The organism is Pseudomonas sp. PB3P13, from assembly GCF_054897735.1.
In genome coordinates, this window is the sequence record NZ_CM142702.1 from 1,318,606 (window position 1) to 1,433,948 (window position 115,343).

Here is a 115,343-nt window from a genome sequence, read left to right on the forward strand (position 1 = left end):
GGGCAGGGCGGTCAGTTCGCAGTGCCGGGCACTGAACCGGCGGATGTGGCGAAAGTCACTCAACAGTTTTGAGCGCCCTGCCGAAAACCGGCTGCCATCGAGGTTCAGCGTAGTGACCTGATCCAGATACGGTTTCAGGTCCGGCAGTTCGCGCCACCAGCGTTCCAGATCGTGGGGGCGGAACTCCGCGGACAGGTCCAGCGTATAACCACCTTCGAGGCTGTGGCTGCGCTCGTTGAACACCTCGGATTTGCGTTCGAAGCACTCCAGCAATCGGTCGACAATAAGCTGCCCACCATTACGACTGAAATCCAGGTAAGCAGCCGGCAGGTTTCCGCTCGGATCTTCCGAGGCAAAACTTGCCAGGTACTGTTGGCGCCATTGCTCCAGTTTCTGTTGCAGCGAGGCCAGCTCCTGCTGCAGCCTTTCAACTGCCAGATGCGGATCGCCTTGGGCGTGAAGTGATCGGCTGAAGGCATCGACTTGTGCTTCATCAAAATGCGGGTACAGATTTTGCACTTTTTCTTCGACGGTCCTGGCGCCCTTGGTCAGCGCACCGCCGCGCAGCAGGAGGTCCGTTTCCCGCGGCACGACCGGGCGAATGGGCGGCTGGGCGAGCAATGTGCGTCGCTCGGCGGGTGGTTCGGTCATGACCATCACCCATTGCTTGAAATGCTCGCCTTGGGTGGTTCGATACCCGAGCCGCTGGCGTTTGTTTTCGGGCAGCGCCCGAAGAAGTGCCTGATAAAACTCACCTGCTTCATGGCGCTTTATGTGTCGGCCGTCCCACACCTCATAGCGACCATGTTCATCCCGGACCAGCACGCGTACATCGCTGGCATCCGGGCTGCCGGCGCTGCCCCGTAGCGGACCGTCATGGGTTCCGTCCCGCACCTCGATGCGCAGATTCTCGTAGGTGTCGGTGTGCAGCTTCAGCGCATTCAGCGTCAGTTGCTCGGTGTCGGGCCCCATCAGCCTGGGCTCATGGAAGCCCTCCCAGGCGCGGGCGGCGCGCAATTCGAAAGCGCTTTCCCGAGCCTGGTTTTTCACGCGCAGCGGCAGGTGATTTTTCTCTGTCATGACGCTCCGTTCGACGGGCGTGGCTTTGTCGACCAGCGTTTGCGCGACCCGCGCCGGCAACTCCGGAAACTGGCGCTGAAGCAACTGCGCGCTGGTGTCGCTGGAGTGGGACTGAAGGCCGTAGCGGTAGTTGAAAATGTCGGCTTTGCGGTCCTCCGCGGCGTCGGCTATCCGGTTACGCAGAACCTGCACCTGCTGGTTTTTCGGATAGGACCGGCCGAGGAGGGCGGAGAGCTCGTCGTCACTCAAAAAATCCGCCAGGCGCTGTGGCAGTTCTCCGGCCATCATGTCCGGGCGGCCGATGCGCAGGGTCTGGGCATCGGCGGCATCAGGGTTGCCATAAGTGTGAGAGGGGCCTTTCAGGTCGGTATTTTCATAGACCTTCAGTGCCTTATCCGCCGGCCAGCCCGGCATGTCCGGTACCAGGCGATCAAACCAGTACGCGCCCGGATCCAGCGGTTGGCCGCTGCGAATCCGTTCGCCGATGCCTTCAGTGTCTTCGTGGATCTTCAGACGGCTCAAGGTGTCGGCCAGCAGCGGCGGCGGGGCAGCGTTTTCCACGTGCATGCGGCGCAGCGACGCTTCTTCGGTGCCACTGATGCGGCGGATGTTTTCCAGTTGCGTTGTCGAGTAGCGGTCTACCGAGTGCCCGATGCGCCGCATCAACGTCGAACCTTCCCAGTTGTGCGGTGACTCTCCCTCATGAACCCATGCGCCTTCGCCGTTATGGCGCAGGGTGGGGGCGTAGGCCTGTGGGCGAGTCGGGTGCTGAATACGATGCTGGCCGATAGCTTGATCGTGACGGACTTCGAAATGCTGGCCTTCCAGCGGCAGGATTGTTTTGCCTTGATGTTGATGCAGACCCAATGCGTCGGGTTGCGATGCGTCGGGCAAACGCAGGTCTTGTTGTTGGTAAGGGGCGAGGTCAGGGTTCCACAGAACGCTTTTACCGTCGGGCAACTGCACCGGTTTCAGGCCTTCGACAAACGGCGACAGCTTGAGTTGAAACTCGGCGCCAATGGCCGCGCCGGCACCGAACGCAGCCAGTTGAATGACGTCGGTGACCACGCCGACCACGTGTTCGGCCAGTTCGGCCCATTGTCCTTCGGCAAGATCGACCACGCCCTCAACCACTTCCGTGGTCAGTTGGTAGGCGGTATAGGCAAGCATGAGTTCGCCCAGCCCGGGCACAAACGGCGTCAACACCAAGAGCGCTGCGTTGAAAATATCCGAGAGCATTTTCTTGAAGTTGTCCCACCAGGCCCAGCGTGCCTGCGAGTCAGCCTGGGCGGTAGACACGGCAATTTCCCGGGCGTCATTGATGATCTTGCTGACTTTCATCTGGTAGAGATGCTGCCAGAGATCTCGCGTGATGGGCCACACGCGGAATTCCAGGTTGGGCTTGTCCACGGGGGTTGCCCGCCAGCTCGGGCCGGGGTCCAGCGGGTCTTTTTCATGCCACTGGATGACGCTCAGGCGCCGGTCGAGGTCAGCAAAAAAATGCCCGCGTTGTTGCTGATCGAGAAACTGGCTGAAGAACTGCCAGTAGCTGGCGCCTGACGAAGGGATGGCTTTGTTTTCACGCAGTTGCCGTGTCAGCGCCTGCACAAACGCCAGCGCCGACGCATATTCTTTCAACGGATGCTCGGGGTCGTGGGGCACGTAGGCGATCAGCCGGTCGGTGCCCCGGCTGTGCGTTGGTGCGGCGATGAACAGCACGATACCGGTGAGGCTCGCGTCCATCATCGACAGCTCGGCGCACTGCATGACTTTGCCGTCCAGTGTCACGGCTGCTCGACCGTCGATCATGCCTTGAACCACATTGAAAGCGTCATCGCTGATGTCTTTTTTCAGCAAGGCCAGATGCGCGGCGGCGTTGAGGACGGCTTTTTCACTCGTGGTGGATTTGTACTCAAGCAACGCTTTTGCCACTTCGTCCCGAGGCAGCAACCAGGTTCGGAGGTAGTTGTTGTATTGGCCGCCAATGTCCAGGTCCCGGCACAGTTGTTTGAACTGCTCGATGGACATCTTTGCTTTTATGCGTTTGATGTCGAAGTGGCCGTTTGCGTCGGGTTTGCTGATGAATTGCGAGTCGGCAGTAAAGGTTTCGCCCTGCGCGAAGTTGTGCAGGGCCGCATCAACCAAGGAGACCGTTCGGCTGGCATGGCCAGGCAGTATGTTCGCAGCGTACCAGGGCGTGTTTTTGGGGAAATAAAGGCGCAAGTACGTGGATTGGACGTCGTCTTCGATTCCGTACTGTTCTTTCAGCTTCGCGCTGAGCAACGGTGCGGCAAATGCGTAGACATCCTGTAACTTTCCAAAGGCTCGGTCAGTCCGGTTTTGCGCTCTCCAGGCTTGCATGCTGGCGCTCTTGAGTGCTTCGTGACCATCGGCGCTGTACCAGCTGTGGAGTTTGAAATCTATTGCGTTCAGCGCCTGTGCACGTGGTAACGACATACTTTTGAGCGGTTCGCTGATCGCATTTTTGATGACTTGATAATGGCGACCCTTGTCTGGATTAGTGAACATTCGAATGGTGGGGGTAGTTTGATTAAAGTTCGACATTGTAATTATCTTGCGTGTTGGAAAGATAAGTAGCCTATCTCGTCAAACTTAAATAAACAGTCGGAATTCCTCGGCAGTCATCACGCGCTTATAAGGCGCAATACGTTTGATTTTGAATATAAGCTATACATAATTATGTCCCGCTGGCCGCTGGTTAAAGCTATGGCTCGGTACGGGTGTCCAGCGGCATTAACGTCTTGCCACATCGACCGGCAGGCATTGAGTAAGAGTGCCCGGTTGCAAATACGGCGTCAGAATCGGCGCCATGCCCTTGAGCACCTGCACCGGCAATGCCGACGTGAATTTGAAGGTTTCCGCAGAGCGCCCCGGCACAAACGCGGTCATGGTGCCGAAGTGGCTGTCGCCGATGAAAAACACGAACGTCGCCGTGCGGTTGATCGATTTCGAACTGAGGATTCGACCACCCGAACCCACCGCTTCAATGCGGTTGTCGCCGGTGCCGGTTTTGCCGCCCATGCCCAACGGTTTGCCATCGGACGTGATAAAGCTGCCAGACACACGTTTCGCCGTGCCGGCATCCACCACCTGCGACAACGCTTCGCGCATGGCGGTGGCGACTTCGGACGGCATCACCCGTTTGCCGACGTCCGGGTCATTGATCAGTCTGGTTTCATACGGCGTGTTCGCCGCGAAGTGCAGGGTGTCGATGCGCAGGGTCGGCATGCGCACGCCGTCATTGAGAATAGTGCCGATCAGTTCAGCGAGGGCCGCCGGGCGATCACCCGAACTGCCGATGGCAGTGGCCAATGACGGCACCAGGTGGTCGAACGGATAGCCGACTTTCTGCCAGCGCTGATGGATGTCGAGGAAGGCTTCGATCTCCAGCATGGTGCGGATGCGGCTGTCGCGGGCACCCTTGTGCCGACTCTTGAACAGCCAGCTGTAGACTTCCTGACGTTCGAAATGGCTGGCTTTGACCACCTGGCTGAACTTGGCATCGGGGTTGTTCAGCAGGTAGCCAATCAACCACAGGTCCAGCGGGTGGACCTTGGCGATGAAGCCTTGATCGGGCAGGTCATAGGCACCGGGGCTGTAGTTCGCATAAAGCCGCTCGAGGCGTTCGTCGGTGAGCTTCTCGGTGAGCTTGGCGCCTTTGAGGTGCGAGCGCACGAAGGTGTTGAAACTTTCCTGACTCGCCTGAGGCAATAAATAGCGATGCACCGCCGCCAGGCGAATCGGGGTCGGCCGCATGCCGTCGAGGAAAGTATCGAGCCGCGCCTGGGTGCTCTTGTTCTTGTACTTTTTCCAGAATTTGAGCAGGAACGAGGTGCCTTCGCGGTCGGCGAACGAAGCGAGGTATTCCTGACGGCGCGGGTTGCGATCATCCTTGAGCAATTCGGCACTGTTGCCGGGGCCGGAGTAAGTGGTGTAACGCACAATGTCGCGCATCAGCCGAATGAACGGCAGGTTGATCGATTCGCGCAGGGCATCGCGCAGGGTCGGCAGGCGACCGTTGTCTTCCTTGCGAAAGTTGACGAAGGTGTGCAGACCGCCGCCGGTGAAGAAAGCCTCGCCGGGGCTTGCCGAGTATTTGCGATCCAGCGCGGCACCGAGCATGGCCTGCAGATTGCGATCCTTGTTTTGAATCAGGTAATCCACAGCCCAGCGGCTGAGGCGATCCTGATCCGGGACATCGACTTTCTTCAAATCGGGAATGGTCATGTCTGCATACTTTTCATGCAGCTCGGCGATGATTTGCAGGTAGGTGGTCATCACGCGCATTTTCGCGGTAGAGCCCAATTCCAGTTTGCTGCCTTCATTGATGTCAAACGGTTGATCGGTGCTGTCGGTCTGCACCCGTACCCGCGCGCCGTCCGGAGTACGCTCGAACAGCGTGAAGCTGTAACGCACCTGGGCGGTGCTGGTAGGCGTAAGCAAACGTTCGCCCATCAGACCGATCTGCGTGGCGAATGCCGGGTCGGCCAGTTGCTTGAGGTAATCCGTCGCCCGGGTTTGCAGTTCGCCTTGCAGGGTGCTGGTGGCCGAAAGATCGAGACGGTCGAGATCGTACAACGGGCGATTGAGCAGTCCGGCCAGACGACTGCGCGCCACGCTGATGCCTTTGTTGGTTTCGATGGGCTGAATGGTCGGTTGAGTCGCCCAGTCACGGTAGATCACTTTGCTGGCCAGTGACGCCGCGGCGAGGGGGGCGTCGATGATGCCGTTCTGGGCGAGCAAACGGATATGGCTGTCGGTGAGGCTGGCCAATTCTTCACGACCCTTGGTCAAGTAGTGCGAAGGGCGGCGCTGGGCAATCATCAGCGAGAGCATTTCGCGCAGGGCCAGGCCTTTGTCGGCCATGGCTTTGGGGTCAGTGTCCGGACTGGCCAGACGCTCATTGGCCTGTTTGAAGTCGGCGCCGTACCAGACGCGCAAACCCTCGGCCATGCCATGTACTTCACCGTGGCCTGGCACGGCGGACAACGGCACGCTATTGAGGTAGTCACGAACGACATTTTGCCGCGCCACCAGGGTGTCCGGGCCGTCCTGATAGGCGCGTACGGTGGCAGAAAACATCTGCCGCAATTTCTCCGCGCCGGACACGGTCAGGCCATCGGGCGAGTGTCGATATTTTTCAAGTTGTGTGGCCAGGGTACTGCCGCCGGCCGACTGACCGGGCAGGTGCAACAGCTTGGCGACTTGCGACCACGCCGCCATGCCGAAACGCGGCCAGTCCACTGCGGGGTTGGCCTGGGGTTGCCCGGGATCGAGCAGGAAGCGGTTCTCGATAAACAGCAGACTTTTTACCACGACCGGCGGGATCGCGTTGAAGTCCGAGTAAAGCTGTTGTGGGTAGTGATACTGATACAGCGGGGCCGCCCGGCAATCGGTGATCGACAAACCGGCCTGGATTTTCTCGGCGTAGGGCACGAAAAAGCCATTGTCGTTGTAATCCATCAGCGCTTGCGAGAAACGTGTCTGGGCTGAGATGACGTAGTCGCGCTTGAGCAGGCGCGGCAGGAATTCGTCCATCGAGCTGTAGCCCAGACGCAAATCGAACGGTCCGGCGCCGGGATAGCGAATGGCGTCGCTTGGGCCGGGCTGCATGTCATAGGTCAGGGAGGCGGCGAATTTGCTGATTTCCCGGGACTGAAACCGGGCGGTGCGCATTTCCTTGGCAGCCGCCAGCCCCACGACAATTGTGATAATCACCAGCAACAACCAGAACGCGCCCCAGCCGTGCCGGGAACGACCAGGTTTTTCAGGTAAAGGCGCTTCATCCACTCGTTCAGTCGGAACCACAGTTTTACTCGAATCGGTTTGCCACAAAGCGCCCATAGTCGACTGATCCATTCACGCAGATTGATCGGACTTGTTTGAAGCTTAGCCGGTGGTTGGGGTTGGTGAAAAAATTGTGAAGGGGGGGGTTATGGATCCACAGAGTCTGGGGCCGGTCATCGTGGCCTGAGAGCTTTTGTGGCTTTTGTGGCTTTGTGGCTTTGTGGCTTTTGTGGCTTTGTGGCTTTTGTGGCTTTTGTGGCTCTGTGGCTTTTGTGGCTTTTGTGGCTTTGTGGCTCTGTGGCTTTGTGGCTTTGTGGCTTTGTGGCTTTGTGGCTTTGTGGCTTTGTGGCTTTGTGGCTTTGTGGCTTTGTGGCTTTGTGGCTTTTGTGGCTTTTGTGGCTTTGTGGCTCTGTGGCTTTGTGGCTTTTGTGGCTTGCCTGTGGCGAGGGGGCTTGCCCCCGCTGGGCGGCGAAGCCGCCCCAAAACCAGCTTCGCGGTGTATCAGGTATAACCGGGTGCGCAGGTTTTTACGACTGCTGCGCAGCCGAACGGGGGCAAGCCCCCTCGCCACAGGCAAGCCCCCTCCACAGGCAAGCCCCTAACCACAGGCAAGCCCCCTAGCCACAGGGTTTCCAGCCAGCCAGTCGCTTGTTGGACGCTACAGCCAGCAGGCATCCCATAACGGATAATCGCCGATTTTCTCCACCAACCCTGCGCGGAGTGGGTTGGCAATGATGTAACGAGCGAAAGGCAGAAGTTCTTCCCCGTCGCGAATTGCACGGTCGTGATAGCCGGCTTGCCAGAGCGGGCCAGATCGACCGGTCATTTTATTCACCGCTTGAGTGCAACGTGATTTGGTCGAGCCGATAACGTTGGGTAGATCGCTGTCCCGCAGTTGTATCAACCAATGGAAATGATCGGGCATCACCACCCAAGCGATTGAGTCCAGGTATCCCTCGTCCTGAGCCCGCCGAAACTCTGCTACCAGCAGGCGTCCCACTCGCCAGTCGGAGAATATGGGGTGGCGTTTGTGAATAACGGCGGTAATGAGATACGCACGGCCCTTTTCTGACAATCGTCCATGGCGTAAGAGGTGTGAATTTGGTCGGGGATGCATTCCTTTGCTCCAGAGCTATTTATCTCAACTCACCCTAGCCGGCCTCCGACCTACGCGTAGCTGCAAATCCTGAGTGAAATTTCCCTGATGCCAGCAGGAAAATCTGCAATGGAGGTTTCTTGTGGCTAGGGGGTTGCCTGTGGCAAGGGGCTTTTGTGGCGAGAGGGCTTGCCCTAATGCCAGTCAGTTAAGGAATTGACTTGCCCGCCCAGCAGTAATAGAAACGGGTTTATGTTTTTATGAGTCCGCTTCATGTCCCTGCAAAACGCCCTTCAAGAAGTTACCAAACTCAATCCGATCTCTTTCGAACGCTTCGCGCAATTGATCGATCCCCTGTGGATCGAGCAAGCGCTGGCTTCGACCGGAACTGTTTCCCTGCGCCGCAGACGCCTGCCGGCCGAGCGCATTGTCTGGTTGGTGGTGGGGTTGGCCTTGTTCAAGAACGAGCCGATTTGGCTCATCGTGCAGCAGCTGGGACTGGCTTTGGGCGAAGCAAAGGTGCCTGTGCCTAGCGCCGCAGTCCAGGCCCGGCAACGGCTTGGATCAGAGCCTCTGGCGGCACTGTTTAAGCAATTGGCAGAGTCATGGGGCGGTGCTGAGCAGCCAGCTTCGGCTGGCTTTTTAGGGTTACGCAGCTTTGCGGTAGACGGCGTGGTGTGGTCTACCCCCGACACACCGGAAAACCGCCAAGCCTTCGGTGGCGGGCGGACTCACTCGGGAGACGGAGCCTGGCCACAAGTGCGCGGTGTTTGCCTGATGGATACCTATAGTCACTTGATTCGGGACGCCTGTTTTGGCGAGTTTTCGGTCGGCGAACTTCGCCATGCCAAAGGTCTTGAGAAATCGGTAAGCGATCACTCGGTGACGATTTTTGACCGTGCCTACTACTCGGCAGCGCTCTTGCTTGACTGGCAGCAAAGCGGAACCGAACGGCACTGGCTCATGCGGGCACGCAAACCGCTTAAATACGAGGTGATCAAAGAGTTGGGCGCCGGTGATTGGCTTGTGCGACTGACTGTTTCCAGAGATGCACTCAAGCAACGTCCCGACCTTCCTAGCCATTGGCAGGCACGACTGATTGAGTACTCGATAGACGACAAACCCCGCCGCTATCTCACCTCGTTGATCGATGCCGAACGTTACCCTGCCCATCAGGTGGCAGGGCACTACAACGAACGCTGGGAAATCGAATTGGGTTACCGCGAGATCAAGCAAAACCTGCTCAAAGGAGAGCAATTGCGCAGTAAACAGCCTGATCTGGTGCGCCAAGAACTGTGGGGAGCTCTGCTGGCCTACAACCTGATCCGCCAGGAGATGCGCTTGATGGCTGAAGAAATAAAGGTGGTACCACAACGTTTGAGCTTTCTCTGGTTGGCTCAAGCGGTCAGCAACGCGCTGCGTTTCTGCCCGCTTGAAACGCCAGGTACGATCCCTAAACGACTGGCAGAGCTGAGAGTCCAGGCTCAACACTTCATGCTACCTGCCAGACGACAGCGAAGTTACCCAAGGGTGGTCAAGCCTAGACCAGTCAAATATCCCAAAAAGAAGGCTGGAGGGCTTAACTGACTGGCATTAGGGCTTGCCCCCGCTGGGCGGCGAAACTACCCCAAAACCAGCTTCGCGGTGTATCAGGTTTAACCGAGTGCGCAGGTTTTACGACTGCTTCGCAGCCGAACGGGGGCAAGCCCCCTCGCCACAGGCAGGCCCCCTCGCCACAACAGCGTTCTCGGCCCAGGTGGATATGACGATGCACCAATGCTGTGCAATAATCCGCGCCGTTTCACCTGCGAAAAGTCCTACGCGTCACAAGTGATGTTCCTCCCTAACCTGCCGTTTTGCCGAGTGTTCTCGCTGAATGTTGCGGTTTATAGAGGGAAAAAGCCTGCACGAAGCTTTTTATACTGCACGCCCCGCTGATCTTGAAGGTTTTGTCCTGCAAGACGGTCCTGCCCACGAAGCAGGCCCGGTTTCACACAGGCAAACGGCTTATCGGCCTGCACCTGAACACTCGGTGGTCATATCCAATAACAAGACGAGGTTGTACCCCTATGCCAGTTGGCAATCATTTGCCCCATGGCGAGACCGCTCAGGGCGGCCCGCTCAAACGCGAACTCGGCGAACGGCATATTCGCTTGATGGCGCTCGGTGCCTGTATCGGTGTCGGTCTGTTCCTCGGTTCGGCCAAGGCCATCGAAATGGCCGGCCCGGCGATCATGCTGTCCTACATCATCGGCGGTCTGGCGATCCTGGTGATCATGCGCGCCCTCGGCGAAATGGCCGTGCACAACCCGGTCGCCGGTTCGTTCAGCCGTTACGCCCAGGATTACCTCGGCCCGTTGGCCGGTTTCCTCACCGGTTGGAACTATTGGTTCCTGTGGCTGGTGACCTGCGTGGCCGAGATCACTGCGGTCGCGGTGTACATGGGCGTCTGGTTCCCCGAGGTGCCGCGCTGGATCTGGGCACTTGCCGCGCTGATCAGCATGGGCTCGATCAACCTGATCGCGGTAAAGGCTTTCGGTGAATTTGAATTCTGGTTCGCCCTGATCAAGATCATCACCATCATTGCGATGGTCATCGGCGGTGTCGGCGTGATCGCGTTCGGCTTCGGCAACGACGGCGTTGCCTTGGGGATTTCCAATCTCTGGGCCCACGGCGGCTTCATGCCCAACGGCGTGCAAGGCGTGTTGATGTCGCTGCAAATGGTCATGTTCGCCTACCTCGGCGTCGAGATGATCGGCCTCACCGCCGGCGAAGCGAAGAACCCGCAGAAAACCATTCCGAATGCGATCGGCTCGGTGTTCTGGCGGATTCTGTTGTTCTACGTCGGTGCGTTGTTCGTGATTCTGTCGATCTACCCATGGAATGAAATCGGCACCTCCGGCAGCCCATTCGTGATGACGTTCGAACGTCTGGGCATCAAGACCGCCGCCGGCATCATCAACTTTGTGGTGATCACGGCTGCACTGTCGTCCTGCAACGGCGGTATTTTCAGCACCGGGCGCATGCTTTACAGCCTGGCGCAAAATGGCCAGGCCCCGGCCGGTTTTGCCACGACTTCAAGCAATGGCGTGCCGCGTCGAGCCCTGCTGCTGTCAATTGCCGCCTTGCTGCTGGGCGTGCTGCTGAATTATCTGGTGCCTGAGAAGGTGTTCGTCTGGGTGACCGCGATTGCAACCTTCGGCGCGATCTGGACCTGGGCGATGATCCTGCTGGCCCAGCTGAAATTCCGCAAAGGCCTGAGCGCCAGCGAACGTGCCGGGCTCAAATACAGGATGTGGCTGTACCCGGTCAGCTCGTACCTGGCATTGGCGTTCCTGGTGTTGGTGGTTGGCCTGATGGCGTACTTCCCGGATACCCGCGTGGCGCTGTATGTCGGCCCTGCGTTCCTGGTGTTGCTGACGGTGTTGTTCTACGTCTTCAAGTTGCACCCGACCCATGTGGCGCAAGGCGCAGTGCGTTCGGCTTCGTAAGTTTCCACCGTTGAAATGCAAAAGCCCCGGTCGGTGTGACCGGGGCTTTTGTGTTTCTGGGGAAGGTTTGGTGTCTGAACCGGCCCCATCGCGAGCAAGCTCGCTCCCACATCAGCTGCATTTGGATAACGCAGGTGAAGTGGGAGCGAGCTTGCTCGCGAAGAGGCCGATTCAGCCGACCATCAGCCCTCAGGTGTACTTACGCTTGTCCGGCGCCGGCGGGAAATACTGGTACAGCCAGGTTTCGCTCAACGTTCGGTCATTGGTGCGAATGAACAACCGCAGTTCCACCGGCTCGACGCTGTCACTCGTCGGGTACCAGTCGAACAGAATCCGGTAGCCCTTGATGTCATCGAGCACCAACACGCTGAAATCCTTCACCTCGCCGTGGGAGCAGGTGACCACCGGTTCAATGCCCGTACCCTGGGGCAGGCGGTCCAGACCACCGCCATTGAAATCGACGGCAAAGCGGCGCGCCCAGACCGGTGGATAATGCTCGCCCGGTGCCCAACCTTCCACGAAACCGCCCATGCCGGACCGGGTAGCGTTAACCCGGGCGAGCGGTGTGCTGACCGGCGGCAAGGCGCTCCAGTACAACTTGTATCCGTAGTTCAGGGAATCCCCGGCCGCGACCGGTTTCTTCGGCGTCCAGAACGCGACGATGTTGTCCATCGTCTCGCCGGTTGTAGGAATTTCCAACAGATCGATGGAGCCTTCACCCCACGCGGTGGTAGGTTCTACCCACAGGCTTGGCCGCTTGCTGTACCAATCGACGGTGTCTTGATAGCTGGCGAATTCGTGATCGGTCTGCACCAGACCAAAACCTTTCGGGTCGGTGTCGGCGAAAGCGTTGAATTGCAGGGTGGCCGGGTTGTTCAGCGGGCGGCAGATCCACTCGCCGTTGCCACGCCACATCGCCAGGCGATCCGAATCGTGAATCTGCGGGTGAATCGTGTCACACATGCGCCGCTCGTGGGTGCCGCAACTGAACATGCTGGTCATCGGCGCGATGCCCAATTGTTCGATCGCGGTCCGCGCATTGATGTGCGCGTCGATGGCCATGACCACCTGACTGGCCTGGCAATCGATGTCGAAACGGTAAGCGCCGGTCGCACTCGGCGAGTCGAGCAGGGCATACACGACAAATCGGGTGCTGTCCTTGGCCGGAGTCTCGAACCAGAACTTGGTGAAGTCGGGAAATTCCTCGCGCTTTTTCGCGTACGTGTCGATCGCCAGACCACGGGCCGACAGGCCGTATTGGCCAGTGGCATCTACCGCGCGGAAATAACTCGCGCCAAGGAACGACAGCACGTCATGCCGATCCAGCTCGGGGGCCTTGAACAGCTTGAACCCGGCAAAACCCAGATCACCCTTGAGCTGCGTGGTGTCGACCGTGGTTTTTTCATAATTGAACAATGAAGGGCGGAAGTGCACTTCGCGCGACTGGCGCGTCTTCGGGTCGACACTGTACATGCGCACCGGCTGTTTGAAGCCCATGCCGACATGGAAAAACTGCACATCCAGCTGGCCTTTCAGATCCTTCCAAAGCGAATGATTGCCGTCGTAGCGGATCGCATTGAAGTTCTGCGGCGTCATGGTCGCCAGCGTAGGCGGCAGCACCTGCTTGGTGTCCAGATAGCGCTTGCCGGCAAGCTCCCTGGCCTGGGATTTGAGCGTTTCAAAGTCGAATGCCTGCGCCTCGCCATCGGCAGTTTTATCACCGGCCCAGGCGCGGGCAGCGAGCAGACCGGAGGCGGACAAACCGGTGTAGGCAGCAATGGCCATGGAAGCTTTGAGCAAATTCCTGCGGTGCATAAGTACAACCTGTCGTGAACAATCCCGCGCCGTTCCTGGCACGTGCTGGATCAGAAATGGAGGTTCGGACATGCCTTCGGCCAAACGCAACGGACTTTAAACAGATGCAAAATAGCTTAAACCGTTCGCTCGCGGAGCAAAATTGATTGATGGCGTGGCGATGGCGCGACTCTGAAACACGGCATTTTTGGGTAACGTTTCTGACAGCCTCTTCTGATTTTGAGGGCATTTCTGCTTTTCTCGACTAATTACTCTAAAAACCCCTTCTCAGCACCGCAATAGTTCCTATTCTATGGGCATGACCGGTTTCTGCCCTCAGGCCGGTGGGGTTCAGTTGGCACGAGGTCGCTGCTGAAAAATGGAAGGGCGATGCGGGTTGGAAGTCATCTTTAACGGATAGAAGGACATCGTCCATGTCGAAAGTACAAGGCATCACCCAGATGTTAGGAATGTTCCCCTGCCTGGCGAGCGCTCGCCGAAGGCGCCGGCTGAATTCGGAGGAAATGAAGCTGCTTGAGCGCTATCGCGAGTTATCGGAGAGCGACCAGATAGCGATGCGCTATCTGGTGGACGCGATGCGCAGTGTTTCGCGTTTTTGAGGCGTAGAGGGTACTGGCCGGGACGAGCGTCGCGGCCAGGACTGCGAGAGCGGAGAGGATTGCGGCATCAGACAGTTTCACCGACCGCGCGATGGGGCTGACCCCACTTTTGGTATTCATCAAAAGGTGAGCAACATCTGGAAGCACTCTCACCCGCAACGTTAGGGCACTTCGCACTAGGCTGGTGGCCTGATGATCCAGTTACCTTTCGTGGAGACAGCAAAATGAATACGCGTGGATTGCTCGATCAACTACTTAAATCCGGCCAGGATATGTTGCAAAACAAGGCTGGTGGCACGCAGAACAAAGCTTCCAGCGGTGGCCTGGGCGGATTGCTCGGTGGCGCTGGCGGTTCCGGTGGCTTGGGCGGATTACTGTCCGGTGCGGGCGGCGGAGCGTTGTCGGCCGGGGCAATCGGCCTGCTGCTGGGTAACAAAAAGGCGCGCAAGATGGGCGGCAAGGTCGCCGTCTACGGCGGCCTCGCGGCGTTGGGCGTTATCGCCTACAAGGCTTACGGCAACTGGCAGGCCCAGCAAGGCAACGTGTCGAAGATCGAGCCGCAAACCGTCGACCGTCTGCCGCCCGCTCAGGTCGAACAGCACAGTCAGGCCATTCTCAAAGCGCTGGTCGCGGCGGCCAAGGCCGATGGTCACGTCGATGAGCGCGAGCGCGAATTGATCGAAGGCGAGTTCACCAAACTCGACAACGACCAGGAGTTGAAGCAATGGCTCCACGCCGAGCTGAACAAACCGCTCGACCCGACCGACGTCGCCCGCGCCGCCAGCACCCCGGAAATGGCTGCAGAAATGTACATCGCCAGCGTGATGCTGGTGGATGAAGAGAACTTCATGGAGAAGTCCTATCTGGACGAGCTGGCGCGGCAGTTGAAGCTCGAGCCGGGGTTGAAGGCCGAACTGGAGAAGCAGGTACGCCAGGCTTCCGTGTAAACCTTGAAACCGCTATCGCGAGCAAGCTTTGCTCCTACGGGTTGTGTCGGTCCTGTGGGAGCGAGCTTGCTCGCAACGGCGCCATTGGCCTCGATACAAAACTCGCTGGGCCAGCCCCAACATTTGCGCCAAAGATGAGACCTGCCCCACATCCGTGTCAAATTTGAAACACCGCCCTCGGCTATACTCCCCGACATTTGAAACGGCCCCGAGGACTGACTGTGAAGAACTGGACGTTGCGCCAACGGATATTGGCGAGCTTTGCGGTGATCATCGCCATAATGCTGCTGATGGTTGTCGTGTCTTATTCGCGGCTGTTGGAGATTGAAGAAAGCGAAGCCAGCGTTCGTGAAGACGCGTTGCCGGGGTTGTATTACAGCTCGATGATTCGCAGCGCCTGGGTCGACACTTACCTGCGTACCCAGGAAATGCTCGGGTTGAAGGAAGGGCAGGGGTTCAGTGCCGAACAAGCCGAAAACTTCAAAGGTTTTGCCCTGCGTGTGCAAGAGCAGATGGCCAATTATCAGCGCACGGTGACCACCGAAGAAGACAGGGTCGAATACGCGGTCTTCGAAAAACTCCACGGGGAATACAACAAGGTCCTCAGCTCCGTGCTGGACCTGCGCAAGCAGAATCAGGAAGCCGAGGCGATCAAACTGTTCAATGAGCAGCTCACTCCCGCCTGGATCGCCGGGCGCATGAAACTCAATGACATCATCCGCGAAAACAAAGCGGTGGCCGATCATGATGTGGCGGCCATCGACAGTGCGGTGATCACCGCCAAAATCGTCTTGGGCATCTCTCTGCTGGTTGCAGTTCTGGCCGCTGGTCTGTGTGGCCTGCTGCTTATGCGCGCGATCATGGCGCCGATGACCCGCATTGTGCAGATCCTCGAAATCATGCGCACCGGCGACCTCAGCGGTCGCTTGAATCTGGACCGCAAGGACGAATTCGGCGCGGTCGAAACCGGCTTCAACGACATGATGGCCGAGCTGACGTCGCTGGTTTCCCAAGCGCAGCGCTCGTCGGTTCAGGTCACCACCTCCGTCACCGAAATCGCGGCCACCTCCAGACAGCAACAGGCCACCGCCACCGAAACCGCCGCCACCACCACGGAAATCGGCGCGACCTCTCGTGAGATCGCCGCGACTTCCCGCGACCTGGTGCGCACCATGACTGAAGTTTCCACCGCCGCCGATCAGGCGTCGGTCGCCGCCGGCTCCGGGCAGCAAGGCCTGGCGCGGATGGAAGAAACCATGCACTCGGTGATGGGCGCCGCGGACCTGGTCAACGCCAAGCTGGCGATCCTCAACGAGAAGGCTGGCAACATCAATCAGGTGGTGGTGACCATCGTCAAGGTCGCCGACCAGACCAATCTGTTGTCGCTGAACGCCGCCATCGAAGCCGAGAAGGCCGGTGAATACGGGCGCGGTTTTGCCGTGGTCGCCACTGAAGTGCGACGGCTGGCCGATCAGACCGCCGTCGCCACTTACGACATCGAACAAATGGTGCGCGAGATTCAGTCGGCGGTGTCGGCCGGGGTGATGGGCATGGACAAGTTCTCCGAAGAAGTACGTCGTGGCATGTCCGAAGTGCAGCAGGTCGGCGAGCAGTTGTCGCAGATCATCCACCAGGTCCAGGCGCTGGCGCCGCGGGTGTTGATGGTCAACGAAGGCATGCAGGCCCAAGCCACCGGTGCCGAACAGATCAATCACGCGCTGGTGCAGTTGGGCGATGCCAGCAGCCAGACGGTCGAATCCTTGCGTCAGGCCAGTTTCGCCATCGACGAATTGAGCCAGGTCGCCACAGGGCTGCGTGGCGGCGTCTCGCGATTCAAAGTCTGATGGACGAAATCACCGTCAAGCGCAGTGCAGTGAAGCCGGCGTGGCAGGTCTTGTTTCTGCTGTTTCGTATCGGCAGCGAACGCTATGCGTTGCCAGCGACCGAGGTCGCGGAAGTGTTGCCGCGGTTACCGCTGAAACCGATCGCCCATGCGCCGAATTGGGTCGCCGGGGTGTTCGCCTACCGCGGCGCTGTCGTGCCGGTGATCGATCTGTGCGCACTGACTTTCGGCCAGCCGGCGCAGGCCCGCACCAGCACGCGTCTGGTGCTGGTTCATTACCGCCCGGACCCGACCGGCAATACGCAATTGCTCGGGCTGATTCTTGAACAGGCCACCGACACGTTGCGCTGCAATCCTGTGGAATTTCAGCCTTATGGCCTAGACAACCGCCAGGCGCGTTACCTCGGTCCGGTGCGTGAAGATGCGCACGGGCTGCTGCAATGGGTGCGGGTTGCCGACCTGCTGGACGATCAGGTTCGCGGGCTGCTGTTCCCTGCGCCGCCACGGGATCGCGCGTCGTTCGAGGATCGCCCATGAGCAGCGATCGACGTTTTTTCGATTTCCTTAAAGAGCGCATCGGCCTTGACGTGACGTCGGTCGGCTCGGCGATCATCGAACGCGCCGTGCGGCAGCGCACGACCGCGTCGAACGTGCAAACGGCGGATGAGTACTGGCACACGCTGCAGGGTTCGTCAGACGAACAGCAAGCGTTGATCGAGGCAGTGATCGTTCCAGAAACGTGGTTTTTCCGTTACCCGGAGTCGTTCGTCACGCTGACGAAACTGGCGACCACGCGACTTGAGGCCATCAACCACCTGCGCGCCCTGCGGATCCTCAGCCTGCCGTGCTCCACCGGCGAAGAACCTTATTCCATCGCGATGGCGTTGCTCGATGCCGGTTTCAAACCGCATCAGTTCAAGGTCGACGGCATGGACGTCAGCGCGTTGTCGGTAGAAAAAGCCCGTCGAGCGCTGTACGGCAAGAATTCATTTCGCGGTCAGGACCTGAGCTTTCGCGAACGCTACTTCAGCGCAGAGAGTGACGGCTATCGGCTCAGCGAACGGGTGCTGGAGCAAGTGCGATTGCAGGTCGGCAACCTGCTTGATCCGGCCTTGCCGGGCAGCGAGCCGCCGTATGACTTTGTGTTTTGCCGCAACCTGCTGATCTATTTCGATCAGCCGACCCAGCAGCAAGTGTTCGAAGTGCTCAAGCGCCTGACCCATGTCGACGGCGTGCTGTTCATCGGTCCGGCGGAGGGCAGTTTGCTGGGGCTTCTGGGCATGCGCTCGATCGGCATCGCGCAGTCCTTTGCCTTTAGCCGCCAGCGCGCACCCGAACCTGCTGCGGCGTTTGTTCCGACGCCGCTGCCGCTGCGCCAACTGTTACCGGCAAAACCGTTCGCCAGCCGCGCGTCGCTGCCCGTGCGCCGCCCCTTCGCGCCGGTGACGCCGCTGCCGCTGTCGCTGGCGCTGGCGAAAAAAACCGCCAACCCGGACGCCGCCTCGCTGCTGACCCACATCGCCGCGCTGGCCAACGAAGGCAAAACTGCCGATGCCCGCGCGGCGTGCGAGCAATACCTGCGCAGTCACGAACCGGTGGCCCAGGTGTTTTACTGGCTGGGACTGCTCAGCGATGTCGCCGGCAGCGCTCTCCAGGCGCAGGGCTTTTATCGCAAGGCTTTGTACCTCGACCCGCAACATGGCGAAGCATTGATGCAGCTGGCTGCATTGTTGCAATCCCGGGGAGACACGGCCGGAGCCCGACGATTGCAAGAGCGCGCCGCGCGCACCGACGATAGCGAGCGTAAACGATGACTGCCGCCGACAGCTTCAGCCTGATTCATGAAGACGCCCAAGCCATCGACGATTGCTGGAACCGCATCGGCATTCACGGCGACAAATCCTGCCCGCTGCTGGCCCAGCACATTCATTGCCGCAATTGCGCGGTGTACGCCGCAGCGGCCACGCGCCTGCTCGATCGCTATGCATTGCAGCAGGAGGATCGCGGGCCGATTTGCGTCGAACTGGAACGCGACGTCAAAACCCGTTCACTGTTGATGTTCCGCCTCGGTGAAGAATGGCTCGCCCTGGCCACCCGCAGCCTGGTCGAAGTGGCGCCACTGCAAGCCATTCACTCGCTGCCGCATCAGCGCTCGCGGGCCTTGCTCGGCGTGGCGAACGTGCGCGGCGCGCTGGTGGCGTGCCTGTCTTTAGTGGATCTGCTGGGGCTGGATGGCGCGAGCAGCGCGCCCGGCGGCGCACGCGTGATGCCGCGCATGCTGATCATCGCCGCGCCAGGTGGGCCGGTGGTGGTGCCGGTGGACGAGGTGGATGGCATTCACGCCATCGACGAACGGGTGCTCGACGCGGCGTCCCGCTCGGGCAGCCACGCCACTGCCAAATTCACCCGGGGCGTGTTGTCATTCAAGGGGCGCAGCCTGCGCTGGCTGGATGAAGAGCATCTGTTGTCCGCGGTGACCCGGAGCCTCACATGACCCCCGAGCAAATGCGCGACGCCTCGTTGTTCGAGCTGTTCAGCCTGGAAGCCGAGGCCCAGACCCAGGTGCTCAGTGCTGGCCTGTTGGCGCTGGAACGCGACCCGACCCAGGCCACTCATCTCGAATCGTGCATGCGCGCAGCCCATTCGCTCAAGGGCGCGGCGCGGATCGTCGGGGTGGAGGCCGGGGTCAGCGTTGCCCATGTGATGGAAGATTGTCTGGTCAGCGCGCAGGAGGGGCGCTTGTATCTGCGGCCCGAGTACATCGACGCGTTGCTGCAAGGCACCGATCTGTTGATGCGCATCGCCACGCCGGGCAGTGCGCCGACGCCTGCAGACCTCGAAAGCTATGGGGTGCTGATGGCGAAGTTGCTGGACCCGTTAGCGCTGGCGGCCCCGATCAGTACGCCGATCGCGCCTTTTATTGACGAACCGCAAGAGGCGTTGATCCAGGTGCCGGTGCCAGTGGTCGAGCCGCCGACTATCGCCCCAGTCATTGCCGCCGATCCTGCGCGAAAAACCAGACGCACCACCGAAAACGGCGAACGTGTGTTGCGCGTCACAGCCGAGCGTTTGAACAGCCTGCTCGATCTGTCAAGCAAGTCGCTGGTGGAAACCCTGCGGCTCAAACCGCACCTGGCGACCATGCAGCGTTTGAAGCGCATGCAGGGCAACGGCCTGCGCGCATTGGAAAATCTCAACGTGCAGCTCAAGGAAGTTGCCTTGAGTCTGGAAGCCCGGGAAGCCCTCGACGCTGCCCGTCGCTTGCTGGCCGAATCCCAGCAGTTGCTGGCGCAAAAGAATGCCGAGCTGGATGAGTTTGCCTGGCAGGCCAGCCAGCGTGCGCAGGTGCTCTATGACACGGCGCTGGCGTGTCGCATGCGGCCGTTTGCCGATGTGTTGAGTGGCCAGGTGCGCATGGTTCGCGACCTCGGCCGCAGCCTGGGCAAACAGGTGCGCCTGGAAATCGAGGGCGAGAAAACCCAGGTTGATCGCGACGTCCTCGAAAAACTCGAAGCGCCGCTTACGCACCTGCTGCGCAACGCGGTGGACCACGGCATCGAATCTCCCGAGCAACGACTACTGGCCGGCAAACCCGCCGAGGGCGTCATTCGCCTGCGCGCCTCTCATCAGGCGGGCCTGCTGGTGCTGGAGCTAAGCGATGACGGCCAGGGTGTCGATCTGGAGAACGTGCGCCGCAGCGTCATCGATCGACAGCTATCTCCGGCCGAGACCGCCGCGCAGTTGAGCGAAGAAGAACTGCTGACGTTTCTGTTTCTGCCGGGTTTCAGCCTGCGCGACAAGGTCACCGAAGTGTCCGGACGCGGCGTCGGCCTGGATGCGGTTCAGCACATGGTTCGGCAATTGCGCGGCGCGGTGGTGCTGGAACAGACGGCGGGCGAGGGCAGTCGTTTTCATCTCGAGGTGCCGCTGACGCTGTCGGTGGTGCGCAGTCTGGTGGTGGAAGTCGGCGACGAGGCGTACGCCTTTCCGCTGGCGCACATCGAACGGATGTGCGATCTCGAACCGGCGGACATTGTTCAGGTCGAGGGCCGTCAGCATTTCTGGCATGAAGGCCGGCATGTCGGGCTGGTCGCCGCGAGCCAACTGCTGCAGCGCCCGACGAGCCAGCACGGTCAGCCTACGCTCAAGGTGGTGGTGATCCGCGAGCGCGAGGCGATTTACGGCGTTGCGGTCGAGCGTTTCGTTGGCGAACGCACGCTGGTGGTCTTGCCGTTGGACGAACGTCTGGGCAAAGTGCAGGACATCGCCGCCGGCGCGTTACTTGACGACGGCTCGGTGGTGCTGATCGTCGATGTCGAAGACATGCTGCGATCGGTCGACAAGCTGCTCAATACCGGGCGTCTGGAGCGGATCGCACGGCACGGCAACCAAGTGGCGCAAGTCGCGCGCAAACGGATTCTGGTGGTGGACGATTCGCTGACCGTGCGCGAATTGCAGCGCAAGCTGTTGCTCAATCGCGGTTATGACGTGGCCGTCGCGGTGGACGGTATGGATGGCTGGAACGCGCTGCGTTCGGAGGATTTCGATCTGTTGATCACCGACATTGACATGCCACGCATGGACGGTATCGAACTGGTATCACTGTTGCGCCGCGACAATCGACTGCAATCGCTGCCGGTGATGGTGGTGTCCTACAAAGACCGCGAGGAAGATCGTCGGCGTGGACTGGACGCCGGCGCCGACTATTATCTGGCCAAAGCCAGTTTTCATGACGACGCCCTGCTCGATGCAGTGGTTGAGCTCATCGGAGAAGCGCGCCCATGAAAATCGCCATCGTCAACGACATGCCCATGGCGGTTGAGGCCTTGCGCCGCGCCCTGGCATTCGAGCCGGCGCACGAAGTGGTCTGGGTCGCTGCCGATGGCGCCGAGGCCGTGCAGCGTTGCGCCGGGTTCACCCCCGACCTGATCCTGATGGACCTGATCATGCCGGTCATGGACGGCATCGAAGCGACGCGGCGCATCATGGCCGAGTCCCCGTGCGCCATCGTCATTGTCACTGTCGACCGTCAGCAGAACGTGCACCGGGTGTTCGAGGCCATGGGCCACGGCGCGCTGGATGTGGTTGACACCCCGGCACTGGGCGTTGGCAATGCTCAGGAAGCTGCCGCGCCGTTGTTGCGCAAAATCATGAACATCGGCTGGCTGATCGGCGACCGTACCCAGCGCGAGCGACCCGCGCCGAGCCCGCTGCGCAGTTGCGCTTCGCGCCAGCGCCTGATTGCCATCGGCTCGTCCGCTGGCGGGCCGGCGGCGCTGGAAGTGCTGCTCAAGGGGCTGCCACGGAATTTTTCCGCCGCCATTATACTGGTGCAGCATGTCGATCAGGTGTTCGCGGCCGGCATGGCCGAATGGCTCGCCAGCGTCAGCGGCCTCAACGTGCGTCTTGCGCAGGAGGGCGAACCGCCGCAGCCCGGCACCGTTTTGCTGGCCGGCACCAATCACCACATCCGCCTGTTGAAAAACGGCACACTGGCCTATACCGCCGAGCCGGTTAACGAGGTCTACAGGCCATCGATCGACGTTTTTTTCGAAAGCGTGGCCAGTTACTGGAATGGCGATGCCGTCGGCGTGTTGCTCACAGGTATGGGCCGCGATGGTGCGCAGGGTCTTAAACTCATGCGCCAACAGGGTTGCCTGACCCTCGCTCAGGATCAGCAAAGCAGCGCGGTGTACGGCATGCCGAAAGCGGCTGCGGCCATCGACGCCGCCATGGAGATTCACCCGCTGGACAAGATCGCACCACGATTGCTGGAGATTCTCGGCCAATGACGACCCCCGGCAGCAATCCTGGTCCAAGCATCTCTCAGGTGACCGCACATGAATGATTTACAACTCGATGGCATCAAGACTGACGAGAACGCCGCCATGGTGTTGCTGGTGGACGATCAGGCCATGATCGGCGAAGCGGTGCGCCGCGGGTTGGCGAGCGAAGCCAATATCGATTTCCATTTCTGCGCTGATCCCCACCAGGCGGTGGCGCAGGCGATTCGTATCAAGCCGACGGTGATCCTGCAGGACCTGGTGATGCCCGGCCTCGATGGCCTGAGCCTGGTGCGCGAGTACCGCAATCACCCGGCGACCAAAGACATTCCGATCATTGTCCTGTCGACCAAGGAAGATCCGCTGATCAAAAGCGCCGCGTTTTCGGCCGGGGCCAACGATTATCTGGTCAAGTTGCCGGACAACATCGAACTGGTGGCGCGTATCCGTTATCACTCGCGCTCCTACATGACCCTTCTGCAGCGCGATGCGGCCTACCGGGCGTTGCGGGTCAGCCAGCAGCAGTTGCTCGACACCAATCTGGTGCTGCAACGCTTGATGAACTCCGATGGCCTGACCGGATTGTCGAACCGCCGGCATTTCGACGAATACCTGGAGCTTGAGTGGCGCCGCGCGTTGCGCGACCAGAGTCAGTTGTCGTTGTTGATGATCGACGTGGACTATTTCAAATCCTACAACGACAGTTTTGGTCACCTCGAAGGCGATGAAGCGTTGCGTACCGTGGCGACGGCCATTCGCGACGCTAGCGCGCGGCCGTCGGACTTGCCGGCGCGTTACGGGGGCGAAGAATTTGCGCTGGTCTTGCCCAATACTTCGCCCGGCGGTGCGCGACTGGTGGCCGAAAAGCTGCGCCAGTCGGTGGCCGCGCTGAAGATTGCGCATATCGCGCCGATCGAAGGATCGAGCCTGACCATCAGCATCGGCCTCTCCACGATAGTCCCGCAACAGGGCAGCGACTGCCGGCAGTTGATTTCGGCGGCGGACAAGGGGTTGTATCTGGCCAAGCATAACGGGCGCAATCAGGTGGGTATCGCGTAACGCCCAGCCACAGGACTACTGCGCACCCCCTCACCACAGGTTTGGTGCATTCCCGCTCACCACAGCGTTTTTAAGTTGCTCGTCAGCCGCCAGGCGGGCTGCCGTGGCAACCTGATTACGGTATACTCGCCGGCTTTCAAAAGTTCGCAAACGAGTGCTGCCCGCCATGGAAATCAACCCGATCCTTAACAGTATCAAGGACCTGTCCGAGCGCTCCGAAACTATTCGGGGGTATCTTTGACTACGATCAAAAGCATGAGCGTCTGACTGAAGTCAATCGCGAGCTTGAAGATCCGGCTGTCTGGAATAACCCCTCGTACGCTCAGGAACTGGGCCGCGAGCGGTCGCTGCTGGCACAGATCGTCGAAACCCTCGACGAAATGCACAGCGGTCTGGCCGATGCCAAAGATTTGCTGCTGATGTCCGCCGAAGAAGAAGACCAGGCTGCCGTCGATGACGTCGCTGCCGAAGTCGAACGTCTGCGCGAGTCGCTGGAAAAACTCGAATTCCGGCGCATGTTCAGCGGCGAGATGGACGCCAACAACGCCTACCTGGACATCCAGGCCGGCTCGGGTGGCACCGAGGCTCAAGACTGGGCCAACATCCTGTTGCGCATGTACTTGCGCTGGGCTGACAAACGCGGTTTCGACGCGACCATCATGGAGCTGTCCGCCGGTGAAGTGGCCGGGATCAAGGGCGCTACCGTGCACATCAAGGGCGAATACGCCTTTGGCTGGCTGCGTACCGAAATCGGCGTGCACCGTCTGGTGCGCAAGAGTCCGTTCGACTCCGGCAACCGTCGGCACACCTCGTTCTCGGCTGTGTTCGTGTCGCCGGAAATCGATGACAACATCGAAATCGACATCAACCCGTCGGACCTGCGCATTGACACCTACCGCTCCTCCGGTGCCGGTGGTCAGCACGTAAACACCACCGACTCGGCCGTACGTATCACCCACGTACCGACCAACACCGTGGTCAGCTGCCAGAACGAACGCTCCCAGCACGCCAACAAAGACACCGCGATGAAAATGTTGCGGGCGCGCTTGTACGAGCAGGAAGTGCAGAAACGCAACGCCGCCTCGCAAGCGCTGGAAGACACCAAGTCGGACATCGGCTGGGGTCACCAGATTCGCTCGTACGTCCTCGATGCGTCGCGGATCAAGGATCTGCGCACCAACATCGAACGCAGCGACTGCGACAAGGTGCTCGACGGCGATATCGACGAATACCTGGTAGCGAGCCTGAAACAAGGGCTGTAAGACATGCGACACGGAACCGGCTGACACAGCGCGATCCCCTGTAGGAGCCAGCTTGCTGGCGATCCCCGGCCGCAGGCCGGGGGCAACGAACCCGTGATGGAATATCTAAAGACATGAGCGACCTAGAACTCGACCCGCAAGCCCTGCAACAGGAAGAAAACTCCCTGATCGCCCTGCGCAAGGAAAAGCTGGCTGCCGAGCGCGCCAAGGGCAATGCCTTCCCGAACGACTTCCGCCGCGACAACTACTGCGAAGAACTGCAGAAACAGTACGCGGACAAGACCAAGGAAGAGCTCGCAGAAGCTGCAATCCCGGTCAAGGTCGCCGGTCGTCTGATGCTCAACCGTGGCTCGTTCATGGTGATCCAGGACATGTCCGGGCGCATTCAGGTTTACGTCAATCGTAAAACCCTGTCCGAAGAAACCCTCGCCGCCGTGAAAACCTGGGACCTGGGCGACATCATTGCAGCCGTTGGCACCTTGGCGCGGTCCGGCAAGGGCGACCTGTACGTTGAAATGACCAACGTGCGCTTGCTGACCAAATCCCTGCGCCCGCTGCCGGACAAGCATCACGGGCTGTCCGATACCGAGCAGCGCTATCGCCAGCGGTACGTTGACCTGATCGTCAACGAAGACGTGCGCCAGACCTTCCGCGTACGCTCGCAAGTGATCGCGCACATCCGCAGCTTCCTGATGCAGCGCGACTTCCTCGAAGTCGAAACGCCGATGCTGCAGACCATCCCGGGTGGCGCGGCAGCCAAGCCGTTCGAGACTCACCACAACGCGCTGGACATGGAAATGTTCCTGCGTATCGCGCCGGAACTGTACCTCAAGCGTCTGGTTGTCGGTGGCTTCGAGAAAGTGTTCGAGATCAACCGCAACTTCCGCAACGAAGGCGTTTCGACTCGTCACAACCCTGAATTCACCATGTTGGAGTTCTATCAGGCATACGCCGATTACGAAGACAACATGGACCTCACCGAAGAACTGTTCCGTGAACTGGCGCAGCGGGTACTGGGCAGCACCGACGTGCCATACGGCGACAAAGTGTTCCACTTCGGCGAACCGTTCGTGCGTCTGTCGGTGTTCGACTCGATCCTCAAGTACAACCCCGAGCTGAGCGCTGACGACCTGACCGACATCGACAAGGCTCGCGCCATCGCCAGGAAGGCCGGCGCCAAGGTGCTGGGTTTCGAAGGTCTGGGCAAATTGCAGGTGATGATTTTCGAAGAGCTGGTCGAGCACAAACTCGAGCAGCCGCACTTCATCACCCAGTACCCGTTCGAAGTGTCGCCGCTGGCGCGCCGCAACGACGAGAACCCCAACGTTACCGATCGCTTCGAACTGTTCATCGGCGGCCGTGAAATCGCCAACGCCTACTCCGAGTTGAACGACGCGGAAGACCAGGCAGAACGTTTCATGGCGCAGGTGGCCGACAAGGATGCCGGTGATGACGAAGCCATGCATTACGACGCCGACTTCGTCCGTGCACTTGAATACGGCATGCCGCCAACGGCCGGAGAAGGTATCGGCATCGACCGTCTGGTGATGCTGCTGACCAACTCCCCGTCGATTCGCGACGTGATCCTGTTCCCGCACATGCGGCCGCAAGCGTAAACGAAAGCCGCCGCTTGAAAGGCGGCTTTTTTTTGGATTTGGGGAGGCGGCAGCTACAAGCTACAAGCCGACTCCCCCGCTTTAACTTGCAGCCTGGAGCTTATAACTTGCAGCTTCTTTCCTCCAACATTGCCATTGCGGTCGCTGAAAGTGTTCAGTACCAGGGTCGCAAGGCCAGCCGACAGGGCAGCGAGCAGCGGCGACAGGATATTCTTGATGCTGCGATGCGCATTGTCGTGCGTGATGGCGTGCGCGCCGTGCGCCATCGCGCGGTGGCTGCCGAGGCCGGTGTGCCGTTGTCGGCCACCACTTACTATTTCAAGGATATCGATGACCTGCTCACCGATACCTTCGCTCAATACGTGGAGCGCAGCGCGGCCTACATGGCCAGGTTGTGGGTGAACAACGAAGGCCTGCTGCGCGAGATGGTGGTCAGCGGTGACGGCAGCCCGGAGTCGCGCTCGCGACTGGCGGACGACATGGCGGGGCTGATGGCGGACTATGTGCATCGGCAACTGATCAATCGGCGCGAGCACTTGATGGCCGAACAGGCTTTCCGTCAGGAAGCGCTGTTGAACCCGCGGCTGGCCCAACTGGTGCGGTCGCATCAGCAGATTTTGCTTCAAGGCACCTGCCAGCTTTTGCATGTGTTGGGTTCTCGTGAACCACAACAGGATGCCAAGGTGTTGACGGCGATAATCGGTCGGATGGAATATCAGGGCTTGCTCAACGACGCCGAGCCCGTGGCCGAAGCAGAAATGCTCGGCATCCTCACGCGCTATATGCATCTGGTGCTGGCATCGGTATGAGTCTCGGGTTAGACGCTCAACCCTGTGGGAGCGAGCTTGCTCGCGATGACGGTTTAACATTCGACAGAGATGTCGCCTGACATTCCGCTATCGCGAGCAAGCTCGCTCCCACAGGTGCGGTGTTCATTTGAGGACGCAGCTATTTCATAGGAGTGTTTAATGAAAACCTGGCGTGTCGCTGTGATCGCCCTGTCGTTCCTGCTGCTCAGCGGCTGTCTGGTGACGTTCCGCGAACCGCTGCCCGCCAGCGACCCCGCGCCGAAAGGTTTGCTCGGCAAATGGACCAGCACAAACGCCTGGGGCGAGCCGATGAACCTGGAGCTGACGCGCACCGGCGGCAATCGCTACCAGGCGGTCAGTTATTTCAAAGCCAGACCCAAAGAACGCGAAGCTTATCCTTTCACTGTGTCACGCCACGGCAATCGCTGGTATTTGTCGGCAAAGGTGCCGGCGCAGTTCGGCGGGCGCTTCACGATTGCCGGTTTCGAACTCACCGACAAGCAGGAACTGGTGGTCTACAACCTCGACCTCGAGCAGATCAATCAGGCCATGGGGCAGAAAGTCCTCAGCGGCGAAGGCTTTCAGACCGACGACGGCGAGGGTGTGCTGGTCAACACCTCGATGGATCAGGTTTTCGCCTACCTCGACAACCCGGCCAATTCCGATGTGTTCGTTGAAGCCGCGCGCTATCAGCGTCAGACCAAAGCCAAATAACAGTATTTCTACAGGAGTATCGGGTGGACGATTACCAGCAGACGATACGCATTTTGTCCGATCGCATTGTGCTGGCACAGACGCCGATACGCGTCCTCGACGCGGTCAAATGGGATGACAGCATCCGCAAGGGTTTCCTCAAGGCCAAGGGCAAGGAAATGCCGGCCGTCGACCGCGATTACTACCTCAATCGTCCGCTGGCGTTCGACTCCAGCAAGGTCAAACTGGAATTCCAGAACATCGAGCGCGACATCACCCGTCAGCTCGGCCAGTTCAACCCGGTCGGCCAGATCATGCGGCGCATGTGCAAGGAATACCGGATGGTGGTGCGCATGCTCGAAGCGCGCGGCACCGAAGATTTCGGTTTGATTTCCCAAGAGCTTTATGGCGCTGCTTCCGACGCGTTTCATGCCGGTGATCCGACGCTGTCCGACCTTGGGCTGATGCTCTCCGATTACCTCAACAACATCGACGGTCGCGGAGATCTGAAGGACGAACCGAAAATTCTCACCGCCAAGGAGGCCGTCAATCTGTTGCAGACGCGTTTGAGCCGGGTGTTCGGCGAGGCCGAAGAAACCATTCGCGTATTCGAGTCGGACGGCATCGTCGCCGACGCGGCGGCGGGGGCTGATTACATCAAGATTCGCACCGACGCGATGTTCAACGAGCGTGACGTGCGCGCCCTCGAAGTCCACGAAGGGCTGGTGCACGTTGGCACCACGCTGAACGGTTTGAACCAGCCGATCTGCACTTTCCTGTCCAAAGGTCCGCCATCGTCGACGGTGACGCAGGAAGGCCTGGCGATCCTGATGGAAATCATCACGTTCGCCTCTTATCCGAGTCGTCTGCGCAAGCTGACTAACCGCACCCGCGCCATTCACATGGTCGAGGAGGGCGCGGATTTTCTGCAGATCTTCGAGTTTTTCCGCGAGCAGGGTTTTGAAATGGCGGAAAGCTACGGCAACGCCAGTCGGGTTTTCCGCGGCTCGGTGCCGACAGGTCTGCCATTTACCAAAGATTTGTCCTACCTCAAGGGCTTCATCATGGTTTACAACTACATTCAGCTGGCCGTGCGTAAGGGCAAGCTTGAGCAGGTGCCGCTGCTGTTCTGCGGCAAGACCACGCTGGAAGACATGCGCACCTTGCGCCAGTTGGTCGATGAAGGCCTGGTGGTGGCGCCCAAGTATTTGCCGGAACAGTTCCGCGACATGAATGCGCTGTCGGCCTGGATGTGCTTCTCCAACTTCCTCAACCACCTGAGCCTGGACCGGATCGAAGCGGATTACTCCAATATTTTGTAAACACCCAAACCTTCTGTGGGAGCTAGCCTGCTGGCGATAGCGATTGAACATTCAACAATAATGTTGCCTGACACTCCGCCATCGCCAGCAGGCTGGCTCCCACAAGTTAGTCTGCGCGCCCACCCCATCTCCAGCGAGGTTTCAACGGATGAGAATCCTCGGCATTTTCTGCCTGTTCCTGACCTTGAACGGTTGCAGCTCCTTGCTGTTCTACCCCGAACCCGGCCAACTGTTCACCCCGGCGAAAGCCAAACTCGAATACCGCGAAGTCACCCTCATCACCGCCGACGGCCTCAAGCTGAATGGCTGGTGGCTGCCAGCCAGACAAGGCGTCGAAGTCAAAGGCACGGTCCTGCACCTGCATGGCAACGGCGGTAATCTGCCCATGCACCTGGGCGGCAGTTGGTGGTTACCGGAGGAGGGCTATCAGGTCTTGCTGATTGACTATCGCGGTTACGGTTTGTCCGAGGGCGAACCGAGCTTGCCGGCGATTTATCAGGACATCGACGCGGCGTTCAAATGGCTCGATCAGGCCCCGCAAGTCCAAGGCAAACCGCTGATCCTGCTAGGCCAGAGCCTCGGCGGCTCGATGGCCGTGCATTATCTGGTGCAGCACCCGCAACGACAGACACAGCTCAAGGCCTTCGTGCTCGATGGCGTCCCCGCCAGTTACCGCAGCATTGGTCGTTTCGCCCTGAGCAATTCCTGGCTGACCTGGCCGCTGCAAGTGCCACTGTCCTGGCTGGTGCCGGACGGTGACAGCGCAATCCATTCCATGGCGCAACTCAACGGCGTGCCCAAACTGATCTACCACAGCATTGACGACCCGATCGTGCCCCTTTCCAACGGCATCCGTCTGTATCAAGCTGCGCCGCCCCCGCGGGTGTTGCAACTGACCCGCGGCGGCCATGTGCAAACCTTCGCCGACCCGGTGTGGCGCAAAGTCATGCTGCGCTACCTCGACGACCCGCAGCATTTCGACGGTTTGCGCCGATTGGGTGAAATCCCCAATTACCCGGCACCGCCGAATTCTGAAAATGAACCACCAGAGAATCCGCAATGAGTGACGAACGCAACGCCATCCCGCTGATCATCACCGGCATCTGCAGCATCCTCGGCACTGTGGGTGCCCTGTGGTTCTACGGCTACCTGCACTTCGCCAAGCCCGAAGACGCGCTGCTGCTCAGCGACTTCACCCTGCTCAAGACTGTGCCGGGCGAAGACTACAAAGTTTCGCTGGAGCCAGCGGCACAAGTGGCGCAATGCATCGATGGCGTGCTGGTGATGTTCGACACTGAACAGAAAGGGCTGACGGGCGTGCTGGTTAACAACAAGAAACGGGCTGTGCGCTGTATGGGGCAGGAGACGCCGCAGAAGCTAGAACCATAGTTAACGCCAAACTGAACGCTCTCATATTCGACAATAGCAACGTTGAGAGAGCGCCAGTTTTTTCCATAGTGAACCTTCAGCCGGTTGCGATAATCAAGGTGCAACGCTAAATTCGCGAGAGGCCTCCGTCAGGTTGCCCGCGATGAATTGTATCACTCTTGCTTTATAGTGGCCTGCTAGCGCCGGGGGTAAAGTTACCCGCCAGTTTCCATTGCTATCTGCAACTTGCAAAATGTCCGGGTAAAATGCACCTCCGTCTGTCCGTTCATAGAGTACAAATATCTCCGCGCCAGGATGGCTCGTACCTGACAATACAATAGGGTTCGGACTGGCTGGCGCGCCTGCCACGGGTTGTTTTATATCGGGTGGCGATAAGTTTTGTTTGCAACTCGGTTGTACTTCTCCATTTAGGGCTAGGGTGAAGGAAATGGCCTCAGGGGTTGCGGTACACACATGGATAGAAATTTTCGCTGCCGCATCCGTGAGAGTTTTGCCTGGGAGTAACGTCGGATCAGCCGTTGAAGCCGTTTCAGGCGTGGCATCGAGTTGAGTGGTTAAAAGCGCGCCCGATTTGTTTGAATATCTGATCCATAAACCGTTTGCCCTGTTGTCGCTTTGCTGGAAGGCATCGTACGGACCAGGTTTACGATATTCCAACACCAGCTCGGCAGGCGAAAGTCCCGGACGATTCAAGCGGTAACCCTGTGACCCATTTTTGCCCAATACCCCCAACCCATATAAACCGGTACTCTGAATAAGCTTCGACTGTGTATCATCCAGCCAACCCGAAAAATAGCGGGCTTTGGCGTCCGGGAGAAACGATCCCCCTCCAACCGGGTTGCCCGTGTCACCGTAAGCGATGGTTCTGCACCCAGTAGGGGCCGTTACGGTATTGCCGGACTGCGGGCAGTTAATGAAAGTGTTTCCGTGAGTACTGCCCAGGTTATGTGCAAATTCGTGCCAATAGATATAGGTGCCGAGGGCTTGACCATAGACCGCCATGTTTCTCCCCCCCACGCTCGCCGACGCGTACCCTCCGCAATCCAGTATGTTGAACTGGTAATCATAGCTCCGCGGGTCGATTCCATTTGCTATCACCCCTTTGTCTCCTTCCTGGACAGCCAAAGAAAAAGGGTAGGTGGTTCTATTACAATATTCGGGACGAGACAATTTCGAGACGTAGGATATTACCCTGCCGGTAAGGTTGAGTTTGCCACCCGAAGCTGCATGGATGTAGGAGCGCAATGAACTGTGGTCGGAAGAAAAGATTTGGCGTTGCAATAATGCAGGATCAAGTTTTTTCTCACCCGGCCACTCAACAGCGACCACGATAATCTTTTTTTCTCCTACAACAGGAAGCCGATTTAGCTGGGTTGGGAAAGTATCATTTGTGATCTGGTCGCGATCACTATGCGCATGTTCCCAGTCTGCCGGCAGGGGAGGCGGTGGGGTTACGCAGCCTGCCAACAACATCAAGGGCACGACCATGGAAATAAAATGTTTATGCATTTCGTTAGTTCCTTAAGCATTTGGTTGGTTTGCACAACCAGCCTATTTGCAAAGAAACAGCGTAACTACTGGCACATCTGACAGGTTTCAGCGAGCAGTGTTGATAACCTGCCTCAGGTTCGTAGTTTCTTTTAGAGTTGAATGTTGACCCCCGAATGCAAAAAGCCCCGCCTGATCGAATCAGGCGGGGCTTTTGCGTTACTGCGTAAAACTTAGTTCGAGCTAACAGCCGAACGCGGCATCACTGGCTGGTTGTCGTTGGAAATGGTCACTTCCACACGACGGTTCATTGCACGACCGGAAACGCTGCTGTTTTCAGCAACCGGGTATTCCTTGCCATAACCCTGGGCAACGATGCGCGCTGGATCGACGCCCATTTTTACCAGAGCCATGCGCACGGAATTGGCGCGACGCTCAGACAGCGACTGGTTGTACGCAGCCGCGCCGGTGCTGTCGGTGTAGCCTTCGACGATCACTTTACGGTCCGGGTTTTCCTGAAGGAACTGGGCCAGTTTGTTGATGTTGACCAGACCGCTGGATTTCAGATCAGCCTTGTTGGTGGCGAACAGCACGTCACCGAAGGTCACCACGGTACCGCGGTCGGACTGTTTGGCGTTCAGGCTGTCCTGCAACTGTTTGATCTGTTGATCGCGAGCGTCCAGACGCGCTTGAGCACGTTGCGCTGCAGCATTCTTCAGATTGGCTTCGGCAGTACGCAGGGCGATGGTTTGTTTCGCCACTTCAACGCGCTGATTGGTCAGGTAAGCCAGTTGATCGACCTTGGACTCGTCTTGCTTGTCCAGGTAAGCCTTTTCAGCCTTGTCCAGGTAGTCGCTGGCTTCTTTGGTTTCCAGCGCGGCAACTTTGCTCGCCTGCGGGTTGGCTTGCAGGCCGCTGTAGTTGGTGCGCGCCTGTTCCAGGTTCTGGTTAGGCGGCGTCGAGCAGGCAGCCAATGCAACGCTTGCGGCCAGCAGGGCAGGGATCATCAATTGTTTACGCATAATGGTTTCGTCCTTTTAAGTCGAGTAAGAAGTACGTCGTAGCGGCGCTTATTGCACGGTGCGCTGGCTTTCCTGACGCAGTTCCTGAACGCCTTTTTGAGAGTCCTTCACAGCCTGTTCAGCCTTCATCGCCTGGGCTTTGCGCTCGGCAACGCGAGCGTCCCACTCGGCCTGTTCGGCGAGGATGCGGGCTTCGTCATACTTCTTGTCGTGCATGGCGATTTCGGCTTGTTTGAGTTTGTCCTGGGCGGATTTCATTTCCACCGCTGCAAACTCGGTACCGCCAGCGCTGACGGCGCTGTTGACTGCCGATTGAGTGACAGCGTATTGCTCGGACGGCGGGTTGCCGGCGCAACCGGCCAGTAGGAAGGTGCTGCCGAGTGCCAGGGTTGCCAGCTTCAAGCCGCGCAGTGAGGTAAACGAGGATATGGCAGTTCGGGTCTTCATGGTTTTCAACTCCATTGGAAATACTCCTGAAAAACGAAAAATCCATCCTGGGTGTGGAGCCGCAACCGTCATGTTCCGGGGTATTTTTGAAACGGTCGTCCCAGGCGTGGTTACTGGCTGTGACCCGAGGCGTTTTTCAAAAGTTCAGCGAGTATGGCCAATCGCCCGAAAAAACTTTGATCGAACAGACAGGCCTCTAAGTCGGGAACTTTGGGCATAAAAAGGGGTATGCGAGGGCGAATTCGCGGGGTGTGGAAAGCAGTGTTGGGGCAGGCCGAAGTCCCTGTAGGAGCGAGCCTGCTCGCGATGGACGTTAACGATGACGCATTTCTGCTGAGCAAATGCGTTGTAGCAAAAAACCATCGCGAGCAAGCTCGCTCCCACCGATTTGGAGTGACGCAGTCAGTGTTTCTGATCGCCATTCTCCGACGCCAGATCATGCAAATGCCGACGGGACAACGCGAGAAAACGCGGCGTCGGACCGACATCTTCGTACAGCGGATCACCTTCCTCATCCGTGGCCACAACCGTCGACCCTTTCACATACGGAAAGCTTTTTTCCAGCTCTTCCAGCGCCGCGCCGATCAATTCGCCCAGCAGTTCTTCGGGATGCCGCTTGGGGTACATCTCGGTAATCGCCGCCAGCCGGGCTGCCGCTTCCATGTCCAGGTGAATGGTGTACCCGGTATCGGTCAGGCGACCCTTGGCGTTTTCTTCCCAATGCTGGGCAAGCTCGCGGATTTTCATAATGACCTCATGGCGCTCCTGCTCGTGGCAGGCCGTGTGAATGTCCGGTATCTGGCCGGCTAAAGCCTTCGTGTGGCTTACCCATCAGACTAGCTTCAACGCCAAGGGTTTAAAGTCCCTTCGTCGTTTGCTTGTAAGAATCGGTGCGCAGCGGCACTCTCTGTGGTCTTGGCTGACCGGATTTTTCGCTGGAGAACTGCTGATGACCGATATTGATGCACGCTTGCGCGAGGATGTTCACCTGCTGGGTGAGCTGTTGGGCAATACCATTCGTGAACAGTATGGGGATGGTTTTCTCGACAAGATCGAGCAGATCCGCAAGGGCGCCAAGGCGGACCGTCGCGGTTCGATGGACGCTGAACTGAGCGCCAGCCTCAATCAATTGAGCGAAGAGGAACTGCTGCCGGTCGCGCGGGCGTTCAACCAGTTCCTCAACCTGGCGAATATCGCCGAACAATATCAACTGATTCACCGCCGCGAAGCGTCACAACCTGCGCCGTTCGAAACCCGCGTGTTACCAGAGCTGCTTGCACGTCTGCTGGCAGAAGGGCATAAGCCCGAGTCGCTGGCCCGGCAATTGGGCCGACTGGAAATCGACCTGGTGCTGACAGCGCATCCCACTGAAGTGGCCCGTCGCACGCTGATCCAGAAATACGATGCCATTGCCGCGCAACTGGCCGCGCAGGATCATCGCGACCTCACCAGCGCCGAGCGCGAGCAGATCCAGACAAAGTTGCAGCGTCTGATCGCCGAGGCCTGGCACACCGAGGAAATACGCCGCACCCGGCCGACCCCGGTCGATGAAGCCAAATGGGGCTTTGCGGTGATCGAGCATTCGCTGTGGCAGGCGATCCCCAATTATCTGCGCAAGGCCGACAAGGCTCTGCACGACGCTACCGGTCTGCACCTGCCATTGGAGGCGGCGCCGATTCGTTTCGCCTCGTGGATGGGTGGCGACCGCGACGGCAACCCGAACGTGACCGCAACGGTCACTCGTGAAGTGTTGCTGCTGGCGCGCTGGATGGCCGCTGATTTGTTCGTGCGCGATATCGATCACCTGGCCGCCGAGTTGTCGATGCAGCAGGCCAGTGACGCGTTGAAAGCCAAATCCGGGGAAAACGCCGAACCCTATCGCACAGTGCTCAAACAGCTGCGTGAACGCCTGCGCGCCACCCGTAACTGGGCGCACGCCTCGCTGAGCAAACCTGTGCCGATGAGCGCCGATGTGCTGCAGGACAATCGCGACCTGCTTGATCCGCTCGAGCTGTGTTACCAGTCGCTGCACGAATGCGGCATGGGCGTGATCGCGGACGGGCCGCTGCTCGATTGCTTGCGTCGGGCGGTAACATTTGGCCTGTTCCTGGTGCGCCTCGATGTGCGCCAGGACTCGACACGGCATTGCGCCGCCATGACGGAAATCACCGATTACCTGGGCCTCGGTCGTTACCAGGACTGGAGCGAAGAACAGCGCATCGACTTCCTCTCGCGGGAACTGAACAACCGCCGGCCATTGCTTCCGGCGTATTTCAAACCGTCGGCAGATACCGAGGAAGTGCTCGCCACCTGCCGGGAAATCGCAGCGGCGCCGGGCGCATCGCTGGGTTCTTACGTGATTTCCATGGCGGGCGCCGCTTCCGACGTGCTGGCCGTGCAATTGCTGCTCAAAGAGTCCGGTGTGTTGCGCCCGATGCGCGTGGTGCCGTTGTTCGAGACCCTCGCCGACCTCGATAACGCGGGTCCGGTGATCGAGAAGCTGTTGCTGCTGCCGGGTTATCGCGCGCGGTTGCAGGGGCCGCAGGAAGTGATGATCGGCTACTCCGATTCGGCGAAGGACGCCGGCACCACCGCAGCCGCCTGGGCGCAATACCGGGCGCAGGAACGTCTGGTCGATATCTGCCGCGAGCAGCAGGTCGAACTGTTGTTGTTCCATGGTCGCGGCGGCACCGTCGGCCGTGGCGGCGGTCCGGCACACGCGGCGATTCTGTCGCAGCCGCCGGGTTCGGTGGCGGGGCGTTTCCGTACCACCGAGCAAGGGGAAATGATTCGTTTCAAATTTGGCCTGCCGGACATCGCCGAACAGAACCTCAATCTGTACCTGGCTGCCGTCCTCGAAGCGACGCTCTTGCCACCGCCGCCGCCCGAGCCGCAATGGCGCCATCTGATGGACGAATTGGCCGCAGACGGTGTCAGCGCTTACCGCGCCGTGGTGCGGGAACATCCGCAATTCGTCGAGTATTTCCGCCAGTCCACGCCGGAGCAGGAATTGGGGCGCTTGCCGCTCGGCAGTCGCCCGGCCAAGCGCCGCGCGGGTGGCATCGAGAGCTTGCGGGCGATCCCGTGGATTTTCGGCTGGACCCAGACGCGCCTGATGCTGCCGGCCTGGCTCGGCTGGGAAGCGGCGCTGAGCAAGGCGCTGGAACGGGGCGAGGGCGAACTGCTGGGGCAGATGCGCGAGCAATGGCCGTTTTTCCGCACTCGCATCGACATGCTGGAAATGGTCCTGGCCAAGGCCGACGCCGATATCGCGCGATCCTACGATGAGCGTCTGGTCGAGCCGCAACTGCTGCCATTAGGTGCGCATTTACGCGACCTATTGTCGCAGGCGTGCGCCGTGGTGCTTGGCCTGACCGGTCAGTCGCAACTGCTGGCGCACAGCCCCGACACCCTGGAATTCATTCGGTTGCGCAACACCTACCTCGACCCGCTTCATCTATTGCAGGCCGAGTTGCTCGCCCGCTCGCGGCAGCAGGAAGTGGCGCAGGGCAGCCCCGTGGAGCAGGCGTTGCTGGTGTCTGTGGCGGGGATCGCGGCCGGATTGCGAAATACCGGCTAAGGTTTCGCAACAGTCGCGCGGCACTCGGTACTGCATTCGAGTGCCGTTTTTTTCAGGCGGGAAAAATGCTGTCAGGCGACAGTTAATGATGGGGTTGCGACTGGGTGCACCCCCGCGCAAGGTCGCGCAAGTCGCGGGTTTCTCCGACTTTCGGCGGCTTGTGTGGGCAGGGCCTGCTGTGTATCTTGATCAGCCTTTGGCCGTTTGGGCGGCCACGACCCAGTTTTTTGAGATTGGCCCCACGAGGCGAATCCGTTGTTATCTATATAAAAATTTGAGGAGCACATCGATGCGCGTCATTCTGCTGGGAGCTCCCGGGGCCGGAAAAGGTACTCAGGCAAAGTTCATCACCGAAAAGTTCGGCATCCCGCAAATCTCCACCGGCGACATGCTGCGTGCTGCTGTCAAGGCTGGCACCGAGCTGGGCATCAAGGCCAAGAGCATCATGGATGCCGGTGGTCTGGTCTCCGACGATCTGATCATCGCGCTGGTCAAGGACCGTATCGCTCAGTCCGACTGCGCCAACGGTTTCCTGTTCGACGGTTTCCCGCGCACCATTCCCCAGGCCGAAGCGCTGGTTGAAGCCGGTGTGAATCTGGACCACGTGGTCGAAATTGCCGTCGATGACGAAGAAATCGTTCAGCGTATCGCCGGTCGTCGTGTGCACGAAGCCAGCGGTCGCGTTTACCACACCGTCTACAATCCGCCGAAACTGGCGGGCAAGGACGACATCACCGGTGATGCACTGGTGCAGCGCAAGGACGACACTGAAGAAACCGTGCGTCATCGCCTGTCGGTCTATCACTCGCAGACCAAGCCGCTGGTTGAGTTCTATCAGAACCTGTCCGCCAAGACTGATGGCAAGCCGAAATACAGCCACATTGCGGGCGTCGGTTCGGTTGAAGCGATCACCGGCAAGGTGCTTGAAGCACTGAGCTGAACACCGCTTGATCTTCTACGGCCCGCTTGCGGGCCGTAGTTGTTTATACTGGCGCACTTTTTCTGACCTTTCTTCTGGACACATCGATGAGCACCTTGCTGGCCCTGGACACCGCGACTGAAGCTTGCTCCGTTGCCTTGCTGCATGACGGCAAGGTTACGAGCCATTACGAGGTGATCCCGCGCCTGCACGCGCAGAAGTTGTTGCCGATGATCCAGCAACTGCTTGCCGATGCTGGCACCACGCTGCAAGCGGTTGATGCGATCGCATTCGGTCGTGGCCCCGGCGCGTTTACCGGGGTGCGGATTGCCATTGGCGTAGTGCAAGGGCTGGCGTTCGCACTGGATCGCCCGGTGCTGCCGGTGTCCAACCTCGCCGTGCTGGCGCAGCGGGCTTATCGCGAGCACGGCGTCAGCCAGGTCGCAGCAGCGATTGATGCGCGCATGGATGAAGTCTATTGGGGCTGCTACCGCGAAACGGCGGGGGAGATGCGTCTGGTCGGCAACGAAGCGGTGTTGTCGCCGGAAGCGGCAAGACTGCCCGTTGATGCCAGCGGTGAATGGTTCGGCGCGGGCACCGGTTGGGGTTATGCCGAACGCATCGCCGTCAATCCGACTGGGCAGGATGCAGCGATGTTGCCGCATGCCGAAGACCTGCTGACCCTGGCGCGTTTCGCCTGGGCACGGGGCGAGGCGATTGTTGCCGATGACGCACAGCCGGTGTATCTGCGCGATAAAGTGGCAACCCCGAAAGCGCGGTGATCCTGTGCCGAGGGGACAAGTCCCCTTGCACAAAAATAGTGTCAGTTGCAGCCAATCGTCAGTTTCTACCTGCGCTTTTAAACCTTTTCGTATTTCTGTGTTCTAGTTATCACTCGGCTGTTTGCGAAGTGTGCCAGGTGCCACTAAACTGCCATCATTGATACCGAGCCTTGACGTTATGCGTATAGACGGCCTTTCCTCTCAGTCGTATCCGATCAAACGCAAGCCCCGCACCGGGCGTGTGGTCGAGGACGATACCGTTGATATTGACGGTGAACTGGAATTCCCCTCCGAAGAACAGATGGCTGCTCGTGCCGCCAAAGCTTCCGCGCAACGCTTGAGCAATCTTCCGGCCCGTCAGCAAGACATGCTTTACCACCGCGCCATGAGCAAAAGCGTCGCGATGGCCCTGGCCAGCTACCTCAGCACCGCCGGTTTTGTCGATTGGGATGCGGACGTGCTGGGTCTCGACCTGTACATCTGACCGTGTTGCCTTACTACCTCGGCTGCCCGTCGTGGAGTGAGAATGCCTGGCGCAATTACCTTTACCCGCAAGACGCCAAACCCGGCGAATTCCTCAGTTATTACACGCAGATATTCAATGCCGTAGAAGGCAACACGACCTTCTACGCGAGCCCGGCTGTCAATACGGTGCAGCGCTGGGCCGAAACCATGCCTGCACACTTCCGCTTCACGGCCAAATTTCCCCGCGACATCAGCCACGGCGGTGACCTGCGTGAACAGCTCGCCGCCGCCGAAACATTTCTGAGATTGCTCAGCCCGTTGGACGAGCGCGTGTCGCCGCTGTGGCTGCAGTTGTCGAAAAGCTTCACGCCGCAACGTTTGCCCGAACTCGACGGCTTCATCGATGCCATCGACCGGCCCCTCGCGATCGAAGTGCGCCACGAAGCATTTTTCGCCAAGGGTGACGCCGAGCGCACGCTCAACCGACTGTTGCTCGAAAAAGGCGTCGAACGCATCTGCCTTGATCCGCGCGCGCTGTTCAATTGCACATCGAGCGATCCCGCCGTGCTGCACGCGCAGTCACAGAAACCGCGAGTGCCGCCGCGTCCGGCAGCGTTTACGCAATTCCCACAAGTGCGCTTCATTGGCCATCCGCATCTGCAAGCCAATGATCCATTCCTTGAGCCTTGGGTTGAGAAAATCGCCGAATGGATCGAAGAAGGGCGCACGCCGTACATCTTCCTGCACACCTCCGATAATCTGTTTGCGGCAAAACTGGCACAACGTTTCCACGCACGACTGATGCTACGTTTGCCTGGCCTGCCGCCGCTGGCTGAGCTATACAGAGAGCCCGCCGCCGAACAACTTGGCTTGCTCTGAGGCGGCCCCGTCCCTTCTTCAGGAGCCCGCCAATGGATGCGCAAACCCTTCGAGCCCAGGCGTTCAAAACACTGCACGAGCGCGGCAGCGCGTTTGTCATCCCCAACCCGTGGGACGCCGGCTCGGCGAAAATGCTCGCCAGTCTCGGCTTCGAGGCGCTGGCGACCACAAGTGCCGGTTATGCGTTTTCGCAAGGCCGGCCGGATGGCGGGCTGACGCTGAAAGACACCCTGGCGAATGTGCGCGCCATCGTCGCCGCCACCGATCTGCCGGTCGCTGTCGATCTGGAGAACGGTTTCGCGGATGACCCGGCGCAATGCGCACAAAGCATCTTGCGCGCCGCTGCTGCGGGGGCCGTCGGCGGTTCGATCGAAGACGCCACGGGCCGCGAAGAGGCACCGATCTACTGTTTCGAGCACGCCGTTGCGCGCATCGAAGCCGCCGTTGCCGCCGCCCGCAGTCTGTCATTCCCCTTCATGCTGACCGCGCGTGCGGAAAACTTCCTGCATGGCAATCCTGATCTGGACGACACCATTGGACGCCTGCAGGCATTTGCCGAAGCCGGCGCTGACGTGTTGTACGCGCCGGGGCTACGTAGCGCTGAAGATGTTTTGGCGGTGGTTCGTGCCGTGGCGCCGAAACCGGTGAATGTACTGATGTCCGGCGGGCTCAAGCTGACGGTGCAGCAATTGAGTGAAATGGGCGTCAAGCGAGTCAGCGTCGGGTCTGCGTTTGCGCTGGCCGCGTACGGCGAGTTCTACCGCGCCGCGCAAGAGGTCAAAACGTCCGGCACCTTCAGCTTTACCTCGCACTCGATGCCGTACGGGCAAGCCAATCAGTTGTTCAAGGGCTGACGATGCGGTCTCGTTGGGGCCTGTGGCTGATGCTGTTGATCCTTGGCGGCGCAACCTTGAGCGTCTGGCGGGGCTGGGTAACGCTGCCGTCGCAGTGGAATCTGTGGGCACCGCTGGACGTCAGGGCTGCCCCCAACTTTCTGACGCGCTACAAACTGATGCGCTTGCGCGATGATCCGCAACTGTGCGATCAGGTTCTGGGCACTTCCGGGCTGCGTGTGGCCCGTCAGGCCGACAGCCCTGAAGCGAAATGCCCGTTGACCAACGCCTTGCGCGTGCAGGGTGGCGAGGTGGCGCTGAGCAGCAGCTTCCTCGCCAGTTGCCGCCTGGCCGTGTCGTTTGCGCTGTTCGAACGCCATGCCCTGCAACCGGCCGCCCAGGCGGTTTACGGCCAGTCGGTGAGCCGCGTCGATCATCTGGGCAGCTTCGCCTGCCGCAACGTTTACGGTCGCGAGAATGGCCGGCGCAGTCAGCATGCCAGCGCCGATGCAGTGGACATCGCCGGTTTTCGTCTGGCGGACGGGCGCGCCATCAACGTACTCAAGGACTGGCCGAAGGATAATCAGGACGCGAGGTTTCTACGCCAGGTCCGCGACAGTGCGTGTGACATGTTCAGCGTGGTGCTGAGCCCGGATTACAACGCCGCCCACCGCAATCACTTTCATCTCGATGTCGGGCCGTGGTGGGTCTGTCGCTGAGGGTCAGGCGGCAATGCGCAGGTTGTGCAGCACAATCGGGCGCGCCCAGCCGATGTCGAAATCGAAGTGCTTCTGCTGTTCCACCAACTCTTCGGACGAGAACGGCGGGAAAGGTTTGTCGAGCAGGTCCAGTTCGAATTCTGCAATCGGCAGCTGCAACAGGCGCGGTTGCGGTGCAGCCCCAGGAGTTGGCAATGGCTGGCCATGCGTCAGAACGATCGGGCGAACCCAACTGCTTTCGAAGTCCTGCTGCTTCTGTTGAGCGGCAATTTCTTCTGCCGGGTACGGTGGGAAAGGCTTGGCGGCCAGGTCCATTTCGAACTCGGCGATTGGCAGGAACAGGGGCTCAGGCGGTTTGACCGGGGTTTCTTTCACATCACACAGGCGCTGCGAAACGATGTGCGCGAGCAACTCGCTGCCGACGGTGGGTTCCTGCGGACTGTCGACATCAACCGGTGGGAAATTCAGCGATTCAGGCAGCACATCACCCGACTGCTCGGCCAGCGCCCGGGCAAAGAAATCCTGCCACAGGTGACTGACACCGCTCAGTGCTTGGGTATTTCTCAGGCTGTAATCGCCGTACGGCGAGATGAAGCCTGTGAATGTTGGTTGAATGTCTGACATTTTTCTCGGTCGACGCTCAGCTCTGGCAAAATGCTCGTTAGTTTTGTTATCGGCCGTTTTTGCCGATCATTAATTTTTTGAGCGTGTTTTCCCATGATTGAGCAACCGGCGGCTTGCCGCATCCATGTCGAAGCGCTGGGCGCGGCGTTTCAGGCCCGGGCCGAGCAGTGGGCCGAGCGCCTGAATCTGCCGCTGCAGGTTATCGACGGTGAATTTGCCTTGCAGGTCGGGGAGCAGGGTCTGCAACTGCAACAACTGGGACCTGAGGCGCCGGGGCCGGTGCGGGTGGACTTCGTCGAGGGGGGCGCGGCGCATCGGCGCTTGTTCGGTGGCGGCACGGGGCAGATGATCGCCAAAGCCGTCGGCATCGCGCAGGGCGTGCGTCCGCGTGTGCTGGATGCGACGGCAGGGCTGGGCAAGGATGCGTTCGTCCTGGCCAGCCTCGGTTGCGAAATGAGCCTCATCGAACGCCAGCCGCTGATTGGTGCATTGCTGGAGGACGGCCTGGCGCGCGCCGCTGAGGATTTCGACGTGGCCTCGATCGTGGCGAGGATGCGTTTGCTAAAGGGCAATTCGATCGAGGTGATGCGCAATTGGGAAGGGAAGCCGCCGCAAGTGATCTATCTGGACCCGATGTTTCCGCACCGTGAGAAAACCGCGCTGGTGAAGAAGGAAATGCGCCTGTTTCGGCCGCTGGTGGGCGATGACCCGGATGCCCCGGCCTTGCTCGAAGCCGCGTTGGCGTTGGCCAGCCACCGGGTGGTGGTCAAGCGACCGCGCAAGGCGCCGTGCATTGCCGGGCCCAAACCGAGCCACGCGCTGGATGGCAAATCCAGTCGGTATGACATTTATCCGAAGAAAGCGTTGAAGCCCTGAGGCCGAGGCGTGCCCATCGCGAGCAGGCTCGCTCCCACACTGGATTGTGTCGAGTGAAGATCAAATGTGGGAGCGAGCCTGCTCGCGATGGGCCAGACCAGACGACCGAAAGTTTTCAGGCTGACGCTGGTCGATACGCCCGCATAAACAACTCGACCACTTCCTGCACATGGCTCTCCGCCGCGTCGCCGGTCAACGGTTCGCCACAGCCATACAACAGTCGAAAATTCGCCGCACCCTTGAGCAGGCAGAAAAAATGTTCGGCGGCGTTGCGTGGCTTGTCGATGCTCAGCGCGCCAATCTGATCCACCTTGCTCAACAGCCGCTCCATGCCCTGCAGCATGCGCTGGGGGCCCGCCTCGAAAAAGATCTGTGACAGTTTCGGATCCTGACTGCCCAGGGTCATCATCAACCGGTGCAGGTTCACCGATTCGTCGCTGTTGATCAGTTGATGGAAACCGCGCGCAATGTTGATCAACACCGCTTCCACGGCAATGCCGTCAGGCAATTCGAAAAACAGTTTAGGCAATTGTTCTTCGCACTTGGCGACGACGGCGGCGGAAAACAAGGTTTCCTTGTCGTTGAAATGGCTATAGACGGTCAGCTTCGACACCCCGGCCTCGGCGGCTACGGCATCCATGCTGGTGCTCGCATAACCTTTGGTCAGAAACAGAATTTTCGCCGCGTCGAGGATCGCCTGGCGCTTGGCCAGATCCTTGGGGCGGCCCGGACCATTCGAGGCTGAGAGATTGTTCGACATTCTTCGCTTTTAATACTGGACTGGTGAGTTTGCTATTAATAACATACCGGCAAGTATAATTATTCCAAGCACCATTAGCGAAAGGTCCGTCACCATGTTCCGCTATGCCTCGCCCCTCGCGTTGCCAGTCGGTCTGGCTTTTTTATTGTCTGCGTGCGGGCACGAGGAGGCGCCTCAGGTCAGCGTCCGACCGGCGATGGTCGTGCAACCGGAGCCTTCGGCTCAGGCGGTGGACAGTTTCCCCGGTGAAGTACGAGCGCGATTCGAGCCGGAACTGGCTTTTCGCATCGGTGGCAAAGTCAGTCGACGGCTGGTCGAAGAGGGGCAACGGGTGAAGGCGGATCAGCCGCTGGCCGAACTCGATCCGCAGGATGTGCGCCTGCAACTGGAAGCCACCCGTGCACAGGTCGCTGCCGCCGAAGCCAATCTGAGCCTGGTGCGTGCGGAGCGTGACCGTTACAAAACGCTGATGGATCGTCAGATGGTCAGCCGGTCGCTGTACGACAATTCCGAAAACCTTTACCGCTCCGGTGAAGCGCGCCTCAAGCAAATCAAAGCCGAATTCAGCGTCTCGACCAACCAGGCCAGTTACGCTGTGCTGCGTGCACCTCAGGATGGCGTGGTGGCCAAACGTGCAGTTGAAGTTGGACAAGTGGTGGCTGCCGGGCAAACCGTGTTTACCCTTGCCGCCGATGGCGAGCGCGAAGTGCTGATCAGTTTGCCGGAGCAGAGTTTCGGTCGCTTCAAAGTCGGTCAGGCAGTGTCCGTGGAATTGTGGACGCAACCTGACCAACGCTTCGCCGGGCGCATCCGCGAGTTGTCGCCCGCGGCCGACCCGAAGTCGCGCACATTCGCCGCGCGCATTGCCTTCACGGCCGGCAAGGTCCCGGCCGAACTCGGCCAGAGCGCACGGGTTTTCATCCAGACCGCTGATGTGATCGCGCTGTCGGTCCCGCTGTCGGCCGTCACCGCCGAAAACGGTGCCACCTACGTCTGGGTGCTCGGCGCCAACAACACCCTGAAGAAAGTCCCGGTGCGGGTCGGTGCATTCGGCGAAAAAACCGTGCCGGTGCTCGAAGGCTTGAACGCCAGCGACTGGGTGGTAGCCGCCGGGGTTCATGTGCTTCTCGATGGACAACAAGTGCGACCGGTGGATCGCTCCAACCGCGTGGTCAATCTGGCGGACAAGGAGTAATTCCCGATGGGTTTCAATCTTTCCGAATGGGCGTTGCGCAATCGCCAGATCGTACTGTTCCTGATGATCTTGCTCGCGGTTGTCGGCGCGCTTTCCTACACCAAGTTGGGACAAAGTGAAGACCCGCCCTTTACCTTCAAAGCCATGGTCGTGCGCACGATCTGGCCCGGGGCGACGGCGGAGGAAGTCGCGCGGCAGGTCACTGAACGCATCGAAAAAAAGCTGATGGAGACCGGTGAGTACGAACGCATTGTGTCGTTCTCGCGCCCTGGCGAATCCCAGGTGACGTTCATTGCCCGCGATTCCATGCATTCAGTGGACATCCCGCAGCTGTGGTATCAAGTCCGCAAGAAGGTCAGCGATATCCGCCACACCCTGCCGCCCGGGGTTCAGGGGCCGTTTTTCAACGATGAATTCGGCACCACGTTCGGCAATATCTACGCCTTGACCGGCGATGGTTTTGACTACGCCGTGCTCAAGGACTATGCCGACCGGGTGCAGATCCAGCTGCAACGGGTCAAGGATATCGGCAAGGTCGAATTGCTCGGGCTGCAGGACGAGAAGATCTGGATCGAATTGTCCAACGTCAAACTCGCCACCCTGGGCTTGCCGCTGGCGGCGGTGCAGCAGGCGCTGCAGGAACAGAATGCGGTGTCAACGGCAGGGTTCTTCGAAACCACCAGCGAACGATTGCAGCTACGGGTATCCGGGAATTTTCAGACAGTTGAAGAGATAAAGAACTTTCCGATCCGTGTCGGTGATCGCACGTTCCGTATCTCCGATGTCGCCGATGTGCGTCGTGGCTTCAACGATCCTCCCGCGCCACGCATGCGCTTCATGGCCGAAGATGCGATCGGTCTGGCCGTGGCCATGAAGGACGGTGGCGACATTCTGGTGCTGGGCAAGGCGCTGGAGGTCGAGTTTGCGCGAATCCAGAAAAACCTTCCGGCGGGCATGCAACTGCGCAAGGTCTCCGACCAACCGGCGGCGGTGAAAACCGGTGTCGGAGAATTCGTCCAGGTGTTGGTTGAAGCCTTGGCGATTGTGTTGCTGGTGAGCTTCTTCTCACTCGGCGTGCGCACCGGCATGGTGGTGGCGCTGGCGATTCCGCTGGTGTTGGCGATGACCTTTGCCTGCATGTATTACCTCGGCATCGGCCTGCACAAGATTTCCCTCGGCGCGCTGGTGCTGGCGTTGGGCCTGTTGGTGGACGACGCAATCATCGCCGTGGAAATGATGGCGATCAAAATGGAGCAGGGCTTCGATCGGGTGAAGGCCGCGAGTTACGCCTGGACCAGTACCGCGTTTCCCATGCTCACCGGTACGCTGATCACCGCCGCCGGTTTTCTCCCGATCGCCACCGCGCAATCGGGCACCGGCGAATACACCCGTTCGATCTTTCAGGTGGTGACCATCGCGCTGCTGGCCTCGTGGGTGGCGGCGGTGGTTTTTGTGCCGTACCTGGGGGAAAAACTCTTGCCGGATCTGGCGAAAATTCACGCAGCCAAACACGGTACTGCCGACGGCCAGTTTGACCCTTACGGCACGCCGTTCTATCAGCGTGTCAGGCGATTGGTGGAGTGGTGCGTGCGCCGCCGCAAGACGGTGATTGTGCTGACGGCTGCGTTGTTCGTTGCCTCTGTCGTGTTGTTTCGATTTGTCCCGCAGCAGTTCTTCCCCGCGTCCGGTCGCCTGGAGTTGATGGTCGATCTGAAGCTGGCCGAGGGTGCTTCCCTGAGCAATACAGCGGATGAGGTCAAACGCCTGGAAACGTTGCTCAAGGGGCACGCGGGCATCGACAACTATGTGGCCTACGTCGGCACGGGCTCACCGCGTTTCTACCTGCCGCTCGATCAGCAACTGCCTGCGGCAAGCTTCGCGCAGTTTGTCGTCCTCGCCAAAACCATTGAGGAGCGCGAAACGCTGCGCCTGTGGCTGATCGAAACGCTCAATGAACAATTCCCGACCTTGCGCTCGCGGGTCACGCGCCTGGAGAACGGCCCGCCCGTGGGCTATCCGGTGCAGTTTCGGGTGACCGGTGAGCACATCGAGGAAGTCCGTGCCCTGGCGCGCAACGTCGCAGCCAAGGTTCGCGAGAATCCGCACGTGGTCAATGTCCACCTCGATTGGGAAGAACCGAGCAAGGTCGTGTATCTGAACGTTGACCAGGACCGCGCGCGGGCGCTCGGAGTGAGCACGGCGAACCTGTCCAGGTTTCTGCAGAGTTCGCTGACGGGCTCCAGCGTCAGCCAGTACCGCGAAGACAATGAGTTGATCGAGATTCTGCTGCGCGGCACTTCGCGTGAGCGTACTGAATTGTCGTTGCTGCCCAGCCTTGCGGTGCCGACCGAAAATGGTCGCAGCGTGGCGTTGTCGCAGATCGCCACGCTCGAATACGGTTTTGAAGAGGGCATCATCTGGCATCGCAATCGGTTGCCCAACGTGACGGTTCGCGCCGATATTTATGGCAAACAACAACCGGCGACCCTGGTGCAGCAGATCATGCCGACGCTCGATTCGATTCGCGCACAACTGCCCGATGGCTATTTGCTGGACGTGGGCGGGACGGTGGAGGATTCGGCTCGCGGGCAGAATTCGGTAAAGGCCGGGGTGCCGCTCTTTATCGTGGTGGTGCTGACGTTGCTGATGCTGCAACTGCGAAGTTTCTCACGCACGGTGATGGTGTTTCTGACGGCGCCGTTGGGGTTGATCGGGGTGACGCTGTTTCTGATGGTGTTTCGTCAGCCATTCGGGTTTGTGGCGATGCTGGGCACGATTGCGCTGTCGGGGATGATCATGCGCAATTCGGTGATTCTGGTGGATCAGATCGAGCAGGACATCGCGGCGGGTTTGAAGCCTTGGCAGGCGATTATCGAGGCGACCGTGCGACGCTTCCGGCCCATTGTGTTGACGGCACTGGCGGCGGTGCTGGCGATGATTCCGTTGTCGCGCAGTGTGTTTTTCGGGCCGATGGCGGTGGCGATCATGGGCGGGTTGATTGTTGCTACGGCGTTGACGTTGTTGTTTTTGCCGGCGCTCTATGCGGCCTGGTTTCGGGTTCGGCGGGAGCCGTAGTGTTGAAAGAAGATGGCTTTGTACGGGACATACGTTTCGCCGCCGTGAGTGCGTCCGGTCCTGGCTCCTACAAAACTCTCGGAGCGGTCTGATATTGAGTGAGACCCCTGAGGATGCTGTACTCAGAGCTCATTTTCAGAAGAATTCTTATGAGCCAGCCTCCATTACTAACAGGCAGATATGACCCTGTGTTTGACGTGTTGGTGAGGTCGCCGCACAAGGAGCGTCTTTCTGCGAGCGCAGAGCCCGGATTCGTAGGAGCACAGGTTGCTCGCGAAAGCCTCAAGCGGTTCATCATTCAGACCGTGTGATGGCTGTCGCGAGCAAGCTTTGCTCCTGCGGGAGGCATGTCAAAGCGTACCGAACACTTTCTTCGCCAGACTGGTCGCGGCAGCGGCCGGGTTCTGGCGGATGGTTTCTTCCTGTTTGCCGATCATTTCAAACAGACCATTTAACGCTTGCTCCGTCACATAACCTTCAATATTGGCGCTCTTCGCATCGATAACGCCAAAGGTCGCCGCCTGTCCGGCAAACGAGTTGTACTGCTTGGCCAGACCCACTTGATCAGTGGCTTTTTTGACGATCGGCAGAAATTTCAGGCGGATCTGTTCACGGCTGGTCTGGCTCAGGTATTGAGTAGCCGAATCGTTGCCGCCGCTGAGGATGCCTTTGGCGTCTTCCACGGTCATTTTTTTCACGGCTTCGACGAGGATAGGCTGGGCCTGGACCACGGCCGCCTCGGCAGCCTTGTTCATGCTGGTTTCCAGTTGATCGACTTGTGCGCCCATGCCGAACGCTTTCATCTTGCTGGCGACTTTGCCCAATTTGCCCGGCAGTTCGATTTTCACCTCGGGATTGTTGCTGAAGCCGCCCGGCGTGCCGAGTTGTTTCACCGCCAGTTGCGCGCCTTGGGTCAGTGCATCCTTGAGACCGCCGGTGGCGTCCTTTTGCGACAGGTCACTGAGCGACACGGCAAGCGCGCTAGCGGAAATCATCAGGCCTGCGCACAGGCCGGCAAAGCGTAGGGTAGGGCGGAGCATGCAGGCTTCCTCTCAATATAAACGGGTGTACGGTGCGCGGTGGCAGCACTACGAGTTCTGCATCAGACCACGGGCTGGACGGTAACCAACTCGGCCGCGTCTTCGCTGCGATGCAGCGCCACCTGTCGGATCGACAAACGAATCTCCGCCGGCAGCACCCGTTTGGCCGCGCCTTCGGCGAGTTCGCCAAGCATTGGGTGATAACTCAGCTTGCCCGCTTCATCGCGCCGCAGCACCTCGAGGTCGAGCAGCGTCTGAATGAAGTGGCGGAACAGGCTCTTGTCGAAAAATTCCGGGGCGTTCAGACCGTGCAGGATCGACAGGCGCTGGGCCATGACCGTACACAGGTCTTCAAGCTCTTCTGCGCTGATGCTGTGTTGCCCGCTGTTGAGCAGCAGCGAAACGGTCATGTAGAAGCGCTGCAGGGTTTGCGCGATGCTTTTCGACAGCAGCGTCAGCAGCACGAAATGCCGCGAGCTTGGCGCCGGACGCAAATAGACATCGTTTTCGAAACGCAGCAGGCCTTGCTCGACGAACGCTTCGAGCCACTGATCGACCACCCCGTCCAGTTCGTCCAGCGACCAGCGAATGAACAGCTCCGATTGCAGGTACGGATACAGCGCCCGGGTGTACCGCAGGATCTGTTCGCGGCTCATGCGCGACGTGCTCTGGAAGAAGCTCGCCAGCAGCGCGGGCAACGCAAAAATGTGCAGCACGTTGTTGCGGTAATACGTCATCAGGACCGCGTTTTGCTCATCCAGATACAGAATTTTGCCCAAGGCGTCGTTCTGCTCGGACAACAGATCCATGTCCTTGACGTGCTCGATCAACGCGCGACCGTCGCCTTCCGGCAACGTGGTGTGCGGTGAATACGGGACTTTGCGCAGCAGGGCCAGGTAGAGGTCGAGCACCCGCGCCATGGCGCGATCATCGAGGGCCAGACGCGTGGTGGACAACAGCGCCAACGCGACCAGATTCACCGGGTTGATCGCCGCCGCTTCGTTCAGATGCTGCGCGACTTTCTCGCCCAAACGGTTAGTGGTCTCGTTGAGCCAGGCCGGTTTGAACTGCGGGCCGAGTGCCTGCTCGCGCCAGTCAGGCTGTTCGCTGTCGAGAAATTCCGCCAGTTTGATCGGCTCGCCGAAGTTGACCGCGACCTGACCGAAACGCTGCTTGAGCGCTCCGATGACTTTGAAGATGTCGAAGATCGATTCTTTCTTTTTGCTCGCGCCACGCAGCTCGCCCAGATAGGTCCGGCCTTCGAGTACGCGTTCGTAACCAATGTAGACCGGGATGAACACAATCGGCATCCGCGACGAGCGCAGGAAGCTGCGCAGGGTGATCGCCAGCATGCCGGTTTTCGGTTGCAGCATGCGCCCGGTGCGCGAGCGGCCACCCTCGACGAAGTACTCGACCGGGAAACCTTTGGTGAACAGGGTGTGCAGGTATTCGTTGAAGACCGAGGTGTACAGCGGATTGCCCTTGAAGGTGCGGCGCATGAAAAACGCACCGCCGCGTCGCAGCAGGCTGCCGATCACCGGCATGTTGAGGTTGATCCCGGCGGCGATGTGCGGTGGCGTCAGGCCATTGCGGAACAGCAGATAGGACAGCAGCAGGTAGTCGATGTGGCTGCGGTGACACGGCACATAGATGACTTCGTGACCCTGGGCGACCTTCTGCACGCCTTCGATGTGGTTGACCTTGATCCCGTCGTAAATCTTGTTCCAGAACCAGCTCAACACCACTTCGAGAAAGCGGATGGCGGTGTAGGTGTAATCCGAAGCGATCTCGTTGCCATAGCGCAGCGCCTGGGCCTTGGCTTTCTCGGGGGTAATGTTCTCCCGCTCGGCTTCATCGAGGATCGCTTGCTTGACCAGCGGTTGATTGAGCAAACCTTTGACCAGGTTGCGGCGGTGGGAAATGTCGGGGCCGATCACCGCGGCTTTGAGGTTGCGCAAGTGCACCCGCAGGATGCGCTGAGCCATGCGCACGGTGCGCTCGTGGCCCTTGTTGTGATCGATCAGCTCGCGCAGATGAATCGGCGCGGAGAACTGCACGCGGGTCTTGCGCCCCAGCACGATGATGCTGAGCAATCGGCGCAACCGCCCGGTGACCGCCCAGCTGTCGGCGAAGAGCAGCTTCCACGGGCTCGATTCACTGTCCGGCGACTGACCCCAGAACACGCTCACCGGAATGATCTGCGCGTCTTCGGCGGCGTTTTGGCTCAGGGCGCTGACCAGGCGGGTCAGGGTCGGTGGCGCGCCACGTTTGTCCTGACGACCGAGCCAGTCGGGTTCCGGCGTCAGGTAAAAAAAGGCAGCAGGTTCAATCAGCGTCCCTACCGACACCGGCAACACCGGGCGGGGCAGGCCGGCCTTGGTGCATTCGGTATCGACCACGGCGAGGTCGGTCAGCGAAGGGTTTTGCAGGACATAGAACACCGGACGGCTGCGGTCGAGGTTGAGGGTGAACGACGACTGGTTGATCGTCTCCGAGCGAACCCAGAGGTACAACAGCCGGCGCAGGGTGCCAAACACAAGACGGCGGAACGGGGAACGGGTCATACGGCATCTGCATGAGTGAATAAACCGAGCGATTGCTCGGGCGCGCGACAGTGTGCCGTATTCCCCTGAAATCGGCAAAAAAGCGGCTAAGCAAAGTTGAGTTGAGTTGAGTTGAGAGATTTTGCGGCTGACCTATACTCGCCCGCTCAACAATAAAAACATGGGGCGGCAATTTATGGCTACGCGCGTAACCGGCAGTGTGAAGTGGTTTAACGATGCCAAGGGCTATGGCTTCATTCAACGCGACGACGGTGTGGATGTGTTTGTGCACTACCGCGCGATCCGCGGTGAAGGGCATCGCTCGCTGGCTGAGGGTCAGCAGGTTGAGTACGCCGTGGTGACCGGCGAGAAGGGTTTGCAGGCTGAAGACGTGGTAGGGCTGTAAACCCACTCCTCAGATCAGGCAAAACCACTGTGGGAGCGAGCTTGCTCGCGATTGGGGCGTGTCAGCCCCAGTTGATGTGACTGACAGGACCCCATCGCGAGCAAGCTCGCTCCCACAGGTTTTATGTGCAGCCTTCAAGCAGTTTTCCAGGTGATCTCCTCTTCACCATCGGCACTGATGCGCATCCAGCGATCCGCGGTTTCTTCACCTTCTTCCTCGATCCAGCTCCCCGGCGCGCAACGCACTTCGACATTCAGTGCGGCGAACGCGGCACGGGCGCAGGCGATGTCGTCTTCCCACGGCGTCTGGGCGCTTTCCAGGTACAGGCTGTTCCATTTTCCTACGGCTTTGGGCAACCAGGTTACCGGCACGTTACCGGCCTTGCATTTGTACGTCTGACCTTTCTGCACCCAGTCGGTGCACGGGCCCAACGCGGTGCTGAGCCAGGCTGCGACGGCCTTGTAGTCGACGTCGGCGTCTTTCAGGTAAATCTCGATATCGGGTTGGCGCATGGATGTCCTCACTGCGGGTCTGAAAAATCCATTCGCGGATTTAGCCGGCTTCAAGCGGTCGCTCAAGGCCAAAAATTATTGAAGTACGAAGTAATCGTAACGCATCGACACGGTGACCTCGAACGGCTCCGTCTGCTCGATCACCGCCGCCCGTCGTTCGGCACTGGCGCGCCAGCCGTGCGGCGTCATGGCCAGCAGGTTGGCGCGATCCTGGCCGCTCGCCAGCGTCAATTTGAATTCAAGGGTTTCGCTGTGCTGCAGCGACATGCCTTCCGGCACCAGCGCCAGATGCTTGTCATCCGTGTACTCGCGCACTTCGTCGTAAAGACGTTCGCGTAATTCCATCAGATGGCCGCTGGTCGGGCCGACTTTCATCAGGCCGCCGCCGGGGCTGAGCAAGCGTTTGGCTTCTTCCCAGTCCAGAGGGCTGAAGACGCTGGCAAGAAACTGGCAGCTGTCGGAGGCCAGCGGCACGCGCGCCATGCTGGCGATCAACCAGGTCAGCTGCGGATCGCGTTTGCAGGCACGTTTGACCGCTTCGCGCGAGATGTCCAGCGCGTAGCCATCGGCAAGCGGCAAGGCCTGGGCGATTTGTGCGGTGTAGTAACCCTCGCCGCAGCCGATGTCGAGCCAGCGCTGCGGCGCGTATTGCGCCGCCAGTTCAGCAAGGCGCCTGGCCACGGGTGCGTAATGCCCGGCGTTCAGGAAGTCGCGACGAGCTTCGACCATCGCCAGGTTATCCCCAGGGTCGCGACTGTTTTTGTGCTGCACCGGCAGCAGATTCAGGTACCCCTGACGCGCACGGTCAAAACGATGCCCGGCGGGGCAAGCCACGCCGTTTTCCACCGCGTTCAGCGGTTCACTGCAGATCGGGCAAGCGAGCATCAGGCGAGCAACTTGATCAGGGTCTGGTAATAGATTTCGGTCAGCACATCGAGGTCGGCGGCGAGTACGCGCTCGTTGACCTGATGGATCGTCGCGTTGACCGGGCCCAACTCGACCACTTGTGTACCCATGGTTGCAATGAAGCGTCCGTCGGACGTCCCGCCGCTGGTGGAGGCGCGGGTGGAGCGCCCGGTGACGTCCTTGATGCTCGATGCGACGGCATCGAGCAACGCGCCCGGCTCGGTGAGGAACGGCAGACCGGACAGCGCCCAGTCGATGTGCCAGTCCAGGCCATGTTTGTCGAGGATGTCGGCGACGCGTTTCTGCAGACCTTCCACCGTGGACTCGGTGGAGAAACGGAAGTTGAACACCGCCACCAGATCCCCCGGAATCACGTTGGTCGCGCCGGTGCCGGAATTGACGTTGGAAATCTGGAAACTGGTCGGCGGGAAGAAATCATTGCCGTGGTCCCAGTGTTCGGCAGCCAGTTCGGCCAGCGCCGGGGCGGCGAGGTGGATCGGGTTTTTCGCCAGGTGCGGGTAGGCCACGTGGCCCTGGACACCGCGCACGGTCAGTTTGGCACCGAGCGAACCGCGACGGCCGTTCTTGACCACATCGCCCACCAGCGTGGTGCTCGACGGCTCGCCGACGATGCACCAGTCCAGCCGTTCCTTGCGTGCGGCGAGACGCTCGATCACCGCTTTGGTGCCGTGGTGCGCCGGGCCTTCTTCGTCGCTGGTGATGAGGAAAGCGACCTTGCCCTTGTGGTCCGGGTAGTCGGCGACGAAGCGTTCGGCGGCCACGGTCATGGACGCGAGGCTGCCTTTCATGTCCGCCGCACCACGGCCGCAGAGCATGCCGTGGTCGTCGATGACTGCGTTGAACGGGTCGATTTGCCAGGCGGTGACAGGACCGGTCGGGACCACGTCGGTGTGACCGGCGAAGCACAGCACCGGACCGTCATGTTTGCCATGGGTCGCCCAGAAGTTATCCACATCTTCGATACGCATCGGCTCAAGCTGGAAACCGGCATCGCCCAGGCGCTGCATCATCTGCTTCTGGCAATCGGCGTCGACCGGCGTCACGGAGGGACGGCGGATCAGGTCGATGGCGAGTTGAAGGGTCGGCGAAAGGTCGGCGTGGGCCGTCATGGAAAACTCCGGAGATCATGAGTGTGGGCGCGGACTAATTGTGGGAGCCAGCCAGCCTGCTGGCGATGGTGGTGTGGCAGTCAACATATAAGGTGATTGTTACATTGCCATCGCGAGCAGGCTCGCTCCCACAGGGATGGATATCACGCCAAGCCCTGCAAAATGGCGGATATCTTAAAGCAAAACGGCGACCATTGGCCGCCGTTTAGTGCATCCGCAGAGATTTAGACCGCGGGTGCCGTCTGTGCTTCGAGTGCCGGTTTTGGCAGCGAAGACAGGAACGCCATGATCAGCGCCGCCAGATACGGCAGCGACTGCACCAGCAACATGATCACCCAGAAGCGCATGTCGTTGCTCGGCATGCCGTTCACCAGGTAAATGCCCAGCGCCGCACCCCACAACAGCAGCATGATGAACACTTCTTCGCGAGCCTCCGAAATCGCCACCCAGAAGCCGTGGTTATCGGCGTTCTTCGGTGTGCGGAAAAACGGAATGCTGGTGGTGAAGAAGCCGTACAGCACCGCTTTGGCGATGGTGTGCGACAACGCCAGACCGGCGAGTGCGGCGCAGAATGCGTCCTTCAAATTGACGCCGACCGCGCGACGATACAGGAAGATAATCTTGCCGACCTTGAACACGAACAGCGCCAGCGGCGGGATGGCGAAGATCAGCAACGGCGGGTCGACCCGCTGCGGCACGATGATCATCGCCGCCGACCACAACAGTGCGCCCACGGTGAAGAAAATGTTCATGCCATCGGCGACCCACGGCAACCAGCCCGCGAGGAAGTGGTAACGCTGGCCGCGGGTCAGCTCGGAACCCTTGCCGCGCAACAGGCTGGTGGTGTGCCGCTTGATGATCTGAATGGCGCCATAGGCCCAGCGGAACCGCTGCTTTTTGAAGTCGATAAACGTATCGGGCATCAGGCCTTTGCCGTAACTGGTGTGGTAATACGCCGCCGACAAACCTTTTTCGAACACGCGCAGGCCCAACTCGGCATCTTCGCAGATGCACCAGTCCGCCCAGCCGAGCTCTTCGAGCACCGACCGGCGGGTCATGGTCATGGTGCCGTGCTGAATGATCGCGTCGCGTTCGTTACGGGTGACCATGCCGATGTGGAAGAAGCCCTTGTATTCGGCGTAGCAGAGCTTCTTGAACGTGCTTTCGTTCTGATCGCGGTAATCCTGCGGCGACTGCACCACGGCGATTTTCGGATCGGCGAAGTGCGGCACCATGTGCTTGAGCCAGTTCGGATCGACGCAGTAGTCCGAGTCGATTACGGCAATGACTTCGGCATCCTTGGCGGTGTGCGGAATCAGGTAATTCAGCGCGCCACCCTTGAAGCCGGCGAGCGGTGCGACGTGGAAAAACCTGAAGCGCGGGCCGAGGGTTTCGCAGTAATCGCGCACCGGTTCCCAGACCGCCGGGTCCTTGGTGTTGTTGTCGATGATCAGGACTTCGAAGTCCGGATAGTCGAGCTTGGCCAGAGCATTGAGGGTCTGTTTAACCATCTCCGGCGGCTCGTTATAGCAAGGCACATGAATGGAGACTTTTGGTCTGTAGTCCGAATCGCCCACCACCGGCAGGAATTCACGACGACGCTTGTGAGTCCAGACCGCTTCGGCCAGTTCATGCGCTTCGGTCAGCAGTACGATAAATACCCCGAGTGCACCGAGGGCGAGGAGGATACCGACCGTCAGGCTGAACCAGGTGCTGTATTGCAGGCTGTAGTCATAACCGATCCACACCAGAACCGAACCGCACAGGAAGGCGATAAAGGTCAGGAAGGTGCGGCCGCGTTGACGCAAGGCAGAGCCGTCGATCATCAGCAGGGTCAGCGACAGCAGCGCCAGGACCACCGAACCGACCGCCAGCACGCGCCATTGCGGGATGGCCACGACCGGGCCTTCGAAATTGAATTTCTGTTGGCGCGCCGCGTTGAACACGCCCCAGTAGGCACCCACCGAACCTTCGTCGCTGGCCTTCCACGGCTGGTCAAACGCTTCGATCACGAAGTAGTTGAAGCCCTGGCGATTAAGCTTGTTGACCAGCGTACGCAGATAGATTGCCTGGTCGGCAGGCGAGGCATCCGCACCACCGCGCATACGGCCGTTGCTCGGCCAGCCGACTTCCGACAGCAGCAGGGGTTTTTTCGGGAACATCTTCTTCAGATCCCGGGCACGATCGAGTACGAATTGTCCCGATTGCTCCATTGGCACGTGTTCCCAGTACGGCAGAACGTGCGCCGCAATCAGATCAACGTGCTTGGCCAGGCTCGGGTTCTCTTTCCAGATGTGCCATTGCTCGGACGTGGTCACCGGGACCTTCACTGCCGCGCGCACGCGATCCAGAATAATGCTCAGTTCTGCCGCCGTAATTTCCGTACGGAAAATAGCCTCGTTGCCTACCACCACGCGAACCACGCTGCGCGAGCTGTTGGCGATTTCGATGGCTTTCAGGATTTCGCGCTCGTTGCGCTCCTCGTCGGGGCTGATCCAGACCCCGAGCGTCACCCGCAGGCCGAATTCTTCAGCCAGTTTGGGAATGTTCCCCAGCGGGCCGTCGACGGAGTAAGTACGGATGTTGTCCGTGAGCTTGCTCATGATCTCCAGGTCGCGACGCATTTCATCGTCGCTGGGGTATTGAGCTTTTTGCGGGTATTGGCCTTGCTGGAAAGGCGAATACGAAAAGCCGGAGATTTGTTCAGGCCAATTGGGGGTGGTGACCGGGCGATTGATCAGCGCCCAGAAGCCGGTAAACAAGGCAGCGATGGCGAGCACCACGACCAGGTTGAGTCCAAATTTACGCGATGACATAGCTTTTTCGGGTTCCAGGGGCTGCTGAACGAAGGAACGGTCGGCGGCTGACTGCCTTTGGGGCATGGGGCGCGCATCCTACACTGGGCGTTCACTGACCGTACAGCGGACAGGGAAAAGCCGACATTGGGCAGTCGAACTTACCGTAAGTTCTTTGCGTTGGACCTTGTAGGACAATTCTTGGTTCGGCGTCGCCTGAAGAAACCAGCCGTTCATACAGCAAAGATGTTCTTGGCTGCCGACGGCCCTATAATGCGCGCCGGTTTTTTAGGTAATGGTCATGAGCACAGAAGATCCGCGGTTTGCAGGCATCGCCCGTTTGTACGGCATCGAAGGCCTTGAACGCTTGCGCGCCGCGCACGTGGCGATCGTCGGTGTCGGCGGCGTCGGTTCCTGGGCGGCGGAAGCCATCGCGCGGTGTGGCGTCGGCGAGGTTTCCTTGTTCGATCTGGACGATGTCTGCGTCAGTAACGCCAACCGTCAGTTGCACGCGCTGGACAGCACCGTCGGCAAACCCAAGGTCGAGGTGATGGCTGAGCGCCTGCGCGGGATCAATCCGGACTGCACCGTGCACGCGGTGGCGGATTTCGTCACGCGCGAGACCATGGCCGAGTACATCACACCGAACATTGATTGCGTGATCGACTGCATCGACAGCGTCAACGCCAAAGCGGCGCTGATCGCCTGGTGCAAGCGCCGCAAGATTCAGATCATCACCACCGGCGGCGCAGGCGGGCAGATTGACCCGACGCTGATTCAGGTCTGCGATTTGAATCGCACGTTCAACGATCCGCTGGCGTCGAAAGTGCGCTCGACCTTGCGCCGCGATTACAACTTCTCCCGCACCGTGACGCGTCATTACAGCGTGCCCTGCGTGTTTTCCACCGAACAACTGCGCTACCCGAAACCCGATGGCAGCATTTGCTTGCAGAAGAGCTTTGTCGGCGATGGCGTGAAGCTTGATTGCGCCGGCGGCTTTGGGGCAGTGATGATGGTCACGGCGACGTTCGGCATGGTCGCGGCCACCAAGGCTGTGGACAAGATTGTGGCCGGGGTGCGGCGGCCGGCGGATCGGGTGAAGCCGGCGGTTTAATGGTTGCAGCAGCAGACGCCATCGCGAGCAGGCTCACTCCCACATTTGGAATGCGTTTCACCTGTGGGAGTGAGCCTGCTCACGATGGCGATTAACCAGCCAACTCATTCATCCGCTGAAGCACGGCATTAAGGCCATTACTGCGCGACGGCGATAGCTGCCGGCTCAATCCGAGTTGGTTGAACCAATCCGGCAGATCCACTTGCTGCAGCTCAACCGCCGACAACCCGTTGACCCGCGCCAGCAGCAACGCCACCAACCCGCGAATCAACCGTGCATCGCTGTTTGCGGCAAAGTGCCAATGTCCATCCACCAGCGATCCCACCAGCCACACCTGACTTTCGCAGCCATGTACGCGATTGGCATCGACCTTGTCTGCGTCGCTTAGCGCCGGCAGACGATCCCCCCATTGCATGAGCAGGCGCGCGCGTTGTTCCCAGTTCGCCGCACTCCGGAAAGTGTCGAGCGCGGCGACCGCTTCGGCAGGCATACTCATCGCAACAGTTCCAGCGCCTGATCCAGTGCTTCGAAAAAACGTTCGAGGTCTTGCGAATCGTTGTACAGCGCCAGCGACACCCGAATAGCCCCGGCCAGCTGAAAGCTTTTCAGCAACGGCATGGCGCAGTGATGCCCGGCGCGCACCGCGATACCTTGCTCGGTCAGTAAATGCGCGAGATCGGCGTTATGCACACCCTCGACGACAAAACTGGCCAGCGCCAGACGCGGTTTGCCCAGTAGCTGAATACCGTTGCGTGCTTCCAGGCCTTTAAGCAGATAGTCGTGCAGCGCTGCTTCATGGGCAGACACCGCGTCCTGATCCAGACCCGCCAGATAATCCAGCGTCGCGCCCAGCCCGATCACACTGGCAATGGGCGGCGTGCCAGCCTCGAACCCCAGTGGCGCCGGGCGGAATCGAGCGCTCTGATAGTCGGCGTCCAGGACCATTTCGCCGCCGAACTGCCAATGCCGTAATCCCTTCAGCGCCTCGGTGCGGGCAAACACCACGCCCAGACCATCGGGGCCATACAGCTTGTGACTGGAAAACACATAAAAGTCGCATCCCAGCGCCTGCACGTCGTGCCGGCCATGGACCACACCTTGGGCACCATCGACCACGGTCAGTGCGTTGTGCGCTTTGGCCATTTGCAGCAAGGCGGGCAGGGGTTGCCAGGCACCCAGAACGTTGGACAACTGACTGACCGCGAGCAGGCGGGTGCGCGGACCGATCAACCGTTCGGCGGCGTGCAGGTCGATCAAACCGTCGTGGTCCAGAGGCAGGATCACCAGTTTCACGTCTCGACGGTGGGCCAGTTGCTGCCACGGCAGCAAGTTGGCGTGATGCTCCAGGGCACTGATGACGATTTCATCGCCCGGTTTGAACAGATGTTCCAGGCCGTAAGCCAGCAGGTTCAGCGCAGACGTCGCGCCGTGGGTGAAAATGATCTGCCCGCTGTCGCCTGCGTTCAGCCATTGCGCCACTTTACTGCGGCTGTTCTCGAACGCCTGGGTCGCGTGCGCGCCCGGCAAGTGCTGCGCCCGATGCACATTGGCCGCGCCGTTGGCGTAGTAATGCGCGAGAGCATCCAGCAGGGCTTGAGGTTTTTGCGTGGTGGCGGCGTTGTCCAGATAGGTCTGGTCTTGCCGTTGCAGTGCGGCGATGGCCGGAAAATCGGCACGCCAAGGGGAAGGAATCATCATGGAATGCAGCCCTGGTGAACATGGGCGAGGTGTACGCCTGACCCCTGTAGGAGCGAGCTTGCTCGCGATAGACGTCAACGATAACGCTTGTTACTTGAGTAACCGCGCCGCCCTTGCGTTTTTCGCGAGCAAGCTCGCTCCTACAGGGGATCAATCTGCTTAGTTGTGAGCGTGCAGCGCTTCGTTCAGTTCGATAGCCGATTTGTGGGTTTTGCATTCCACCGCACCGGTCTGCGAATTGCGGCGGAACAACAGGTCGGGTTGACCGGCCAGTTCACGCGCCTTGACGACTTTGACCAGCGAGTTGTTTTCGTCCAGCAGCGCCACCTTGGTACCGGCGGTGATGTACAGGCCCGACTCGACAGTGTTGCGGTCGCCCAACGGGATGCCGATACCGGCGTTTGCGCCGATCAGGCAGCCTTCGCCAACCTTGATCACAATGTTGCCGCCGCCCGACAGGGTCCCCATGGTCGAGCAGCCGCCGCCCAGGTCCGAACCCTTGCCGACGAAAACGCCGGCAGACACGCGGCCTTCGATCATGCCCGGGCCTTCGGTGCCCGCGTTGAAGTTGATGAAACCTTCGTGCATCACGGTGGTGCCTTCACCCACATAGGCGCCCAGACGCAGACGCGCAGCGTCAGCAATACGCACGCCGGCGGGGACGACGTAGTCGGTCATTTTCGGGAACTTGTCGACCGAGAATACTTCCAGCAAATCGTTACGCAGACGCGCTTCGAGTTGACGTTCGGACAGTTCGGCGAGGTCGATCGCGCCCTGGCTGGTCCAGGCCACGTTCGGCAGCAGCGGGAAAATCCCGGCAAGGTTCAGGCCGTGCGGCTTGACCAGGCGATGGGACAGCAGGTGCAGTTTAAGGTAAGCCTCGGGCGTCGAAGACAGTTGCGCATCTTCAGCCAGCAAGGTTGCGACCAGCGGTTTGTGGCTTTCGGCCAGGCGGGTCAGCAACGCCGCCTGAACAGCGTCAACACCTTTGAGCGCGTCGGCCATTTGCGAGGCTTGAGTGGTGGTGAACGTGATGGCCTGGTTGCCTTCGCTGTAACCCAGAACAGGCACCACGGCCGCAACCACTTCGGCGGACGGATTGAGCAGCGGCTGCGCGTAGAACACTTCCAGCCAGGCGCCTTGACGGTTTTGCGTGCCGACACCAAAAGCCAGGCTGAACAGGGTAGTGGACATGTAAATACCTCTAACAAAATGGAACGGGCCGCTTACTGGAGCGCTGCCGCGTAGATATCTGGCTTGAAGCCAATCAGGGTTCGGTCACCGAGATCAAGCACCGGGCGCTTGATCATCGAGGGTTGGGCGAGCATCAGTTCGATGGCTTTCGTCTGGTCGAGATCGGCTTTACGTTCGTCTTCGAGTTTGCGAAAGGTCGTGCCTGCACGGTTCAACAGCACTTGCCAGCCGTGCTCGTCGCACCATTGGGTCAGGTGCTCACGGTCGATTCCGGCCGTTTTGTAATCATGGAAATCGTAGCTCACAGCGTGTTCATCGAGCCAGTTGCGCGCCTTTTTCATGGTGTCGCAGGCTTTGATGCCGAAAAGGTGCAACGTTTTGCTTGAAGCGGTCAAGGAATTGCCCCCTTTACAGTTGCTGGAAATAGAAGGTGACGGATTATGCCATGACCGGACGGTTTCGCGTCGGCAGTGGTCGGGTTTGTATGTGTGTCAGGGCATAAACCCTGTGGGAGCGAGCTTGCTCGCGATGAGCGTGAGAACATCGCGGGGTGGCAGGCCGGTCGCGTCATCGTTAACGACCATCGCGAGCAAGCTCGCTCCTACAATTTTCGGGACAGCGTTTAACTGCGGCGCTGGATGAAATCCCGGATCCGTTGCGCCGCCTCAACACATTCCGCCAGCGGTGCAACCAGCGCCATGCGCACTCGGCCGGCGCCCGGATTGGTACCGTCGACATCACGGGACAGATAGGAACCCGGCACCACGGTCACATGCTCTTCAACGAACAGATCGCGGCAGAACGCCTCATCGTCGCCTTCAACATTCGGCCAAAGATAAAACCCGCCATCCGGCCGCTGCACGTCCATCACCGGGCTCAGAATTTCCAGCACAGCGTCATATTTTTCGCGGTACAGATCACGGTTGGCACGCACGTGTGCTTCGTCATTCCACGCGGCAACGCTGGCCAGTTGCGTCTGCACCGGCATCGCGCAGCCGTGATAAGTGCGGTACAGCAGGAAGCCTTTGAGGATGTCGGCATCGCCGGCGACGAAACCTGAGCGAAGGCCTGGCAGGTTGGAACGCTTGGACAGGCTGTGGAACACCACGCAACGCTTGAAATCCTTGCGGCCCAGTTCCACGCAGGCACTGAGCAGGCCCGGCGGCGGCGTTTGTTCGTCGAAGTAGAGCTCGCTGTAGCATTCGTCTGCGGCAATGACGAAGTCATGTTCGTCCGCCAGCGCGATGAGTTTTTTCAGGGTGTCGACCGGAATCAGAGCCCCCGTCGGATTTCCCGGCGAGCACAGGAACAGGATCTGGCAACGCTTCCAGATGTCCGCCGAAACAGCGTCGAAATCCGGGTTGAAGCCGTTTTCGTCCAGGCACGGCAGGTAGTGCGGCTTGGCCCCGGCGAGGAACGCGGCACCTTCATAGATCTGGTAGAACGGATTCGGGCTGACCACCAGCGCGTCGTCGCTACGATTAACCACGGTTTGGGTGAAGGCAAACAGCGCTTCACGCGTGCCGTTCACCGGCAGCACATGACGTGCCGGGTCGAGCCATCCTGGCGGAACACTGAAGCGACGTTCGCACCAGGCGGCGATGGCTTCGCGCAGAGCCGGAACGCCGAGGGTGGTCGGATAGACGGCCATCTGATCCAGATTGCTCGCCAACGCTTCAGCGACGAAGCCCGGCGAACGGTGCTTCGGCTCGCCGATTGACAGCGCGATCGGGCGCTTGGCCGGGTCAGGCGTGACGCTGCCGAGCAGGGCGCGGAGCTTCTCGAACGGGTAGGGCTGCAACTGGTTCAAAGCGTTGTTCATCGGGGCCTCTTTACGTAGTTGAGGGCTTTTGTGGCGAGGGGGCTTGCCCCCGTTCGACTGCGCAGCAGTCGTGAAACCAATGTGTGGGATGTAGCTGATACACCGCTTTTTCGGTTTTGAGGCTGCTCCGCAACCTAACGGGGGCAAGCCCCCTCACCACAGGAAGCGCACTCCAACGAGTGGAAATTTGTCAGTTCAAATACTGATGCGCGACAGGTTGATTTCGGATTCCTGATTGACCGTCAGCTGTTCAACAATCGCATCCTGCAAACGGCTGCACAGCAATGGGTCGGACAGCGGCTGGTTGTTGGCGTCGGTGATGAAAAACACGTCTTCCACGCGCTCCCCCAGCGTGGCGATCTTGGCATTCTGCAGCGACAAGTCGAACTCGAGGAATATCGTACCGATCCGCGCAAGCAGGCCTGGACGGTCCGGCGCACTCAGTTCCAGCACGGTCACCGGACGCTGGGCGTCGTTGTGGATGGTCACCTGCGGCGCGAAAGCGAAATGCTTGAGCTGGCGCGGCACTCGACGCTGAATGATCGTCGGGTAATCGTCCGGGTTGCGCAGGGCCTCGGTCAGACCTTCGCGGATCTGTTTGACCCGCGTCGGGTTGTCGCCAATGGAGTCGCCGTCCGTGTCGAGCACAATGTAGGTGTCGAGGGTGAACTGGCTGCTCGAAGTGATCACCCGCGCGTCATGGATGTTCAGGTTGAGCTGGTCCATGGCCGCCACCGTCACGGCGAAGAAGTCATGCTGATCCGGTGCATAGATGAAGATCTGCGTGCCGCCCTCGAATTCGCGCTGAGTGGTCTCCTTGATCAGCACCAGCGGGCCGCCATCGGCCGGTTGCTGCAGGATGGCATCGGTATGCCAGGCGACATCGCCGGCGGTGTGACGCAGAAAATAGTCGTCGCCCAATTGCGACCACAACTGCTCGACGTCATCCGGATCGGTCCCTCCGCGCACCAGAATGTCCAGCGCTGCACTTTGCGTCTGGCGGATCTGCATTTCACGATCCACCGGGTTTTCCAGACCTCGGCGCAAGGCTCGTTTGGTCTCTGTGTAGAGCTGACGCAACAGGCTCGCGCGCCAGGAATTCCATAGCGTCGGGTTGGTCGCGTTGATATCGGCGACGGTCAGCACATACAGATAATCAAGGTGAGTTTCGTCGCCGACGATCTGCGCGAAATCGTGAATCACTTGCGGGTCGGACAAGTCCTTGCGTTGCGCGGTGGTCGACATCACCAGATGGTTTTGCACCAACCAGACAATCAGGCGGCTGTCCCACACCGGCAACTGATGGCGCTGGCAAAAGGCTTCGGCATCCACCGCGCCAATTTCGGAATGATCACCATGCCTGCCTTTACCGATGTCGTGGTAAAGCCCGGCGAGGTAAATCAGTTCCGGTTTCGGCAGCTTGGCCATCAGCTTGCTCGCCAACGGGAATTTTTCCGACACCTGGGTGTACTGCAACTTACGCAGGTGTTTGATCAGGTTCAGCGTGTGCGCATCGACGGTATAAATGTGGAACAGATCATGCTGCATCTGTCCGACGATAAACCCGAACTCCGGCAGATAACGCCCGAGAATGCCGTAACGATTCATCCGGCGCAGGTTGCGGTGGATGCCGATCTTGCATTTGAACAGTTCGATGAACAGGCTGGTATTGCGAATATCGTTGCGGAAATCGTCGTCGATCAGATGACGATTTTCCCGCAGAAGGCGAATGGTGTCGGCGCGCACGCCTTTGATTTCCGGCTGCTGGGCCATCAGCACGAAGATCTCGAGCATGGCGAACGGCGTGCGGCGGAACACGTTGTCGTTGCGCGCTTCGATGTAGCCGTCATGCAGCTGGAACCGCGAGTTGATCGGCAGCGGCGGCGCTTCGTCCTCGGGCGCGAGGATCACCTCTTCGAAATGCTGGATGATCAGATCACTGAGCTGGGCGATGCTCATGACCACCCGATAATACTGTTGCATGAAGTTTTCGATGGCTTGTTTGGCGTCATCGCCTTCGAAACCGAGCAGCCCGGCGATGGAGCGCTGATGATCGAACAGCAAGCGGTCTTCGGAGCGACCGGCAAGCATGTGCAGTGCGTAACGCACCTTCCACAAAAATTCCTGGGACGAGGCCAGCAGCGCGTTTTCGCTCTCGACCAGAAAGCCTTCGCCGGCCAATGCCCGCAGGTTGAGGGTGCCGTATTGACGACGCGCCACCCACAGAATCGTCTGAATATCCCGTAGTCCGCCCGGCGAACCTTTGACGTTGGGCTCCAGGTTGTACTCGGTATCGTTGTACTTGTGGTGGCGGGCCTTCTGCTCGGAACGTTTGGCCAGGAAGAACTCCTTGCTCGGCCACATGTGCGCGGTGCTGGTAACCTCCAGCATGCGCTGGCGCAGGCGCTCGGGGCCGGCAATGGTGCGGCTCTCCATGAGGTTGGTGATCACCGTCAGGTCCGCGCGAGCCTCAATGGCGCATTCGTCCACCGAGCGAACGCTCTGACCGACTTCCAGGCCGATGTCCCACAACAAGGTCAGAAAACGCTCGATGGAATCGCGGAAAACTTCGTGATCGGCGCTGTCCAGCAGGATCAGCAAATCGATATCGGAATAAGGGTGCAACTCGCCGCGCCCGTAGCCGCCAACTGCAACCAGCGCGATGTCGGCGTCCTCGCTCCAGTCGAATTGCTCCCAGGCCTTTTGCAGGATGTTATCGACGAACCAGGCGCGATCCTCGATCAGCCGGCGAATCTCGCGGCCGCTGCGAAAGCGCCCGTCGAGCACCTCGCGCGCCTGACGGATCGCCTTCTTGAAGGCCGCGATCGGGCTGGCCTTCAGGGCCAGTTCAGCCTGAAACTGGCCACGGTCGAAGAGTTCGGGATCCACCTGCGGCATCGATTGGCTTTCCTTTCTGTGAGGCTGAGCGGTGAGACTTGATCAGGCGGAGACGCGCGCGATGGTGTCGTCGGCCCGCAGGGTGAAGATCTCGTAACCGGTTTCGGTGACCAGCAGGGTGTGTTCCCACTGTGCCGACAGCTTGCGGTCCTTGGTGATGGCGGTCCAGCCGTCGCCCAGCACCTTGGTGTCGGCCTTGCCCTGGTTGATCATCGGCTCGATGGTGAAGGTCATGCCGGCTTGCAGCTCCATGCCGGTGCCGGCGCGCCCGTAGTGCAGAATCTGCGGCTCTTCGTGGAACACCTTGCCGATGCCATGACCGCAGAATTCGCGGACCACCGAGAAACCGTTCTTTTCCGCGTGCTTCTGGATCACCTCACCGATATCGCCCAAGCGGCAGCCGGGTTTGACCAGTTCGATCGCCTTGTACATGCATTCCTGGGTCACCTGCGAGAGGCGCTCGGCCCAGAGCGGAACCGTGCCGACGTGGAACATACGGCTGGTGTCGCCGTGATAGCCGTCCTTGATCACGGTGACGTCAATGTTCAGCGTGTCGCCATCTTTCAACGGTTTCTCGTTGGGAATACCGTGGCAGACGACGTGATTGATCGAGGTGCAGATCGACTTCGGGTAGCCCTTGTAGTTGAGCGGGGCAGGGATGGCCTTCTGCTCGTTGACAATGTAGTCGTGGCAGATGCGGTCCAGCTGTTCGGTGGTAACACCCGGTTTCACATATTCGGCAATCATTTCCAGCACATCGGCGGCCAGTTTGCCGGCGACACGCATTTTCGCGATGTCCTCCGGGGTTTTGAGGGTGACGGTCATACAGGCTCTCTCTGCGCTCGAGGGCGCTTGCTAAAACGAAACGGGCCAAGTGCGATTGATCCTCGCCGCCCGGAAAAACGCGATTCTAACAGACGACTGGGGCAAATCTGAGCCTCTGTACGTCGCTTCTGCTTATAGATAGGCGCATTCTTGAGCGATTCCAGAGGCGTGCGTGAACACGCGCATCAGGAATCGAGAATCCGGGTTCCGTTTTTTACAGCCCTGTGATATAAAATGCGCCGCTTTCCGGGGATACCTCGGAAGGCTTAAATCCACACACGTGTCGACACGATGACCTGGGTGCCTTCAGCTGATGCTGCTGGTTGGTCATTGGGATACGTGGAGGCCAAACCCGACTTATCAAGGAACTATCATGTCCCAAGTCAACATGCGCGATATGCTGAAGGCCGGTGTGCACTTCGGTCACCAGACCCGTTACTGGAACCCGAAAATGGGCAAGTACATTTTCGGCGCGCGTAACAAGATCCACATTATCAACCTTGAAAAAACCCTGCCAATGTTCAACGAAGCTCTGACTTTCGTAGAGCGTCTGGCCCAGGGCAAAAACAAGATTCTGTTCGTCGGCACCAAGCGTTCCGCTGGCAAGATCGTTGCTGAAGAAGCAGCACGTTGCGGTTCGCCGTACGTCGATCACCGCTGGTTGGGCGGCATGCTGACCAACTTCAAAACCATCCGTGCTTCCATCAAGCGTCTGCGTGACCTTGAAGTGCAAGCCGAAGACGGTACTTTCGCCAAGCTGACCAAGAAAGAAGCGCTGATGCGCACTCGCGATCTTGAGAAGCTCGATCGTTCCCTGGGTGGTATCAAGGACATGGGCGGTCTGCCAGACGCTCTGTTCGTTATCGACGTTGATCACGAGCGCATCGCGATCACCGAAGCCAACAAGCTGGGCATCCCGGTTATCGGCGTAGTCGATACCAACAGCAGCCCGGAAGGCGTTGACTACATCATCCCGGGCAACGATGACGCAATCCGCGCTATCCAGTTGTACATGGGTTCGATGGCTGACGCAGTCATCCGCGGTCGCAACCACGTTGCTGGCGCCGCCGAGCAGTTCGTTGAAGAAGCTCCGGCAGCTGCAGCTGAGTAATTGACGCCCCTGGCGTTGACTCAGTAAGCAAAAAGGGGGCTTGGCCCCCTTTTTGCCACCTCGAAAACCATTTGTCCGGTGGCGCAATTACAGCGTTTGTAACTTGCAGCTGCTAACAAGGGTGGTTGGGGAAGAATTGATCGCCCGATCGATCGGGTGGAATGGTTGAAAACCTATCCAAGAGGAATTTTGAAATGGCAGAGATTACTGCAGCGTTGGTCAAAGAACTGCGCGAGCGTACTGGCGAAGGCATGATGGACTGCAAAAAAGCCTTGACCAAGGCTGGCGGCGACATCGAAAAAGCCATTGATGACATGCGTGCTTCGGGCGCCATCAAGGCTGCCAAGAAAGCAGGCAACGTGGCTGCTGAAGGCGCAATCGCACTTAAAGAAGACGGTAAATCCGCCGTTCTGCTGGAAGTGAACTCGCAGACCGACTTCCTGGCTCTGCAGGACGACTTCAAGGCATTCGTCGCTTCGAGCGTTGAAAAAGCGTTCGCTGACAAGCTGACTGACGTGGCTCCGCTGATCGAAGCTCAAGAAGCTGATCGTCTGGTTCTGGTCGGCAAAGTTGGCGAAAACGTCAACATCCGTCGCCTGGCTCGCGTTGAGGGTGATGTTGTTGGTGGTTACCTGCACGGCAACAAAATCGGTGTTGCAGTTGTTCTGAAGGGCGGCGACGTTGAGCTGGCCAAAGACATCGCCATGCACGTAGCGGCGACCAACCCGGAATTCCTGCTGCCATCGGAAGTTTCCGCTGAAGCGGTAGAGCGCGAGAAAGGCGTGTTCCTGACCCTCAACGCTGACAAGATCGCTGGCAAGCCAGAGAACATCGTTGAAAACATGGTCAAAGGTCGCATCAGCAAGTTCCTGGCTGAAGCGAGCCTGGTCGAGCAGGCGTTCGTCAAGAACCCTGAGATCAAGGTCGGCGAACTGGCCAAAAAGGCTGGTGCTGAAATCGTTTCCTTCACCTACTTCAAAGTAGGCGAAGGCATCGAGAAGCCGGTCGACAACTTCGCTGAAGAAGTTGCTGCCCAGCTGGCTGCCGCCAAGCAATAAGACAGTTTTTCAACTGTCGCCCTGAAGAGGCTGCCCGCTCACGCGCGCAGCCTCTTTTCAGATGGGGTACCAATTTTTGTTGGTTTCCTTGAGGAACTGGCTTACAAAGCCATGTTCCGATGGCGCTGAAGCAGCGCCAAGCTAGAGTGAACGCCAGCTGTAAACAGCTCGCAAAGAATTTTTAAAATACGCCGCAGGAGAGATTCGCAATGGCTCAGCAGGGCAGTGGTTATCAGGCTCGCTATAAACGCATTCTACTCAAGCTTAGCGGCGAGGCCCTGATGGGCTCGGAAGAGTTCGGGATTGACCCGAAAGTCCTGGATCGCATGGCGCTGGAAGTCGGCCAACTGGTCGGCATCGGCGTTCAGGTGGGTCTGGTGATCGGCGGCGGCAACCTGTTCCGCGGTGCAGCGCTGAGCGCTGCCGGCATGGACCGGGTTACCGGGGACCACATGGGCATGCTGGCCACTGTGATGAACGCCCTGGCCATGCGTGATGCGCTGGAACGTGCCAATATCTCGGCCATCGTGATGTCGGCTATCTCCATGGTCGGCGTGACCGATCACTACGATCGCCGCAAAGCCATGCGCCACCTGAATGCCAAGGAAGTCGTGATTTTCGCAGCCGGCACCGGTAATCCGTTCTTTACCACGGATTCGGCAGCCTGCCTGCGTGCAATCGAAATCGATGCCGATGTCGTGCTCAAGGCGACCAAGGTCGATGGCGTCTACACCGCTGACCCATTCAAAGACCCACATGCCGAGAAGTTCGATCATCTGACTTATGATGAAGTGCTGGATCGCAAGCTGGGCGTGATGGATCTGACGGCCATTTGCCTGTGCCGCGACCACAAGATGCCATTGCGCGTATTTAACATGAACAAGCCCGGCGCCCTGCTGAACATCGTACATGGCGGCGCTGAAGGGACCCTGATCGAGGAAGGCCAACAATGATCAACGACATCAAGAAAGACGCTCAAGAGCGCATGCAAAAATCCCTGGAATCTCTGTCCCACGCGTTTGGCCAGATTCGTACCGGCAAGGCTCACCCGAGCATCCTGGGTAGCGTGATGGTGCCTTACTACGGCGCGGACACCCCACTGAGCGGCGTCGCCAACGTCACCGTAAAAGATTCGCGCACCCTTCAGGTCGTGGCGTTTGAGCGCAACATGTTGGCTGCCGTCGACAAGGCAATCCAGAGCGCCGGCTTGAACCTCAACCCGACTAACCTGGGTGAGTTGCTGCTGATCTCCATGCCTGCCCTGACCGAGGAAACCCGCAAGGGCTTCACCAAGCAGGCTCGCAGCGCCGCCGAAGATGCCCGGGTTGCCGTGCGCAATATTCGGCGCGATGCACTGGGCGAACTGAAAAAACTGGTCAAGGACAAGGAAATCAGCGAAGACGAAGAGCGTCGTGCTGCTGCCGATATCCAGAAGCTCACCGACAAGGCTGAGGCCGATATCGACGCGGCGACCAAGCAAAAAGAAGCGGACCTGATGGCCGTATAAGGGTCGCGTTTACATGGAAAAGACCAAGCAGGCTGCGCCGTCCGCGGTGCCGCGCCATGTCGCGATCATCATGGATGGTAACAATCGCTGGGCGAAAAAACGCTTTATGCCCGGTGTCGCCGGGCATAAAGCGGGCGTTGATGCCGTTCGCGCAGTGATCGAGGTGTGTGCCGAGGCCAAGGTCGAAGTGCTGACCCTGTTTGCCTTCTCCAGCGAAAACTGGCAGCGTCCGGCCGATGAAGTCAGTGCCTTGATGGACCTGTTTTTCAAGGCGTTGCGCCGCGAGGCCAAGCGCCTCAACGACAACGACATCAGCCTGCGCATCATTGGCGACCGCTCGCGCTTCCATCCGGAGCTTCAGGTCGCCATGCGCGAGGCCGAGGCCATGACGGCGGGCGCCAATCGCTTTGTCCTGCAAATCGCCGCCAACTACGGTGGTCAGTGGGACATTGCACAGGCCGCCCAGCGTCTGGCGCGAGAAGTTCAGGCCGGGCATCTGCGTCCGGAAGACATCACCCCGCAACTGCTGCAAACCTGTCTGGCCACCGGCGACCTGCCGTTGCCGGATTTGTGCATTCGTACCGGTGGCGAACACCGCATCAGTAACTTTCTGCTGTGGCAGCTGGCTTACGCCGAGTTGTATTTCTCCGACCTGTTCTGGCCGGACTTCAAACACGACGCCATGCGCAGCGCGCTGGCCGATTTCGCTTCTCGCCAGCGTCGCTTCGGTAAAACGAGCGAGCAGGTCGAGGCTGGAGCCCGGGTTTAATGCTTAAACAACGAATCATCACCGCATTGATCCTGCTGCCGATTGCCCTGTGCGGCTTTTTTCTGCTTGAGGGCACCGGGTTTGCCTTGTTTATCGGGCTGGTCGTGACGCTCGGCGCTTGGGAATGGGCTCGCCTCGCAGGCTTCACCGCGCAGCCGGCTCGCGTTGGCTACGCTGCGGTTGTCGCGTTGATGTTGTTTTTCATGCACCTCCTGCCGGGCCTCGCCCCATGGGTGCTGGGGGCCTCGGTGCTCTGGTGGGCGGCGGCGACGTATTTGGTGCTGACTTATCCAGGTTCCGCCGCGCATTGGTCGAGTGCCGCCTGCAAACTGGTGATCGGCCTGTTGATTCTGCTGCCGGCCTGGCAAGGTCTGGTTCAGATCAAGCATGCACCATTGGGCAACTGGCTGATCATGGCCGTGATGGTGCTGGTCTGGGGTGCCGACATCGGCGCGTACTTCTCGGGTCGCGCGTTCGGCAAGCGCAAACTGGCCCCCCACGTCAGTCCTGGCAAAAGCTGGGAAGGTGTGTACGGCGGCCTGGCGCTGAGCCTGGTGATCACCGCTATCGTCGGTGTGGTTCGTGACTGGAGCGTCGGCCAGATCCTGATCGGCCTGATCGGCGCTGCCATCATCGTGTTCATCTCGGTGGTCGGCGACCTGACTGAAAGCATGTTCAAGCGCCAGTCCGGCATCAAGGACAGCAGTAACTTGCTGCCCGGTCACGGCGGCGTGCTGGATCGCATCGACAGCCTGACGGCGGCGATTCCGATCTTCGCCGTGTTGTTGTGGATGGCTGCACCGTGAGTCGCCCCCAGCAGGTTACGGTCCTGGGTGCTACCGGTTCGATTGGTCTGAACACGCTTGATGTTATCGCGCGTCATCCCGAGCGTTATCAGGCGTTCGCCCTGAGCGGCTTTACCCGCCTGAACGAGTTGTTGGCGTTGTGCGTGCGCCATGCGCCGCGTTTTGCCGTGGTTCCTGAGGTGGCTGCTGCTCGAACGCTTCAGGACGATTTGCGCGCAGCCGGCCTGTCGACCCGCGTGTTGGTCGGGGAGGCGGGTTTGTGTCAGGTGGCTTGCGATCCTGAAGTCGATACGGTGATGGCCGCCATCGTCGGTGCGGCAGGTTTGCGTCCGACATTGGCGGCGGTAGAGGCCGGCAAGAAGATCCTCCTGGCAAATAAAGAAGCGCTGGTGATGTCCGGCGCCTTGTTCATGCAGGCCGTGCGCAAGAGCGGCTCGGTATTGCTGCCGATCGACAGCGAGCACAATGCAATTTTCCAGTGCATGCCGCAGGACTTTTCCCGCGGACTGGGTGCGGTGGGCGTGCGGCGGATTTTGCTGACAGCCTCGGGCGGTCCGTTCCGGCAGACGCCGCTGGCCGAGCTGGAGCATGTTTCCCCCGAGCAGGCGTGCGCGCATCCGACCTGGTCCATGGGCCGCAAGATCTCGGTCGACTCGGCAAGCATGATGAACAAGGGCCTGGAACTCATCGAAGCCTGCTGGCTGTTCGATGCGAAGCCTGCCCAGGTCGAGGTGGTGATTCATCCGCAGAGCGTGATTCATTCGCTGGTCGATTATATCGACGGCTCGGTTCTCGCCCAGTTGGGTAACCCCGACATGCGTACGCCGATTTCCAATGCGCTGGCCTGGCCGGAGCGTATTGACTCGGGGGTGGCGCCGCTGGATCTGTTCGCCATCGCCCGTCTCGACTTTCAGGCCCCCGATGAGCAGCGCTTTCCTTGCTTGCGTCTGGCGCGTCAGGCTGCCGAGGCAGGCAACAGTGCCCCGGCAATGCTCAACGCTGCGAACGAAGTCGCGGTCGCCGCGTTTCTTGACGGGCGGGTACGCTATCTGGAAATCGCGAGTATCATCGAAGAAGTCTTGAATCTCGAACCGGTCGTTGCGGTGGATGATCTCGAGGCAGTATTTACGGCCGACGCGAAAGCGCGGGTTCTTGCCGGACAATGGTTGAGTCGCCACGGGCGATAGCATGCAGCACTCGACAGGAATGCGGAGAAAGTAGATGAGCGCGCTCTATATGATTGTGGGCACCCTGATAGCCTTGGGCGTGCTGGTCACCTTCCACGAGTTCGGCCATTTTTGGGTCGCACGTCGCTGCGGGGTCAAAGTGCTGCGTTTCTCCGTGGGCTTCGGCATGCCGTTGCTGCGCTGGCACGACAAGCAAGGCACCGAGTTCGTGGTTGCGGCCATTCCACTGGGCGGCTACGTGAAGATGCTCGACGAGCGTGAGGGTGAAGTCCCCCTCGATCAGCTCGACCAGTCGTTCAACCGTAAATCCGTGCGTCAACGCATTGCGATTGTCGCGGCCGGTCCGATTGCCAACTTTCTATTGGCTCTGGTGTTTTTCTGGGTGCTGGCGATGCTCGGCAGCGAGCAGGTGCGTCCGGTCATCGGTGCCGTGGAGTCCGGCAGTATCGCCGCCAAGGCGGGTTTGAACGCTGGCCAGGAAATCGTTGCCATCGACGGCGAAGCGACATCTGGCTGGAGTGCGGTCAATCTGCAGCTGGTGCGTCGACTCGGCGAGAGCGGTTCCCTGCAGGTTCTGGTGCGCGAACAAGGCTCCACGGCGGACACCCCCCGTGAACTGGTGCTGGATGAATGGCTCAAGGGCGCCGACGAGCCGGACCCGATTCGTTCGTTGGGGATTCGCCCGTGGCGCCCGGCCTTGCCGCCGGTGCTCGCGGAGATCGATCCGAAGGGCCCGGCCCAGGCCGCCGGCCTGAAAACCGGCGATCGCTTGCTGGCGCTTGACGGCAAGCCCGTGGATGACTGGCAGCAAGTGGTCGACACGGTGCGGATGCATCCCGATACCAAAATCATGCTGCGAGTCGAGCGCGACAGTGCTCAAATCGACGTCCCTGTGATGTTGGCTGCTCGCGGCGAGAGCAAAGCGCCAAGCGGCTATCTGGGCGCCGGCGTTAAAGCGATCGACTGGCCGCCGGAGATGATTCGCGAGATCAGCTACGGTCCGTTGGCTGCAATTGGTGAGGGGGCTCGACGCACCTGGACCATGAGCATCCTGACCCTCGATTCGCTCAAGAAAATGTTGTTCGGCGAGCTCTCGGTAAAAAACTTGAGTGGACCGATAACCATTGCTAAAGTGGCGGGCGCTTCTGCCCAGTCGGGTGTCGCTGATTTCCTGAATTTCCTTGCTTATCTGAGTATTAGCCTGGGTGTTCTGAATTTGCTGCCCATTCCAGTACTGGATGGCGGGCATTTGTTGTTTTATCTGATCGAATGGGCGCGTGGTCGTCCCTTGTCGGATCGGGTGCAGGGTTGGGGGATACAGATCGGTATCAGTTTGGTGGTCGGGGTGATGTTGCTTGCTCTGGTCAATGATCTGGGTCGACTGTAACGCTTCGCTGAATTGCGAATCTGCCGCATTTTGCGGCAGTTTGTTTATTGCCAGTTGGAATAAGAAAGGACTTCATGAAACGTCTGCTGCTAACTGCGGTTCTCACCGTATTGATGATCGCCGAAGTTCACGCCGAGTCCTTCACTATCTCTGATATTCGCGTCAATGGCCTCCAGCGGGTCTCCGCGGGTAGCGTCTTTGGTGCCTTGCCGTTGAACGTCGGTGAACAGGCGGATGATCGTCGCCTGGTGGAATCCACTCGTGCGTTGTTCAAAACCGGTTTCTTTCAAGATATCCAGCTGGGCCGTGATGGCAACGTCCTGGTCATCACGGTTGTCGAGCGCCCATCCGTCGCCAGTATCGAGATCGAGGGTAACAAGGCGATCTCCACTGAAGACCTGATGAAGGGTCTCAAGCAATCCGGGCTGGCCGAAGGCGAGATCTTCCAGCGCGCCACCCTCGAAGGCGTGCGTAACGAACTGCAGCGTCAATACGTCGCTCAAGGTCGTTACTCGGCGACCGTCGACACCGAAGTGGTGTCGCAGCCGCGTAACCGTGTGGCCCTGAAGGTCAACATCAACGAAGGCACCGTCGCCGCCATCCAGCACATCAACGTGGTGGGTAATACGGTTTTCCCCGATGACGACCTGATCGACCTGTTCGAACTCAAGACGACCAACTGGCTGTCGTTCTTCAAGAACGATGACAAGTATGCGCGTGAGAAACTGTCCGGTGACCTGGAGCGTCTGCGCTCCTACTACCTGGACCGTGGCTATATCAACATGGATATCGCTTCGACCCAAGTTTCCATCACCCCGGACAAGAAGCACGTCTACATCACTGTCAACGTCAACGAAGGCGAGAAGTACACCGTTCGTGACGTCAAGCTGAGCGGCGACCTGAAAGTGCCTGAAGACCAGGTCAAGTCTCTGCTACTGGTACAGAAAGGCCAGGTGTTCTCGCGCAAGCTGATGACCACCACCTCTGAACTGATCACGCGCCGTCTGGGTAACGAGGGCTACACCTTCGCCAACGTCAACGGCGTGCCTCAGCCTCATGATGAAGACAACACGGTCGATATCACCTTCGCTGTCGATCCGGGCAAACGTGCTTACGTGAACCGCATCAACTTCCGCGGCAACACCAAGTCGGAAGACGAAGTGCTGCGTCGGGAAATGCGTCAAATGGAAGGTGGCTGGGCTTCGACCTACTTGATTGACCAGTCCAAGACCCGTCTTGAGCGTCTGGGCTTCTTCAAGGAAGTCAACGTTGAAACGCCGGCAGTGCCGGGCGTCGACGACCAGGTTGATGTGAACTACAGCGTTGAAGAGCAGGCGTCCGGTTCGATTACCGCGAGTGTCGGTTTCGCTCAGAGCGCCGGTTTGATTCTCGGTGGCTCGATCACCCAGAACAACTTCCTGGGTACCGGTAACAAAGTCAGCATCGGCCTGACCCGTAGTGAATACCAGAGCCGCTATAACTTCGGTTATGTCGACCCCTACTGGACAGTCGACGGTGTGAGCCTGGGTTACAACGCCTTCTATCGCACCACTGACTACGATGATCTCGAAACCGATATCGCCAGCTATGCTGTCGACAGTCTGGGTGCGGGCGTCAACGTCGGTTATCCGATCAGCGAGACGTCGCGTCTGACCTTTGGCTTAACCGCGCAGCAGGACACGATCAAAACCGGCGTATACACCGTTGACGAGATTTTCGACTTCGTGAACAGAGAAGGCGACAAGTATCTGAACTTCAAGGCTTCGGCCGGTTGGTCCGAGTCCACGTTGAACAAAGGCGTGCTGGCCACCCGTGGTCGCTCCCAGAGCCTGGTGCTGGAAACCACGACGCCAGGCAGCGACCTGTCGTTCTTCAAGCTTGATTACCGTGGCCAGCTGTTCCAGCCATTGTCCGAAAATTACACCATGCGTCTGCACACCGAGCTGGGTTACGGTGACGGTTATGGTTCGACCGATGGCTTGCCGTTCTACGAGAACTACTACGCAGGTGGTTTCAATTCGGTTCGTGGCTTCAAGGACAGCACGCTCGGTCCGCGCAGCACGCCAAGCAGCGGGAAAAACCCTGGCACGGCGGTTGACCCTGACCAGGATCCGCTGCCATTCGGTGGTAACGTTTTGATCCAGGGTGGCGTCGAACTTCTGTTCCCTCTGCCGTTCGTCAAGGATCAACGTTCCCTGCGCACATCGGTATTCTGGGACGTGGGTAACGTTTTCGACTCATCATGCTCGGATACCACCAACACCGATGGCTCGAAGTCCAATACCAAGTGCAACGAAATCAGCCTGAGCAACATGGCCAGCTCCGTCGGTGTGGGAGTGACCTGGGTCACCGCACTGGGTCCTTTGAGTTTCGCGTTGGCCATGCCAATCAAGAAACCGGATGAGGCTGAAACCCAAGTGTTCCAATTTTCCCTCGGCCAGACGTTCTAAGCGTCTGACCCAAGATAACGACAATGGATTTTGTAGGAGTGCATCGTGCGTAAGTTGACTCAATTGGTTCTCCTGGCAACCTTACTGGTAGCCGGCCCGGCTTTCGCCGACATGAAAATCGCCGTTCTGAACTATCAGATGGCGCTGCTCGAATCCAACGCGGCGAAAAAATACGCTGTGGATGCCGAGAAAAAATTCGGCCCTCAGTTGAGCAAGCTCAAGACGCTGGAAAGCAGTGCCAAAGGTATTCAGGACCGTCTGATGGCGGGTGGCGACAAAATGCAGCAAGGCGAGCGCGAGCGTCTGGAGCTTGAATTCAAGCAAAAGGCCCGTGACTTCCAGTTCCAGTCCAAAGAACTGAACGAAGCCAAAGCCGTTGCCGACCGTGAAATGCTGAAGCAGCTGAAGCCAAAACTGGACAGCGCTGTGGAAGAAGTCATCAAGAAAGGTGCTTTTGACCTGGTCTTCGAGCGTGGCGCAGTGATTGATGTCAAGCCTCAGTACGACATCACCCGCCAGGTCATCGAGCGCATGAATCAGCTGAAGTAATCCATGACAGTGACCATAAAACTCGGCCAGTTGGCCGAGTTCCTCGACGCCACCTTGCGTGGCGACGCGGAGAAGGAAATTACTGGGCTAGCCACTTTGCAAGAGGCTGGCCCAGCTCAGTTGAGCTTTCTGGCAAATCCCCAATACCGTAAATACCTGGTCGACAGCCGGGCCGCAGCCTTGTTGCTCAAGGCCGCTGATGCCGAAGGGCATGTCGGTGATGTGCTGATCGTTCCCGATCCTTACCTTGCGTATGCACGGATTTCCCATCTGTTCGACCCCAAGCCCAAAGCCGCTGCCGGCATACACCCGACAGCGGTTGTAGCTGAGGATGCCGTGGTTGATCCGGCTGCCAGTGTGGGTGCCTTTGCGGTAATCGAAAGCAAAGCGCGTATTGGCGCGGGCGTGACCATTGGTGCGCACTGCTTCATCGGTGCGCGAAGCGAGATCGGTGAAGGCGGCTGGCTGGCCCCTAGAGTCACGCTGTATCACGACGTGCGCATTGGTAAGCGCGTGGTGATTCAATCCGGTGCAGTGCTGGGTGGTGAGGGCTTCGGTTTTGCGAACGAGAAGGGGGTCTGGCAAAAGATCGCTCAGATTGGTGGTGTGCTGGTCGGTGACGATGTGGAGATTGGCGTCAACACCGCCATCGATCGCGGTGCGCTGGCGGATACCGTCATCGGTAATGGCGTCAAGCTCGACAATCAGATTCAGATCGCCCACAACGTGCAGATCGGCGATCACACCGCCATGGCAGCGTGCGTGGGAATCTCTGGCAGTACCAGGATCGGCAAGCACTGCATGCTCGCCGGTGGCGTCGGGTTGGTTGGGCATATCGAGATTTGCGACAAGGTTTTCATCACCGGGATGACCATGGTGACCCACTCGATTACCGAGCCGGGTTCCTATTCTTCCGGCACGGCCATGCAACCGGCTGCCGAATGGCGCAAAAGCGCGGCACGTCTGCGTCAGCTCGATGACATCGCGCGACGGTTGCGACAGCTGGAAAAGCGAGTAGGGGAAGTGACCCCTGACGGTAATGCTTCATCAGATGGCTGATACCATTTCCATATCAAGTGTGCACAGCCGCTAGACTGCCTCCTTGATTTGCTAGAGGGGCGTGCATCAGTTGCGCGTTCCCAATCTTTACATAGGCTTCCCCCCGAAATGATGGACATCAACGAGATTCGCGAATACCTGCCTCACCGTTACCCGTTCCTGCTGGTGGACCGGGTCGTGGATCTGGATGTGGAAGGCAAGCGCATTCGCGCCTACAAGAATGTCAGCATCAACGAACCCTTCTTCAATGGTCACTTTCCTGCGCATCCAATCATGCCAGGCGTGTTGATCATCGAAGCAATGGCTCAGGCTGCCGGGATCCTTGGTTTCAAAATGCTCGACGTGAAGCCGGCCGACGGCACGCTTTACTATTTCGTCGGCTCCGACAAGCTGCGTTTTCGTCAGCCGGTACTGCCGGGCGATCAGTTGATCCTCGAAGCCAGGTTCCTGAGCTGCAAGCGTCAGATCTGGAAGTTCGAATGCCAGGCTTCGGTCGACGGCAAACCAGTCTGCTCCGCTGAAATCATCTGTGCGGAACGCAAACTATGAGTTTGATTGACCCTCGCGCAATCATCGATCCGACGGCCGTTCTGGCCGCCGGCGTCGAGGTCGGCCCATGGTCGATCGTCGGCGCAGGTGTGGAAATCGGCGAGGGTACAGTGATCGGGCCGCATGTAATTCTCAAAGGCCCGACGCGCATTGGTAAGCACAACCGCATCTACCAGTTTTCTTCGATAGGCGAAGACACGCCCGATCTGAAATACAAGGGCGAAGAAACACGCCTGGTCATTGGTGACCACAATGTCATCCGCGAAGGCGTGACGATTCATCGTGGGACTGTTCAGGACCGTTCGGAAACGACCCTGGGCGATCACAACCTGATCATGGCGTACGCGCATATCGGGCACGACAGCGTCATCGGCAATCACTGCATCCTGGTCAACAACACTGCGTTGGCCGGCCATGTGCACGTTGCGGACTGGGCGATTCTGTCCGGCTTTACTCTTGTCCATCAGTATTGCCACATTGGCGCCCACAGCTTCTCCGGTATGGGCACAGCCATTGGCAAGGACGTCCCAGCGTACGTCACGGTGTTCGGCAACCCGGCCGAAGCGCGCAGCATGAACTTCGAAGGCATGCGCCGTCGGGGTTTCAGCGAAGAAGCGATCCATGCGTTGCGTCGTGCCTACAAGGTGGTCTACCGCCAGGGCTTGACGGTCGAGCAAGCGCTCGGCGAACTGGCGCAATCGTCATTGCAGTTTCCGGAAGTCGCAGTGTTCCGTGACTCCATCCAGTCTTCGACCCGCGGCATCACGCGTTAATCATGGCCAATTTGCGTATTGCGCTGGTGGCGGGTGAGGCTTCCGGTGACATTCTGGGCGCAGGTCTCATGCGTGCGCTCAAGGCCCGCCATCCGGCGGTCGAGTTCATCGGTGTCGGCGGCCCGTTGATGCAGGCTGAAGGCCTGACCTCGTATTTCCCGATGGAACGTCTTTCGGTCATGGGCCTGGTGGAAGTGCTCGGTCGGCTGCGCGAGTTGCTCAAGCGTCGCAAGAAATTGATCGCCGACCTCATCGCCGAGAAACCGGATGTTTTCATCGGTATCGATGCGCCGGACTTCACGCTCAATATCGAATTGAAACTGCGTCAGGCGGGGATCAAAACCGTGCATTACGTCAGCCCGTCCGTCTGGGCGTGGCGGCAGAAGCGGGTGCTGAAGATCCGTGAAGGCTGCGACCTGATGCTGACGCTGTTTCCGTTTGAAGCGAAATTTTATGAAGAGAAGGGCGTGCCGGTGAGGTTTGTCGGGCACTCCCTTGCTGATGCGATTCCGCTGGAAGCCGATCGCGCCGCCGCGCGCGCTGAACTCGGTTTACCCGACGGACCGCTGGTCGCCCTGATGCCCGGCAGTCGTGGTGGCGAAGTGGGGCGCCTGGGCGAATTGTTTCTCGATACTGCTCAACGTTTGCGCGCCATGCGTCCCGGGGTCCGTTTCGTGATGCCCTGCGCCAGTCCGGAGCGTCGTAAGCAGCTTGAAGAACTACTGGCCGGTCGCGACCTGCCACTGACCCTGCTGGATGGCAACTCCCACCTGGCCCTCGCCGCGTGCGATGCAGTGCTGATTGCTTCCGGAACGGCTACGCTTGAAGCGTTGTTGTACAAGCGGCCGATGGTGGTGGCTTATCGCTTGGCGCCCCTGACGTTCTGGATCCTCAAACGCATGGTCAGGAGCCCTTACGTCTCCTTGCCGAACCTGCTGGCCCAGCGTCTGTTAGTACCGGAATTGTTGCAGGACGATGCAACTGTCGAGGCACTGGCACAGACGTTGTCGCCGCTGATCGAAGGCGGCGAGGAGCAGACGCGCGGCTTCGATGAAATTCACCGGACGTTGCGTCTGGATGCCTCCAACCAGGCGGCGGACGCGGTGTTGAAATTGATTGGCGAAACAAAATGATAAAAAACAGCGTGCAGATGGGGCTGGATTTCACCTTGGTTGCCGAGCTCGAAGACATGGTTGCCGGTGTCGATGAAGTCGGTCGCGGCCCGCTCTGTGGTGCGGTGGTCACGGCGGCGGTCATTCTCGATCCGAAGCGTCCGATCTTGGGCCTGAATGATTCGAAGAAACTCACCGAAGCCCGTCGTGAAAAGCTTTATGACGAAATCTGCGAAAAAGCGTTGAGCTGGAGCATCGCGCGGGCGGAAGTCGATGAAATCGATCAGCTGAATATCCTGCACGCCACGATGCTGGCAATGCAGCGCGCTATCGAAGGCCTGCACATCCAGCCAAAACTGGCGATGATTGACGGCAACCGTTGCCCGACATTATCCATGCGTGCCGAAGCCGTGATTCAGGGCGATGCCAAAGTTCCGGCCATCGCGGCGGCGTCGATTCTGGCCAAGGTCAGCCGCGACCGCGAGATGGCTGCCTTCGAATTGATTTACCCGGGTTACGGCATCGGTGGCCACAAGGGTTATCCGACCCCCGCGCATCTGGAAGCCCTTGCGCGTCTGGGCCCGACCCCGATTCACCGGCGTTCGTTCGCGCCTGTGCGCATGGCATATGAAGCTCGCGAAATCCTGATCGAGGGTTAGTCGCAAGGCTGATGTTTTCGCCAAGGCCCGGTACAATCCGGGCCTTGTTGTTTTCATGTTCACAGACAGGATCACCATGCCGGCTTCATTCGTTCATCTACGCCTGCACTCTGAATACTCCCTGGTCGATGGTCTGGTGCGGATCAAACCGCTGGTCAAGACCCTGGTCGGTATGAACATGCCTGCCGTGGCGGTCACCGACCAGAACAACATGTGTGCGCTGGTCAAATTCTATAAAGCTGCCATGGGCGCGGGGATCAAGCCGATCTGCGGCGCTGACCTGTGGCTGTCGAACAAGGATCCGGACAACGCCCTTAGCCGGATCAGCCTGCTGGCAATGAACGCCGTGGGCTATCGCAACCTGACCGAACTGATCTCGCGTGGCTTCATCGACGGTCAGCGCAATGGTTCGATCATCATCGAGCGCGAATGGGTAGCGCAAGCCAGTGAAGGCTTGATCATGCTGTCGGCAGCGAAGGAAGGCGAAATCGGCCTGGCCCTGCTTGGCGGCAATCCCGCAGAAGCCGAAAACCTTGCGCGCGAATGGATGACGGTCTTTCCGGACCGCTTTTATCTGGAAATCCAGCGCACCAGCCGCCCGAACGACGAAGAACAACTGCACGCTGCCGTGGCCTTGGCCGAGAAAATCGGTGCGCCACTGGTCGCGACAAACGACGTGCGTTTCCTCAAGCAGGAAGATTTCGAAGCCCACGAAACCCGCGTCTGCATCGGTGAGGGTCGTGCCCTCGACGATCCGCGACGATCGAAAAATTACAGCGATCAGCAGTACCTCAAAAGCGCCGAGGAAATGGCTGAGCTGTTCAGCGACATTCCCGAGGCCTTGCAGAACACCGTCGAAATCGCCAAGCGCTGTAACATCGAAGTTAAGCTGGGCACGCACTTTCTGCCCAACTTTCCGATCCCCGATGGCATGACCATCGACGAATATTTCCGCAAGGTGTCGTTCGATGGTCTCGAAGACCGCCTGAGTGTCCTGCTGCCCAGGGACACCACCGAAGACTATGAAGCCAAGCGCCAGGTGTACGTCGATCGCTTGAATTTCGAGCTGGATATCATTATCCAGATGGGCTTCCCCGGTTACTTCCTGATCGTGATGGACTTTATCCAGTGGGCCAAGAGCAATGGCGTGCCGGTCGGCCCTGGCCGGGGGTCGGGTGCCGGTTCGCTGGTGGCCTATGTGCAGAAGATCACTGACCTTGATCCGCTGGAATACGACCTGCTGTTCGAACGTTTTCTTAACCCGGAACGGGTATCCATGCCCGACTTCGACGTCGACTTCTGCATGGACGGGCGTGACCGCGTGATCGACTATGTGGCCGAGAAATACGGTCGCAATGCGGTGAGCCAGATCATCACCTTTGGTTCCATGGCTGCAAAAGCTGTGGTGCGGGATGTGGCGCGGGTGCAGGGCAAGTCCTACGGCCTGGCGGATCGTCTGTCGAAGATGATTCCGTTCGAAGTCGGCATGACCCTGGAAAAGGCCTACGAGCAGGAAGAAATCCTGCGTGACTTCATCAAGGTCGATGAAGAAGCTGCAGAAATCTGGGAGATGGCGCGTAAGCTCGAAGGGGTTGTGCGTAACGTCGGCAAGCATGCCGGTGGCGTGGTGATCGCCCCGACCAAGCTGACCGACTTCTCGCCGATCTATTGCGACGAAGCAGGCGATGGCCTGGTAACCCAGTTCGACAAGGACGACGTTGAAGCCGCCGGTCTGGTGAAGTTCGACTTCCTCGGCCTGCGCACCTTGACGGTCATCGACTGGGCGCTGAAAACCATTAACCGCGACCGCGCCAAGGTCGACGAGCCGCCGCTCGACATCGCGTTCATCCCGCTCGACGACAAACCGACTTACACCCTGCTGCAAAAAGCCGAAACCACCGCGGTGTTCCAGCTTGAATCGCGCGGCATGAAAGAGCTGATCAAGAAGCTCAAGCCCGACTGCCTGGAAGACCTGATCGCACTGGTGGCGCTGTTTCGTCCGGGCCCGCTGCAATCGGGCATGGTTGACGACTTTATCAACCGTAAGCACGGACGCGCCGAACTGGCGTACCCGCACTCGGACTATCAGTACGAAGGCCTCAAGCCGGTTCTGGCGCCGACATACGGCATCATCCTGTATCAGGAACAGGTGATGCAGATTGCCCAGGTCATGGCCGGTTACACCCTTGGCGGTGCGGACATGCTGCGTCGAGCCATGGGCAAGAAAAAGCCCGAAGAAATGGCCAAGCAGCGCGGCGGTTTCATTGAAGGTTGCGCGACCAACAACATCGATGCCGACCTGGCTGGAAACATTTTCGACCTGGTGGAAAAATTCGCCGGCTACGGCTTCAACAAGTCTCACTCCGCCGCATACGGGCTGGTGTCATACCAGACCGCATGGCTGAAGACACACTACCCGGCGCCGTTCATGGCGGCGGTGTTGTCGGCGGACATGCACAACACCGACAAGGTCGTGACCTTGATCGAAGAAATTCGCACCATGAAGCTGCGTCTCGACGCGCCGGATGTGAATACTTCCGAGTTCAAGTTCACGGTGAACGACGAAGGCCGGATCATCTACGGCCTCGGCGCGATCAAGGGTGTGGGTGAAGGCCCGGTGGAGGCGATTACCGAGGCGCGTCAGGACGGGCCGTTCAAGGACCTGTTCGATTTTTGCGCGCGGGTGGATCTGAAAAGAATCAACAAGCGTACCCTCGACGGTTTGATCCGCAGCGGTGCGCTGGACCGTCTTGGCCCGTGTTTCCATGATGAGCCCAAAGCCTATCAAGCCAGCATCGACCAGAATCGTGCAATTCTGCTGCATGCGATGGAAGGGGCGATCAAAGCAGCCGAACAAACTGCGCGCACTCATGACAGCGGCCATGCCGACCTGTTCGGCGGGTTGTTCGTCGAGGAGGACGCTGACGTCTACGCCAATCACCGCAAGGCGAAAGAGCTGACGTTGAAGGAGCGCCTGAAAGGTGAAAAAGACACCCTCGGCCTGTACCTGACCGGTCACCCGATCGACGAATACGAAGGTGAGATCCGTCGTTTCGCCCGTCAGCGCATCATCGACCTGAAGCCGGCCCGGGATACGCAAACCGTCGCCGGCATGATCATCGCGCTACGGGTGATGAAAAACAAAAAGGGCGACAAGATGGGGTTCATCACCCTGGACGACCGCTCCGGCCGAATCGAGGCATCGCTGTTCGCCGAGGCCTTTCATTCGGCACAGTCGCTGCTGCAGACCGACGCGATGGTGGTGGTCGAAGGCGAGGTCAGCAACGATGATTTCTCCGGCGGCTTGCGCCTGCGGGTCAAACGCGTCATGAGCATGGAAGATGCGCGCACCAACCTTGCCGAAAGCCTGCGCCTGAAATTGCAGACCAAAGACCTCAAGGGCGATCAGCTACGCTGGCTGGGAGAGCTGTTCAAGCGTCATCGCGGCGCGTGCCCGATCACCATGGAATACACGAGCCCGGACGCGAAGGCCTTGCTGCAGTTTGGCGAGACCTGGCGGATCGACCCGGCGGATACGTTGATTCAAGCCCTGCGTGACCAGTTCGGGCGAGACAACGTCTTCCTCCAATACCGTTGACGGTCAGGCATCATCGAGCAGCCTGATCTCGACCTGAATTTTTTAATCTCGACCTGAACGCGCCCGTCCCTTAAGGTAGGGCGCGAATAGACAACCGGCCGGCCCAAGCTCTCTTGGACGTCGACCCTAGACGGACGCCTATGAACCCGAATTTCCTGGATTTCGAACAGCCGATCGCCGACCTGCAAGCCAAGATCGAAGAGTTGCGCTTGGTCGGTAATGACAATTCGCTGAATATTGGTGATGAGATCTCCCGCCTGCAGGAAAAAAGCAGCACGCTGACCGAGGACATCTTCGGCAAGCTGACCAGCTGGCAGATCGCACGTCTGGCGCGTCACCCGAAACGCCCTTACACCCTGGATTACATCGAACACATTTTCACCGAGTTCGATGAGTTGCACGGTGACCGTCACTTCTCCGACGATGCTGCGATTGTCGGCGGTGTTGCCCGTCTCGATGACCAGCCGGTGATGATCATCGGTCACCAGAAAGGCCGCGAAGTGCGCGAAAAGGTTCGTCGTAATTTCGGTATGCCACGTCCGGAAGGCTATCGCAAGGCGTGCCGCCTGATGGAAATGGCCGAGCGATTCAAAATGCCGATCCTGACCTTCATCGATACGCCGGGCGCTTACCCTGGCATCGACGCCGAAGAGCGCAACCAAAGCGAAGCGATTGCCTGGAACCTGCGCGTCATGGCCCGTCTGAAAACCCCGATCATCGCCACCGTGATTGGTGAAGGCGGTTCCGGCGGTGCGCTGGCGATTGGCGTGTGCGATCAGTTGAACATGCTGCAGTACTCCACTTACGCGGTGATCTCGCCGGAAGGCTGTGCCTCGATTCTGTGGAAAACCGCCGAGAAAGCGCCGGATGCCGCGGAAGCAATGGGCATCACGGCCGAGCGTTTGAAAGGGCTGGGCATTGTCGACAAGGTGATTGGCGAACCGCTCGGCGGCGCTCACCGCAATCCGGCCGCTGCGGCAGCTTCGATCCGTGCGGAATTGAGTTCCCAGCTGGCGATGCTCAAGGAATTCGATAGCGAAGCGCTGCTGACCCGTCGATACGAGCGCCTGATGAGCTACGGTCTGTAACTGTGTTCGCTATTCCTCTGTAGGAGCTGCCGAAGGCTGCGATCTTTTGATCTTGCATTTTCAAATCAAAAGATCGCAGCCTTCGGCATCTCCTACAGGGGATTTATGTGAAGTGATCGATCTCTATGAATCCTTCCAATATCGATCTGCCTTCCCGGCTTTTGATGAATCTGAAACCGTGGCGCGAAGCGACGACCTGGCGCATCGCCTTCTCCGGCGGACTTGATTCCACCGTCCTGCTGCACCTTCTTGCACATCTGGCTAAAGCCGAATCCCTCCCCGAACTCAAAGCCATTCACGTTCACCATGGTCTTCAGGCTGCGGCGGATGCGTGGCCGCAACACTGTCAGTCGGTTTGCGACGCGCTGGGCGTGCCGTTGCAGGTAATCCGCGTGAACGTCCGGCCCGGCGCCAGCCTCGAGTGTGCGGCGCGGGATGCGCGGTATGGTGCGTTCAACGCAGTCACCCAGGCCGGTGACGTATTGCTCACCGGTCAACACCGTGACGACCAGGCCGAAACGCTGCTATTCCGGCTGCTACGTGGGGCAGGGGTGAGAGGATTGGCAGGGATGCCGCGTCAGCGCTCGTTGGGCAAAGGGCATTTGCTGCGGCCCTTGCTGGAGGTCTCACGAGTGGAGCTGGAAGCCTACGCCTCCGAGCATGCACTGAGCTGGATCGAAGACCCTTCAAACGAGGACCGGCACTTCTCGCGCAATTATCTTCGTCATCAGGTGTTCCCGGCATTGACCGAACGCTGGCCCCAGGCCCGGGCGAACATGGCCCGTAGCGCTGCGCACCTCCGTGAGGCGCAGGGAGTGCTCGATGAGTTTGCGCAAATTGATCTGGCCCCTGCGCAAACCGTTGGTGAATTCGATTGGCTGGGTTTGCCGTCCCTCGAATTGGCACCGCTCGCAACACTGTCCGCCGCTCGCCAGCGTAATGCCCTGAGTCACTGGCTGTCGCCAATGACCGGCATGCCCGATAGCGACCATTGGTCGGGTTGGGACGATGTGCGCGATGCGACGGGGGATGCTCGACCGATCTGGGCGTTGGCCGACGGCGAACTGCATCGGGCCGGTGGGCGAATCTGGTGGTTGTCCGGCGCCTGGTTGCGCAATTCGCCTGCTTCGAACGAATGGGTGGAGCCAGCGATGGCCCTGACGTTGCCGGATAACGGTGTCGTGACGATCGGCGGAAGCGTTCCGAAAGGACCTTTGCAGATACGCTATCGTGAAGGCGGTGAGGTCATGCATCTGCCCGAACGCGGCCATCGCGATCTCAAGCGATTGCTCAACGAAAGGGCTGTTCCTGCGTTCGTCCGTGGCAGATTGCCGCTGCTCTTTCAGGGCGAGCAATTGCTGGCAGTGGCGAACCTGCGGGGCCTGGATGGCGATACGCGGCACGGCTGGAATTTGCATTGGCAGCCGCCAACCGAAGATCAAGGTTTGAGCTGATAGGGGCTTTCCGGTAGACTACGCTCCCTTCTTGATACAACTTCTGTGGATTCGCCTGAATTGCAGGAGTTGCCGATTACCAAGCAGTCTTTGCTGGGCGATTCCAAAAAATGTGTAGCGATCAACGTACCGGTGTTTCGTTTTCCGGTCTGTCCCAACGCGGCGGTTTTTTCGAAGGTTGCACTGTGATTAATGCAGGTGATCGGGGGCTTCGGCCTTCCTTCGCTTTCCCCGGCGGCTCGGACCGCTTTAACGCAGACTTCTAGGGTTTTTCATGACGCGCTACATATTCGTCACGGGCGGTGTTGTTTCTTCATTGGGGAAAGGCATTGCCTCGGCTTCATTGGCGGCCATCCTGGAGGCGCGGGGACTTAAGGTCACCATGCTGAAGCTGGACCCGTACATCAACGTCGACCCGGGCACCATGAGCCCGTTCCAGCACGGCGAAGTGTTCGTCACCCACGACGGCGCCGAGACCGACCTGGACCTGGGCCACTACGAGCGGTTCATCCGCACCACCATGACCCAGAACAACAACTTCACCACCGGCCGTGTTTACGAACACGTCCTGCGCAAAGAGCGCCGTGGTGATTACCTGGGCGCGACCATTCAGGTGATCCCGCACATCACCGACGAAATCAAGCGCCGGATCATCAAGGGCGCCGGCGATGCCGACGTGGCCATGGTCGAGATCGGTGGCACCGTGGGCGACATCGAGTCGCAACCGTTCCTCGAAGCGATTCGCCAGTTGCGTTTCGAAGTCGGCGCCAAGCGCGCGATGCTGATGCACCTGACGCTGGTGCCGTACATCGCCACCGCTGGCGAAACCAAAACCAAGCCAACCCAGCACTCGGTCAAGGAACTGCGTTCCATCGGCCTGCAACCTGACGTGCTGGTGTGCCGCTCCGACCACCCGATCGACATTTCCTCGCGTCGCAAGATCGCGCAATTCACCAACGTTGAAGAACGTGCGGTGATCGCACTGGAAGATGCCGACACCATCTACAAGATTCCGGGCATTCTGCATTCGCAGGGTCTGGACGATTTTGTCGTCGAGCGTTTCGGCCTGCAATGTGGCGGCGCTGATCTGTCCGAGTGGGAAGCCGTGGTTGACGCCAAGCTGAACCCGGAACACGAAGTCACCATCGCGATGGTCGGCAAGTACATGGAGCTGCTGGACGCGTACAAGTCGCTGATCGAAGCGATGAGTCACGCCGGCATCAGCAACCGGACCAAGGTCAATTTGCGCTACATCGATTCCGAAGACATCGAAAACCAGGGCACTGCGCTGCTGGAAGGTGTCGACGCGATCCTGGTACCGGGCGGCTTCGGTCTGCGCGGCGTGGAAGGCAAGATCACTGCCGTGCAATACGCTCGCGAGAACAAGGTTCCGTACCTCGGCATCTGTCTGGGCATGCAAGTGGCCGTCATCGAGTTCGCTCGTAACGTGCTGGGCTGGAAAGACGCCAACTCCACCGAGTTCAATCGCGCCAGCGGTCACCCGGTCGTGGGTCTCATCACCGAGTGGGAAGATGCCACCGGCGCTGTCGAAACCCGCACCGAAACGTCCGATCTGGGTGGCACCATGCGCCTGGGCGCACAGGATTGCCTGCTGGAGCCGGGTTCGCTGGTTCACGATTGCTACGCCAAGGATGTGATCGTCGAGCGTCACCGTCATCGCTACGAAGTGAACAACAACCTGCTGCCGCAGATCATGGAAGCCGGCCTGAAAATCTCCGGTCGTTCCGGCGATGGCGCGCTGGTCGAAGTGGTAGAAGCGCCCGATCATCCTTGGTTCGTGGCTTGCCAGTTCCACCCCGAGTTCACCTCGACGCCCCGTGACGGTCACCCGTTGTTCAGCGGTTTCGTCAAGGCAGCTTTGGCTCAACACCAGAAGAAGGCGTAACTCCGATGGCGCAGAAGATCATTCGTGTAGGCGATATCGAGATTGCCAACGACAAGCCGATGGTGCTGTTCGGTGGCATGAACGTGCTGGAAAGCCGCGACATGGCCATGCAGGTGTGCGAAGAGTACGTGAAGGTTACCGGGAAACTTGGTATCCCTTACGTGTTCAAGGCCAGCTTCGACAAGGCCAACCGTTCTTCCGTGACCTCTTACCGTGGCCCTGGCCTGGAAGAGGGCATGCGGATTTTCCAGGATATCAAACAAGCCTTCGGCGTGCCGATCATCACCGACATCCACGAGCCTGATCAGGCTGCGGTCGTCGCTGAAGTCTGCGACATCATTCAGCTGCCGGCCTTCCTGTCGCGCCAGACTGACCTGGTGGTCGCGATGGCCAAGACCGGTGCGGTGATCAACATCAAGAAAGCCCAGTTCCTCGCACCTCAGGAAATGAAACATATTCTGAGCAAATGCGTCGAAGCGGGTAACGATCAGTTGATCCTGTGCGAACGCGGTTCGAGTTTTGGCTACAACAACCTGGTCGTTGACATGCTCGGTTTCGGCATCATGAAACAATTCGAGTACCCGGTGTTTTTCGACGTGACCCACGCGCTGCAAATGCCTGGTGGTCGTGCCGATTCTGCCGGTGGTCGTCGCGCTCAGGTCCTGGACCTGGCGAAGGCGGGCATGAGCCAGTCGCTTGCCGGTTTATTCCTCGAAGCGCATCCGGACCCGGACAATGCGAAATGCGACGGTCCTTGCGCCTTGCGTCTGGACAAACTGGAGCCATTTTTGGTCCAGCTCAAAGCATTGGACGAACTGGTGAAGAGTTTTCCGGCTGTGGAAACCGCGTAATCGAAGGCCGGCTCCCACAAAAGTAATGTGACCTACAAGTTATAAATCGATCGTTTCAGCGTTTTCGTCAACTTTGGAGTGTTTACAACAATGGCAAAAATCGTCGACATCAAAGGTCGTGAAGTTCTCGACTCCCGTGGCAATCCCACCGTGGAAGCGGACGTGCTTCTCGATAACGGCATCATCGGCAGTGCCTGCGCGCCTTCCGGTGCTTCCACTGGCTCGCGTGAAGCACTCGAGCTGCGTGATGGCGACAAGAGCCGTTACCTGGGCAAGGGCGTTCTGAAAGCTGTCGCCAACATCAACGGTCCGATTCGCGACCTGCTGTTGGGCACTGATCCAGCCGACCAGAAAGCGCTGGATCACGCGATGATCAAGCTGGACGGCACCGAAAACAAAGCGACCCTGGGCGCCAACGCGATTCTCGCCGTTTCCCTGGCCGCGGCCAAGGCAGCCGCACAGGACCAGGACCTGCCGCTGTACGCGCACATCGCCAACCTGAACGGCACGCCGGGCGTTTACTCGATGCCGGTACCGATGATGAACATCATCAACGGTGGCGAGCACGCCGATAACAACGTCGACATCCAGGAATTCATGGTGCAGCCGGTTGGCGCCAAGTCTTTCTCGGAAGGTCTGCGCATGGGCACCGAGATTTTCCATCACCTCAAGGCCGTTCTGAAGGCCCGTGGCCTGAGCACTGCAGTGGGTGACGAAGGTGGTTTCGCGCCGAACCTGGCTTCCAACGAAGACGCGCTGAAAGTCATTTCCGAAGCCGTGGCCAACGCCGGTTACAAGCTGGGCACCGACGTGACCCTGGCTTTGGATTGCGCCGCCAGTGAATTCTACGAAGACGGTCAATACAACCTGTCCGGCGAAGGTCAGGTGTTCACTGCTGAAGGTTTCGCCGACTACCTGAAAGGTCTGACCGAGCGTTACCCGATCATCTCCATCGAAGATGGCCTGGACGAGTCCGACTGGGCTGGCTGGAAAATCCTCACCGACAAGATCGGCGAGAAAACCCAGCTGGTAGGCGACGACCTGTTCGTGACCAACACCAAGATCCTGAAAGAAGGCATCGATAAAAAGATCGCCAACTCGATTCTGATCAAGTTCAACCAGATCGGAACTTTGACCGAAACCCTGGAAGCTATCCAGATGGCCAAGGCCGCTGGTTACACCGCTGTGATCTCGCACCGCTCCGGCGAAACCGAAGATTCGACCATTGCCGACCTGGCAGTGGGCACCGCGGCTGGCCAGATCAAAACCGGCTCGCTGTGCCGTTCGGACCGCGTTTCCAAGTACAACCAACTGCTGCGCATCGAAGAGCAGTTGAATGGCAAAGCCAGGTACAACGGCCGCAGCGAGTTTCGCGGTTAACCGTTAACTGGTAAAAGGACAGCGGAAAGTGTCGAAAAAATCGTGACTGCGATGGTTTTGCCACTAATCTGATGCCTTATCAGCACAAGCCTGGATATTCCAGGCTTCGTGCTATCAGAAGCTTCAAAGTTTTGGCATGGCTGTCTTTTTTCACTGGATACCTGATATTCGATGCGCAGTCCCAACTGGTTGTTCCTCGTTCTGCTCCTGCTGCTGGCGGGCCTGCAATACCGCCTGTGGGTTGGTAATGGCAGCCTTGCGCACGTGGCCGAGCTGACTCAGCAGATCGCCGATCAGCGCGCAGAGAACGAAGGCTTGCTGGAGCGCAATCGAGTGATGGACGCCGAAGTCAGTGAGCTGAAAAAAGGCATGGAGACCGTGGAAGAACGGGCTCGTCATGAGTTGGGCATGGTCAAGGACGGTGAAACCCTTTACCAGCTCGCACAATGAATTCCTCGTTACCGGCCTTCTGGGCGGTGATTCCCGCCGCGGGCGTCGGTGCCCGAATGGCCGCGGACCGTCCCAAGCAATATCTGCAATTGGGCGGGCGTACAATTCTCGAACACAGCCTTGGCTGTTTCCTCGACCATCCTGCCCTGAAGGGGTTGGTGGTGAGTATTGCTGTCGATGATCCTTACTGGCCCGAGTTGCCCTGTGCTTTCGATTCGCGCATTCAGCGGGTTGATGGCGGCGCCGAGCGTTCCGGGTCGGTACTCAATGCCTTGCTGCATTTGCATGCGTTGGGCGCTGACGATGAAGACTGGGTGCTGGTGCACGATGCTGCGCGGCCGAACCTGAGCCGTGATGATCTGGACAAGCTGCTCGGAGAGCTGGCCGATGATCCGGTTGGCGGGCTGTTGGCGGTACCGGCTCGCGATACTCTGAAGCGGGTCGACCAGCATGGTCGCGTGGTCGAAACCGTAGATCGCAGTGTGATCTGGCAAGCGTACACGCCGCAGATGTTTCGCCTCGGTGCGCTGCATCGGGCGCTGGCTGACAGTCTGGTGGCCGATGCGGCTATTACCGATGAGGCATCGGCGATGGAGTGGGCGGGCCTGGCCCCTCGATTGATAGAAGGTCGCTCGGATAACCTCAAAGTCACTCGGCCTGAAGATCTCGAATGGCTGCGTCAGAGTTGGACTAATCGCCGCTTTTGATCTTCAAACCCTCAAACCCTGTACTCCGGCCGCTCGGCCAATCCTTCCTTCAAAAAATCCACTAACTTCCTGACCTTCGGCGACAGATGCCGTTGCTGCGGATAAAGCGCCCACACTGCAGTGTTCGGCGGCTGGTGGGCTTCCAGCAGCGAAATCAACGCGCCGCTGCGCAAATGCTCCAGCACATAGTAATCCGGCAACTGACACAACCCGACGCCTTGGAGCGCCGCATCCAGCACCGCTTGGCCACTGTTGCACCGCCAGTTTCCCTGGACCCGCTGGGAAAATTCCTTGCCGTTCTGCTCCAGCTGCCACACATCTGTGCTGCCAATGAGGCAATTGTGCCGATTCAATTCCGACAAGCTATGTGGCCGGCCGTACCGTTCCAGGTAGGACGGCGACGCGCACAGGTACATGCGCCTTGGTGCGAGACGCGTCGCCACGAGTCTTGAGTCCTGTAAGCGCCCCAAACGGACCGCCAGGTCCAGACCTTCATGCACCAGATCGAGCTGACGGTTGCTCAGCTCGATATCAATTCGCAGCTGCGGATACAGGCCCATGAAGAGGGTCACCAGTGGCACGATGAACCGTTCGCCATACGCCACGGCACAGGTCATGCGCAGCATCCCTTTGGGCTCGCTGGTCAGGTCGCCGACTGCGCGCAAGGCTTCATCGCGACCATCCTGCAGTCGCTGGCAGTGCTGCAAAAATGTTTGTCCGGCTTCCGTGAGTGCCACGCGACGGGTGCTGCGATACAACAATCGCGTCTGAAGACGCTCTTCAAGGCGTACGATCTGGCGACTGATGTGCGAGGAAGAGACGCCAAGGCGCTCTGCGGCTGCGGTGAATTGGCTGCACTCAGCCACCGCGACAAACTCGTCGATCCCTTCCCAGCGATTTTCAGACATCAAGGATTATCCCTGTATGGCAATAATGTTTTGCTTTCATCTCGATTATTCATATTAAGGCGCTGTATTACACTGAATGTCTTGTTTTTATTCTGCTGGAGATCCCCATGATCAAGTCGCGCGCCGCCGTTGCCTTCGAGGCCAGGAAACCTCTCGAGATCGTCGAAGTCGATGTCGCCATGCCCAAGGCCGGTGAAGTCTTGCTGCGTGTGGTGGCTTCCGGTGTCTGCCATACCGATGCCTACACCCTGTCCGGTGCTGATCCGGAAGGCATCTTCCCGTCGATCCTCGGTCACGAAGGCGGCGCGGTGGTCGAGGCGATCGGCGAAGGCGTGACCTCCGTGGCCGTTGGCGATCACGTGATTCCGCTGTACACCCCGGAATGCCGTCAGTGCAAATTCTGCCTGTCGGGCAAGACCAACCTGTGTCAGGCGATTCGTTCGACTCAGGGCAAAGGCCTGATGCCGGACGGAACTACGCGTTTTTCCTACAAAGGTCAGTCGATTTTCCACTACATGGGTACCTCGACGTTCTCCGAATACACGGTGCTGCCGGAAATTTCCGTCGCCAAAATCCAGAAAGAAGCGCCGCTGGAGAAAGTCTGTCTGTTGGGCTGCGGTGTGACCACCGGTATCGGCGCGGTACTCAACACCGCCAAGGTGAAACCCGGTGACTCCGTGGCGATTTTCGGCCTCGGCGGCATCGGTTTGTCAGCGGTCATCGGCGCAGTCAAAGCCAAGGCTGCGCGGATCATTGCCATCGACATCAACCCGGCCAAGTTCGAGATTGCCAAGCAGTTGGGTGCAACCGATTGTGTGAACCCGAAAGACTTCGATCGCCCGATCCAGGAAGTCATCGTCGACATGACCGATGGCGGTGTCGACTTTTCCTTCGAATGCATCGGCAATGTCCAGTTGATGCGCGCCGCACTTGAGTGCTGCCACAAAGGTTGGGGCGAGTCGGTGATCATCGGCGTCGCCGGTGCCGGTCAGGAAATCGCCACCCGGCCATTCCAGCTGGTCACCGGCCGCGTCTGGCGCGGTTCGGCGTTTGGCGGCGTGCGTGGGCGCACCGAGTTGCCAAGCTATGTCGACATGGCTGAAACCGGTGAAATCCCGCTGGATACTTTCATCACCCACACGATGGGTCTGGAAGATATCAACAAGGCGTTTGACCTGATGCACGAAGGCAAAAGCATCCGTTCCGTCATTCATTTCTAAGAGAAAGCGGCAAGCTGCAAGCGACAAGCTGCAAGGGGGCACGGTGCTTCTCCTGCAGCTTGAAGCTTGGGGCTTGTAGCTGAGGAAGCCCATGAGCCTGGAAAATATCTCCTGCCAGAAAAGTTTTGGCGGTTGGCACAAGCGTTATCGCCATCGCTCAGAAGTGCTCGGTTGCGACATGGTGTTCGCCGTGTACCTGCCGCCGCAAGCAGAGCAGGGCGGCAAACTGCCGGTGCTGTACTGGTTGTCGGGGCTGACCTGCACCGACGAAAATTTCATGCACAAGGCCGGCGCAATGCGCATGGCCGCCGAGCTCGGGTTGATCATTGTTGCGCCGGACACCAGCCCTCGCGGCCCCGACGTGCCGGATGATCCGGATGGCGCCTGGGACTTCGGTCTTGGGGCGGGGTTTTATCTGAATGCCACGCAGGAACCGTGGTCGCGGCACTATCGGATGCACGACTACGTGGTGCAGGAATTGCCGGCATTGGTCGAAGCCCATTTCCCGGCGTCCGACAGGCGTGGCATCAGTGGGCATTCCATGGGCGGCCATGGCGCGCTGGTGTGTGCTTTGCGCAACCCAGGGCGTTATCAATCGGTGTCGGCGTTTTCGCCGATCAACAACCCGATGGATTGCCCTTGGGGCCAAAAGGCTTTTTCCCGCTACTTGGGAGAAGACCGTTCCAAGTGGCGCGAATGGGATGCCTGTGCATTGATTGCCGACGCTGACGAGAAGCTGCCGCTGCTAATCGACCAGGGTGATCGCGATGATTTCCTCGCAACCCAGCTCAAGCCCGAAGCTTTGCAGCAGGCGGCGAAACAGGCCGGGCATTCGCTGACGTTGCGCCTGCAACCGGGCTACGACCATAGCTATTTCTTTATCGCCAGTTTCATCGACGACCACTTGCAGCATCATGGACGCGCTCTAGGCCTCTAATGCAGGTAGAATCACGCCCTGACAAAAATCGGGGCGTTTTTTTATGCGTATTGGCCACGGCTATGATGTGCACCGTTTCGCTGAAGGCGATTTCATTACCCTGGGCGGCGTGCGTATCGCACACGGCTTCGGGCTGCTCGCTCATTCCGACGGTGACGTCCTGCTGCACGCCTTGAGCGATGCCTTGCTCGGCGCGGCCGCGTTGGGTGATATCGGCAAACACTTCCCGGACACCGACCCGACATTCAAGGGCGCCGACAGCCGCGTGCTGTTGCGCCATGTTGTCGCGCTGATTCACGCCAAAGGCTGGAAAGTCGGCAACGTCGACAACACCATCGTCGCCCAGGCGCCGAAAATGGCCCCGCATATCGAATCGATGCGCGCGCTGATTGCCGCGGATCTTCAAGTTGAGTTGGATCAAGTGAACGTGAAAGCTACCACCACCGAGAAGCTTGGTTTTGTAGGCCGCGAAGAGGGCATTGCCGTGCATTCCGTTGCCTTGTTGCTGCGCGCATGAATGAATCGCAATTGCTTGGTCCGCGGGCCTACGGTGAGGCACTTGGCACCGCGGTGTTGAAAGCCACCGCGGAAGATTTTCAAGTCGACGAGGTGCTCGACATTCCGCTGAGTGGCGATGGCGAGCACTTGTGGATCTGGGTGGAGAAACGCGGGCTGAATACCGAAGAAGCTGCACGGCGCATTGCTAAAGCGGCGGGCGTTCCGTTGCGTACGGTCAGTTATGCGGGGCTCAAGGATCGCCAGGCGCTCACGCGTCAGTGGTTCAGCGTGCAATTGCCGGGCAAGGCCGATCCGGATCTGGCGGCGGCGGGAAACGACACGCTGAAAATTCTCAAGACCGGTCGGCACAGACGCAAGCTGCAGCGGGGCGCGCATTCGGCCAACGGTTTCACCTTGCGATTGACGCAATTTGCCGGCGACAAAGTGGCGATTGAAGAACGTCTGCAATTGATCGCTACCCAAGGTATTCCCAATTATTTCGGCGCTCAACGTTTTGGCTTTGACGGCGGTAATGTGGTCGACGCCCGGGCGTGGGCTGCGCGCAAGGCATTGCCGGAGCAGCGCAATGTGCGCTCGCGTCTGCTTTCCACGGCGCGCAGTTTCCTGTTCAACCAGGTGTTGGCCGCACGTGTTGCCGATGGCACCTGGCAGCGTGCCCAACCAGGCGACCTGCTGGCCTTCACCGACAGCCGCAGTTTTTTCCCGGCCGGTGAGGCCGAGTGCAGCGACCCGCGTCTGGCGATTCTCGACCTGCATCCGACCGGCCCGCAGTGGGGCGAAGGTGACTCGCCGGCCATGGGCGCTGTCCATGAGTTGGAGCAGGCGATCGCCGCGCGCGAAGCTGACCTTCGCGATTGGTTGATCAACGCCGGTATGAGCCACGAACGTCGCATCCTGCGACTGCCCATTGCCGGGTTGACGTGGCATTATCCCGAGCCTGACATTCTGCAACTGGAATTCGTCCTGCCGGCCGGATGCTTTGCCACCGTATTGGTGCGCGAACTTGTCGATCTGGTGCCGGTGGGGCAGACGGACAGCCCATGCGTATTCTGATTTCTAACGACGATGGGGTAGCCGCACCCGGTCTCGCCGCGCTTCATGCTGCGCTGGCGGATTACACCGAGTGCGTGGTTATCGCCCCGGACCAGGACAAAAGTGGCGCCAGCAGTTCGCTGACGCTCGACCGTCCGTTGCACCCGCAAATCCTTGCCAACGGCTTCATCAGCCTGAATGGCACGCCGACCGATTGCGTGCATCTGGGGCTCAACGGGTTGCTGGAAGCGGTGCCCGATATGGTGGTTTCCGGGATCAACCTCGGCGCCAACCTGGGTGACGACGTGCTCTATTCCGGTACCGTAGCGGCGGCCCTTGAAGGGCGCTTTCTCGAGCGTCCCTCGTTTGCTTTTTCGTTGGTCTCGCGTCAGGTCGACAACCTTTCCACGGCCGCCTATTTTGCGCGCAAACTCGTGGAGGCTCACGCCGACCTCGATCTGCCACCGCGTACGGTGCTGAACGTGAATATTCCCAATCTGCCGCTGGATCATATCCGCGGGATCCAGTTGACCCGTTTAGGTCATCGCGCCCGCGCCGCGGCCCCGATGAAGGTGGTCGATCCTCGCGGCAAATCCGGCTACTGGATCGCCGCTGCGGGCGACGCCGAAGACGGCGGCCCGGGCACCGATTTCCATGCAGTGATGCAGGGTTATGTATCGATTACACCCTTGCAGCTGGATCGCACCTTCAATGATGCTTTCGGAAGTCTCGACGGCTGGCTGGAGGGACTTCGATAATGGCTCGTGAACAAGACCACATGTTGCATCGCGGCATCGGGATGACCTCCCAAAGAACCCGCGAGCGGTTGATTCAGCGGTTGTACGAGGAAGGCATTTGCAACGCCAAGGTGCTGGAAGTCATCCGCCGGACGCCGCGTCATCTGTTCGTCGACGAAGCGCTTGCGCATCGCGCCTACGAAGATACGGCGTTGCCGATCGGCAACAACCAGACAATTTCCCAGCCGTACATGGTGGCCCGCATGAGTGAGCTGCTACTGGAAGCAGGTCCGCTGGACAAGGTGATGGAAATTGGCACGGGTTCGGGTTATCAGACCGCTATCCTGTCGCAACTGGTGGAGCGGGTATTTTCGGTCGAGCGCATTAAGGTCTTGCAGGACCGGGCCAAGGAACGGATGGTCAATCTGAACCTGCGCAATGTGGTGTTTCGTTGGGGGGACGGCTGGGAAGGGTGGCCGGCACTCGCGCCCTATAACGGCATCATCGTGACCGCTGTGGCGACCGACGTGCCGCAGGCATTGCTCGATCAGCTGGCGCCCGGAGGGCGGCTCGTCATCCCGGTTGGGGCTGGTGAGGTTCAGCAACTGATGCTGATCATCCGAGAAGAGCACGGTTTTTCCCGGCGAATCCTTGGCTCCGTGCGATTCGTCCCTTTACTGAATGGGCCTCTGGCCTGAGCTTTTGTTACTACACGCTGAATTCTCTTGATTCGGCTTTGTCTTACAGCGGCGCTGGTCAGTTAAACGGATTGGATCGTCGGGGCGCAAACGTGTGCTCTGCGCGATTATAAGTAGAGGCTGCACAGCCCGTTACACTTGCAACACTTCATGCCGAATTTCGGCAAGCCTATTTTCAGCCACCACAAAGGGAGCGGCGGGTGAGTCTCACAGTCATTGCGCAGCGAATGGGTACAACGAGCTTTCAGCGCCTGGTGACTGGCCTTGTCTTGAGCACCTTGCTGGTTGGTTGTTCCAGCAACAAATCCAGCGACGTGCGCGTCGTTGATCGCAATAAAGCCGCGGCTCAGCGCCCGGCAGTGACCACGGGTCAGTATGTGGTTCGACCGAAAGACACTTTGTTCTCGATCGCTTTCCGCTACGGCTGGGACTACAAGGCACTGGCGGCCCGAAACAATATTCCAGCGCCGTACACGATCCGTCCGGGTCAGACAATTCGCTTCGATGGACGTACCGGTTCAACGCCAACAACGGTGACCACTTCAACAACTTCAACACCCTCATCGTCGAGTAAAACCACGGTATTTCGACGTCCAGCCGCAGGTGCGACAGGGGGCGCTGCGGTGGTTGTACCGTCCGTCGCAAACAAACCGTCCGCGGCGCCCATGCCTCCTGCGGGCCCGGCCCCGACCGGCTGGGGGTGGCCTTCTAATGGCATTCTGATTGGAAAATTCTCTTCAAACGGCAGTTTGAATAAAGGAATTGATATCGCCGGAGATTTGGGACAGCCTGTTTTAGCTGCGTCTGATGGGACGGTCGTATACGCCGGGAGTGGCTTAAGGGGCTACGGCGAATTAGTCATCATTAAACACAGCGATACCTACGTCAGTGCCTACGGACATAACCGCAGGCTGTTGGTTCGGGAGGGGCAGCAGGTCAAGGTCGGGCAAACAATTGCCGAAATGGGGTCAACGGGTACAGACCGGGTGAAACTGCATTTTGAGATTCGCCGACAAGGTAAACCTGTAGATCCGCTGCAATTCCTGCCGCGTCGTTGATTGCTTTCCAGCCTGTTCCGTCGCGTAGAGGGGACAGGCTCCAGCGTTGCCAAGGATTGAGGCGTCGCTTGAGCTTGAGGTCGAACTCACCAAAGGACTATAACAATGGCTCTCAGTAAAGAAGTGCCGGAGTTTGACATCGACGATGAGGTTCTCCTCATGGAGACCGGTATCGGTACGGATTCGATGTTGAATGATGAAGGGGCTGCTACACCTTCCGTTCGTGCCAAAGCCAAAAACTCAACTTCGTTGAAGCAACACAAATACATTGATTACACGCGCGCGCTCGACGCTACGCAGCTGTATCTCAATGAAATCGGCTTTTCCCCGCTCCTGTCCCCAGAAGAAGAAGTTCACTTTGCGCGCTTGTCGCAAAGTGGCGATCCGGCCGGGCGCAAACGCATGATCGAAAGCAACCTGCGGCTGGTGGTGAAAATTGCCAGACGTTATGTCAACCGCGGGCTGTCGCTGCTGGATCTCATCGAGGAGGGGAACCTCGGACTGATCCGGGCGGTTGAAAAATTCGATCCTGAACGTGGCTTCCGCTTCTCGACCTACGCGACATGGTGGATTCGTCAGACCATCGAGCGGGCGATCATGAATCAGACCCGGACGATCAGGTTGCCGATCCATGTGGTCAAAGAGCTTAACGTGTACCTGCGGGCGGCACGCGAGCTGACGCAGAAACTCGATCACGAACCCTCCCCTGAAGAAATCGCCAATCTGCTGGAAAAGCCGGTTGCGGAGGTCAAACGTATGCTCGGCCTGAACGAGCGGGTTTCCTCAGTCGACGTCTCGCTGGGTCCGGATTCGGATAAAACCTTGCTGGACACCCTTACCGATGACCGTCCTACCGATCCATGCGAGTTGCTGCAGGACGACGACTTGTCGCAGAGCATCGATCAATGGCTTTCGGAATTGACCGACAAGCAACGCGAAGTGGTGGTTCGCCGGTTCGGTCTGCGCGGCCACGAGAGCAGCACGCTTGAGGATGTAGGCCTGGAAATCGGTCTGACCCGCGAGCGAGTCAGACAGATTCAGGTTGAGGGGCTCAAACGCCTTCGCGAAATTCTCGAGAAGAATGGTTTGTCGAGCGAGTCGCTGTTTCAATAAACGCACTCGGCAAATTACAAAAAGCCCCGATTGGTTCGGGGCTTTTTGTTTCCTGACATTCCCTTCATTGAGTTTGGGATTTGTAGCCTCAAAGTGTAAGCCTCGGCTTACTCTTGCGTAGGTGTTCATTAACTTTCCACTTGGGTGCATGGCCATTGTGCAGAATGGCTCTTGGTCAACTCGATGATTTCTCTCGTTATTTTTGAATTGCCGCGGGCTACTGCCTGCGATTTCGGGTCGAGCCTACCCAATTGCTCTTGTCTGGAAACCCTCTAGTATCCAGGTTGTGCCGACGGACAGGCACGACCTTCAGGGATGAGGGGAAGGACATTGCAGGAAGCAATTCATCAGGACGATGAAAAGGAATACAGGGAATAGGGAAAATGTGGGCGGGTCAAACCGCCCCTTTTTTTGCCTGCAGAAAAGCAAAAAGGCCCGCAAGGGGCCTTTTCCGGTGCGCGATGATCAGCGTTCGAGGTGTTCGATCTTGCCGGGTTTGCCATCCCAGGCCGCGGATTCCGGCAACGGCTCTTTTCGCTCAGTGATGTTTGGCCATATCTCGGCCAATTCCACGTTCAACTGTATGAAGTTCTCCATGCCTGCAGGAACCTCATCTTCGGAGAAGATCGCCACGGCAGGGCATTCGGGTTCGCACAGTGCGCAGTCGATGCACTCATCCGGGTGAATCACCAGGAAGTTCGGGCCTTCGTAAAAGCAGTCCACCGGACAGACTTCTACGCAGTCGGTGTACTTGCACTTGATGCAGTTGTCGGTGACGACGAAGGTCATTCTAATTCTCTCCTCAGGCGGCGGCAGCGGAGCCCCTTCACGTTGGGGTCGCCGGGTTTGGGAGCGATAGTCTGCAAGCCAGGCTGTAGCCTGCAGCATCCCAAACCGCGCGAGATTCTAACAGCTTGCAGGCAAGTGCGTTAGATCCGTGTCTTTAGTGTATAGAGCATTTCTAACGCGCGTCGTGGCGTCATGTCATCCAGATCAAGTTTGGCCAGGTCATCCAGCACCGGGTGCGGCAAGCTGGCGAACATGTCGCTCTGCTGGGGCGCGGCCGGTTTGCCTTTGATTGGCTTGGGGACGTCATGCGGCAGCGCCGTCGCTTCCAGCCGACCGAGATGCTCGCGGGCACGCACGATCACTTCGCTCGGCACACCGGCCAGTTGCGCCACCGCCAGACCGTAACTTTGGCTGGCCGGCCCCGGCAATACGTGATGAAGGAAGACAATGCGCTCGTTGTGCTCGGTCGCATTGAGGTGCACGTTGGCTACCAGCGGCTGGGCTTCCGGCAATACCGTCAGTTCGAAGTAGTGAGTGGCGAACAGCGTATAGGCGCGCAAATGTGCCAGACGTTCTGCCGCCGCCCAGGCCAGGGACAGGCCGTCGAACGTGCTGGTGCCGCGGCCGACTTCGTCCATCAGCACCAGACTGCGCTCGGTAGCATTGTGCAGAATGTTCGCAGTTTCGCTCATTTCGACCATGAACGTCGAGCGCCCGCCCGCGAGGTCGTCACTGGAACCGATCCGCGTGAAGATCCGGTCGACCAGCGACAGCTCGCAACTTGCCGCCGGGACAAAGCTGCCGATGTGCGCGAGCAGTACGATCAACGCCGTCTGGCGCATATAGGTGGATTTACCGCCCATGTTCGGCCCGGTGATCACCAGCATCCGAGTGTTGTCGTCGAGGTTCAAATCATTGGCCACGAACGGCGTGGTCAGCACTTGCTCGACCACCGGGTGGCGGCCCTGGCTGATGCGCATGCACGGTTCGTCGACGAAGCGCGGGCAGTTCAGGTCCAGGTTCAGGGCGCGTTCGGCAAGGTTGCTCAGCACGTCCAGCTCGGCCAATGCAGCAGCGGTGTCCTGCAATGGAGGTAATTGGGCGATCAGGTCTTCGAGCAGCGCCTCATACAACATCTTCTCGCGGGCCAGCGCCCGGCTTTTGGCCGACAGGGCTTTGTCCTCGAACGCTTTCAGTTCCGGCGTGATGAAGCGCTCGGCACCTTTGAGTGTTTGCCGACGAATATAGTCAGCCGGGGCCGATTCGGCTTGTTTGCTCGGCAGCTCAATGAAGTAACCGTGAATGCGGTTGTAGCCGACCTTCAAATGCGACAGGCCGGTGCGCGCTTTCTCGCGTGCCTCCAGATCAATGAGGAATTGTCCGGCGTTTTCGCTCAACGATTGCAGGTCATCCAGCTCGCTGTCGTAACCGGTTTTCAACACGCCGCCATCGCGGATCACCGCTGGCGGGTTGTCGACGATGGCTTTTTCCAGCAGCGCCGCGAGTTCCGGGTAGGTGCTGGTGGTGGCCGCCAATTGGATGATGTGCGGGGCTTCCAGCTCGGTCATCGCCTGTTGCAATTCCGGCAGCGCGCCCAGGGCATCGCGCAGTCGCGCAAGGTCCCGCGGGCGGGCGTTGCGCAAACCGATCCGCGCCAGAATCCGCTCGATGTCACCAATCTCCTTGAGCTGCGGTTGCAGCTTTTCGAATCGATAGCGATCGAGCAGGCAGGTGATCGAGGTTTGCCTGGCCAGCAGCACCGAGAGATCGCGCAGCGGTCGGTTCAGCCAGCGGGTGAGCAGACGACTGCCCATGGCGGTCTGGCAGCGATCGACTACCGATTGCAGCGTATTGTCGCGGCCACCGGCCAGATTGGTGTCCAGCTCCAGGTTGCGACGACTCGCGCCGTCCAGCACCACAGTGTCGTCCAGCCGTTCATGGCGCAGGCTGCGCAAATGGGGAAGGGCGGTGCGCTGGGTTTCCTTGGCGTAACTGAGCAGGCAACCGGCGGCACCGATGGCCAGAGTCAGATTCTCGCAACCGAAGCCTTTCAGGTCTTGCGTCGAAAACTGCTGGCAGAGACTTTTCAACGCCGAGTCGCGCTCGAAATCCCACGGCGCACGACGCCGAACCCCACGGCGTTTTTCCGCGGGCAGATCCTTTGGCCAGTCATCCGGGATCATCAACTCCACTGGATTGACCCGCTCCAGTTCCGCCAGCAGGTTTTCCCAACCCTTGATCTCCAGCACCGTGAAGTTGCCGCTGGTAATGTCCAGCACCGCCAGACCGAACAGGCGCTCGTCACCCAGCACCGCTGCAATCAGGTTATCGCGACGTTCGTCGAGCAAGGCTTCATCACTGACCGTACCCGGCGTGATGATTCGCACCACCTGACGATCAACCGGTCCTTTACTGGTCGCCGGATCGCCGACCTGCTCACAGATCACCACCGACTCGCCGAGCTTGACCAGTTTCGCCAGGTAACCTTCAGCAGCGTGGTAAGGAATCCCACACATGGGAATCGCCTGACCGGCAGATTGCCCGCGAGCGGTCAGGGTGATGTCCAGCAATTTGGCGGCTTTCTTCGCGTCTTCGTAGAAAATTTCGTAGAAATCACCCATGCGGTAGAACATCAACTGGTCGGGATGCTGGTTTTTCAGGCGCCAGTACTGCTGCATCATTGGGGTGTGAGAGGACAGATCGGAAAGTGCTTTATTCATCGGATATCAGGCAATTCGTTGAAAGGTGTAGGGCAAAGGAGGGGCGTCGGCCCGGCTTTTCCGCGATGGGCGCAAGGTTACCATGGGCAGTCGAAGTGACGCAGGCATCAAAGCTTGCCAAGCGCACAGGCGCGGTTGAAGTGAGACCTGATGATGCGGCTGATGGGTCATAACCCTCGGTTTTTGCGGTTTCTGCACCCCGCGTTTTTCCCGCTAACATTTTGAGTCGGCCCTGTGCCTTGCAAGCGCCCTATGCTCGTGTACGGTAGTTCTCATTCTGCTCGCTCAGGAGATGACCGTGAAAGAAATCACCCAGCTCGCCGCTGAACTTGGCAGACGCCTGCAGGTTCTCAATGCTCATGTCACCGCCGCAGAGTCGTGCACCGGTGGCGGGATCTCGGAAGCGATTACCCGCATTCCGGGAAGTTCGGCATGGTTTGAAGCCGGGTATGTCACGTATTCCAACCGTCAGAAGGCCGAGCAACTGAATGTCCCGACCGAGTTGTTCGCGACGGTCGGAGCGGTCAGTTGCGAGGTGGTGGAGGCCATGGTGCGGGGCGCCCAGGAGAAAAGCCGTGCGCATTTCGCCGTGGCCGTCAGCGGTGTCGCCGGCCCGGATGGAGGTTCGCCAAACAAACCGGTGGGCACCGTCTGGCTGGCATGGGGCGTGGGCGAGCGGGTTTTCAGCGAGGTTCAGCATTTCCCCGGTAACCGCGACGAAGTTCGCCGACAAACGGTGAAGGCCGCGCTAGAGGGGCTGCTGCGCCACGCCGCGGGAGAAATCTCAAATCAGGGGTAGGCGATCTTGAAGTGCTGTGGAATAATACTGTCTACTTATACAGGTGTTGGCCGTCAGGCCTTATTGATTACGTGAGGACTTTAATGGACGACAACAAGAAGAAAGCCTTGGCTGCGGCCCTGGGTCAGATCGAACGTCAATTCGGCAAAGGTGCCGTAATGCGTATGGGCGATCAGGACCGTCAGGCGATCCCATCCATCTCTACTGGCTCTCTGGGTCTGGACATTGCGCTGGGCATTGGCGGTCTGCCAAAAGGCCGTATCGTCGAAATCTACGGTCCTGAATCCTCCGGTAAAACCACGCTGACACTGTCCGTGATCGCCCAGGCTCAAAAAGCCGGCGCGACCTGCGCATTCGTCGACGCTGAACATGCCCTCGACCCGGAGTACGCCGGCAAACTCGGCGTAAACGTTGATGACCTGCTGGTTTCTCAGCCGGACACCGGCGAGCAAGCCCTGGAAATCACCGATATGCTGGTGCGTTCCAATGCGGTTGACGTGATTATTGTCGACTCCGTGGCGGCGCTTGTGCCCAAGGCTGAAATCGAAGGCGAAATGGGCGACATGCACGTCGGCCTGCAGGCTCGTCTGATGTCTCAGGCGTTGCGCAAGATCACCGGTAACATCAAGAACGCCAACTGCCTGGTTATCTTCATCAACCAGATCCGCATGAAAATCGGCGTGATGTTCGGCAGCCCGGAAACCACCACCGGTGGTAACGCGCTGAAGTTCTACGCCTCGGTTCGTCTGGACATCCGCCGTACAGGTGCGGTGAAAGAAGGTGACGAAGTCGTTGGTAGCGAAACCCGCGTCAAGGTTGTGAAGAACAAGGTGGCTTCGCCATTCCGTCAGGCTGAATTCCAGATTCTTTACGGCAAGGGCATCTACCTCAATGGCGAGATGATCGACCTTGGGGTCCTGCATGGTTTCGTTGAGAAGTCTGGTGCCTGGTACGCCTATAACGGTACCAAGATCGGTCAGGGCAAGGCCAACTCGGCCAAGTACCTGGCGGATAATCCGGATATTGCCGCGACGCTTGAGAAGCAGCTGCGCGACAAGCTGTTGACTCCTGCGCCGGACGTTAAAGCATCGGCAGACCGAGTGAAAGCTGATGACCTGGTTGACGTGGATGTTTGATTGATCCAATGACCGCCGTACTCGATACACCCGTCGCAGTGCGGCGGACCGCAATGGACCTGCTCGCGCGACGCGAGCACGGTCGAGTCGAGCTGACGCGTAAACTTCGTCAGCGCGGCGCACTCCCCGAGATGATCGACGCAGCACTCGACCGTTTGACGGAAGAGGGCTTGCTGTCCGAATCCCGTTACCTCGAAAGCTTCGTCTCCTATCGTGCCCGATCTGGCTATGGTCCCTTGCGTATCCGCGAAGAACTGAGCCAGCGGGGACTGCAGCGTGCGGATATCGAACTCGCGTTACGCGAAAGCGGAATCAACTGGCAGGAACAACTGGACGATACCTGGCGACGCAAATTCTCCGGGCATCTGCCCATAGATGCACGAGAACGTGCCAAACAAGGCCGGTTCCTGAGCTATCGAGGTTATTCCATGGAAATGATCAGCCGCTTGTTCAGCGGTCGAGGCATGGGGGATTAATCAAACGGCCCGCTATTTAAATAGCGGGCCGTTTTTTTTGCTTCACGTGAGGTGTATGGGCTCCCGCGAATGCTGCTGAGCGCCGGGTTTGGCTGTCGCCCAATTCTGCGGCAGGTTGATGAAGTCCACCAGTTCGCGCAGCCGGCCGTGATTGCGAGCGTTGAAGGTGAAGGCCAATCGCGCCAGATGACTGAACTGCTGCTCGTCGTGTTCTTCACCGCTGTAGGCATGCTGGTGGAAGTGATCGCTCAGGCACAGGTCGGCAAAAGCTTCCTGCATCTGCTCAAGCGCATCGTCGCTTAGCTTGTGATTCATGCGAATCACGAATTGATGCTTGAGCCAGCGGCTCGAGTGGAAGTTGCTGTAGAACTGATTGATCTGCTCGACCGCCTCTTCGGCGCTGTAAACCAGACTGACAAGTTTCATGTCGGTCGGCAGGATATAGCGGTTTTCTTCCAGTTGACTGCGAATGAAGTCCAGCGCGCTTTGCCAGAAATTACCGCCAGGGGCATCCAGCAGCACCACCGGCACCAGTGGACTTTTACCGGTCTGAATCAACGTCAATACTTCGAGCGCTTCATCCAGCGTGCCAAAGCCGCCAGGGCAGAGAACCAGCGCATCGGCCTCCTTCACAAAAAACAGTTTACGGGTGAAGAAAAAGTGGAAAGGCAGCAAATTGCTGGTGCCATTGACGGTGGGATTGGCGTGCTGCTCGAACGGCAGAGTAATGTTGAACCCAAGGCTGTGTTCCCGGCCTGCACCTTCGTGGGCCGCGGCCATGATGCCGCCACCGGCACCGGTGATGACCATCAGGTCGGAGCGCGCCAGCGCAGCGCCGAGTTCTCGGGCCATCGCATACAGCGGATGCTCGACTGGTGTTCGGGCCGAGCCGAACACGGTGACCTTGCGCCGACCGCGAAACTTTTCGAGCACGCGGAACGCCTGCTCGAGTTCGCGCAAGGCCTGCAGGGTGATTTTGGCGTTCCAGCGGTTGTGGTCTTCCTGAGCCATGCGCAGCACGGTCAGGATCATGTCGCGGTAGATCGGGATGTTCGGGCTGTTGGGTGAAACAAGCTTGAGTTGTTCTTGGACTCTGCTGATCAGGTCGTGGCCGCTTTCTTCGAAATGACGGCTGAGGAGGTCATTCGGTTGGTAAGGCATTCAACTTCTCCTTCTGCACAAAGCGCTTGGGTCCGACGAGGCAGTCATCGGCGCCGCAATACCTCGTGTATCACTGTCAGGCCAGGTTAGCGCCTGGACGGTTCACTGAGTCGGAACCGGACCCTCTTGCTGATCTTCACTGCGATGATGATTGCGCCACAAAGTCTTTCCTGGCAACTGCTTATTGACTATTTGCAAGGTGGTTTCACCGCTCGTCTGGCGGCAGCCCGCATGCCCCACACTCTGATTTACTGATTGGCAGGCGTAACGCCACATCTATGGGTGCTGCGGCACGCAGGGTACATGCAGTCAAAGGATTTTTTCGCTCAAACGCGGGCGATGAGCAGGGAGCCGAGGTGATGGCCAGAGTCATTCTGGAGATCGATACGCAACTGTATCGACTGCTCAAATCATCAGCCGAGACCAACAATCTGAGTGTTGAAGAGGAGTGTTGCCGACGTCTTGAGGGCCCCGAACGGCATTCCAGATATTTGCAGGCTTTGCTGGCAGAACTGCGCGCCGAAGATGAACAGCGACGCGCCAATGCCCAGTCGCGTTAGTTACTTCTTTTTCGCAGGCGTTGCCTTGGGGCAATCTGATTCCTGATAGCTGGCCGAACCGACCGAACGGTTGGTCTTCACCTCAGTGAAGTCGTAACGCATGACCGCACCTTTGGCCATCAGCTTGCGGAACGACGGGTTGTTGCAAACCGAGGCGCCAAGCTGGAAATACACGGCTTTGGGATCGGCGCGCATCTTGTCGGCATGGCTGCTTTGCACGCTTAGATGATTGATCAGCACGTTACCTTCGGCGGTGTAGCCCTGATCAAGAATGTCTTCATTGATCGCCCGTGGAGTGCCCGCACTGCTTTGTGCGGCGACGTTTCGCAGCTCCCGGTTTAGATTCTGCTCACTCAGGGAAGCAGCCTGAGCGCTGAAAGACGATGCCAGCAAAATGGCAGCGGTGGGAACGATAAGGCGCAGCATGAAACTCTCCAGATTCAGTGACGGGTGCTCAGTGACAGGTTCGACCCCTCACATGACTGTGCGTTCAGTGGCGCCAAATTATAGGGGACGGGGCCTGGACGGTACAGGCTTGCGCCGGCCGCTCTGATAAACTGCCGGCATTTTCCGCCCAGCCGAGTATGTTTTCGTGTCGATTTTCCTTTCCTGCGGGACTTGCCTGCGATGAGCCAGCCTTTTGCATCGAACGCCGTCGCCCGCTTGCGCGATCAGCGCGAGGAAGAGGGCGTCAAGCCCATTCAGGCCCGTGGCTGGAGAGCGCCGCGGTGCCGCGCTTGTCGCGTGATCAAAAGTCATTGCCTGTGCGCCTGGCGTCCGCAGGTCGAGACCCGCGCCGGGGTATGCCTGATCATGACCAACAAGGAAGTGTTCAAGCCCAGCAATACCGGCTGGTTGATTGCCGATGTGGTGCGCGACAACCACGCGTTCATCTGGTCGCGGACAGAAGTCGACTCGCAGTTGCTGGCGTTGCTCGCCGACCCGCAGTGGCAACCCTACCTGGTGTTTCCCGGCGAGTACGTTGCGCCGGAACGAGTGACTCACAGCGTCGACACGGGCAGCACCAGGCGGCCACTGTTCATTCTGCTGGACGCGACCTGGACCGAGGCCCGCAAGATATTTCGCAAGAGCCCTTACTTCGACGCCTTGCCGATTCTCAGCCTGCTACCGGAAAAACTCTCACGCTATCGATTGCGCCGGTCGACCCGCAGCGAACATCTGTGTACCGCGGAAGTGGCCGCGTTATGCCTTGACCTGGCTGGCGACGGTGAGGCGGCCTCGGCTCTTGGCGCTTATTTCGATGTTTTCAGCCAACATTATCTGGATGCCAAACATCAGCTCGATATGGACGTGTCCACCCCGGCGCATGCCGAGCTTAAGCCCTTCGTGCAAAACGCGGCCGCAGCCGTCTGCTGATTGTCGCCCGTACTGCAAAAGTGTGTACCGACCACGTCGCTTGACCACCCCGATTTCGCTGGGCATGCTTGGCGCCGATTAGGGCGCGGCCGAAGTTTGAAACGCCGTTTTTTGACGTGATTGGCGTTGATCGTGCTCTGTTGGTGCAGTTGCGTGGTTGCACCTCCAGTTGTTTGAAAAACAGGATCATTAAAACAATGGCCACATACGACATCCTGATTGCCGATGACCATCCGCTCTTTCGTTCTGCTTTGCATCAGGCGTTAACTTTGGGCCTTGGCCCTGAGGTTCGTTTGGTCGAAGTGGCGAGTATCGCCGAGCTCGAAACCCGTCTGGACGAAAAGGCCGACTGGGATCTGGTCTTGCTGGATTTGAACATGCCCGGCGCGTACGGTTTCTCCGGCCTGGTGCTGTTGCGCGGGCAATACCCGCAAATTCCGGTGGTCATGATTTCGGCTCAGGAGGAGGCGACGATCATGGTGAAGTCTCGCGAGTTCGGGGCCAGCGGTTTCATTCCAAAGTCGAGCGACCTGAGTGTCATTCAAAAAGCCGTGCGGGCAGTGCTCGACGGCGATGTGTTCTGGCCGCCTCAAGCATTTGAAGCCGTCAGTGTTTCCGCCGAAGCGAAAGCCGCCAGTGAAGGACTTGCCAGTCTGACGCCGCAACAGTTTCGAGTATTGACCATGGTCTGTGAAGGTTTGCTGAACAAGCAAATCGCCTATGAGCTGAGTGTTTCCGAAGCGACCATCAAAGCGCACGTCACGGCGATATTTCGCAAGCTGAATGTGCGAACCAGGACCCAGGCTGCTTTACTGTTGCAACAACTTGAGTCAATTTCGAGCCACCAGGCATAGGTGTCTTCACGCTTTTTTGACTCGGGTTGATCTAGTTTTCCCACTCTCTTTTGGTCAGTTGCCCACTCTATGTCTCCTTTTAAAGGCCAGACCGGTCTGAAACGCATCCTCAACGCCTCGGGTTATTCACTGGACGGCCTGCGCGCCGCCTTCATCGGTGAGGCCGCGTTTCGGCAGCTGGTGTTACTCAACGTCGTCTTGATTCCGTTGTCGTTCTTTCTGAATGTCAGCCGCGTCGAGCAGGCGCTGTTGATTGCCGTCTGTCTTTTGGCATTGATTGTCGAGTTGCTCAACTCTGCGGTCGAAGCCGCGATTGACCGCATCTCTCTCGAATTGCACCCACTGTCGAAAAACGCCAAGGACATGGGCAGCGCTGCGCAGTTAGTGGCGTTGACCATGATCGGGCTGGTGTGGGCGGTGATTCTGCTTTAAGCAATATTAGGCAATACGATCTCGTCGCTGCGCTGCACCCCGGCGGTGAAAGCGCGGCACAGGTCGAGGAATTCGCGCATGGCCGACGTCTGATATTTCTGTTTGTGCCAGATGAAATAGAACTGCCGGGCGAGGTCCAGATCCGGTGTCTCCACCGGTACCAGGCTGCCACGACGAAACGCGTCACGCAGCGCCAGCCGCGATATGCAGCCAATCCCCAAGCCTGATTCCACCGCGCGTTTGATCGCTTCGGTGTGCTCCAGCTCAAGACGAATGTTCAACCCGCTGCGGTGATGACGCATGGCCTGGTCGAAGGTCAGTCGCGTGCCAGAGCCTTGTTCGCGCAAAATCCAGGCTTCATGGCTGAGTTCATCCATGGACGCGGTGCCGCGCTTGGCCAGCGGGTGTTGAGGCGCGCAGAACACCACCAGCTCATCCTCGACCCAGCTTTGCACCTCAATGTCCGGGTGGCTGCAATCGCCTTCAATCAGACCCAGATCAATTTCATAGTGAGCGACTTGTTGCACGATGTTGGCGGTGTTCTGCACGTGCAGTTTCACCTGGCTCTCCGGGTGGCGCTGCATGAAGCTGCCGATCAACAAGGTCGCCAGGTAATTGCCGATGGTCAGGGTGGCACCGACTGCCAGCGAACCGAAACCGGACTTGCCATTGAGCAGGTCTTCGATTTCCTTGGCCTGATCGAGCAACGCCACCGCTTGCGGCAACAGCTGTTTACCGAGGGCATTGAGGCTCAGCCGTTTGCCGGCACGGTCAAACAGCTGGCAGCTGGACTGGCGCTCCAGTTCGGTGATCGAGGTACTTGCCGCCGATTGTGAGAGGTTGAGAAAGCCGGCAGCGCGGGATACGCTCTCCTGCTGGGCGACGGCGACGAATACTTGAAGTTGACGGAGAGTGAATCGCATATCTATATAACCGATAACCCTTATCTTAATAATCCATTTAACAGATATTGTTACTGCTATTAGAATGCGATGCAATTGCGCACAACTGTTTATTCCAGCGGCGCCAAGCACGCGCAGACCTAATTCCCAGGAGTCCCACGTACATGAGCAACATGAACCACGAGCGTGTCCTCAGTGTTCACCACTGGAACGACACTCTGTTCAGCTTCAAGTGCACCCGCGATCCGGGCCTGCGCTTCGAGAACGGTCAGTTCGTGATGATCGGCCTGCAACAGCCCAACGGCCGGCCGCTCATGCGCGCTTACTCGATTGCCAGCCCGAACTGGGAAGAGCATCTCGAATTCTTCAGCATCAAGGTGCCTGATGGCCCGCTGACTTCCCAGCTGCAGCATTTGAAGGAAGGCGACGAGATCATCATCAGCAAGAAGCCTACCGGCACCCTGGTGCTGGATGACTTGAAGCCTGGCAAACATTTGTACCTGCTCAGCACCGGTACCGGTCTGGCGCCGTTCATGAGCGTCATCCAGGACCCGGAAACCTACGAGCGTTTCGAAAAAGTGATCCTGTGCCACGGCGTGCGTTACGTCAACGAAGTCGCCTACCGCGAATTCATCACCGAGCACCTGCCGCAGAACGAGTTCTTCGGCGAGTCCCTGCGTGACAAGTTGATCTACTACCCGACCGTGACCCGTGAGCCGTTCGAAAACGAAGGCCGCCTGACCGACCTGATGCGCAGCGGCAAGCTGTTCAGCGACATCGGTCTGCCGCCGATCAACCCGCAGGACGACCGCGCCATGCTGTGTGGCAGCCCGAGCATGCTCGACGAGACCAGCGAAGTGTTGAACAGCTTCGGCCTGAAAGTTTCGCCACGGATGCGCGAGCCGGGTGATTACCTGATCGAGCGAGCGTTCGTCGAGAAGTAAGAAACCGCTGCGCTGCTTTACCTGTGGGAGCGAGCCTGCTCGCGATAACGATATGTCAGCCAACAACACTGTCGACTGATACACCGCTATCGCGAGCGAGCTCGCTCCCACAGTGGTTTGAAGCGTTCAGCCTGTCGCGGGAATGACTTCAAGGACGCGGATCAGACCTGTGTCGGGATAATGCCAGCGCACGTCTACATCCCAGAACTGCGCACCGTATTCGCGCTCAGGGGCCGGCGTTTGATACGCCGGGCGTGGATCTTGGGCCAGACACTGCTCAATCAACTCGACCAAGGGCTCGTCAAGGCGCCGAGCGTGGTCGTGAGCCTGGATTAGCGCCGCATCCGTCCACTGCACGGGAATCAACTGCGGCGCCGCGCTGGCAATGGTATTGGAAGCCGATTCGATGACGTCGGCGTAAGGCACGTAAGGCTTGATGTCGAGAATCGGGGTCCCGTCGAGCAGGTCTATTCCGGATATCCACAGGCGACTGGCTTCGACCTTGTCCAGCCTGACCACGGACTGGCCGATGCCATTGGGTCGGTGCGTTGCTCGGGTGGCAAAAACGCCCATGGACTTGTTGCCGCCCAGGCGAGGAGGGCGGACTTTCAGGCGCGGCTTTTCCTCCAGTGCCTGATGAAACAGGAACAGTAGCCAGACGTGGCTGACCTGCTCCAGGCCTTGCACCGCATCACCTTGATCGAACGGCGGCACCAGTTCCAGCACGCCGCGAGCGGCCGGGGCCAGTTGCGGCTGGCGCGGGATGGCAAACTTCTCCTTGAAGCAGGAGCGAACGAAGCCGATGGGGGAAACGCTGAAAGTCATGGTCTGGAGGTCGAGGCGAGAATCCGGGCGGGCATGATAACCCGCCGGACATCAAATCCGATGGGGCAGGGCCGGTCTCTTCCCGGGCAAGTCGGAACGCCGCCCGCACGCTCCCACAGGGGGCTCGATCGACACACATTTGGGGTGCGCCACAACACCCGTGGCAAGGTTTGCCCGCGAAGGTTTCACCGCAAGTCTCAGAAGCTAAACCCCCCATCCAGCGGGATAACAAGCTACAAGCGAGACTCGATCAGCTTGCAGCTTGCAGCTTTTTTACGCTCTCACTCGCAGAGTGAGCCCCTTGAGGAAGTTGCGCAGCAACTGATCGCCGCACGGGCGATAGTTGGTATGGCCGAACTTGCGGAACAGGGCGCTCAGTTCTGGCTTGGATACCGGGAACTCGGACGCTTTGAGAATGGCGTGCATGTCGTCTTCCTTCAGTTCGAAGGCCACACGCAGTTTTTTCAAAATGATGTTATTGGTCACTGGCGTTTCGATCGGCTGCGGCGGACGGCTTTCGTCCTTGCCACGCTTGAAGATCACCAGGCCATCGAGGAAATGCGCCATGACTTCGTCC

General features: G+C 59.1%; 100 protein-coding genes (2 of these 100 only partly in view). 69 read left to right on the forward strand and 31 right to left on the reverse strand.

Features of this window, described 5'->3' with window-relative positions; translation table 11 throughout:
• The 3 genes from ACYZT1_RS05890 to ACYZT1_RS05900 all read right to left on the reverse strand — a co-directional run.
• Window positions 1-3,441, reverse strand: the 5' portion of a protein-coding gene (locus tag ACYZT1_RS05890; RefSeq protein ID WP_462018091.1) for an NEL-type E3 ubiquitin ligase domain-containing protein. 1,446 nt of this gene lie to the left of the window's left edge; 3,441 of the gene's 4,887 nt are visible here — the first part of the coding sequence; it begins with the start codon at window positions 3,439-3,441; the stop codon falls past the left edge of the window.
• Window positions 3,442-3,834: 393 nt separating this feature from the next.
• On the reverse strand, window positions 3,835-6,945 hold the full coding sequence (locus ACYZT1_RS05895) for a transglycosylase domain-containing protein (protein WP_462018092.1): 3,111 nt from the start codon (window positions 6,943-6,945) through the stop codon (window positions 3,835-3,837).
• 601 nt (window positions 6,946-7,546) lie between these two features.
• Window positions 7,547-8,005, reverse strand: coding sequence for an REP-associated tyrosine transposase (locus ACYZT1_RS05900; RefSeq protein WP_462018093.1), 459 nt, complete (start codon window positions 8,003-8,005; stop codon window positions 7,547-7,549).
• A 252-nt stretch (window positions 8,006-8,257) separates the two neighbouring features.
• Between ACYZT1_RS05900 and ACYZT1_RS05905 the strand changes: the two genes are divergently transcribed.
• Window positions 8,258-9,571 carry an IS4 family transposase gene (locus tag ACYZT1_RS05905; protein WP_462015893.1) on the forward strand — a complete coding sequence of 438 codons (1,314 nt, stop codon included), beginning with the start codon at window positions 8,258-8,260 and terminating at the stop codon, window positions 9,569-9,571.
• A 482-nt stretch (window positions 9,572-10,053) separates the two neighbouring features.
• Entirely contained in the window at window positions 10,054-11,475 is a 1,422-nt protein-coding gene (locus tag ACYZT1_RS05910; RefSeq protein WP_462018094.1) for an amino acid permease, read from the forward strand.
• Between the two features lie 189 nt (window positions 11,476-11,664).
• Here ACYZT1_RS05910 and ACYZT1_RS05915 read toward each other — a convergent pair whose 3' ends face one another.
• The gene (locus tag ACYZT1_RS05915) at window positions 11,665-13,290 is read right to left on the reverse strand and encodes a glucan biosynthesis protein D (RefSeq protein ID WP_462018095.1); all 1,626 of its coding nucleotides are present in this window, start codon (window positions 13,288-13,290) and stop codon (window positions 11,665-11,667) included.
• A gap of 413 nt (window positions 13,291-13,703) precedes the next feature.
• Between ACYZT1_RS05915 and ACYZT1_RS05920 the strand changes: the two genes are divergently transcribed.
• The 16 genes from ACYZT1_RS05920 to ACYZT1_RS05995 all read left to right on the forward strand — a co-directional run bounded on the left by ACYZT1_RS05920 (window position 13,704) and on the right by ACYZT1_RS05995 (window position 30,612).
• Entirely contained in the window at window positions 13,704-13,889 is a 186-nt protein-coding gene (locus ACYZT1_RS05920) for a hypothetical protein (RefSeq protein ID WP_462018096.1), read from the forward strand.
• 224 nt (window positions 13,890-14,113) lie between these two features.
• Entirely contained in the window at window positions 14,114-14,836 is a 723-nt protein-coding gene (locus tag ACYZT1_RS05925) for a tellurite resistance TerB family protein (RefSeq protein WP_462018097.1), read from the forward strand.
• Between the two features lie 221 nt (window positions 14,837-15,057).
• On the forward strand, window positions 15,058-16,680 hold the full coding sequence (locus tag ACYZT1_RS05930; protein WP_462018098.1) for a methyl-accepting chemotaxis protein: 1,623 nt from the start codon (window positions 15,058-15,060) through the stop codon (window positions 16,678-16,680).
• A complete protein-coding gene (locus ACYZT1_RS05935) occupies window positions 16,680-17,216 on the forward strand; it encodes a chemotaxis protein CheW (protein WP_462018099.1) in 537 nt (178 codons plus the stop codon). The genes ACYZT1_RS05930 and ACYZT1_RS05935 overlap by 1 nt, the downstream gene beginning before the upstream one ends.
• Window positions 17,213-18,493, forward strand: a complete 1,281-nt coding sequence (locus tag ACYZT1_RS05940) for a CheR family methyltransferase (protein ID WP_462018100.1) — start codon at window positions 17,213-17,215, stop codon at window positions 18,491-18,493. Before ACYZT1_RS05935 ends, ACYZT1_RS05940 begins: the two co-directional genes overlap by 4 nt.
• Window positions 18,490-19,173, forward strand: coding sequence for a chemotaxis protein CheW (locus tag ACYZT1_RS05945; RefSeq protein WP_462018101.1), 684 nt, complete (start codon window positions 18,490-18,492; stop codon window positions 19,171-19,173). Before ACYZT1_RS05940 ends, ACYZT1_RS05945 begins: the two co-directional genes overlap by 4 nt.
• A complete protein-coding gene (locus ACYZT1_RS05950; RefSeq protein ID WP_462018102.1) occupies window positions 19,170-21,464 on the forward strand; it encodes a response regulator in 2,295 nt (764 codons plus the stop codon). Before ACYZT1_RS05945 ends, ACYZT1_RS05950 begins: the two co-directional genes overlap by 4 nt.
• Complete coding sequence (cheB, locus tag ACYZT1_RS05955; RefSeq protein WP_462018103.1) at window positions 21,461-22,471, forward strand: chemotaxis-specific protein-glutamate methyltransferase CheB; 1,011 nt, start codon at window positions 21,461-21,463, stop codon at window positions 22,469-22,471. The genes ACYZT1_RS05950 and cheB overlap by 4 nt, the downstream gene beginning before the upstream one ends.
• A gap of 48 nt (window positions 22,472-22,519) precedes the next feature.
• On the forward strand, window positions 22,520-23,521 hold the full coding sequence (locus ACYZT1_RS05960; protein ID WP_462018104.1) for a diguanylate cyclase domain-containing protein: 1,002 nt from the start codon (window positions 22,520-22,522) through the stop codon (window positions 23,519-23,521).
• A gap of 166 nt (window positions 23,522-23,687) precedes the next feature.
• A protein-coding gene (gene prfB, locus ACYZT1_RS05965) for a peptide chain release factor 2 (protein ID WP_102593528.1) occupies window positions 23,688-24,783 on the forward strand; the annotation gives its coding sequence in 2 pieces (ribosomal slippage) (window positions 23,688-23,759 and window positions 23,761-24,783; 1,095 coding nt in all).
• 113 nt (window positions 24,784-24,896) lie between these two features.
• Window positions 24,897-26,399, forward strand: coding sequence for a lysine--tRNA ligase (gene lysS, locus ACYZT1_RS05970; RefSeq protein ID WP_462018105.1), 1,503 nt, complete (start codon window positions 24,897-24,899; stop codon window positions 26,397-26,399).
• Between the two features lie 107 nt (window positions 26,400-26,506).
• A complete protein-coding gene (locus ACYZT1_RS05975; RefSeq protein WP_462018106.1) occupies window positions 26,507-27,208 on the forward strand; it encodes a TetR/AcrR family transcriptional regulator in 702 nt (233 codons plus the stop codon).
• A gap of 159 nt (window positions 27,209-27,367) precedes the next feature.
• Window positions 27,368-27,922, forward strand: coding sequence for a hypothetical protein (locus ACYZT1_RS05980; RefSeq protein ID WP_462018107.1), 555 nt, complete (start codon window positions 27,368-27,370; stop codon window positions 27,920-27,922).
• A gap of 23 nt (window positions 27,923-27,945) precedes the next feature.
• Complete coding sequence (locus ACYZT1_RS05985) at window positions 27,946-29,223, forward strand: flavohemoglobin expression-modulating QEGLA motif protein (protein WP_462018108.1); 1,278 nt, start codon at window positions 27,946-27,948, stop codon at window positions 29,221-29,223.
• Window positions 29,224-29,371: 148 nt separating this feature from the next.
• Window positions 29,372-30,286, forward strand: coding sequence for an alpha/beta hydrolase (locus ACYZT1_RS05990; RefSeq protein WP_462018109.1), 915 nt, complete (start codon window positions 29,372-29,374; stop codon window positions 30,284-30,286).
• Window positions 30,283-30,612: a hypothetical protein gene (locus tag ACYZT1_RS05995; RefSeq protein WP_462018110.1), complete on the forward strand. Its 330-nt coding sequence runs from the start codon at window positions 30,283-30,285 to the stop codon at window positions 30,610-30,612. The genes ACYZT1_RS05990 and ACYZT1_RS05995 overlap by 4 nt, the downstream gene beginning before the upstream one ends.
• Before the next feature lie 93 nt (window positions 30,613-30,705).
• Here the strand turns inward: ACYZT1_RS05995 and ACYZT1_RS06000 are convergent, their stop codons facing one another.
• The 4 genes from ACYZT1_RS06000 to ACYZT1_RS06015 form a co-directional block, all read right to left on the reverse strand.
• The gene (locus tag ACYZT1_RS06000) at window positions 30,706-32,121 is read right to left on the reverse strand and encodes an Ig-like domain-containing protein (protein WP_462018111.1); all 1,416 of its coding nucleotides are present in this window, start codon (window positions 32,119-32,121) and stop codon (window positions 30,706-30,708) included.
• Between the two features lie 212 nt (window positions 32,122-32,333).
• Window positions 32,334-33,122 carry an OmpA family protein gene (locus tag ACYZT1_RS06005; protein ID WP_462018112.1) on the reverse strand — a complete coding sequence of 263 codons (789 nt, stop codon included), beginning with the start codon at window positions 33,120-33,122 and terminating at the stop codon, window positions 32,334-32,336.
• A gap of 48 nt (window positions 33,123-33,170) precedes the next feature.
• A complete protein-coding gene (locus ACYZT1_RS06010; RefSeq protein WP_462018113.1) occupies window positions 33,171-33,584 on the reverse strand; it encodes a DUF4398 domain-containing protein in 414 nt (137 codons plus the stop codon).
• A 387-nt stretch (window positions 33,585-33,971) separates the two neighbouring features.
• Window positions 33,972-34,316: a pilin assembly protein gene (locus tag ACYZT1_RS06015; protein WP_462018114.1), complete on the reverse strand. Its 345-nt coding sequence runs from the start codon at window positions 34,314-34,316 to the stop codon at window positions 33,972-33,974.
• Window positions 34,317-34,518: 202 nt separating this feature from the next.
• Here ACYZT1_RS06015 and ppc point away from each other — a divergent pair, with 202 nt between their 5' ends.
• From ppc to ACYZT1_RS06050, 7 genes are all read left to right on the forward strand, one after another.
• Window positions 34,519-37,149, forward strand: a complete 2,631-nt coding sequence (ppc, locus tag ACYZT1_RS06020) for a phosphoenolpyruvate carboxylase (protein WP_462018115.1) — start codon at window positions 34,519-34,521, stop codon at window positions 37,147-37,149.
• Window positions 37,150-37,438: 289 nt separating this feature from the next.
• Complete coding sequence (adk, locus tag ACYZT1_RS06025) at window positions 37,439-38,089, forward strand: adenylate kinase (protein ID WP_462018116.1); 651 nt, start codon at window positions 37,439-37,441, stop codon at window positions 38,087-38,089.
• 86 nt (window positions 38,090-38,175) lie between these two features.
• Entirely contained in the window at window positions 38,176-38,850 is a 675-nt protein-coding gene (gene tsaB / locus ACYZT1_RS06030; RefSeq protein WP_462018117.1) for a tRNA (adenosine(37)-N6)-threonylcarbamoyltransferase complex dimerization subunit type 1 TsaB, read from the forward strand.
• 178 nt (window positions 38,851-39,028) lie between these two features.
• Window positions 39,029-39,334, forward strand: coding sequence for a hypothetical protein (locus tag ACYZT1_RS06035; RefSeq protein ID WP_462018118.1), 306 nt, complete (start codon window positions 39,029-39,031; stop codon window positions 39,332-39,334).
• 2 nt (window positions 39,335-39,336) lie between these two features.
• Window positions 39,337-40,194, forward strand: coding sequence for a DUF72 domain-containing protein (locus tag ACYZT1_RS06040; RefSeq protein WP_462018119.1), 858 nt, complete (start codon window positions 39,337-39,339; stop codon window positions 40,192-40,194).
• Window positions 40,195-40,226: 32 nt separating this feature from the next.
• Window positions 40,227-41,048 (forward strand): isocitrate lyase/PEP mutase family protein, encoded by an 822-nt coding sequence (locus ACYZT1_RS06045; RefSeq protein ID WP_462018120.1) that lies wholly within the window; start codon window positions 40,227-40,229, stop codon window positions 41,046-41,048.
• A 2-nt stretch (window positions 41,049-41,050) separates the two neighbouring features.
• Window positions 41,051-41,746, forward strand: coding sequence for an extensin-like domain-containing protein (locus tag ACYZT1_RS06050; protein ID WP_462018121.1), 696 nt, complete (start codon window positions 41,051-41,053; stop codon window positions 41,744-41,746).
• A gap of 3 nt (window positions 41,747-41,749) precedes the next feature.
• Here the strand turns inward: ACYZT1_RS06050 and ACYZT1_RS06055 are convergent, their stop codons facing one another.
• Window positions 41,750-42,370, reverse strand: a complete 621-nt coding sequence (locus ACYZT1_RS06055) for an energy transducer TonB (protein ID WP_462018122.1) — start codon at window positions 42,368-42,370, stop codon at window positions 41,750-41,752.
• Between the two features lie 93 nt (window positions 42,371-42,463).
• On the opposite strand from ACYZT1_RS06055, the gene ACYZT1_RS06060 reads away from it, so the two are divergent.
• A complete protein-coding gene (locus ACYZT1_RS06060; RefSeq protein WP_462018123.1) occupies window positions 42,464-43,246 on the forward strand; it encodes a class I SAM-dependent methyltransferase in 783 nt (260 codons plus the stop codon).
• A 115-nt stretch (window positions 43,247-43,361) separates the two neighbouring features.
• On the opposite strand, the gene ACYZT1_RS06065 is transcribed toward ACYZT1_RS06060, so the two are convergent.
• Window positions 43,362-44,006, reverse strand: coding sequence for a TetR/AcrR family transcriptional regulator (locus ACYZT1_RS06065; protein ID WP_462018124.1), 645 nt, complete (start codon window positions 44,004-44,006; stop codon window positions 43,362-43,364).
• A gap of 94 nt (window positions 44,007-44,100) precedes the next feature.
• Between ACYZT1_RS06065 and ACYZT1_RS06070 the strand changes: the two genes are divergently transcribed.
• The gene (locus ACYZT1_RS06070; RefSeq protein WP_462018125.1) at window positions 44,101-45,201 is read left to right on the forward strand and encodes an efflux RND transporter periplasmic adaptor subunit; all 1,101 of its coding nucleotides are present in this window, start codon (window positions 44,101-44,103) and stop codon (window positions 45,199-45,201) included.
• Between the two features lie 6 nt (window positions 45,202-45,207).
• Window positions 45,208-48,276, forward strand: a complete 3,069-nt coding sequence (locus ACYZT1_RS06075; RefSeq protein ID WP_462018126.1) for an efflux RND transporter permease subunit — start codon at window positions 45,208-45,210, stop codon at window positions 48,274-48,276.
• Window positions 48,277-48,626: 350 nt separating this feature from the next.
• Here ACYZT1_RS06075 and ACYZT1_RS06080 read toward each other — a convergent pair whose 3' ends face one another.
• Window positions 48,627-49,316, reverse strand: coding sequence for a DUF4197 domain-containing protein (locus ACYZT1_RS06080; RefSeq protein ID WP_462018127.1), 690 nt, complete (start codon window positions 49,314-49,316; stop codon window positions 48,627-48,629).
• Between the two features lie 62 nt (window positions 49,317-49,378).
• Complete coding sequence (gene plsB, locus ACYZT1_RS06085; protein WP_462018128.1) at window positions 49,379-51,880, reverse strand: glycerol-3-phosphate 1-O-acyltransferase PlsB; 2,502 nt, start codon at window positions 51,878-51,880, stop codon at window positions 49,379-49,381.
• Between the two features lie 175 nt (window positions 51,881-52,055).
• Between plsB and ACYZT1_RS06090 the strand changes: the two genes are divergently transcribed.
• Window positions 52,056-52,265, forward strand: a complete 210-nt coding sequence (locus tag ACYZT1_RS06090; RefSeq protein ID WP_462018129.1) for a cold-shock protein — start codon at window positions 52,056-52,058, stop codon at window positions 52,263-52,265.
• Window positions 52,266-52,399: 134 nt separating this feature from the next.
• On the opposite strand, the gene ACYZT1_RS06095 is transcribed toward ACYZT1_RS06090, so the two are convergent.
• The 4 genes from ACYZT1_RS06095 to ACYZT1_RS06110 all read right to left on the reverse strand — a co-directional run bounded on the left by ACYZT1_RS06095 (window position 52,400) and on the right by ACYZT1_RS06110 (window position 57,629).
• Window positions 52,400-52,777 (reverse strand): hypothetical protein, encoded by a 378-nt coding sequence (locus ACYZT1_RS06095; RefSeq protein WP_462018130.1) that lies wholly within the window; start codon window positions 52,775-52,777, stop codon window positions 52,400-52,402.
• 75 nt (window positions 52,778-52,852) lie between these two features.
• Entirely contained in the window at window positions 52,853-53,662 is an 810-nt protein-coding gene (locus ACYZT1_RS06100; RefSeq protein ID WP_462018131.1) for a putative RNA methyltransferase, read from the reverse strand.
• A complete protein-coding gene (gene dapE, locus ACYZT1_RS06105) occupies window positions 53,662-54,813 on the reverse strand; it encodes a succinyl-diaminopimelate desuccinylase (protein WP_462018132.1) in 1,152 nt (383 codons plus the stop codon). The genes ACYZT1_RS06100 and dapE overlap by 1 nt, the downstream gene beginning before the upstream one ends.
• Before the next feature lie 224 nt (window positions 54,814-55,037).
• Window positions 55,038-57,629, reverse strand: coding sequence for a glycosyltransferase (locus ACYZT1_RS06110; RefSeq protein WP_462018133.1), 2,592 nt, complete (start codon window positions 57,627-57,629; stop codon window positions 55,038-55,040).
• A gap of 280 nt (window positions 57,630-57,909) precedes the next feature.
• Here ACYZT1_RS06110 and tcdA point away from each other — a divergent pair, with 280 nt between their 5' ends.
• Window positions 57,910-58,722: a tRNA cyclic N6-threonylcarbamoyladenosine(37) synthase TcdA gene (tcdA, locus tag ACYZT1_RS06115; RefSeq protein ID WP_462018134.1), complete on the forward strand. Its 813-nt coding sequence runs from the start codon at window positions 57,910-57,912 to the stop codon at window positions 58,720-58,722.
• A gap of 91 nt (window positions 58,723-58,813) precedes the next feature.
• On the opposite strand, the gene ACYZT1_RS06120 is transcribed toward tcdA, so the two are convergent.
• The 7 genes from ACYZT1_RS06120 to map all read right to left on the reverse strand — a co-directional run bounded on the left by ACYZT1_RS06120 (window position 58,814) and on the right by map (window position 67,159).
• The gene (locus ACYZT1_RS06120; RefSeq protein ID WP_462018135.1) at window positions 58,814-59,218 is read right to left on the reverse strand and encodes a SufE family protein; all 405 of its coding nucleotides are present in this window, start codon (window positions 59,216-59,218) and stop codon (window positions 58,814-58,816) included.
• Window positions 59,215-60,420, reverse strand: a complete 1,206-nt coding sequence (locus tag ACYZT1_RS06125; RefSeq protein ID WP_462018136.1) for an aminotransferase class V-fold PLP-dependent enzyme — start codon at window positions 60,418-60,420, stop codon at window positions 59,215-59,217. The genes ACYZT1_RS06120 and ACYZT1_RS06125 overlap by 4 nt, the downstream gene beginning before the upstream one ends.
• 159 nt (window positions 60,421-60,579) lie before the next feature.
• Window positions 60,580-61,614: a 2,3,4,5-tetrahydropyridine-2,6-dicarboxylate N-succinyltransferase gene (gene dapD, locus ACYZT1_RS06130; RefSeq protein WP_462018137.1), complete on the reverse strand. Its 1,035-nt coding sequence runs from the start codon at window positions 61,612-61,614 to the stop codon at window positions 60,580-60,582.
• Window positions 61,615-61,646: 32 nt separating this feature from the next.
• Window positions 61,647-62,009 (reverse strand): ArsC family reductase, encoded by a 363-nt coding sequence (locus tag ACYZT1_RS06135; protein WP_462018138.1) that lies wholly within the window; start codon window positions 62,007-62,009, stop codon window positions 61,647-61,649.
• A 227-nt stretch (window positions 62,010-62,236) separates the two neighbouring features.
• On the reverse strand, window positions 62,237-63,436 hold the full coding sequence (dapC, locus tag ACYZT1_RS06140) for a succinyldiaminopimelate transaminase (protein WP_462018139.1): 1,200 nt from the start codon (window positions 63,434-63,436) through the stop codon (window positions 62,237-62,239).
• 195 nt (window positions 63,437-63,631) lie between these two features.
• On the reverse strand, window positions 63,632-66,334 hold the full coding sequence (locus tag ACYZT1_RS06145; protein WP_462018140.1) for a [protein-PII] uridylyltransferase: 2,703 nt from the start codon (window positions 66,332-66,334) through the stop codon (window positions 63,632-63,634).
• A gap of 42 nt (window positions 66,335-66,376) precedes the next feature.
• Window positions 66,377-67,159: a type I methionyl aminopeptidase gene (gene map, locus ACYZT1_RS06150; protein WP_462018141.1), complete on the reverse strand. Its 783-nt coding sequence runs from the start codon at window positions 67,157-67,159 to the stop codon at window positions 66,377-66,379.
• 373 nt (window positions 67,160-67,532) lie between these two features.
• Between map and rpsB the strand changes: the two genes are divergently transcribed.
• The 23 genes from rpsB to ispD all read left to right on the forward strand — a co-directional run bounded on the left by rpsB (window position 67,533) and on the right by ispD (window position 93,569).
• On the forward strand, window positions 67,533-68,270 hold the full coding sequence (gene rpsB / locus ACYZT1_RS06155; protein ID WP_462018142.1) for a 30S ribosomal protein S2: 738 nt from the start codon (window positions 67,533-67,535) through the stop codon (window positions 68,268-68,270).
• Window positions 68,271-68,464: 194 nt separating this feature from the next.
• Window positions 68,465-69,328: a translation elongation factor Ts gene (tsf, locus tag ACYZT1_RS06160; RefSeq protein WP_028622556.1), complete on the forward strand. Its 864-nt coding sequence runs from the start codon at window positions 68,465-68,467 to the stop codon at window positions 69,326-69,328.
• A gap of 209 nt (window positions 69,329-69,537) precedes the next feature.
• Window positions 69,538-70,281 carry a UMP kinase gene (gene pyrH / locus ACYZT1_RS06165; protein WP_003172271.1) on the forward strand — a complete coding sequence of 248 codons (744 nt, stop codon included), beginning with the start codon at window positions 69,538-69,540 and terminating at the stop codon, window positions 70,279-70,281.
• Entirely contained in the window at window positions 70,278-70,835 is a 558-nt protein-coding gene (frr, locus tag ACYZT1_RS06170; protein ID WP_462018143.1) for a ribosome recycling factor, read from the forward strand. Before pyrH ends, frr begins: the two co-directional genes overlap by 4 nt.
• Before the next feature lie 13 nt (window positions 70,836-70,848).
• Window positions 70,849-71,604: a polyprenyl diphosphate synthase gene (gene uppS / locus ACYZT1_RS06175; RefSeq protein WP_462018144.1), complete on the forward strand. Its 756-nt coding sequence runs from the start codon at window positions 70,849-70,851 to the stop codon at window positions 71,602-71,604.
• The gene (locus tag ACYZT1_RS06180) at window positions 71,604-72,410 is read left to right on the forward strand and encodes a phosphatidate cytidylyltransferase (protein ID WP_462018145.1); all 807 of its coding nucleotides are present in this window, start codon (window positions 71,604-71,606) and stop codon (window positions 72,408-72,410) included. Before uppS ends, ACYZT1_RS06180 begins: the two co-directional genes overlap by 1 nt.
• A complete protein-coding gene (gene ispC, locus ACYZT1_RS06185; RefSeq protein WP_462018146.1) occupies window positions 72,407-73,597 on the forward strand; it encodes a 1-deoxy-D-xylulose-5-phosphate reductoisomerase in 1,191 nt (396 codons plus the stop codon). The genes ACYZT1_RS06180 and ispC overlap by 4 nt, the downstream gene beginning before the upstream one ends.
• Window positions 73,598-73,631: 34 nt before the next feature.
• Complete coding sequence (gene rseP / locus ACYZT1_RS06190) at window positions 73,632-74,984, forward strand: sigma E protease regulator RseP (RefSeq protein ID WP_462018147.1); 1,353 nt, start codon at window positions 73,632-73,634, stop codon at window positions 74,982-74,984.
• A gap of 74 nt (window positions 74,985-75,058) precedes the next feature.
• A complete protein-coding gene (bamA, locus tag ACYZT1_RS06195) occupies window positions 75,059-77,434 on the forward strand; it encodes an outer membrane protein assembly factor BamA (RefSeq protein WP_462018148.1) in 2,376 nt (791 codons plus the stop codon).
• A 45-nt stretch (window positions 77,435-77,479) separates the two neighbouring features.
• Window positions 77,480-77,983, forward strand: coding sequence for an OmpH family outer membrane protein (locus ACYZT1_RS06200; RefSeq protein ID WP_462018149.1), 504 nt, complete (start codon window positions 77,480-77,482; stop codon window positions 77,981-77,983).
• 3 nt (window positions 77,984-77,986) lie between these two features.
• Window positions 77,987-79,042: a UDP-3-O-(3-hydroxymyristoyl)glucosamine N-acyltransferase gene (lpxD, locus tag ACYZT1_RS06205; protein ID WP_462018150.1), complete on the forward strand. Its 1,056-nt coding sequence runs from the start codon at window positions 77,987-77,989 to the stop codon at window positions 79,040-79,042.
• A gap of 108 nt (window positions 79,043-79,150) precedes the next feature.
• On the forward strand, window positions 79,151-79,591 hold the full coding sequence (fabZ, locus tag ACYZT1_RS06210) for a 3-hydroxyacyl-ACP dehydratase FabZ (protein WP_064676110.1): 441 nt from the start codon (window positions 79,151-79,153) through the stop codon (window positions 79,589-79,591).
• Window positions 79,588-80,364, forward strand: a complete 777-nt coding sequence (lpxA, locus tag ACYZT1_RS06215; protein WP_462018151.1) for an acyl-ACP--UDP-N-acetylglucosamine O-acyltransferase — start codon at window positions 79,588-79,590, stop codon at window positions 80,362-80,364. Before fabZ ends, lpxA begins: the two co-directional genes overlap by 4 nt.
• A 2-nt stretch (window positions 80,365-80,366) precedes the next feature.
• Window positions 80,367-81,497 (forward strand): lipid-A-disaccharide synthase, encoded by a 1,131-nt coding sequence (gene lpxB, locus ACYZT1_RS06220; RefSeq protein ID WP_462018152.1) that lies wholly within the window; start codon window positions 80,367-80,369, stop codon window positions 81,495-81,497.
• An 11-nt stretch (window positions 81,498-81,508) separates the two neighbouring features.
• Window positions 81,509-82,135: a ribonuclease HII gene (gene rnhB, locus ACYZT1_RS06225; protein WP_462019197.1), complete on the forward strand. Its 627-nt coding sequence runs from the start codon at window positions 81,509-81,511 to the stop codon at window positions 82,133-82,135.
• Between the two features lie 76 nt (window positions 82,136-82,211).
• Window positions 82,212-85,733 carry a DNA polymerase III subunit alpha gene (gene dnaE / locus ACYZT1_RS06230; RefSeq protein ID WP_462018153.1) on the forward strand — a complete coding sequence of 1,174 codons (3,522 nt, stop codon included), beginning with the start codon at window positions 82,212-82,214 and terminating at the stop codon, window positions 85,731-85,733.
• A 140-nt stretch (window positions 85,734-85,873) separates the two neighbouring features.
• Complete coding sequence (locus ACYZT1_RS06235) at window positions 85,874-86,821, forward strand: acetyl-CoA carboxylase carboxyltransferase subunit alpha (protein ID WP_462018154.1); 948 nt, start codon at window positions 85,874-85,876, stop codon at window positions 86,819-86,821.
• Between the two features lie 125 nt (window positions 86,822-86,946).
• Window positions 86,947-88,275 carry a tRNA lysidine(34) synthetase TilS gene (tilS, locus tag ACYZT1_RS06240; protein WP_462018155.1) on the forward strand — a complete coding sequence of 443 codons (1,329 nt, stop codon included), beginning with the start codon at window positions 86,947-86,949 and terminating at the stop codon, window positions 88,273-88,275.
• 274 nt (window positions 88,276-88,549) lie between these two features.
• Window positions 88,550-90,181, forward strand: coding sequence for a CTP synthase (locus ACYZT1_RS06245; RefSeq protein WP_462018156.1), 1,632 nt, complete (start codon window positions 88,550-88,552; stop codon window positions 90,179-90,181).
• 5 nt (window positions 90,182-90,186) lie between these two features.
• Window positions 90,187-91,032 (forward strand): 3-deoxy-8-phosphooctulonate synthase, encoded by an 846-nt coding sequence (gene kdsA / locus ACYZT1_RS06250; protein ID WP_462018157.1) that lies wholly within the window; start codon window positions 90,187-90,189, stop codon window positions 91,030-91,032.
• Between the two features lie 90 nt (window positions 91,033-91,122).
• The gene (gene eno, locus ACYZT1_RS06255; RefSeq protein ID WP_462018158.1) at window positions 91,123-92,412 is read left to right on the forward strand and encodes a phosphopyruvate hydratase; all 1,290 of its coding nucleotides are present in this window, start codon (window positions 91,123-91,125) and stop codon (window positions 92,410-92,412) included.
• A 171-nt stretch (window positions 92,413-92,583) separates the two neighbouring features.
• Complete coding sequence (ftsB, locus tag ACYZT1_RS06260; RefSeq protein WP_462018159.1) at window positions 92,584-92,862, forward strand: cell division protein FtsB; 279 nt, start codon at window positions 92,584-92,586, stop codon at window positions 92,860-92,862.
• A complete protein-coding gene (ispD, locus tag ACYZT1_RS06265; protein ID WP_462018160.1) occupies window positions 92,859-93,569 on the forward strand; it encodes a 2-C-methyl-D-erythritol 4-phosphate cytidylyltransferase in 711 nt (236 codons plus the stop codon). Before ftsB ends, ispD begins: the two co-directional genes overlap by 4 nt.
• Before the next feature lie 11 nt (window positions 93,570-93,580).
• Here the strand turns inward: ispD and ACYZT1_RS06270 are convergent, their stop codons facing one another.
• Window positions 93,581-94,477: a LysR substrate-binding domain-containing protein gene (locus tag ACYZT1_RS06270; protein ID WP_462018161.1), complete on the reverse strand. Its 897-nt coding sequence runs from the start codon at window positions 94,475-94,477 to the stop codon at window positions 93,581-93,583.
• A 107-nt stretch (window positions 94,478-94,584) separates the two neighbouring features.
• Between ACYZT1_RS06270 and ACYZT1_RS06275 the strand changes: the two genes are divergently transcribed.
• The 8 genes from ACYZT1_RS06275 (at window position 94,585) to rpoS (ending at window position 101,791) form a co-directional block, all read left to right on the forward strand.
• The gene (locus ACYZT1_RS06275; protein ID WP_462018162.1) at window positions 94,585-95,697 is read left to right on the forward strand and encodes an S-(hydroxymethyl)glutathione dehydrogenase/class III alcohol dehydrogenase; all 1,113 of its coding nucleotides are present in this window, start codon (window positions 94,585-94,587) and stop codon (window positions 95,695-95,697) included.
• Window positions 95,698-95,788: 91 nt separating this feature from the next.
• On the forward strand, window positions 95,789-96,634 hold the full coding sequence (gene fghA, locus ACYZT1_RS06280) for an S-formylglutathione hydrolase (RefSeq protein WP_462018163.1): 846 nt from the start codon (window positions 95,789-95,791) through the stop codon (window positions 96,632-96,634).
• Window positions 96,635-96,677: 43 nt separating this feature from the next.
• Window positions 96,678-97,151, forward strand: coding sequence for a 2-C-methyl-D-erythritol 2,4-cyclodiphosphate synthase (gene ispF / locus ACYZT1_RS06285; RefSeq protein ID WP_010462780.1), 474 nt, complete (start codon window positions 96,678-96,680; stop codon window positions 97,149-97,151).
• On the forward strand, window positions 97,148-98,206 hold the full coding sequence (gene truD / locus ACYZT1_RS06290) for a tRNA pseudouridine(13) synthase TruD (protein ID WP_462018164.1): 1,059 nt from the start codon (window positions 97,148-97,150) through the stop codon (window positions 98,204-98,206). The genes ispF and truD overlap by 4 nt, the downstream gene beginning before the upstream one ends.
• Window positions 98,194-98,943 (forward strand): 5'/3'-nucleotidase SurE, encoded by a 750-nt coding sequence (gene surE, locus ACYZT1_RS06295; protein WP_462018165.1) that lies wholly within the window; start codon window positions 98,194-98,196, stop codon window positions 98,941-98,943. Before truD ends, surE begins: the two co-directional genes overlap by 13 nt.
• Window positions 98,944-98,984: 41 nt before the next feature.
• On the forward strand, window positions 98,985-99,620 hold the full coding sequence (locus tag ACYZT1_RS06300) for a protein-L-isoaspartate(D-aspartate) O-methyltransferase (RefSeq protein WP_462019198.1): 636 nt from the start codon (window positions 98,985-98,987) through the stop codon (window positions 99,618-99,620).
• 200 nt (window positions 99,621-99,820) lie between these two features.
• Complete coding sequence (locus ACYZT1_RS06305) at window positions 99,821-100,678, forward strand: peptidoglycan DD-metalloendopeptidase family protein (protein ID WP_462018166.1); 858 nt, start codon at window positions 99,821-99,823, stop codon at window positions 100,676-100,678.
• A 105-nt stretch (window positions 100,679-100,783) separates the two neighbouring features.
• Complete coding sequence (gene rpoS, locus ACYZT1_RS06310; RefSeq protein ID WP_462018167.1) at window positions 100,784-101,791, forward strand: RNA polymerase sigma factor RpoS; 1,008 nt, start codon at window positions 100,784-100,786, stop codon at window positions 101,789-101,791.
• 465 nt (window positions 101,792-102,256) lie between these two features.
• Here the strand turns inward: rpoS and fdxA are convergent, their stop codons facing one another.
• Both fdxA and mutS read right to left on the reverse strand, forming a co-directional pair.
• A complete protein-coding gene (fdxA, locus tag ACYZT1_RS06315; RefSeq protein WP_462018168.1) occupies window positions 102,257-102,580 on the reverse strand; it encodes a ferredoxin FdxA in 324 nt (107 codons plus the stop codon).
• A 140-nt stretch (window positions 102,581-102,720) separates the two neighbouring features.
• Entirely contained in the window at window positions 102,721-105,300 is a 2,580-nt protein-coding gene (mutS, locus tag ACYZT1_RS06320; RefSeq protein ID WP_462018169.1) for a DNA mismatch repair protein MutS, read from the reverse strand.
• 298 nt (window positions 105,301-105,598) lie between these two features.
• Here mutS and ACYZT1_RS06325 point away from each other — a divergent pair, with 298 nt between their 5' ends.
• The 3 genes from ACYZT1_RS06325 to recX all read left to right on the forward strand — a co-directional run bounded on the left by ACYZT1_RS06325 (window position 105,599) and on the right by recX (window position 107,711).
• On the forward strand, window positions 105,599-106,099 hold the full coding sequence (locus ACYZT1_RS06325; protein WP_462018170.1) for a CinA family protein: 501 nt from the start codon (window positions 105,599-105,601) through the stop codon (window positions 106,097-106,099).
• Window positions 106,100-106,182: 83 nt separating this feature from the next.
• Window positions 106,183-107,235, forward strand: coding sequence for a recombinase RecA (gene recA, locus ACYZT1_RS06330; RefSeq protein ID WP_462018171.1), 1,053 nt, complete (start codon window positions 106,183-106,185; stop codon window positions 107,233-107,235).
• A gap of 8 nt (window positions 107,236-107,243) precedes the next feature.
• Complete coding sequence (gene recX, locus ACYZT1_RS06335) at window positions 107,244-107,711, forward strand: recombination regulator RecX (RefSeq protein ID WP_462018172.1); 468 nt, start codon at window positions 107,244-107,246, stop codon at window positions 107,709-107,711.
• Between the two features lie 42 nt (window positions 107,712-107,753).
• Here the strand turns inward: recX and ACYZT1_RS06340 are convergent, their stop codons facing one another.
• Window positions 107,754-108,872 carry an LOG family protein gene (locus tag ACYZT1_RS06340; protein WP_462018173.1) on the reverse strand — a complete coding sequence of 373 codons (1,119 nt, stop codon included), beginning with the start codon at window positions 108,870-108,872 and terminating at the stop codon, window positions 107,754-107,756.
• A 359-nt stretch (window positions 108,873-109,231) separates the two neighbouring features.
• On the opposite strand from ACYZT1_RS06340, the gene ACYZT1_RS06345 reads away from it, so the two are divergent.
• Entirely contained in the window at window positions 109,232-109,432 is a 201-nt protein-coding gene (locus ACYZT1_RS06345) for a hypothetical protein (RefSeq protein ID WP_462018174.1), read from the forward strand.
• Here ACYZT1_RS06345 and ACYZT1_RS06350 read toward each other — a convergent pair whose 3' ends face one another.
• Window positions 109,433-109,858: a PA3611 family quorum-sensing-regulated virulence factor gene (locus ACYZT1_RS06350; protein WP_028622520.1), complete on the reverse strand. Its 426-nt coding sequence runs from the start codon at window positions 109,856-109,858 to the stop codon at window positions 109,433-109,435.
• Between the two features lie 201 nt (window positions 109,859-110,059).
• Here ACYZT1_RS06350 and ACYZT1_RS06355 point away from each other — a divergent pair, with 201 nt between their 5' ends.
• The 3 genes from ACYZT1_RS06355 to ACYZT1_RS06365 all read left to right on the forward strand — a co-directional run bounded on the left by ACYZT1_RS06355 (window position 110,060) and on the right by ACYZT1_RS06365 (window position 112,095).
• The gene (locus tag ACYZT1_RS06355; RefSeq protein ID WP_462018175.1) at window positions 110,060-110,809 is read left to right on the forward strand and encodes a tRNA-uridine aminocarboxypropyltransferase; all 750 of its coding nucleotides are present in this window, start codon (window positions 110,060-110,062) and stop codon (window positions 110,807-110,809) included.
• A 197-nt stretch (window positions 110,810-111,006) separates the two neighbouring features.
• Entirely contained in the window at window positions 111,007-111,663 is a 657-nt protein-coding gene (gene erdR, locus ACYZT1_RS06360) for a response regulator transcription factor ErdR (RefSeq protein WP_462018176.1), read from the forward strand.
• Between the two features lie 69 nt (window positions 111,664-111,732).
• Window positions 111,733-112,095, forward strand: a complete 363-nt coding sequence (locus ACYZT1_RS06365) for a diacylglycerol kinase (protein WP_462018177.1) — start codon at window positions 111,733-111,735, stop codon at window positions 112,093-112,095.
• Here the strand turns inward: ACYZT1_RS06365 and ACYZT1_RS06370 are convergent.
• Window positions 112,092-113,018 carry a LysR family transcriptional regulator gene (locus tag ACYZT1_RS06370; RefSeq protein WP_462018178.1) on the reverse strand — a complete coding sequence of 309 codons (927 nt, stop codon included), beginning with the start codon at window positions 113,016-113,018 and terminating at the stop codon, window positions 112,092-112,094. The genes ACYZT1_RS06365 and ACYZT1_RS06370 overlap by 4 nt on opposite strands.
• 143 nt (window positions 113,019-113,161) lie before the next feature.
• On the opposite strand from ACYZT1_RS06370, the gene fpr reads away from it, so the two are divergent.
• On the forward strand, window positions 113,162-113,941 hold the full coding sequence (gene fpr, locus ACYZT1_RS06375; protein WP_007947184.1) for a ferredoxin-NADP reductase: 780 nt from the start codon (window positions 113,162-113,164) through the stop codon (window positions 113,939-113,941).
• 126 nt (window positions 113,942-114,067) lie between these two features.
• On the opposite strand, the gene tsaA is transcribed toward fpr, so the two are convergent.
• Window positions 114,068-114,766, reverse strand: a complete 699-nt coding sequence (tsaA, locus tag ACYZT1_RS06380) for a tRNA (N6-threonylcarbamoyladenosine(37)-N6)-methyltransferase TrmO (protein WP_462018179.1) — start codon at window positions 114,764-114,766, stop codon at window positions 114,068-114,070.
• Window positions 114,767-115,039: 273 nt separating this feature from the next.
• Window positions 115,040-115,343: the 3' portion of a YehS family protein gene (locus tag ACYZT1_RS06385; RefSeq protein WP_462018180.1), read on the reverse strand. The gene runs 164 nt beyond the window's last position; only the last 304 of its 468 coding nucleotides appear in the window; the start codon falls outside the window, past its right edge — the gene reads right to left on this strand; it ends in the stop codon at window positions 115,040-115,042.

Excerpts from the sequence above, each read along its gene's own strand:
- ACYZT1_RS05895 (WP_462018092.1), bottom strand. The coding sequence starts at position 6,945 with ATGGGCGCTTTGTGGCAAACCGATTCGAGTAAAACTGTGGTTCCGACT.
- ACYZT1_RS05900 (WP_462018093.1), bottom strand. The coding sequence starts at position 8,005 with ATGCATCCCCGACCAAATTCACACCTCTTACGCCATGGACGATTGTCA.
- ACYZT1_RS05905 (WP_462015893.1), top strand. The coding sequence starts at position 8,258 with ATGTCCCTGCAAAACGCCCTTCAAGAAGTTACCAAACTCAATCCGATC.
- ACYZT1_RS05910 (WP_462018094.1), top strand. The coding sequence starts at position 10,054 with ATGCCAGTTGGCAATCATTTGCCCCATGGCGAGACCGCTCAGGGCGGC.
- ACYZT1_RS05915 (WP_462018095.1), bottom strand. The coding sequence starts at position 13,290 with ATGCACCGCAGGAATTTGCTCAAAGCTTCCATGGCCATTGCTGCCTAC.
- ACYZT1_RS05920 (WP_462018096.1), top strand. The coding sequence starts at position 13,704 with ATGTCGAAAGTACAAGGCATCACCCAGATGTTAGGAATGTTCCCCTGC.
- ACYZT1_RS05925 (WP_462018097.1), top strand. The coding sequence starts at position 14,114 with ATGAATACGCGTGGATTGCTCGATCAACTACTTAAATCCGGCCAGGAT.
- ACYZT1_RS05935 (WP_462018099.1), top strand. The coding sequence starts at position 16,680 with ATGGACGAAATCACCGTCAAGCGCAGTGCAGTGAAGCCGGCGTGGCAG.
- ACYZT1_RS05940 (WP_462018100.1), top strand. The coding sequence starts at position 17,213 with ATGAGCAGCGATCGACGTTTTTTCGATTTCCTTAAAGAGCGCATCGGC.
- ACYZT1_RS05945 (WP_462018101.1), top strand. The coding sequence starts at position 18,490 with ATGACTGCCGCCGACAGCTTCAGCCTGATTCATGAAGACGCCCAAGCC.
- ACYZT1_RS05950 (WP_462018102.1), top strand. The coding sequence starts at position 19,170 with ATGACCCCCGAGCAAATGCGCGACGCCTCGTTGTTCGAGCTGTTCAGC.
- cheB (WP_462018103.1), top strand. The coding sequence starts at position 21,461 with ATGAAAATCGCCATCGTCAACGACATGCCCATGGCGGTTGAGGCCTTG.
- ACYZT1_RS05960 (WP_462018104.1), top strand. The coding sequence starts at position 22,520 with ATGAATGATTTACAACTCGATGGCATCAAGACTGACGAGAACGCCGCC.
- lysS (WP_462018105.1), top strand. The coding sequence starts at position 24,897 with ATGAGCGACCTAGAACTCGACCCGCAAGCCCTGCAACAGGAAGAAAAC.
- ACYZT1_RS05980 (WP_462018107.1), top strand. The coding sequence starts at position 27,368 with ATGAAAACCTGGCGTGTCGCTGTGATCGCCCTGTCGTTCCTGCTGCTC.
- ACYZT1_RS05990 (WP_462018109.1), top strand. The coding sequence starts at position 29,372 with ATGAGAATCCTCGGCATTTTCTGCCTGTTCCTGACCTTGAACGGTTGC.
- ACYZT1_RS05995 (WP_462018110.1), top strand. The coding sequence starts at position 30,283 with ATGAGTGACGAACGCAACGCCATCCCGCTGATCATCACCGGCATCTGC.
- ACYZT1_RS06000 (WP_462018111.1), bottom strand. The coding sequence starts at position 32,121 with ATGCATAAACATTTTATTTCCATGGTCGTGCCCTTGATGTTGTTGGCA.
- ACYZT1_RS06005 (WP_462018112.1), bottom strand. The coding sequence starts at position 33,122 with ATGCGTAAACAATTGATGATCCCTGCCCTGCTGGCCGCAAGCGTTGCA.
- ACYZT1_RS06010 (WP_462018113.1), bottom strand. The coding sequence starts at position 33,584 with ATGGAGTTGAAAACCATGAAGACCCGAACTGCCATATCCTCGTTTACC.
- ACYZT1_RS06015 (WP_462018114.1), bottom strand. The coding sequence starts at position 34,316 with ATGAAAATCCGCGAGCTTGCCCAGCATTGGGAAGAAAACGCCAAGGGT.
- ppc (WP_462018115.1), top strand. The coding sequence starts at position 34,519 with ATGACCGATATTGATGCACGCTTGCGCGAGGATGTTCACCTGCTGGGT.
- adk (WP_462018116.1), top strand. The coding sequence starts at position 37,439 with ATGCGCGTCATTCTGCTGGGAGCTCCCGGGGCCGGAAAAGGTACTCAG.
- tsaB (WP_462018117.1), top strand. The coding sequence starts at position 38,176 with ATGAGCACCTTGCTGGCCCTGGACACCGCGACTGAAGCTTGCTCCGTT.
- ACYZT1_RS06035 (WP_462018118.1), top strand. The coding sequence starts at position 39,029 with ATGCGTATAGACGGCCTTTCCTCTCAGTCGTATCCGATCAAACGCAAG.
- ACYZT1_RS06045 (WP_462018120.1), top strand. The coding sequence starts at position 40,227 with ATGGATGCGCAAACCCTTCGAGCCCAGGCGTTCAAAACACTGCACGAG.
- ACYZT1_RS06050 (WP_462018121.1), top strand. The coding sequence starts at position 41,051 with ATGCGGTCTCGTTGGGGCCTGTGGCTGATGCTGTTGATCCTTGGCGGC.
- ACYZT1_RS06055 (WP_462018122.1), bottom strand. The coding sequence starts at position 42,370 with ATGTCAGACATTCAACCAACATTCACAGGCTTCATCTCGCCGTACGGC.
- ACYZT1_RS06060 (WP_462018123.1), top strand. The coding sequence starts at position 42,464 with ATGATTGAGCAACCGGCGGCTTGCCGCATCCATGTCGAAGCGCTGGGC.
- ACYZT1_RS06065 (WP_462018124.1), bottom strand. The coding sequence starts at position 44,006 with ATGTCGAACAATCTCTCAGCCTCGAATGGTCCGGGCCGCCCCAAGGAT.
- ACYZT1_RS06070 (WP_462018125.1), top strand. The coding sequence starts at position 44,101 with ATGTTCCGCTATGCCTCGCCCCTCGCGTTGCCAGTCGGTCTGGCTTTT.
- ACYZT1_RS06075 (WP_462018126.1), top strand. The coding sequence starts at position 45,208 with ATGGGTTTCAATCTTTCCGAATGGGCGTTGCGCAATCGCCAGATCGTA.
- ACYZT1_RS06080 (WP_462018127.1), bottom strand. The coding sequence starts at position 49,316 with ATGCTCCGCCCTACCCTACGCTTTGCCGGCCTGTGCGCAGGCCTGATG.
- plsB (WP_462018128.1), bottom strand. The coding sequence starts at position 51,880 with ATGACCCGTTCCCCGTTCCGCCGTCTTGTGTTTGGCACCCTGCGCCGG.
- ACYZT1_RS06090 (WP_462018129.1), top strand. The coding sequence starts at position 52,056 with ATGGCTACGCGCGTAACCGGCAGTGTGAAGTGGTTTAACGATGCCAAG.
- ACYZT1_RS06095 (WP_462018130.1), bottom strand. The coding sequence starts at position 52,777 with ATGCGCCAACCCGATATCGAGATTTACCTGAAAGACGCCGACGTCGAC.
- ACYZT1_RS06100 (WP_462018131.1), bottom strand. The coding sequence starts at position 53,662 with ATGCTCGCTTGCCCGATCTGCAGTGAACCGCTGAACGCGGTGGAAAAC.
- dapE (WP_462018132.1), bottom strand. The coding sequence starts at position 54,813 with ATGACGGCCCACGCCGACCTTTCGCCGACCCTTCAACTCGCCATCGAC.
- ACYZT1_RS06110 (WP_462018133.1), bottom strand. The coding sequence starts at position 57,629 with ATGTCATCGCGTAAATTTGGACTCAACCTGGTCGTGGTGCTCGCCATC.
- tcdA (WP_462018134.1), top strand. The coding sequence starts at position 57,910 with ATGAGCACAGAAGATCCGCGGTTTGCAGGCATCGCCCGTTTGTACGGC.
- ACYZT1_RS06120 (WP_462018135.1), bottom strand. The coding sequence starts at position 59,218 with ATGAGTATGCCTGCCGAAGCGGTCGCCGCGCTCGACACTTTCCGGAGT.
- ACYZT1_RS06125 (WP_462018136.1), bottom strand. The coding sequence starts at position 60,420 with ATGATGATTCCTTCCCCTTGGCGTGCCGATTTTCCGGCCATCGCCGCA.
- dapD (WP_462018137.1), bottom strand. The coding sequence starts at position 61,614 with ATGTCCACTACCCTGTTCAGCCTGGCTTTTGGTGTCGGCACGCAAAAC.
- dapC (WP_462018139.1), bottom strand. The coding sequence starts at position 63,436 with ATGAACAACGCTTTGAACCAGTTGCAGCCCTACCCGTTCGAGAAGCTC.
- ACYZT1_RS06145 (WP_462018140.1), bottom strand. The coding sequence starts at position 66,334 with ATGCCGCAGGTGGATCCCGAACTCTTCGACCGTGGCCAGTTTCAGGCT.
- map (WP_462018141.1), bottom strand. The coding sequence starts at position 67,159 with ATGACCGTCACCCTCAAAACCCCGGAGGACATCGCGAAAATGCGTGTC.
- rpsB (WP_462018142.1), top strand. The coding sequence starts at position 67,533 with ATGTCCCAAGTCAACATGCGCGATATGCTGAAGGCCGGTGTGCACTTC.
- tsf (WP_028622556.1), top strand. The coding sequence starts at position 68,465 with ATGGCAGAGATTACTGCAGCGTTGGTCAAAGAACTGCGCGAGCGTACT.
- pyrH (WP_003172271.1), top strand. The coding sequence starts at position 69,538 with ATGGCTCAGCAGGGCAGTGGTTATCAGGCTCGCTATAAACGCATTCTA.
- frr (WP_462018143.1), top strand. The coding sequence starts at position 70,278 with ATGATCAACGACATCAAGAAAGACGCTCAAGAGCGCATGCAAAAATCC.
- uppS (WP_462018144.1), top strand. The coding sequence starts at position 70,849 with ATGGAAAAGACCAAGCAGGCTGCGCCGTCCGCGGTGCCGCGCCATGTC.
- ACYZT1_RS06180 (WP_462018145.1), top strand. The coding sequence starts at position 71,604 with ATGCTTAAACAACGAATCATCACCGCATTGATCCTGCTGCCGATTGCC.
- rseP (WP_462018147.1), top strand. The coding sequence starts at position 73,632 with ATGAGCGCGCTCTATATGATTGTGGGCACCCTGATAGCCTTGGGCGTG.
- bamA (WP_462018148.1), top strand. The coding sequence starts at position 75,059 with ATGAAACGTCTGCTGCTAACTGCGGTTCTCACCGTATTGATGATCGCC.
- lpxD (WP_462018150.1), top strand. The coding sequence starts at position 77,987 with ATGACAGTGACCATAAAACTCGGCCAGTTGGCCGAGTTCCTCGACGCC.
- fabZ (WP_064676110.1), top strand. The coding sequence starts at position 79,151 with ATGATGGACATCAACGAGATTCGCGAATACCTGCCTCACCGTTACCCG.
- lpxA (WP_462018151.1), top strand. The coding sequence starts at position 79,588 with ATGAGTTTGATTGACCCTCGCGCAATCATCGATCCGACGGCCGTTCTG.
- lpxB (WP_462018152.1), top strand. The coding sequence starts at position 80,367 with ATGGCCAATTTGCGTATTGCGCTGGTGGCGGGTGAGGCTTCCGGTGAC.
- dnaE (WP_462018153.1), top strand. The coding sequence starts at position 82,212 with ATGCCGGCTTCATTCGTTCATCTACGCCTGCACTCTGAATACTCCCTG.
- ACYZT1_RS06235 (WP_462018154.1), top strand. The coding sequence starts at position 85,874 with ATGAACCCGAATTTCCTGGATTTCGAACAGCCGATCGCCGACCTGCAA.
- tilS (WP_462018155.1), top strand. The coding sequence starts at position 86,947 with ATGAATCCTTCCAATATCGATCTGCCTTCCCGGCTTTTGATGAATCTG.
- ACYZT1_RS06245 (WP_462018156.1), top strand. The coding sequence starts at position 88,550 with ATGACGCGCTACATATTCGTCACGGGCGGTGTTGTTTCTTCATTGGGG.
- kdsA (WP_462018157.1), top strand. The coding sequence starts at position 90,187 with ATGGCGCAGAAGATCATTCGTGTAGGCGATATCGAGATTGCCAACGAC.
- eno (WP_462018158.1), top strand. The coding sequence starts at position 91,123 with ATGGCAAAAATCGTCGACATCAAAGGTCGTGAAGTTCTCGACTCCCGT.
- ftsB (WP_462018159.1), top strand. The coding sequence starts at position 92,584 with ATGCGCAGTCCCAACTGGTTGTTCCTCGTTCTGCTCCTGCTGCTGGCG.
- ispD (WP_462018160.1), top strand. The coding sequence starts at position 92,859 with ATGAATTCCTCGTTACCGGCCTTCTGGGCGGTGATTCCCGCCGCGGGC.
- ACYZT1_RS06270 (WP_462018161.1), bottom strand. The coding sequence starts at position 94,477 with ATGTCTGAAAATCGCTGGGAAGGGATCGACGAGTTTGTCGCGGTGGCT.
- ACYZT1_RS06275 (WP_462018162.1), top strand. The coding sequence starts at position 94,585 with ATGATCAAGTCGCGCGCCGCCGTTGCCTTCGAGGCCAGGAAACCTCTC.
- fghA (WP_462018163.1), top strand. The coding sequence starts at position 95,789 with ATGAGCCTGGAAAATATCTCCTGCCAGAAAAGTTTTGGCGGTTGGCAC.
- ispF (WP_010462780.1), top strand. The coding sequence starts at position 96,678 with ATGCGTATTGGCCACGGCTATGATGTGCACCGTTTCGCTGAAGGCGAT.
- truD (WP_462018164.1), top strand. The coding sequence starts at position 97,148 with ATGAATGAATCGCAATTGCTTGGTCCGCGGGCCTACGGTGAGGCACTT.
- surE (WP_462018165.1), top strand. The coding sequence starts at position 98,194 with ATGCGTATTCTGATTTCTAACGACGATGGGGTAGCCGCACCCGGTCTC.
- ACYZT1_RS06300 (WP_462019198.1), top strand. The coding sequence starts at position 98,985 with ATGACCTCCCAAAGAACCCGCGAGCGGTTGATTCAGCGGTTGTACGAG.
- rpoS (WP_462018167.1), top strand. The coding sequence starts at position 100,784 with ATGGCTCTCAGTAAAGAAGTGCCGGAGTTTGACATCGACGATGAGGTT.
- fdxA (WP_462018168.1), bottom strand. The coding sequence starts at position 102,580 with ATGACCTTCGTCGTCACCGACAACTGCATCAAGTGCAAGTACACCGAC.
- mutS (WP_462018169.1), bottom strand. The coding sequence starts at position 105,300 with ATGAATAAAGCACTTTCCGATCTGTCCTCTCACACCCCAATGATGCAG.
- recA (WP_462018171.1), top strand. The coding sequence starts at position 106,183 with ATGGACGACAACAAGAAGAAAGCCTTGGCTGCGGCCCTGGGTCAGATC.
- recX (WP_462018172.1), top strand. The coding sequence starts at position 107,244 with ATGACCGCCGTACTCGATACACCCGTCGCAGTGCGGCGGACCGCAATG.
- ACYZT1_RS06340 (WP_462018173.1), bottom strand. The coding sequence starts at position 108,872 with ATGCCTTACCAACCGAATGACCTCCTCAGCCGTCATTTCGAAGAAAGC.
- ACYZT1_RS06345 (WP_462018174.1), top strand. The coding sequence starts at position 109,232 with ATGGCCAGAGTCATTCTGGAGATCGATACGCAACTGTATCGACTGCTC.
- ACYZT1_RS06350 (WP_028622520.1), bottom strand. The coding sequence starts at position 109,858 with ATGCTGCGCCTTATCGTTCCCACCGCTGCCATTTTGCTGGCATCGTCT.
- ACYZT1_RS06355 (WP_462018175.1), top strand. The coding sequence starts at position 110,060 with ATGAGCCAGCCTTTTGCATCGAACGCCGTCGCCCGCTTGCGCGATCAG.
- erdR (WP_462018176.1), top strand. The coding sequence starts at position 111,007 with ATGGCCACATACGACATCCTGATTGCCGATGACCATCCGCTCTTTCGT.
- ACYZT1_RS06365 (WP_462018177.1), top strand. The coding sequence starts at position 111,733 with ATGTCTCCTTTTAAAGGCCAGACCGGTCTGAAACGCATCCTCAACGCC.
- ACYZT1_RS06370 (WP_462018178.1), bottom strand. The coding sequence starts at position 113,018 with ATGCGATTCACTCTCCGTCAACTTCAAGTATTCGTCGCCGTCGCCCAG.
- fpr (WP_007947184.1), top strand. The coding sequence starts at position 113,162 with ATGAGCAACATGAACCACGAGCGTGTCCTCAGTGTTCACCACTGGAAC.
- tsaA (WP_462018179.1), bottom strand. The coding sequence starts at position 114,766 with ATGACTTTCAGCGTTTCCCCCATCGGCTTCGTTCGCTCCTGCTTCAAG.